The 103,916-nt window shown below is 62.7% G+C and carries 59 protein-coding genes, 1 tRNA gene and 3 pseudogenes (1 of these 63 cut by a window edge); 38 read left to right on the top strand and 25 right to left on the bottom strand.

The genetic code is table 11. The annotated features are described in order from the left end of the window. Both IPM84_12735 and IPM84_12730 read right to left on the bottom strand, forming a co-directional pair. A partial coding sequence (locus IPM84_12735; GenBank protein ID MBK9093610.1) for a hypothetical protein occupies window positions 1-1,870 on the bottom strand: 1,870 nt, incomplete at its 3' end. A gap of 814 nt (window positions 1,871-2,684) precedes the next feature. Next, window positions 2,685-5,354: a hypothetical protein gene (locus tag IPM84_12730; GenBank protein MBK9093609.1), complete on the bottom strand. Its 2,670-nt coding sequence runs from the start codon at window positions 5,352-5,354 to the stop codon at window positions 2,685-2,687. Between the two features lie 266 nt (window positions 5,355-5,620). On the opposite strand from IPM84_12730, the gene IPM84_12725 reads away from it, so the two are divergent. Next, window positions 5,621-6,124: an OsmC family protein gene (locus tag IPM84_12725; GenBank protein ID MBK9093608.1), complete on the top strand. Its 504-nt coding sequence runs from the start codon at window positions 5,621-5,623 to the stop codon at window positions 6,122-6,124. 259 nt (window positions 6,125-6,383) lie between these two features. On the opposite strand, the gene IPM84_12720 is transcribed toward IPM84_12725, so the two are convergent. The 7 genes from IPM84_12720 to IPM84_12690 all read right to left on the bottom strand — a co-directional run bounded on the left by IPM84_12720 (window position 6,384) and on the right by IPM84_12690 (window position 17,653). Next, a complete protein-coding gene (locus tag IPM84_12720; GenBank protein MBK9093607.1) occupies window positions 6,384-9,128 on the bottom strand; it encodes a CBS domain-containing protein in 2,745 nt (914 codons plus the stop codon). Window positions 9,129-9,148: 20 nt separating this feature from the next. Next, entirely contained in the window at window positions 9,149-10,447 is a 1,299-nt protein-coding gene (locus IPM84_12715) for an MFS transporter (GenBank protein ID MBK9093606.1), read from the bottom strand. A gap of 15 nt (window positions 10,448-10,462) precedes the next feature. Beyond that, window positions 10,463-13,996 (bottom strand): ABC transporter permease subunit, encoded by a 3,534-nt coding sequence (locus IPM84_12710; protein MBK9093605.1) that lies wholly within the window; start codon window positions 13,994-13,996, stop codon window positions 10,463-10,465. A gap of 75 nt (window positions 13,997-14,071) precedes the next feature. Then, window positions 14,072-15,133 carry a peptidoglycan bridge formation glycyltransferase FemA/FemB family protein gene (locus IPM84_12705; GenBank protein MBK9093604.1) on the bottom strand — a complete coding sequence of 354 codons (1,062 nt, stop codon included), beginning with the start codon at window positions 15,131-15,133 and terminating at the stop codon, window positions 14,072-14,074. 22 nt (window positions 15,134-15,155) lie between these two features. After that, on the bottom strand, window positions 15,156-15,950 hold the full coding sequence (locus tag IPM84_12700) for an ABC transporter permease (GenBank protein MBK9093603.1): 795 nt from the start codon (window positions 15,948-15,950) through the stop codon (window positions 15,156-15,158). Between the two features lie 11 nt (window positions 15,951-15,961). Further along, window positions 15,962-16,771: an ABC transporter permease subunit gene (locus IPM84_12695; protein ID MBK9093602.1), complete on the bottom strand. Its 810-nt coding sequence runs from the start codon at window positions 16,769-16,771 to the stop codon at window positions 15,962-15,964. Between the two features lie 9 nt (window positions 16,772-16,780). Next, complete coding sequence (locus tag IPM84_12690) at window positions 16,781-17,653, bottom strand: ABC transporter ATP-binding protein (protein ID MBK9093601.1); 873 nt, start codon at window positions 17,651-17,653, stop codon at window positions 16,781-16,783. A 369-nt stretch (window positions 17,654-18,022) separates the two neighbouring features. Between IPM84_12690 and IPM84_12685 the strand changes: the two genes are divergently transcribed. Then, window positions 18,023-18,295: a hypothetical protein gene (locus IPM84_12685; GenBank protein MBK9093600.1), complete on the top strand. Its 273-nt coding sequence runs from the start codon at window positions 18,023-18,025 to the stop codon at window positions 18,293-18,295. A 150-nt stretch (window positions 18,296-18,445) separates the two neighbouring features. Here IPM84_12685 and IPM84_12680 read toward each other — a convergent pair whose 3' ends face one another. From IPM84_12680 to IPM84_12665, 4 genes are all read right to left on the bottom strand, one after another. Next, window positions 18,446-19,339 carry a Fic family protein gene (locus IPM84_12680; protein ID MBK9093599.1) on the bottom strand — a complete coding sequence of 298 codons (894 nt, stop codon included), beginning with the start codon at window positions 19,337-19,339 and terminating at the stop codon, window positions 18,446-18,448. 373 nt (window positions 19,340-19,712) lie between these two features. Then, window positions 19,713-23,183: an Eco57I restriction-modification methylase domain-containing protein gene (locus IPM84_12675; GenBank protein ID MBK9093598.1), complete on the bottom strand. Its 3,471-nt coding sequence runs from the start codon at window positions 23,181-23,183 to the stop codon at window positions 19,713-19,715. Further along, window positions 23,122-23,745 carry a hypothetical protein gene (locus IPM84_12670; protein MBK9093597.1) on the bottom strand — a complete coding sequence of 208 codons (624 nt, stop codon included), beginning with the start codon at window positions 23,743-23,745 and terminating at the stop codon, window positions 23,122-23,124. The genes IPM84_12675 and IPM84_12670 overlap by 62 nt, the downstream gene beginning before the upstream one ends. A gap of 427 nt (window positions 23,746-24,172) precedes the next feature. Further along, window positions 24,173-24,535 (bottom strand): hypothetical protein, encoded by a 363-nt coding sequence (locus IPM84_12665; protein ID MBK9093596.1) that lies wholly within the window; start codon window positions 24,533-24,535, stop codon window positions 24,173-24,175. A gap of 584 nt (window positions 24,536-25,119) precedes the next feature. Here IPM84_12665 and IPM84_12660 point away from each other — a divergent pair. The 3 genes and pseudogenes from IPM84_12660 to ppk1 all read left to right on the top strand — a co-directional run bounded on the left by IPM84_12660 (window position 25,120) and on the right by ppk1 (window position 32,350). Then, window positions 25,120-29,100, top strand: coding sequence for a glycosyltransferase family 39 protein (locus IPM84_12660; GenBank protein ID MBK9093595.1), 3,981 nt, complete (start codon window positions 25,120-25,122; stop codon window positions 29,098-29,100). A gap of 201 nt (window positions 29,101-29,301) precedes the next feature. Continuing rightward, on the top strand, window positions 29,302-30,132 hold the full coding sequence (locus IPM84_12655; GenBank protein ID MBK9093594.1) for an alpha/beta hydrolase: 831 nt from the start codon (window positions 29,302-29,304) through the stop codon (window positions 30,130-30,132). A gap of 99 nt (window positions 30,133-30,231) precedes the next feature. Continuing rightward, window positions 30,232-32,350: pseudogene (ppk1, locus tag IPM84_12650) on the top strand (polyphosphate kinase 1). Window positions 32,351-32,417: 67 nt separating this feature from the next. Here ppk1 and IPM84_12645 read toward each other — a convergent pair. Continuing rightward, a complete protein-coding gene (locus IPM84_12645; protein MBK9093593.1) occupies window positions 32,418-34,211 on the bottom strand; it encodes a sulfatase-like hydrolase/transferase in 1,794 nt (597 codons plus the stop codon). A 470-nt stretch (window positions 34,212-34,681) separates the two neighbouring features. Continuing rightward, complete coding sequence (locus IPM84_12640) at window positions 34,682-34,798, bottom strand: hypothetical protein (protein ID MBK9093592.1); 117 nt, start codon at window positions 34,796-34,798, stop codon at window positions 34,682-34,684. A gap of 331 nt (window positions 34,799-35,129) precedes the next feature. Here IPM84_12640 and IPM84_12635 point away from each other — a divergent pair, with 331 nt between their 5' ends. Together IPM84_12635 and IPM84_12630 are read left to right on the top strand one after the other, a co-directional pair. Beyond that, window positions 35,130-37,955, top strand: a complete 2,826-nt coding sequence (locus tag IPM84_12635) for a PAS domain S-box protein (protein ID MBK9093591.1) — start codon at window positions 35,130-35,132, stop codon at window positions 37,953-37,955. Beyond that, the gene (locus tag IPM84_12630; protein MBK9093590.1) at window positions 37,952-38,605 is read left to right on the top strand and encodes a HAMP domain-containing histidine kinase; all 654 of its coding nucleotides are present in this window, start codon (window positions 37,952-37,954) and stop codon (window positions 38,603-38,605) included. The genes IPM84_12635 and IPM84_12630 overlap by 4 nt, the downstream gene beginning before the upstream one ends. 294 nt (window positions 38,606-38,899) lie before the next feature. On the opposite strand, the pseudogene IPM84_12625 reads toward IPM84_12630, so the two are convergent. The 6 genes and pseudogenes from IPM84_12625 to IPM84_12600 all read right to left on the bottom strand — a co-directional run bounded on the left by IPM84_12625 (window position 38,900) and on the right by IPM84_12600 (window position 47,078). Further along, window positions 38,900-41,252: pseudogene (locus IPM84_12625) on the bottom strand (penicillin acylase family protein). A gap of 212 nt (window positions 41,253-41,464) precedes the next feature. Further along, entirely contained in the window at window positions 41,465-42,706 is a 1,242-nt protein-coding gene (locus tag IPM84_12620; GenBank protein MBK9093589.1) for a glucose-1-phosphate adenylyltransferase, read from the bottom strand. Between the two features lie 22 nt (window positions 42,707-42,728). Further along, the gene (locus IPM84_12615) at window positions 42,729-43,967 is read right to left on the bottom strand and encodes a glucose-1-phosphate adenylyltransferase (GenBank protein MBK9093588.1); all 1,239 of its coding nucleotides are present in this window, start codon (window positions 43,965-43,967) and stop codon (window positions 42,729-42,731) included. Window positions 43,968-44,075: 108 nt separating this feature from the next. Then, window positions 44,076-45,497: a hypothetical protein gene (locus tag IPM84_12610; GenBank protein ID MBK9093587.1), complete on the bottom strand. Its 1,422-nt coding sequence runs from the start codon at window positions 45,495-45,497 to the stop codon at window positions 44,076-44,078. A 144-nt stretch (window positions 45,498-45,641) separates the two neighbouring features. Next, window positions 45,642-46,022 carry a phage holin family protein gene (locus IPM84_12605; GenBank protein MBK9093586.1) on the bottom strand — a complete coding sequence of 127 codons (381 nt, stop codon included), beginning with the start codon at window positions 46,020-46,022 and terminating at the stop codon, window positions 45,642-45,644. Between the two features lie 30 nt (window positions 46,023-46,052). After that, window positions 46,053-47,078 carry a GNAT family N-acetyltransferase gene (locus IPM84_12600; GenBank protein MBK9093585.1) on the bottom strand — a complete coding sequence of 342 codons (1,026 nt, stop codon included), beginning with the start codon at window positions 47,076-47,078 and terminating at the stop codon, window positions 46,053-46,055. 187 nt (window positions 47,079-47,265) lie between these two features. On the opposite strand from IPM84_12600, the gene IPM84_12595 reads away from it, so the two are divergent. Further along, a complete protein-coding gene (locus IPM84_12595; GenBank protein MBK9093584.1) occupies window positions 47,266-49,074 on the top strand; it encodes a hypothetical protein in 1,809 nt (602 codons plus the stop codon). A 43-nt stretch (window positions 49,075-49,117) separates the two neighbouring features. Here IPM84_12595 and IPM84_12590 read toward each other — a convergent pair whose 3' ends face one another. After that, window positions 49,118-50,473 carry a HEAT repeat domain-containing protein gene (locus IPM84_12590; GenBank protein ID MBK9093583.1) on the bottom strand — a complete coding sequence of 452 codons (1,356 nt, stop codon included), beginning with the start codon at window positions 50,471-50,473 and terminating at the stop codon, window positions 49,118-49,120. A 204-nt stretch (window positions 50,474-50,677) separates the two neighbouring features. Between IPM84_12590 and IPM84_12585 the strand changes: the two genes are divergently transcribed. From IPM84_12585 to IPM84_12535, 11 genes are all read left to right on the top strand, one after another. After that, window positions 50,678-52,435, top strand: coding sequence for a PD40 domain-containing protein (locus IPM84_12585; GenBank protein ID MBK9093582.1), 1,758 nt, complete (start codon window positions 50,678-50,680; stop codon window positions 52,433-52,435). Window positions 52,436-52,838: 403 nt separating this feature from the next. Then, window positions 52,839-54,050 (top strand): exo-alpha-sialidase, encoded by a 1,212-nt coding sequence (locus IPM84_12580; GenBank protein MBK9093581.1) that lies wholly within the window; start codon window positions 52,839-52,841, stop codon window positions 54,048-54,050. 163 nt (window positions 54,051-54,213) lie between these two features. Next, window positions 54,214-55,140, top strand: coding sequence for an ATP-binding cassette domain-containing protein (locus IPM84_12575; GenBank protein MBK9093580.1), 927 nt, complete (start codon window positions 54,214-54,216; stop codon window positions 55,138-55,140). 7 nt (window positions 55,141-55,147) lie between these two features. Further along, a complete protein-coding gene (locus IPM84_12570; protein ID MBK9093579.1) occupies window positions 55,148-58,021 on the top strand; it encodes a Gldg family protein in 2,874 nt (957 codons plus the stop codon). 22 nt (window positions 58,022-58,043) lie between these two features. Continuing rightward, complete coding sequence (locus IPM84_12565; protein ID MBK9093578.1) at window positions 58,044-59,027, top strand: DUF4340 domain-containing protein; 984 nt, start codon at window positions 58,044-58,046, stop codon at window positions 59,025-59,027. 148 nt (window positions 59,028-59,175) lie between these two features. Beyond that, window positions 59,176-60,009, top strand: coding sequence for a caspase family protein (locus IPM84_12560; protein ID MBK9093577.1), 834 nt, complete (start codon window positions 59,176-59,178; stop codon window positions 60,007-60,009). Between the two features lie 48 nt (window positions 60,010-60,057). After that, the gene (locus tag IPM84_12555) at window positions 60,058-62,037 is read left to right on the top strand and encodes an SAM-dependent DNA methyltransferase (protein ID MBK9093576.1); all 1,980 of its coding nucleotides are present in this window, start codon (window positions 60,058-60,060) and stop codon (window positions 62,035-62,037) included. Then, on the top strand, window positions 62,034-62,843 hold the full coding sequence (locus IPM84_12550) for a four helix bundle protein (GenBank protein ID MBK9093575.1): 810 nt from the start codon (window positions 62,034-62,036) through the stop codon (window positions 62,841-62,843). Before IPM84_12555 ends, IPM84_12550 begins: the two co-directional genes overlap by 4 nt. Beyond that, complete coding sequence (locus tag IPM84_12545; GenBank protein ID MBK9093574.1) at window positions 62,840-64,210, top strand: restriction endonuclease subunit S; 1,371 nt, start codon at window positions 62,840-62,842, stop codon at window positions 64,208-64,210. The genes IPM84_12550 and IPM84_12545 overlap by 4 nt, the downstream gene beginning before the upstream one ends. Then, window positions 64,207-64,998, top strand: coding sequence for a hypothetical protein (locus IPM84_12540; protein MBK9093573.1), 792 nt, complete (start codon window positions 64,207-64,209; stop codon window positions 64,996-64,998). The genes IPM84_12545 and IPM84_12540 overlap by 4 nt, the downstream gene beginning before the upstream one ends. Before the next feature lie 210 nt (window positions 64,999-65,208). Beyond that, window positions 65,209-68,103, top strand: a complete 2,895-nt coding sequence (locus IPM84_12535) for a type I restriction endonuclease subunit R (GenBank protein MBK9093572.1) — start codon at window positions 65,209-65,211, stop codon at window positions 68,101-68,103. An 81-nt stretch (window positions 68,104-68,184) separates the two neighbouring features. On the opposite strand, the pseudogene brxF reads toward IPM84_12535, so the two are convergent. Together brxF and IPM84_12525 are read right to left on the bottom strand one after the other, a co-directional pair. Next, window positions 68,185-68,390: pseudogene (gene brxF, locus IPM84_12530) on the bottom strand (BREX-3 system P-loop-containing protein BrxF). A 750-nt stretch (window positions 68,391-69,140) separates the two neighbouring features. Further along, window positions 69,141-72,287 (bottom strand): SUMF1/EgtB/PvdO family nonheme iron enzyme, encoded by a 3,147-nt coding sequence (locus tag IPM84_12525; protein ID MBK9093571.1) that lies wholly within the window; start codon window positions 72,285-72,287, stop codon window positions 69,141-69,143. Window positions 72,288-72,557: 270 nt separating this feature from the next. Here IPM84_12525 and IPM84_12520 point away from each other — a divergent pair. The 6 genes from IPM84_12520 (at window position 72,558) to IPM84_12495 (ending at window position 79,155) form a co-directional block, all read left to right on the top strand. Then, window positions 72,558-72,630: transfer RNA gene (locus IPM84_12520), tRNA-Thr, on the top strand. A 72-nt stretch (window positions 72,631-72,702) separates the two neighbouring features. Further along, entirely contained in the window at window positions 72,703-74,169 is a 1,467-nt protein-coding gene (locus IPM84_12515) for a lipopolysaccharide biosynthesis protein (GenBank protein ID MBK9093570.1), read from the top strand. A gap of 42 nt (window positions 74,170-74,211) precedes the next feature. Next, window positions 74,212-75,258, top strand: coding sequence for a glycosyltransferase (locus IPM84_12510; protein ID MBK9093569.1), 1,047 nt, complete (start codon window positions 74,212-74,214; stop codon window positions 75,256-75,258). Continuing rightward, window positions 75,252-76,475 (top strand): glycosyltransferase, encoded by a 1,224-nt coding sequence (locus IPM84_12505; GenBank protein MBK9093568.1) that lies wholly within the window; start codon window positions 75,252-75,254, stop codon window positions 76,473-76,475. The genes IPM84_12510 and IPM84_12505 overlap by 7 nt, the downstream gene beginning before the upstream one ends. Window positions 76,476-76,903: 428 nt before the next feature. Next, a complete protein-coding gene (locus IPM84_12500; protein MBK9093567.1) occupies window positions 76,904-77,659 on the top strand; it encodes a class I SAM-dependent methyltransferase in 756 nt (251 codons plus the stop codon). 26 nt (window positions 77,660-77,685) lie between these two features. Beyond that, window positions 77,686-79,155 (top strand): phosphoglucomutase/phosphomannomutase family protein, encoded by a 1,470-nt coding sequence (locus tag IPM84_12495; GenBank protein ID MBK9093566.1) that lies wholly within the window; start codon window positions 77,686-77,688, stop codon window positions 79,153-79,155. A 77-nt stretch (window positions 79,156-79,232) separates the two neighbouring features. Here the strand turns inward: IPM84_12495 and IPM84_12490 are convergent, their stop codons facing one another. Continuing rightward, on the bottom strand, window positions 79,233-79,460 hold the full coding sequence (locus tag IPM84_12490; protein ID MBK9093565.1) for a hypothetical protein: 228 nt from the start codon (window positions 79,458-79,460) through the stop codon (window positions 79,233-79,235). A 289-nt stretch (window positions 79,461-79,749) separates the two neighbouring features. Between IPM84_12490 and IPM84_12485 the strand changes: the two genes are divergently transcribed. The 13 genes from IPM84_12485 to IPM84_12425 form a co-directional block, all read left to right on the top strand. After that, complete coding sequence (locus tag IPM84_12485) at window positions 79,750-82,431, top strand: hypothetical protein (GenBank protein ID MBK9093564.1); 2,682 nt, start codon at window positions 79,750-79,752, stop codon at window positions 82,429-82,431. A gap of 18 nt (window positions 82,432-82,449) precedes the next feature. Then, window positions 82,450-83,271, top strand: a complete 822-nt coding sequence (locus IPM84_12480; protein ID MBK9093563.1) for a hypothetical protein — start codon at window positions 82,450-82,452, stop codon at window positions 83,269-83,271. 381 nt (window positions 83,272-83,652) lie between these two features. After that, window positions 83,653-84,801 (top strand): aminotransferase class I/II-fold pyridoxal phosphate-dependent enzyme, encoded by a 1,149-nt coding sequence (locus IPM84_12475; GenBank protein MBK9093562.1) that lies wholly within the window; start codon window positions 83,653-83,655, stop codon window positions 84,799-84,801. Between the two features lie 3 nt (window positions 84,802-84,804). Continuing rightward, a complete protein-coding gene (locus tag IPM84_12470) occupies window positions 84,805-85,794 on the top strand; it encodes an SDR family NAD(P)-dependent oxidoreductase (GenBank protein MBK9093561.1) in 990 nt (329 codons plus the stop codon). A 29-nt stretch (window positions 85,795-85,823) separates the two neighbouring features. Further along, complete coding sequence (locus IPM84_12465; protein ID MBK9093560.1) at window positions 85,824-87,452, top strand: ribonuclease J; 1,629 nt, start codon at window positions 85,824-85,826, stop codon at window positions 87,450-87,452. 55 nt (window positions 87,453-87,507) lie between these two features. Beyond that, window positions 87,508-90,480 (top strand): DNA translocase FtsK 4TM domain-containing protein, encoded by a 2,973-nt coding sequence (locus tag IPM84_12460; protein MBK9093559.1) that lies wholly within the window; start codon window positions 87,508-87,510, stop codon window positions 90,478-90,480. Between the two features lie 89 nt (window positions 90,481-90,569). Then, on the top strand, window positions 90,570-90,815 hold the full coding sequence (locus IPM84_12455; protein ID MBK9093558.1) for a hypothetical protein: 246 nt from the start codon (window positions 90,570-90,572) through the stop codon (window positions 90,813-90,815). 240 nt (window positions 90,816-91,055) lie between these two features. Further along, entirely contained in the window at window positions 91,056-91,508 is a 453-nt protein-coding gene (gene tnpA, locus IPM84_12450; protein MBK9093557.1) for an IS200/IS605 family transposase, read from the top strand. Window positions 91,509-91,940: 432 nt separating this feature from the next. Continuing rightward, a complete protein-coding gene (locus IPM84_12445; protein ID MBK9093556.1) occupies window positions 91,941-94,988 on the top strand; it encodes a DEAD/DEAH box helicase family protein in 3,048 nt (1,015 codons plus the stop codon). A gap of 231 nt (window positions 94,989-95,219) precedes the next feature. After that, a complete protein-coding gene (gene tnpA / locus IPM84_12440; GenBank protein ID MBK9093555.1) occupies window positions 95,220-95,672 on the top strand; it encodes an IS200/IS605 family transposase in 453 nt (150 codons plus the stop codon). Between the two features lie 596 nt (window positions 95,673-96,268). Beyond that, window positions 96,269-99,220, top strand: coding sequence for a site-specific DNA-methyltransferase (locus IPM84_12435; protein MBK9093554.1), 2,952 nt, complete (start codon window positions 96,269-96,271; stop codon window positions 99,218-99,220). A 70-nt stretch (window positions 99,221-99,290) separates the two neighbouring features. After that, window positions 99,291-101,042, top strand: coding sequence for an AAA family ATPase (locus tag IPM84_12430; GenBank protein MBK9093553.1), 1,752 nt, complete (start codon window positions 99,291-99,293; stop codon window positions 101,040-101,042). Window positions 101,043-101,331: 289 nt separating this feature from the next. Continuing rightward, window positions 101,332-103,916 carry the 5' portion of a hypothetical protein gene (locus IPM84_12425; protein ID MBK9093552.1) on the top strand. Its footprint extends 349 nt past the window's final position, so 2,585 of the gene's 2,934 nt are visible here — the first part of the coding sequence; its start codon is at window positions 101,332-101,334; its stop codon lies beyond the right edge, outside the window.

The following is a 103,916-nucleotide window of genomic DNA, read 5'->3' as shown; positions in this document are numbered from 1 at the left end:
CGAGCAGGCGATTGGGATTGTTGGGGTCCAGAATGAATGGGGAGATGAAATTGGCCGTGTTGTTGCACGCGTCATCGATGCGATAGGGGGCCGGTCGGCAGGTCCATTGACCGCCATCCCAGTACAAGCCATAGATGTATTCGGCGCTAACGCCAGCATCGCTGCTGCGATGAACCTGTGCGCTGATATATTCACCGTAGAAGTAATTCGGATTGGCCGGATCTGCAGCCGCGAAACCGCCGTCACCGCCAAACATCGTGCTCCAGGTTTCCGTATTGCCGCTGTAGCGCAAGGTTCCGTTATCCTGTGTACCGCCCACGATCACGCCGCTTGTGCTGTTGCCGGCTGCGCCATAGAACTGGGTGATGCCCAGGTTGTTGTTCAACTCCTGCCAGCCGGTGGTGCCCAGAACCGTGTACACATTGTCGGCCTTGTAGACGCCGCCATCGTTGCCGAAGAAAACGGTCTTGTTCGTGCCGCCGTTGAAACCCGGAGATTCAACGATCGCATGATGATCGGCATGGGCAGAGGATGGCGCGCTCCACCATTGGCTGATCTTCGTCAGCGAACTTCCGCCATTCGTGCTGCGCCACAGATCAATGCCGCCCACGATCAGTGTATTGGCGTTCGTGGGATCAACCCAAATGATGTTGTCGTACCATCCCTGCCCTCCCAGGTAACTGTTGCCGGTGTTGACGAGCGCATAGGTCTGCCCGCCGTTGGTGCTGCTCCAAATTTCACCGCTATTGCGATTCACCGACGCATAAACGAGGGCAGGGTTGTTAGGGGCATAGGCTACCTCCACCCGTCCCAGCCAATCTAGGACAGGTATGCCAGTAGCAGCCGTCCAGTTGACCCCGCCGTCGGTCGAGTACCAGGCGCTTCCCTCCGAGCCACTGGCGATCGCTTTGCTATTGTCCGCGGGGTTGAAATTTACATCCAAAGCTCGCGTCGTGGTTCGGCGGCTCCACGTCGCGCCGCCATCCGTGCTTCGCCACAAACCGCTGCTCGTGGCCGCCATTAGAACGCTACCATTTGGCGAGATTGCCAGGCGATTGACGAAGTACCAGTCCGCATTGGCTGTGGCGTTCAATTGCGACCACGCCGCGCCGCCATTTGTGCTCTTGAAAACGCCGGCGCCCAGTATTCCATCCCCGTTGTAGAAGCCTTCTCCCGTCCCGGCATACATGATGCTGCTGTTGCTCGGGTTCATCACCAGCGTGGACACCGCCAGGTTCGCCATGAAATCATCCACCGGCCCCCAGGAGACCCCGCCGTTGGTTGACCGCCAGATGCCGCCGGAGACGCTGCCCGCCCACATCAGGGCCGGGTTCGCTGGGCTGATGACGATGGAGCGCACGCGGCCACCAATGTTGCCTGGCCCCAGCCACGTCCACGCCCCACGCGAAATCCCGCCGGTATCCGGGTCCGCGCCATCGCCGATGGGCATTTGACGAACGTGCTCGCCAGCCCGCGCCAGGCCGTCGGGCGGCACAAATCCGTTCTCATCCTGAAGCTGCAGGCGGCGAAAAGTCACCGCTTCCCCCGGATGGTCGGACATGGGGTGTTCAGTCTTGTACACAGCCCGCGTCAGTTTGTCATCCGGCAACAGACATATCTCGGCATTGGTTAGCCCGCGAGCGGTGTGCAACTCAGGCACCCATGATGCTGGTAGGTTGCGCCGCACAGCCACCTGATGATCTGTCAGGGGTAGATGTTGGCATAGAATGGTATCGAGGGTCGAATTGGCCAGAGACGAGGTGTTTAGCCACACCCAAACGAAGACGATCGTTCCGGTGAGGAGAATAGTGATGGCGCCACCCAGTACCCTGAGCTGGCGCTGCCTGCGAGGTGAAAAGACGGTCATCATGAGATTCCTCCTTGCACAAACTACAACAATGGCTCGGCCTGCTTCTCCTGAATCGTCGTTTATGGCTGGACTTGAATGGCGACTCCGACGCGTGCTGGCATCGGCGCACAGGGTGTGCCGGGCGGGCACGGCGCCGGCACACTTGTCATCACGAGGTCTGTTTGCCCCACCGCGGCAGCCTGGAACAACCAGCCGTCTGGCCCAGGCTGGCTCATTTTGTCTGCCGGTGTGAGTGCAGTAAGAATGGATGAATCATAATCAACCTGCCATGTGAGCTCAGTTGACATGGGCAGCACGACGATTTGCTGATTCACCCGGACAACGATGGTTTGACCGGCTTGAGCGGGACTCACGATCACCCTGGCAAGTGGTGTACTTTCTGGTATTGCAGTTGCCTCAGTGATCGTTGCAGTGGGTGATGGCGGTGCAAGGGTTTGCGTTGGCGTTGTGCCCGTTGGCGTTGTGCCCGTTGGCGTTGTGCCCGTTGGCGTTGTGCCCGTTGGCGTTGTGCCCGTTGGCGTTGTGCCCGTTGGCGTTGTGCCAACCGGTTGCAGCGAACAGCCGGAAAGAACCAGAATCAGTATGCCTATCACCCAGCCATGTCGTCTACGGCTGGCTGCACTCCCCCGCAACCATTTGTGAAGCCCTGCATACTGAGATACAAATGTCGCCATGATCGTCCGCCTTTCGATGTCCAGTTTTGTCAATGAGACAGTAAACAGTGAGCCATGAACAGTATACCAGATTTTGTCTGTCATGAGTCTGTCAAGTTTTGGCAGAACTCTGTCAACTTTTTTCAGCGGGCTTCACTCGATCAGCAGCTCAAACCCCAGTGTGCGGACACGGTCACGATATCAATGATGTCAATCACGCCGAAGGGGGCGGCCACATCGTAGGTTGGATTGTATAAGGCTGCATTGCGCCAACGGCTGGCAACCGCTGTGATGTCGAGGGCATCTACCTGACCGTTGTGATCGAAGTCATAGCACGCCTGGCCCACTGTCTCCGCCCGATACAGGCCACGTCCATGCGTGGCCGCGACAAGCGCAGTGTTCATCCAGAATAACTCATCCACCGAGACATTGGCCGGTCCCTCGTGAGGCACGGTCCAATTAGCCCCGGCGTTTTCACTGACAAAAACGCCGACTTCCGCGCCAACGTAGATCCAATTCGAATTGTTGGGATGAATCACCAGGCTGCGCACCGGCGCGTCGGGCAGTCCACTGGAGCCTGAGCCGGTGCGGTCACTCCAGGAACTGCCGGCGTCGGTGGTGCGCCAGACATTGTCGGGGCTGAAACCACCAAACGTCACGTAGACCGTGTTGGCGCTGTTGCGGTCAATGGTGATGCGCATCACGTAGCGATTGGGTAAACCGGGCGCGTTGGTATCCACTTGCGTCCAGGTTGGTGAAGCTGCGGTGCCGTTGGCTGTCTTGTAGACATTACCATTGTTATGACCCACCCACACGATGTCCGAGTTGCCGGGCGCAACGGCAATGGCGCTGATATTGTAGTCGCCGCTAATCGGCGCTTTGATGCTGGCCCAGGAGGGACCCGTCGTACCCGTGTTGGCCGTCTTCGGATCGTTGCTGCGCCACAGGGATCTGCCGCCGACGAGCAGGCGATTGGGGGTATTGGGATCCAGAATGAATGGGGCGATGAAGTTGGCGGTGCGGTTGCACGCGTCATCGATGCGATAAGGAGCCGAGAGGCAGGTCCATTGACTGCCATCCCAATAGATACCGCTGATGTACTCGGACGTACTGCCCCCATTGCTGCTGCGATGAACCCACGCATAGACATATTCACCGTAGAAATAATTCGGGTCAGATGGATCAGCAGCCGAGAAACCACCATCACCGCCATACATCGTGCTCCAGGTTTCCGTGTTGCCGTTGAAACGCAAGGTTCCGTTATCCTGTGTGCCGCCCACGATCACGCCGCTTGTGCTGTTGCCGGCTGCGCCATAGAACTGGGTGATGCCCAGGTTGTTGTTCAACTCCTGCCAGCCGGTGGTGCCCAGAACCGTGTACACATTGTCGGCCCTGTAGACGCCGCCATCGTTGCCGAAGAAAACGGTCTTGTTCGTGCCGCCGTTGAAGCCCGGAGATTCAACGATCGCATGATGATCGGCATGGGCAGAGGACGGCGCGCTCCACCATTGACTGATCTTCGTCAGCGAACTTCCGCCATTCGTGCTGCGCCACAGATCAATGCCGCCCACGATCAGTGTATTGGCGTTCGTGGGGTCAACCCAAATGATGTTGTCGTACCACCCCTGCCCGCCCAGGTAACTGTTGCCGGTATTGACGAGCGCATAGGTCTGCCCGCCGTTGGTGCTGCTCCAAATTTCACCGCTGTTGCGGCTGACGGACGCATAAACCCAGGATGGGTTACTGGGCGCATAGGCCACCTCTACCCGCCCCAGGTAATCCAGCACGGGGATGCCCGTAGCAGCCGTCCAGTTGACCCCGCCGTCGTTCGAATACCAGGCGCTTCCCTCCGAGCCGCTGGCGATAGCTTTGCTGTTGTCCGCGGGATTGAAATTTACATCCAAAGCTCGCGTCGTGGTTCGGCGGCTCCACGTCGCGCCGCCATCCGTGCTTCGCCACAAACCGCTGCTCGTAGCCGCCACCAGGATGTTGCCATTGGGTGCGAACGCCAGGCGATTGACGTAATACCAGTCTGCACTGGTCGTCGAGCCTAATTGTGACCAGATCGTGCCGCCGTCCGTGCTCTTGAAGACACCGGCGCCCTGTATTCTATCCGCATTGTAGAAGCCTTCTCCCGTCCCGGCATACATGATGCTGCTGTTGCTCGGACTCATCACCAGTGTGGAAACTGCCAGGTTCGCCATGAAATCATCTACCGGTCCCCACAAGACCCCGCCGTTGGTTGACCGCCAGATGCCGCCGGAGACGCTGCCCGCCCACATCAGGGCCGAGTTCGCTGGGCTGATGACGATGGAGCGCACGCGGCCGCCGATGTTGCCTGGCCCCAGCCATGTCCACGACCCACGTGAGATTCCGCCGCTGTCAGGGTCCGCGCCGTCGCCAATGCGCATTTGACGAACGTGCTCGCCGGCTCGCGCCAGGCCATCGGCCGGCACAAATCCGTTCTCATCCTGAAGCTGCAGGCGGCGAAAAGTCACCGCTTCCCCGGGAGAGTCAGGCTTGGGATGATCTGTCTTGTACACGGCTTGCGTCAGTTTGTCATCCGGCAACAGACAGATCTCGGCATTGGATAGTCCAAGAGCTGCGCGCAGCTCAGGCACGAATGATGCTGGCAGATTGCGCCGCACAGCCACCTGACGATCTGTCAGGGGTAGGTGTTGGCATAGAATGGTATCGAGGGTCGAATTGGCTGGAAACGAGGTGTTTAGCCACACCCAAACGAAGACGATCGTTCCGGTGAGGAGAATAGCGATGGCGCCGCTCATTAGTCTTAGCTGACGCTGCCTGCGAGATGAGAAAACGGTCATCATGAGATCCCTCCTTAGTATAGCCTGGTCCGAACATGTGCATTTTGTCTGCCGGCGTGAGTGCGATTAAAATGGATGATATGCAGCTCACCTTGCAAGCCGATTTGGACAGGATGAGCAGGATGCACAGGATTTTTGTCCTGCGGTGTGCAAAACGATCAACGTAGTGTGCTATCTGGGGTTGCGGTTGCATCGGGGATCGTTGCGGTGGGTGATTGCGGTGCATGGATTTGCGTCGGCGTTGCACGCGTAGGTTTGGATAAAGACATATGACTCAGCACGAACACACGTACGCGGTTCAGGTGACCTGGACCGGCAACCTGGGGCAGGGGACCAGCAGCTACCGCGCCTATGCGCGCGCACACGAGATCACGGCGGCCGGCAAGCCGGTGATCGCCGGTTCGGCCGACCCCGCGTTTCGAGGCGACCGCACGCGCTATAACCCGGAAGACCTGCTGGTGGCGTCGTTGGCGGCCTGCCACATGCTGTGGTATTTACACCTGGCCGCAGACGCGGGTGTGGTGGTGGTGGCCTATGAAGACCAGGCCCGCGGCGTCATGGCGGAGACGCCGAATGGCGGCGGTCATTTTACTTCGGTCGTGCTGCTGCCCACAGTGACGATCCAGCCTGGCGCCGACCCGGCCCTGGCTGCGCACCTGCACGCCCGCGCCCATGAGCTGTGCTTCATCGCCAACTCCGTCAATTTCCCGGTGACGTGTGAACCGGTGATTGTCGTTGAGGCGGCACGCACCGCAGAGGACGCGGAGAAATAAAAAAGAAGGATGCGAGCATTCTTTGCCACGAATTTCACGAATTTTCACGAATTGGACATGGGTGAGAGTATCCGTGTTGATCCGTGTACTTTGAGAGAAGGATGCGGGCATTCTTTGCCACGAATTTCACGAATTTTCACGAATTGGCCCCTCTGCCTCCGTGCCATTCGTGGCAAGAGAATCCTTGCTCCCTGTGCAAGAAGTTAACTGGTAAATTACTAAAGGAAGAATCCCAAGGCTGCGATCCCAAACCGAAGGGCTATCGCTCTGCGCTTTGCACTTTGTACTCTGCACTCTGCGCTTCCGCATCCCCTCTCTCTGCCAACCGCCGCGCCAAAGCCATCTCCCCGGCCAGGTCATGCACCTCGCCGTCGAGACGCGCGGCGCGCACGGCCTGCAGAATCTGGCGATAGAGTGGGCCGGGCGGCAGACCGAGTTTGCGCAGCCGATGACCGTCCAGCTCTACCGTCACCTGCTTGAGGCTGCGTTCGTAGAGGTCCATGCGCTGCTGCACCAGCCACGATTCGCTGGCGACGCGCAGCACCAGCCGCGCCGCAGCGCTGATTGGGCGCAAGATCTCATCTATCTGACTGGCGCGCAGCAGCGGCCGGCCCAGGTCGGCCAGATGGCGCTGCAAGGCGCGCAGGTCGCTCAGCAGGCGCATGGTGTCATGGCGCAGGCGCAAGCGCTCATGCACCTGTTGATCGGCCTCGGCCGGCTGGCGGAAGAGCATCAGCGCCAGGTAGAGGCGCGGCAATTCTTCCCCTGCCACCGTCTGCGAGTCGCCCGCCAACTGGCGGTCCATGCGCAGATGGCGCAGATCAACGAAGCGGTCGGCCAACCAGCGGTCATAGACCAGGTGCGCATTCAGGTGTGCGAGTACCTGCATCTGCTGCAAACGCGCCAGCGCCAGTTCCGGCTCGGCCTCTTCCAGGATCAACTCCAGCTCATGCCGCACCCGCGCCGGGCTGACCTTGGGCAGCAGGTCGAGCGCGTCGGCAATCAGTTGCTCGGTGCGCGCCTCGATCTGAAAATGAAAGCGCTGCTCGAAACGCACCGCGCGCAGGATGCGTGTGGGGTCTTCGATGAAACTCAGGCTGTGCAGCACACGGATGATGCCGTTGTTCAGGTCCCCCACCCCGTCGTAGAAATCGAGCAGCTCGCCCCAATGCTGCGGGTCGAGGTGAATCGCCAGGGTGTTGATCGTGAAGTCGCGCCGGTGCAGGTCGAGTTTGATCGAAGACCGCTCCACGGTGGGCAGCGCGGTGGGGTGTTCGTAGAATTCGGTGCGCGCGGTGACGAAATCGAGGCTGGGCACCGGCGGCGCGGCGTCATCCACGCTGCTGATCTGCACCGGCCGGTACTCCTCATCTTCCTCTTCGCTGCTCTGCTCACTTGCGTCCGCCGGCTCGGCCTTGCCATCGGCGCTGAGAATCCATTTGGCCGTGCCGAAGCGTTTGTGTGAACGCACGCGGCCGCCATACAGGCTCGCCAGGCGCCGCGCCAGGCCGATCGCATCCCCTTCGACCACCAGGTCAATGTCAAAATTGGGGACGTTGAGCAAAAGATCACGCACGAAGCCGCCCACCGCGTACATGGGGTAGTTCAAATCGGCCGCGGCCTCGCCCGCACGGCGCACCAGGTTGATCAACGCCGCGGGCAGCAGAGTTTCCATCTTCGCGTTCATGTCCGCGGCCGGGCGCGTGGGCAGCGGCGTGCCCCACAGCTTGATCAGATCGGTGCGGGTGACGATGCCGATCAGCGCGCCGGTCTGCCGGTTGACCACCGGCACCTGGCCCCAGCCGCTTTCGATCATGCGGCGCTGCAAGACTTCGATGCCATCCTCCGGCGCCACGCTGATGCTGCCTTTGCTCATGACCTGGGCGACAGGCGCCTGCGCCAGGCCGTGGCGCAAGGCGCGGTCCACCTGGCCGCGGGTCAACATGCCCACGACCTGGCTCAAGTCGGCCACCGGAAAGCCCTCGAAACCGAAGCGCTGCATGCGCGCCGCGGCGTCGGCAATCGTCATGTCGGGCGACAGGGTCTGCAGCCCGCGTGACATAATCTCGCTGACCGTCACCGAAGGGCGCACGTGCTGCTGCAGCAAATCTACCAGGGTCGTCCGCACCTCGCGCAGGCTGCGCCCGCGCACCAGCGCCGCGGCAGCGCGCCGATGACCACCGCCCCCCAGCGCTGACGCAATTACGCCGACATCCACCGCGTCGCTGCTGCTGCGCGCCACGACCTGGATGCGATCGCCCAGGTCAACCAGCAGAAAGACCGCAGCCGGCTCGTAGAAATCGCGCACGCGGTGCGCCAGGGTCGAGATTTCATCGTTGAAGGTGGGCAAGCTGGCCCAGGCGATGATGACCGGCTGGCTGCCGAACTCGAACGGTTCGCTGTTGGCGATGAGCTGATCGAGCAGGGCCTTTTGCTCAGCGGTCAGCGAGTGGTGCAGGAATCGGTTGACCACTTCGAGATTAGCGCCCTGCGCCGGCTGCAGCAGCCAGGCCACGCACGCGGCGTCACGCGCGGTGGTGGCGCTGTAGGTCAACGTGCCCGTGTCTTCGTAGATGCCCAGCAGCAGGCAGGTGGCCTCGATCGTGGTCAGCGGGATACGTTCGTTTTGCAGGCGTTCCACCAGCAGCGTTGTCGTGGCGCCCACCTTGTCGCCGGTGTGGGTCCAGTCGGGCGGCAGGGTGATCTGCAATGCATGATGATCCACGATCTCAACGCTGGTTTGCGCCGACATGCGGCGCGGTGGCGCAAAACTTTGCGTGTCTACCACCAGGGCATGGACCACGCGGCGCGGCGGCGCATCGGCGGCCGCCACGAACGGCAGGGCGCTGCGGTAGAGGGTCAAGAATTCGCGCACGTTGCGGTTTAGCTGGCCCGGCAAAATGGGGACAGCCTGGGGGTTCAGTTTCCAGGTTGCCAGCATGGCCGCCAGGGCGTCGAAATCGGCATGTTCGTGGGTCAAAATGACCGTGAGACCGGTAGTCACGTGTGGCGCCCCCCCAAAAGTTACGTTATTATACCATGCGACGCTTCGTAGGCCCGCAATTTAGGATAGCGCCACGCCACCCAGCCGGTGAGGAGCACGGTGGCCAGCCCGCCGCTGACAATGGCAAAGGGGACGCCGAACGCGCTGGCGACCAGGCCGGCTTCCATTTCACCCAACTGCGGGCCACCCATGAAGAAGATCATATTGACGCCGGTCATGCGTCCGCGCAGATGGTCGGGCGTGAGCACCTGGCGGATGGTGCCGCGAATGACGGTGGAAACGGTGTCGGCCGCGCCGGTCAGGGCAAAGAGGAAGTAGGAGAGATAAAAGTTGGCCGTCAGGCCGAAGAAGAGGGTGGCGACGCCGTAGATGGCAACGCTGACCAGGAGCACATGGCCCTGGCGTTTGATCTCGCCCCGGTACGAGGTGATGGCGCCGGCAACGATGGCCCCGACCGACTGAGCGGTTGAAAGCAGCCCGTAGCCCTGCACGCCCACATGCACCACCTCGCTGGCGATGATGGGCAGCATCGTGCGCGCGGAGGAAAAGAAGGTCGCCAGGAAATCGAGCAGCATGGTGCCCCAGATGATGCGCTGACTGTAGGTGAAGTGCAGCCCCTCGGCCACGGCCGGCCAGCCCAGGCCGGTGTTGTTGGCGGCGGCGCGGCCCCGGTAGCGCATCAGGAGCAGCGCCAGGATTACCGCGCCAAAGGAGATGGCGTTGGCCGCGTAGACCCAGCCAATGTCAATGGCGGACACCATCAGGCCGGCCAGCGCAGGCCCAATCACGCTGCCGATCTGCCAAACCAACGTGTTCAGGCTGACGGCGTTGGTCAGATGCTCGCGCGGCACCAGGTTGGGCACCAGTGCTTGCCGCGCCGGGTTGTCGAAGGCCGCCGCGGCCGCGCCCGCGGCGGTCAGCAGGTAGATGGCGGTCACGCTGGCCTCTCCGCGCAGGCTCAGATAGGCCAATATCCCGGCGAAGAGGGTCGCGGCGGCCTGGGTGACCAACAGCAGGCGGCGGCGGTCCAGGGTGTCGGCCAGCACACCGCCGATGAGAGCGAAGAGGACGATGGGGATCACGCGTACCAGGCCCAGGGTGCCCAAGCCGAGCGCCTCGCCGCTCAGGGCAAATTCGCCCCCGAACAGATGCAGCGTGTAGGTGCTGCCCCTGAGCAGTTCGAAGACATGCCAATTGACGGCGGTCAGTTGCATCTGCGAGCCGACGGTGGAGACCAGCATCCCGGTCCACAGCAGGCTGAAATCGCGGTTGCGCAAGGCCGCAAAGCGCGGCGGCGACGAATCTTTGCTGATGGTCATGGAAGCAGCGGCGTGTTAATAGTTGACCTCGCGGCTGAGGGTGTGCAGGGCAAGCAGCGCGGTGCGTCCGGCTTGCTCCAACTTGGGCAGTTCGATCGCGTCGGGGGTGTCCTGCGGTGTCTCGGCCAGCGCATCAGAGCCGTCCCAACTCAGGTACATGGTGAGTGCGCTGCGGCCACCAAAGCCGGGCGGTGCGGGTTGCCCAAAGTGGGGGTCGCGGCCGCGCGTCGTGGTGGCAACGCCCAGGCGGCCGGCGGCATCCTGAAAGAGCTGCACCAGGCGGAAGCTGCTCCCCTGGCCCAGGGCCAACGCGTCGCCGCTGCCGCCGCCCACACCGCTCAATTCGATCACCGCCTCCAGATGCAGGGAACTGAAGCCGATCTTGGCCGCCATGACGTTGAAGACGCTGAGGCCCTCGTTGCGCTCGCCGCCGGCCCAGGCCACGAATACCACGGTCTTGTTGGGCTGGTACGGGCTGTTCTTGAGCGCCCGCGCCAGTTCCAGCATCGTCGCTACGCCGCTGGCGTTGTCGTTGGCGCCTGGATATGACGCGCCGTCCGGCCCCACGCCCACGCCATCGTAGGACGCGGTGACCATGATGACCTGGCTGTCCAGCCCCATCTCGGCCGCCTGCCCGGGGATGAAACCGACGACATGATAGTATTGTTCGCTGATGCCATCCGAAATTTCGGCTTCGATCACCATGCGCACCGGATCGCCGGCTGGCGTCAGCGTCACCTCGCCGGCCTTGAGGCTGGCTGCGGCCGCTTCCAGTTGGGCCATGCTGCTGCCGGTTGAGGCCAGCAGGCGGTCGGCTATGGCCGTGGTCACGATCATCATCGGCACGCGGCCTTCGTTGCCGCCATAGAGCACTTTGCGCTGCATGAGCAGGGGATCATCTGACACCACCAGGAAGCCGGCCGCGGCGGCCGTATTGATGCGCTCGGCATCTTGGGGACGCACGATCAAAATTTTGTCACGCAACGACATTTGGTTCATGCCGTAGTGGTCGCTGGCGGTCGTTTCCGGGTCGCGGCCGCTGACCAGGCCCATCACCACGCCCTCGGCACGGCCAAAGGTGGAGCGCCGGGCATAGGCCAGGCCGCGCCCCACGTATTCGACAAAGTCCTGGCGATAGGTCAGCGCCTGGGTGACGTCGCCCTGGTTGCCCAAAATCTCCAGGGTGGGCGTCTGGCGCAGATGGGCGCGGGGGGTGGTGTTGCTCACAATGAAGGTTTCCTGGCCGTTTACTTTGGCGCCGGCCGGGAAGAGACCAATCTCCTGCATCCGCTCGGCGATGTAGGCGGCCGTTTTTTGCGCACCGGGCGTGCCGGTTTCCCGTCCTTCGAACGCGGGCGAGGCCAGTTGCTGGATATCTTGCAAGGCGCGCGTCGTGTCGAAGGCGGTCGCCTGGCTGCGATAGATGCCGAGCGGCGAGGTGGCGCGCAAGAGCAGGATCAGCCCGACTACCGCGCCGACGCTCACGGTGACGGTGTAGCGGTTGAACAGGCGGCTGACGTTGGCGCGGGTGTCATCCAGGAAGCGCCGCATGCCCTGCCCCCACAGATTGAAGCTGAGGATCGCGATGAAGAAGGCGAGGCCCGGATACCACCCCAGCCAGGGGTAGGAGCGCCACCAGTTGCGCACGTTCGCCAGCAGTGCGCCCCATTCGGGCACGTCGGAGAAGAAATAGACAACCGACTGCATCTGGCCTGTTTCCGCAATGGCCGCGCGGAAACCGCCGCCCATGAAGATGTTGAGAAAGCCCAGCTCGGCCAGCAGCATGAGCACGCCGCCCATCTCCAGGATGGAGAGGACGAGCAGCGAGGGCAGCAGCACGCTGAGGATGTGGCGTGAGAGTAGGTGAATGGTGCGCGCGCCGGTTGCGCGGGCCGCTTCGATGTAGGGCTGTGGTTTGAGGCCGATGACCTGGCCGCGCACGAACTGCGCGATTTCGCCCCAGCCCACGACCGAAACGCCGATGATGAAGACGCCCATGCCCTGTTGAATACCCAGCGCCAGGATCAGGATCAGCGCAAAGAGCGTCACCGGGAACGCGGCCCACACGGCAATGGCGCCCTGGACGAGGCGATCGAGCCAACCGCCGCGCCACCAGCCGGCCAGCGTGCCCAACAGGGTGCCGATGACCATGCGCGCGAGCATGGCAAAAAAGGCCAGGGTGAGGGTGCGCCGCGCGCCGCCGAGCACCAGGGCCTGGATGTCGCGGCCAACCGGGTCGGCGCCCCAGGGAAAGACGCTGGAAGGCTTGAACGGCGGTGCGGCGATGACGCCTTCGATCATCAGCACGCCGTGCGTTTCGTAGGGATTGGCGGGCGTCAGGCGATCACCGGCCACGACCAGGCCGATCAGCCCGGCCACAAGCAGGGTGCCCGCCATCAGAGCCGGGTTGGTCACCGTGTTGTACAGCAGGCGGCGCGCACCGTGGGTGGGTGGCAATTCGGCCGCCGATCCGCTCTCCTGGCTGATGGCCGCGGTCAGCGTGGGCAGCTCATCATGGCGCCGGACGCCGGGCAGCAACTGGCGCAGGCCGGCCCAGGTTTCACGCAGGGAGACCGACAGCCCTTCGAGCCAGCGCCGCCCGGTCTGCCGTTCCTCGAACAGGTCTGTGCTGGGCGTCGTGCGCAATCGTGCGTCGAGCAGCGGGAAGAGCATCTCCAGGGCCAGGTTGATCAGCAGGAAGAGGATGCCCAGGGTGACCACCAGGTCGGTGACGAGGGCGCGGTTACTGCTCTCGATCGTTTGCAGGAGAATTTGCCCCACGCCCGGCCAGACGAAGAACGATTCGACCACCGGCAGGCTGGCGAGCGAGAAGCGCAGCGAGGTGCCCAGGGTGGTCAGCACCGGAATCCAGACATTGCGCAGGGCATGGCGCAGCAGCACGCCGCGGTCACTGAGGCCCTTGCTGTAGGCCACCCGAATGTAATCCTGTCCCAGCACATCGGCCAGGGTGAGATAGGTCACCTGCACGATCTGCGCCAGCGGGCGGGCTGCAAGCACCAGCGCCGGCATGAGCAGGTGCGCATCCCAGCCAAAGCCGGTCTGCGGCAACACTGTGATTTCGAAGGTGCGGTGGACGCTGATGTTGAGCATCCAGAAGAGCATGGCCAGGATGAAGCTGGGGGTGGAGACGCCAAGAATGGAGAGGAGCAAGACCAATGAGCGGTTGCGGGCGCGGCCGCTGCGTGCGACACCGATGCCGACCGGCACGCCGATCAGGGCAGCCAGCAGCAGGGAGACCAGGAGAAGCCCGGCGCTGCGCGAGAAAAAGGTCCAGACCAGGGCAAAGGCCGGTTGGTAGGCTTTTTGCCAGTAATAGGTGGTGGGGTGGCGGAACAGGTAGTCGAAGGTGGCGCCCAGCGCTTGGCCGGCGGCGCTCCAGAGGGCGGCCGGCACACCCTGGCGCCCGCGCTCCGCCATCAGCAGCCCCAATTGCGTCAGGTAGGCAATGGCGAGCAGAATGACCAGGGTGGTCAGCAGCCGGCGCCCCAGGGCGCGCACGGTGCGCCGGCTGATTTGGATCTGTTGCATAGACGTGCAGTTCCGATTGATGGTTGATTGGCGGCCACAGCGGGACGCTTATCATACGTCAGAGCAGGCGCATCGTCAAACCAAATGGCCACGCCGCATCAAGCTCAGCACCCTGGGCATGGCGACGGTGTAGAGGTAGTAGGTCAGGCCGGAGGGGGCAAAATCAAACGCGCCGATGTGCGGGGCGAAACGCGCCCCGAACCCCTCTTTGAAACGCCAGACCCCCCACAGCGGGTCGCTTTCAACCATCTCCGTCGGCGCCCCCCACAGGTCATAGGTCGTGCAGCCCTGCGCCAGCGCCCAGCGCATCGCCTCCCATTGCAGCAGATGGTTGGGCATGGCCTCGCGCTGTTGACTGCTGGACGCGCCGTAGAGATACCAGGCCGTGCGCGCAAAACGGGCGATGAACAGGCCGGCGACGGTCTCAGCGCCGCTGTCGGCCAGCAGAAGACAGCCGCCCACCTGCCCCTGACTCTGTAGAAGCGTCTGCCAGGCGTCGTGGTAATAGGCCTGCGGGCGAATCAAGAAACCATCGCGGCCGCCGGTCTCCGCGTAGAGCCGGTAGAAAGTCGCCAGGTCGGCCTCCGTGCCCGCGCGCACCGTCACCCCCTTGCGACCGGCCAGGCGCACATTGTAGCGCCACTTCTGCTTGAAACCGGCCTGCACGGCGTCGGCGCCGGCGGTCAGATCGAGCAGCGCCGTGTTCTTGAACTGCACCTGCTCCGCGGCAGCCTGCCAACCGCGATGGCGCAGCAGATCGAGAATGGCGCGGCCGCGCAGGGTATCATCCGGCACGTCAGGGTCCATCTTGAGAAAGATGGCGCGGCTGCGGCGGGCATAATCCTCTAACGCGGCCAGTACCTGCACCGTCAACACGGGGTCCGCATAATCGAGCGCCGGGCCTTTGGGCACGTATTGCACAGCCAGCGGCAGACGGCCCAGGCGTCGTGTCAACACCTGCGCCGCGGCCACGACCGCGCCCTGGCGTGCGAAGAACAAGCGATGCGCCCACCAGCCGGTCTGGCGCTTGATCTCGCCCCACTCCCAGCTTTGCAGCAGATGATGTGTGGGCAGCCCCGCCAGCAGATCATTCCAGCGGCGTGGATCGGTTTCAGCGTGATAGGTGAGCGGTTGCAAGGAGAATTCCAAGTGATGAAGGCTAAATGTATAAATCGCGCTTGTTGTACATCCAATAGGCCGCTGCCACGCACACGACGATGATCGCGGCCGAGAGAACCAGATACGCCCCGTCCATCTTGCCAGTGCGGAGGAGTTCCCCGGCGTCGAAATACTTGAACGGCGTGAAGTATTTGAGAAAATCCAGACCCTCCTGCATACTGGAGATGATGGACATGAAGTACGTCGTCAGGATGATGGCAATGGCGGTTGAGCCGGAGCGTTTGTACTGCTTCATGGCGCAGCCCAGCAGCAGCCCGATGGCAAGGAAGATCAGTTCGAGCGCCAACATGGCCTGCATTTCGAGCGCCAGGAAGTCGTAGAAGCCCTGGTCGGGCTGGTAAGACCGCACCGCCACAAGCGTCACCGCCCAGGTGATCAGCACGAAGGCGATGCAATTGACCAGGGCAGCCAGCGCCTTGGCTGTGACGACTCTGCTGCGCGATACCGGCAGCACGAGCGAAAACTCGACCGTCCGGTCGCGCTCTTCCTTGGAGATGATGTCGCTACCCCACATCGCGGCTGCGATTGCGCCCATTAAACCAAAATAGATAAACATGATGCCATAGAAACCGCTCAACGTGGTCAGGTTGAAGGCGCGCATGCTCAAGGCATCCAGCAGCGCCGGGGGCATGGAATCGAGCATCTTCAGCATCTCGGGGTCGCCGGCAAAGGCGGAAAATTTCGCCACTGCCATCATGATCATCAGCGCGACGATGACGCTCCAGATCAGCAGCGATTTGAAGTTGGCTTTCAGTTCACGCAGAAAGATGTTCATCGTGCGTCTCCTTACGATACAGCCGGAATGTCGCGGCGGACGTACAGCCGATAACTGACCGCCAGCGCAACCAGGGTGACCGCTGCGTTGAGCAGCACCAGCGGCGTATCGTACGCGCCATGCTGGACGATGTAGGCCGCATCCAGGTGCTTGAAGGGCGTGATCAGTTCCAGTTTCACATCGCCAAAGATGCCGCTGAACGCGCTCAACACGTATGAACCGAACCCCAGGCCGAGGGCATACGGCGTCACGCTGCGCACACGCTTGACCAGCAGCGAAATGACCAGTCCGACGCTCAGGAAAAAGAGTTGGAGAATCACGATGCTGATCAGCAGCAGGAGCAGCGTGCCTGTCTCGTACTCGTGCTCGCCGCGGAAGAGCGCGATGACGACGAAACTAATCACCCACACGACCAGGTTGGTGATGGTCAGGCTGGTCAGCGCGGCCAGCAGTTTACTGGTCAGTATCTGCGTGCGGCTGACCGGTTTGCTCAACAGGAAGTCCGCGGTCAATTCACTCTCTTCAATCGAGACCAGCCCAAAGCCGTAGTTGCCGGCCTGGATCGCCAGACAGAGTTGAACGAACAGGAAAATAAAACTGTAATAACCCAGCACGGTGGCCAGGTCCATGTTATCCATGCCGAAGGCGGCCCGCAATTCCTGTGGGTATCTTGCCAGGAATGCGTTCATCAGCGCAGCCTGATCGGCAAATGCCGAAAAAAAGGAGAAAAAGATAACGAGGAGCGCTGCCACAGACAGCGACCAGGTGACCACCGATTTCAGTCGGGTGCGGAATTCATGTCTGTAGATGTTTGCGTTCATGGTCTCCGCCTATTCGTAGTAGTGCATGAAGATTTCTTCCAGCGTCGGCTCCTCGATGGTCACATCGGCAACCTGGATTCCGCTGATTTTTTGCAGCACCGCGTTGATGTCGCCCTTGAAGAAGAAATTCACCGACCTGTTTTCCACTTGCACATTGGTCACTCCCGGCAGATCAAAGGAGGCCCGAGTCAGCCCTTCAGCCGTCACATGCACCTTTTTGTAGTTATTCTTCTGCAGGGTGCGGATGTCGGAGATTTCGACGATGCTGCCCTCGCGGATGATGCCCACCCGGGTGCATAAGCGCTGCACTTCGCCCAAAATATGCGAAGAGAAGAAAACGGTCACGCCGCGGGCATTTTCTTCACGGATCAGGTTGAAGAACTTGCGTTGCATGAGCGGATCGAGGCCGCTGGTCGGCTCATCCAGGAAGAGCAGTTTAGGGCTGTGCAGCAAGCCCTGCACGATGCCGACCTTCTTCTTGTTGCCATAGGACAGGTCGCTAATGCGGCGGTTCATCTCCAGTTCCATGGTTTCGGACAGCTCGTGCATGCGTTGGGTGCAGTCGCCGTTATAAAAGCTGGCGGAATACTTGAGCAAGTCAACGACTTTCATCCCTTCGTAGTAATAGACTTCCGAAGGCAGGTAGCCGATATCGCGGCGGATTTCCGGGCCGTGAGTGACCACATCTTTGCCAAAAACTTTGGCGCTGCCACTGGTTGGATGGATCAGCGACAGCAACAGGCGGATGGTGGTGGATTTCCCGGCGCCGTTTGGCCCAATGAAGCCGAAGATTTCGCCTTCTTCCTCACTGAAAGAGACATCCACGATGCCCCGCGCTTTTCCGTAATACTTGGTCAGCTTAGAAACTTCGATAACACTCATAGAGTCGCTCCTTTGCACAAAATAGTGCGGAAGATATCGCCACCCAACGCCCACCGTCAGGTGTGGCGCAAATCGTGACCCCGTCGCTGTTTTCAGTCTACACCCAACCCCCTGGATTGTCAACCGACCCGAACCGCCGGACCCTTGCGCTGCAGCAGTTCCAAATGTAGCCGGGTTTTTGACCACAGAGATCACAAAGAACGCAGAGAAGTTGCCGATTTGCGTCTGATCTGCCGTTTCTTTGTGTTCTCTGTGCTCCCGGGTGGTTGAATGTGTGCTATATTATGGAATAGCTGCACTTTCGAGCCTTTCCTTGACGCGCCGGCGCCGGTCAGGTACAATACTGGCGAGAAATGGGAGGGTCATCCGATGATACTCGAACAAGTCGCCACTCGCCTGAATACGACGCCGGCCCAACTCGAACGCGATAGCTTGCAACTCTACCTGGAGCGCAAGCTACGACTCGTAGAGAGTGAGCTGTTCACGCTGGCCCACCGATACGGCGTGCGAACCGTCGCCGAACTGGATCAGGCTGTCCAGGCGGGCCGTTTCCACGAACCCGAAGCTTTCGACGACACCTTCCGGTTCGACTACCTGGAAGACCAACGCCACATCTTGCTGGAGATGATGGGGCAGCTATGATAACTTCCCCAACACCGCCTGGCGCAACGTGTCCACCTATCCCCGCCACTTCCATAACGGCTCGCAGAACGATGTCGAGCCTGCGCCTTTCAGCGCCGACCTCCTGACCGGTTTCCGCGAGTTCATGGACTTCGTGCGAACACGCCGGTCTCAGTCCTGAACGGGAACGGCCTTATAGGCCGCCAACTGCTCCCGCAGCCTTTGGATCCGGCGCTCCAGGCCGCCGGCCGCCTCCAGGGGTTCGCCGCGCGCCGCGGCCAGGGTCAGATTCAGCGAGCGGATCAGCTCCCGGCCCACCAACTGGACGAAATCGGCCAGGTCGCCGGCATCGGCTCGCTCCAACGCCAGCAGATAATCGCCGCGTGCCTCCAGCGGGATGACCACCGGCACAAAGCCGTGCTGCATGAGAATGAGATTGGTCAGCAGCCGGGCCATGCGGCCATTGCCGTCGTCGAAGGGATGGATGGCGACAAAACGGTAGTGGAATGTGGCGGCCAACACCAGGGGATGCAGCGCACCGGCTTGCGCCTCCCGGCGATACCAGGCCAGCAACTCGCCCATCAGCGCGGGCGTTTCCAGGGGCGTGGCATAGAAGTGCGTCTCGCCCGTGGTGGTGCGGACGTGGTTGGGGGCCGTCTTGTAACAGCCGATGGCGATGCGACGTCGCGTGGGCCAACCATCGGCGGTGATGGCGTCCACGTCGTATGGTTCCACGAGCAAGATGCGGTGTAGCTCACGGATCGCGGCCTCGGTCAGCGCCTCGCCGCCGCGCACCAACTCTTCCAGGTAGCGGATGGCGTCATGATGCCCCCGGATGTCCAGGTAATCCCGAAATGGCTTGCCCTGCGCGGTGATGCCGTAGAGCAGAAACGCGCGCGTCTCGCCCAGCGTCAGCGTGTTGCCCTCGATGGCGTTGGAATGGTAGTTCCACTCCAGGTTCAGCTTCTGCACCAGGCGCGCCTCTTGCTCCGGGTCGAGCGGACGCAAGGCGTCCACCTCGCCGCGTAAGGCTTCGACACGGGCCAGGAGTTCGTTCAGCGTCACTGTGAGTCTCCACAAGGATGGGTCAGGCCGTATCGCCTGCCGGTTGAGCGACATTTCGTCTGTCCACCGAGGCATTGGGTTTTGGCTGCTCCATCGCCGCGAAGTACTCGAGCAGATAGCGATGGGCACAACAAACCGTTCTCGTAAGCGGCTTCGATGGTTCGTGGCGACATGATAGTCATAGATTGGCCTCCATCATCAGCAGAGTCTATCCTGGCAACGCGTGTCTGACACGGGTTGTAGCACTGGGAAGGCAGGGCGTCAACTGATCGAATTGGCTACCGCCCCTCCACGATGGCGATTTCGTCGTCGGTCAACCCGTAGAGCGTGTAGACCATCCGGTCAATCAGGTAGTCGGACCTCACGCAAAAGCTCAGACTTCGCCGTACCGGTACTTCGTACACTCTTCGATGATCTTGATCTCAGCCGGCGCCAGATCGAACAGCGTGTAGACGCGCGCGTTGAGCTGCGTCTCCAGCCGCACGATTTCAGTTGTGCGCTGCGCGTGCTCAGCGCGACGGGCGGCCAGCCAGCCTTCCCAGTCGTCCCGCTGCCGCAGCGGGATCTCGCGCTTGAACGCTTTGCGCACCTCGACCATGAAGCCGGGGAAGTCCAGCTCCCACCAGGCGGTGAGCTTCTGGTTCAGGGCCGCGCCCGGCTGACCCAGGTCGGTCAGGATGCGGTGGTGAGTCTGGCGATGCAGGGTGTAGCGGGCGCGTGCCTGTTCGGTGATCGCGAGGGCCAGCGCGGCGATGGCGTCACGGTCGGCGGTGGGGGCGTCGGGGATGGGTAGGCAAGACATGAATTGGGCGAACAGCCGGTAGCGATTGGCTCCGATCCGCTCTCCAAATGGCTGTGACAGGTTGGTGATACCAAACCATGTTGTTCGACTCGCCAGTATACCGAGTAAGTATGGAGTCGCATCGGAGACAAAGTACGCGGTATTACTCGCATATGTGTCAGCATCATCCCATACAAATCGCGGTGATTTGGCGATATCGGGCCAGAAAATCTTTGGCGTAGCGAAAGCCCGATAATAGTCGATTGTGTCCTGAATTTCGTACCATTCATAGGCACCGGGCTTCCGGCCTGACCACGGTTGCGTCCTATCCCAATCGGTAGGTCGCGGTTCCAACTGCTTGCGGAAAGGCGTCAAGAACTCCTTGACGACGGGATAAGCCTCGATATTGATCCCCCTGCGCGTGAAGATTAGCCACCGTTCTTCATCTTCCCAAAACCATGGTCGCAGATCTTCGCCGCGAAGAATCGGCTTCATAATCTCAGCGGAGTGAGGATCAGCCTGCACCAGCCGAGTACGCGTTGCCCGATCAATGATGAATACTTCATTCGAGCCCGTTTTAACTCCGTAGTAGATCCCCCCCTTCACTACCTCGCCCAACGGCCGGCCGGCGGCCATCAGCTTGGTGAACACACGTCGCCCCGCGTCGTCGCCCAGTTGCCAGCCGGCGTCCGGCTGATCGTGGATCGCGACCGGCATCAGCTTGGCCGCCACCTGCTCGGCAAACTGCTTCACCCCTTCGCCGCGCGTGAAGATGGCGACCTGCGCGTGATGATCGGGGGCGGGCGGGGTTTTCTGCACGACCGGAATCGCCGGGTAGACATCCGCCGCGTCTGTGAAGACGTGGTTGTCGCCGATGTCCACCAGCGTCTCGATCATCATGTGGGTGCGCAAGTAGGCCCGCAGCCCTTTGGCATAGGCGGCGCGGAACCAGCTATTGCTGCTGATGTAGGCCAATCGGCCGCCCGCCCGTAGTTGGCGCAAGCCCTGGGCGAAGAAATAGACGAACAGGTCGGCCGTGCCGTGGTAGACCTCGGCAAAATTGGCGGCAAAGTGGGGTTTGAGCGGCGCCAACTGCTCCTGCCGCACATACGGCGGGTTCCCGATCACCGCGTCGAACCCCGGATTCTCCGCCCAATCGCGCCGCGCCAGGTCTACGAAGACCTCCGGAAACTCCAGGTCCCAGTGGAAGAAGCGTTTCTCGGCCCACAGCGCCCGTGACCGCTCGACCGCGACCCGGACCTTCTCGGCCAGGGCACGCTCCCCGCGCAGCGCGGGCAGCACGTCCGCGCCATGCACGGTCATGAACTCGAAGGCCGCGCCGTGGTCTTTCGTCTTGCGTCCTTCGTCGAACCACTGGCTCACCCACAGGTCGAGCGCCTGCTTGTAGGGGGTCAGCGCGGCCTGCATGGCGGCGAACTCGTCCGCGCTCTGGCGCACGTCGGCCAGGGTGGTGTCGGCCCGGCCCGCGATCTCCAGCATGGTGGTGGTGAGGGCCAGCAGCCCGGCGAACGGCCCGCCCCACAGCGCCATCTGGCCGCTGTCGGTCGCGGCGATGGCCGCCTCGACGGTGCGCACGTCGCTGCCGATCAGCGAGTTGCCCCAACGCAGGTGATGATCCAGGAAGCTGAGGGGCGCGCCCACGGTGAAGGAGTGCAGCCACAGGCTCAGCTTGGCCAGCTCCACGGCCATCGGGTTCAGATCCACGCCGTAGATGCAGCGCTTCAGCACCAGGCGGGTCAGCAGGCTGGTGTCATCCAGCCGCGCCGCGTCCAGCCCGATCCCCTGCCGCGCCATCTCTCCCACGATCTCCCCGCGCACCCGTTCCACCGTCTGGCGGATCGGGTTCCACTCCCACGGCACGCCGGCATGGCTGTCGTGATACGCCTGCATGCGCAGGATGATGCCATCGGTCAGGAAGTCCACCGCGTTGACCAGGAAATGACCCGACCCCATGGCCGGATCGCAGACCTTGATCCCCAGGAACGCCTCGGCCGCGTCGCGCTCGGCCCCCGCGAGCTGACCGCGCAGATGGCGGTTGACGCCGGCGTCCAGTGTCTTGGCCAGCCGGCCGCGCAGCTCGGCGATGCGATCCATAGCCGCGGCGAACGCGGTCTGCCGGCCATCCAGCACCGGCCCCAACGTCTGCCGGACGATGTAGTCCACGATGTAGTCGGGGGTGTAGTAGGAGCCGGTCGCCTTGCGCTCGCCGCGATCGTTGACGAGGAGGACCTCGCCCCCCAACCCCCTCTCCTCTCCCGTAATCGGGAGAGGAGAGGGGGCCGGGGGTGAGGTGAGGGCCAGCTTGTTCTCCAGCAGCCCCTCGTAGATGCTGCCCAGGTTGCGCACGCTGATGTAGGCGTAGTCCACCGGCTGGCCGGCGTCGCGCACCAGGATGTCTACCGCGCGGGCCACGGCCCGGTCGCTGAGTTTGTGCCCGGCCAGGAAGCGGTTGTCGGGCGTGGCCGGGTTGAAGAGGCCGCCGTCGTAACGCGGCACGCCCAGGTCAGGATCTCCCTGGTCAATGCGGCGGAAGAGGGCCAGCAGGCTGTCATACTGGCGGGTCGCGTGGGTCGCGTCGCTGATCGCCAGGCCGCGATCTGCGCGCTCGGCCACCTGGCGCGCCATGCGCGTCAGGCTCTCCTCCCAATAGGCCGGGTTGGTGATGGGCAGCAGGTTGCGCGCCTCCGCGTAGAGCACGAAAAGCAGCTTGTAGAGCAGGCTCAGGCTGGCGCGATAGACCTGTCCCAGGCTCTCGGCCGTCTCCTCGCGCATGCCAAGCTGCTGGCGGCGGTAGGCCACGAAGCCGCCCGCGATCTCCGGCATCACCTCGTCGAAGACCAGCTCCTTCAGCTTGTCGCTGATCTCGCGGGCGTAGGTCGCAGAGCCTTCATGGATGCGGCGGACAAAGCTACGGCCCTGCGCATCAGGCGTAAACGCGGCGCGGCGGAAAAAGAGCCAAAAGCGGCGGAAGGTGTCAACCTCACCCCCCGGCCCCCTCTCCTGCGAGGAGAGGGGGAGGCAGGCAGATCGCCGCCAGGTCAACCTCGTAATACTCGCTGGCAGTGCTGCTGACCTCGCGGCTGTAGAGGCGCCAGATGCGGCCGTTGGTGAGGATGCCCCACGGGCAGCGGGTTCCCACCAGGTAGCCGACCATCTGGTGGCTGGGGTTGTTGTCGCTCTTCCAAGTGTCGCGACCGCTGGCGTCCTTCCGGCTGAGGGGCCGGCCCCAGTATTTCGCCTCGGCGATGGCCAGGCTGCGGCCGTAGAAGGGGTCATCGTCCCCCTGGTGGGGATACGCGGCGTTCTTGGTCGCTTCGTCGGCAAACAGGGCATAGTCGGGCCGGTTGACGCGGCCGCCCCGGCTGTTCTTGACCTGGGGGATGTAGCTCCAGCCCAACAGGGCCAGCGTCGGCTTGATGAATTCGTCCTCGGTCTGTGCCTCGTTCCAGGCCGCGCCGTAACGCTGCGCCTTCTCCCACAACGCGGCCAACGCCGCGAACGCCTGGGTCGGATCTTCCGCCCATTCGGGGTGCGCGGGCAGACGCGACTCCAGGTAGTGCAGCGAAAAGAGCGACTTGCCCGACGGCAGCAACGGTGGGTTCATGGAATCTGTCATGGGATTAGCTATGTCCTCAGCAGCCGAACACCAGCGCGTACATCAGCGTCCAGATGCAACCGGCGACGCAGCATGAAGCGGCAACGAAGGTCTTTTCCAGCCGCATTCGTGGGACGAACGTGTCGGCCCTGGCTTGCACCGGGCTGCCCAACCAGCCGCATAAGGTGTAGCGAAACAGGCCTTTGGCTGCCCAGGGGCACCCGCCCCCCTCCCCGCCCCCCGCCGCTCCTCTTCCCTGCTCCTTTGCCACAAACCAGCCGCCCCAAACACCTTTCTGTTTTGGCCCGACCCTTTCAATCCGGGGCCCCCTGGCCTGGTCCAAGGGGCCAAACATCACGCCACTCCCAATTTCAGTCCAGTTGCCACTTCGCTGTATGCATAGATTTCGCTGCGGCTATCTTCCTGCACTTTGTACTCAATAGAGGCCGCAATGCTGTGCCATCCTCCCTGCCAATCCCTTAGCCCTAGCAACAAGTATGCTCCCAGTTCTTTGCCAACCGTCCTGATGCTTCAAATCCCAAATCTCAAGTGTTAGCTTAGAGTTCAAGGTCAATGAATCCAAGTCATTCGGCTTATCCTGTTTAAAACATGCCTGGCTTGTTCTATCTTCTAAACGACTGAGCCAGTCTAAATTATACCCTTTTCGCAGACGTTCACACTCAGCTTGTGTTGCTGTTTTTGCGCGCTCTTCCTGCAATTTCTGCTCATGTTGCCTTCTGACCTGTTCTTCATTAACCGTCCTGAGTTGTCGAATGTATTTTACGAAATCTTCATCCATCGGTATTCCTCTGCACATCTGACGCTATTTGCGCGAGCCCAACGGCTAGTGTCAGTTGCGCCGTACGCATCTTCGCTCAAACCGCGCTAGCTGGTTCGGCGTCAACTGCAAACGGTGTTGGGCAGGTAAAGCCTTGCATTGCAGCAGACGAGCAAACCTTCAACGCTCAAGTCTTCATCTATTTCCGGCCAATGAACATGCGGCACGTATCTTCCAGTGTGTGGTGGAGGGGACCATATGGCGAAAATTGTCCGACCGTCTGTAAATCTAGAGTGAACCTGGTACGTACATTCTTAATTCGTTCGCCCGTTGCGTCCATCCCTTCGGTGATGCCGATTTTTCGATCCGGCGTAGTTCACTGGCATTGAACCCTAAATTTCGTGCCAAAACAACTGGTTTGCGGCGGGGAGGGCGGGCCCCTGCCGCCAGCCTGCTACTGATTTGTCAAAGAAAACCGCCCCCCGCCCCGGCGGACACCTGGTTTCGAATCACACCCAAGCCTGATTGGCAGCAGACTCACTCTGTGCTAAAATACGAATGCCTTTTACCAAATTTCACCCATTCATCCCCCAGCGATCGGTACCATGCGCAAAATTAGCTATATTCTACTTGCCCTTCTCATTGCCTTGCTCGGCGCTTCGCTGCTGCGCAGCTCGCAGACGGATCCGCGGCGTGATGCCCTGCTCCTGTTCCTGCTGGCGGGCCTCATCTTTGCCCTGGTTGCGCGCCCGCCCGCGCCCTGGCCTGACCTGGTGGCGCGCCGGCACTGGCCGCGCTGGTCGTTCGGTCTGACCATCCTCAGCGTGCTGCTGGCTGGGGTTGCCATTGTCCTCTTCTGGCAGGCGCCGCCCGGTGATCTGCAGTTCACTGGTTTGCCGTTGATCCTGTGGCTCGTCAGCATTCCTCTTTTCATCGCCGGCACCTGGGCCAACGGCAGTGAGGTGCAGGAACAACGGTCACGGCCTGAGTCCGCGCCCGCGCCAGACAGCGCCGACGTGCCGGATGCGGAGGCTACGCTGGATGCCGCGACCCTGGCGCTCCCCGCCCATGAGCTGTTGTCGCCCATCACCGCGCCGGACGTCGCGACCGCTATGATCCCGGACGCTGAGCCGGCGCCGCTGGCGCCCGCGCCTGCGGCCAGGCGATCGCTGCGCACCGCGCTGCGCACCTGGTTTTCCTCCCCGGAGATCATCGCTCTCATCATCCTGCTCCTCGTGGCCCTGTTCCTGCGCGTCTACCAGATCAACACCTTCCCCAATGGCTGTCAATCCGATGAATGCAACAACGGTATGGACGCGCTCAAGTGGCTGAACGGCCGGCTCTACACGCCCTACGCCGAAACCAACGAGGGCCAGGCCACGCTGTTCACCTACCTGATCGCCTTCATGTTCAAACTGGCCGGCGTCGGCATCACGCAGATGCGCCTGGTGTCCGCTATCGTCGCGACCCTCAGCCTGCTCGCCTTCTATTTCCTCGCGCGTGAGCTGTTCGACTGGCACATTGCCCTGCCAACCACGGCCCTCTTTGCCGTCAGCCGCTGGCATCTGACCTTCAGCCGCATCGTCTATGAACTGATCATGGTGCCGCTGGTGGAGAGCCTGCTCTTCCTCTTCTTGATCCGCGCCGTGCGCTATGGCCGGCGGCGTGACTGGGCCTGGACCGGGCTGATGCTGGCGCTGGGCATGAACACCTACACGGCTTTTCGTATCGTACCGTTCGTAGTGGGCATTTTCTTGCTCTACTGGCTGATCACGCACTGGCAGCGCTGGCGGGAGACCATCGAAGGCAGCCTGGTCATGGCGGCCGGCGGCATCGTGGGCGTGGCGCCGCTGGGCGTCTACATTATCCAACACTGGGCCGTCTTCATCGGCCGCACGCGCCACATCTCAGTTTTCAATGACATCGAGAACGCGGGCGGTTCGCTCAAGCCGTTGTGGGACAACCTGGACAAGGTCCTTTGGTCATTTCACTGGCGCGGCGACCTGGCCGCGCTCAACAACCTGCCCGGCGCGCCCCTGCTCGATGTCGTGGTCGGCGCGTTGGTCATCCTGGGCCTGGCCTACATGCTGCGCCATCTGTGGCGGCCGCTGCCCTTCCTCAGCTTCACCTGGATCATTATCGTGGGCAGCGTCGCGGTGCTCTCCGTGGCCCATGAAGCGCCCACCGCGCGCCGCCCCATCGGCCTGCTGCCCGTCATCTTCCTGTTGGTGGGCCTGGTCCTGGATCGTGCCTGGGATGTCTACCTGACCGCGTGGCGGCTGCCCAAGGCCGAACCGGCGCGCCGCGCGCGGCAACAGCGGGCGACCCAGCCTTTCCTGCTCGCCCTGCTGGCGTTGGTGCTGTACGTAGGCGCGGTCAACGCCGACACCTTCTTCAACAAGCAGGCCAAGGACCCGTCGGTCTGGCGCGCGTTCAGCGCGTCGGAGGCCGCCATCGGCGCCTATCTGCGTGACCTGCCGGCGAACGCCCAGGTCTACCTGTCGCCGGCGTTCGAGCGCCATTCGGCCGTGGAACTGATCAGCCGTCGCCGGCCCTACACCCTGCTCAACCTGGCCGAACATCTGCCGCTGCGCAGCGTCCAGGCCGAGGGCGATGTCGTTTATGTGATGGAAACCCTCGATCGGCGCCTGGTGCCGCTGTTGCAGCAGATCTACCCGGACGGCGCGGCCGATTATCATCAGGACCCCTTCGGCGCTTCGCTCTTCGTCAGTTACCGCGTCCCGACAGCCGCAGTGGCGCAGGGGCGCGGGCTGATTGCGCGCTTCTATCCCGCCGCCGCCGCCGGTGGCCCGCCCACCATCGAGCGCCGCGACACAGCGATTGATTTCGACTGGAAAACCACCGCGCCGCCGCTGCAAGCGCCCTTCTCCGTGCGCTGGCAAGGCGCGCTCTTCACCAGCGGCGGTTACGGCCAATACACCTTCGAGCTGACCAGCGACGGCGCGGCCGAGCTGTGGATCAACGACAAGCCCATACTGCAGATCACAGAGGCCGACAGCCAGCACACGCAGACCAAAACCATCACCCTGCCCGGCGGTTTTCAGGGCATCGCGCTGACCTACAACAGCGGCCAGCAGCCGGGCCGCATTCGGTTTTCCTGGAGCGGACCCGGCATCCCGGCCGGTGTGGTATCAGCCGACGCGCTCTATGCCCTGGAGATCGCCAACAGCGGCCTGATCGGTTACTATTACCCGACCGGCGACGCCAGCGGCCAGCCGGTGCGCATCCAGCACGACATCTTTGTCTTGCCCAACCCGGTGCTCTCAGAGCCGTACAGCATCGTCTGGCGGGGCAAAATTGCCGCACCGCAGAGCGGTCAGTACCTCTTTGGCGCACGGGCCGATGACGGCGCCCAGGTCTTCATCAACAAGACGCTGGTCGCGGACAACGGCGGCTCGCACGGCTCTGAGTATCGTGAGGGCAGCATCTTCCTGGATCAAGGCTTCCACGACATCGAGGTCAGGTATTGGCAGATCGGCGGCTCGCGCGACATGCAGTTGTGGTGGCAGCCGCCCGGCGGGGGCAAGGAGATCATCCCGCCCACCTACCTCTTCCCCATCGAGGACATGGTGCCGACGAACATCGTGCTGCCTGCCCCCCCAACCCCGGCGCCGCCAACGCCGCCAACGCCTGACGTGTCCGGCGGACAGCCGGCCGGCGCGGAGCCGCCGACCAGCGGCGGGCAGCCTCCGGTGGCCGCGGCCGGCCAGCTCGGCAGCCTGCCCGACCTGGCGCTGCCGGTGGTGTGGCAGAGTGGGGCTTGCGGCAGCGGCAATGGTCAGTTCAATCAGCCGCGCGGGGTCACGGTGGATGCCGAAGGCAATATCTACGTGGCCGACACGGGCAATCACCGCATCGTCAAGTTAGACAAGGCGGGCAAGTTCGTCAAGGCCTGGGGTCGTGAAGGCGAGGGCGACGGGCAGTTCATCGAGCCGTTCGACCTGGGGATAGCGCCCGACGGCACCCTGGTGGTGTTGGACTCGGTGCAGCAGCGCTTGCAGCGCTTCACCGCCGACGGTCAGTTCGTGGCCGCGTTTGGGGTGGAGAACACCTTCTACCGCCCGCGTGGCTTGTGGGTAGATGGACAGGGCGATCTGTGGGTGGCCGACACCGGCGGCATTCGCATCCTGCATCTCGATGCGGCCGGTCAGCGCCTGGCGCAGATCGGCGGCAAGGACGAACCCCCGGTGGGCCAGGGGCAGCCAACTGACGTGGCGGTCGGCCCTGGCGGCGACATCTGGGTGGTGGAGGCAACCAACGGCATCCTCTGGCACCTGGCCGCAGACGCCGCCATCGTCAAGTCGCTGGCGTTGACCCCGGCCGGCACGTTGGACGGGCCGCACCTGGCGACGGGCGGCGATGGCCGTCTGTACGCCACCGATCCTGAGGGCTTTCGGGTCGTCATCCTGGCGCCGGATGGCGCGCCGGTCGGTCAATTTGGCATGGAGGGCAACGAACCCGGCCAGTTCCGCAAACTGCTGGGCATTGCCGTCAGTTCCTCGAATCAGGTTCTTGTTGTAGACACCCCGGCTTGCAAAGTGACCGCGTTTGCGGTACAACCGTAGCGCAGGGCGATTGGCGCCTTGCCCGGTGAAGTGACGTTGAATAGTAACTGCTCAGCGATTGAAACCGCCTGATGGGCGTGCCGCGGCGTCCCCTGTGGACGCCGGTCGGCGCAGGCCGACCTCGCCCCGGGCCCCCCCCCCGCCCGTTCCCGCGGGGGGTGGTCGCGCCGGATGCATGGGCAGTTGCGCTGGAGGTGAGACATGGCACGGACTCGTGGTGCGCCGCCCATCAAGCGGCTGAAGAACATCGTGTACAGCAATCAATCGGGGATGGTCCTTGACCTCTACCCCGCCGCGCAACAGGCGCATGCGCCGGCGCCGACCGTGGTTTACGTGCATGGCGGCGCGTGGACAACAGGTAACAAGAATGGCGGCTACAGCCTGGAGCTGGCGCCGGCCATCACTGAGCGCGGCGGCATCTTTGTGGCTCTGAATTATCGGCTGGCGCCCGAATTCTTGTTCCCCGCGCACATCCAGGATGTGAAATGCGCCATCCGGTTCCTGCGCGCCCACGCGGTCAAGTATGGCATTGATCCGCAGCGCATCGCCATCATCGGCAACAGCGCGGGAGGGCATCTGGTTTCCCTGGCCGGCCTGACCGACGCCAGCGCGGGTTTCGACACCGATGAGTATGCACATCAATCGAGCCAGGTGCAGGCCGTGGTTGATCTGTATGGGCCGGCCGACCTGACCCCAATCTCAGCCAATTCGTACTTCCAGCGCCGCCTGCGCGCCGTGTTTGGTCGCGACCCGGACGCGCTGCGCCGCGCCAGCCCGGTTACCTACATCAAGGCCGGCGCGCCGCCCTTCTTCATCGTGCATGGCGAGCGCGACCAGACTGTGCCGATCGCCCAATCTGTCGCCTTGCAGGCCGCGCTGCAGGCGGTGGGCGGCCAGGCCACGCTGCTATCGGTCAGGAATGCCGGCCATGCCCTGGTTTCGGTCGGCGGGCCGATCAGTCCCAGCCAGGATCAGGTCAACGCGGCGATTGTGGAATGGCTGGGCGCGAAACTGCAATTTGCGGGCGGCTGAAAGCGCAGCAGTTGCCCATCCTGCACACCAGCCCGAACAGGATTGATAGGATGAATCATGCCAAAGAAGAAATTACCGCTTGATCTCAAGCTGGCGACCATGAGCGAAAGTGCGCCGGAGAAGGGATCATTGCTGCGTGACCCGCGGCTCTACATCAACCGCGAGCTGAGTTGGATCGAGTTCAACCGGCGGGTGCTGCAGGAGGCGCAAAATCAGGATGCGCCCCTGTTGGAGCGCATCAAGTTCCTCTCCATCTTTGGCTCCAACCTCGACGAGTTTTTCATGATTCGGATTTCGGGCCTGCGTGAGCAAGTTGCCGCGGGCGTGACTCAGCGCACCCCAGACGGTATGACTCCAACCGAGCAGTTGGAGGCGATTCGGAAAGCCCTGCTGCTGCTGTTGGACGAGCAGACGCGTGTGCTGGCCGAGGACCTGGTGCCCAAACTGGCCGGCCAGAGCATTCGCCTGCTGAACTACGATGATCTGACGCCGGCCCAGCGCGCGGCCTTGCGCACCTACTACGAGCGCGAGGTGTTCCCGGTGCTCACGCCCCTGGCCTTCGATGCTGCGCACCCCTTTCCGCGCATCTCCAACCTCAGCCTCAACCTGGCGGTGCTCATCAATGATCCGGAGTACGGCGAGCGTTTCGCCCGTGTCAAGGTGCCATCGAACCTGGCGCGGCTCATTCCCCTGCACGAACTGGCGCCGTTGACGCGGGCGCAGGACGGCTCCACGTCGCATCCACACCGCAGTATGGCTTTCGTCTGGCTCGAGCAGGTGATTGCCGCCAATCTCTCCGACCTCTTCGTGGGGATGGAGATCATGGCGTGTTACCCTTTCCGTATCATTCGCGATACCGACATCGAGATTCAGGAAGATGAAGCCGACGACCTGCTGTTGACCATCGAGCAGGGCATTCGCCAGCGCCGCTTTGGCAACTGCGTGCGTTTGGAAATCGGCGCCGGTATGCCGGAGCGGGTACGGAACACCCTGCTGGAAAAATTGCAGCTCGATCCTGGCGCGATCTACACCAGCAACGGCCCCCTTGGGGCTTTCCAGCTTGATGGAACTGCACGGCCTGGATCGCCCCGACCTCAAAGACCGCCCGTTTTCCGCGGCCGTGCCGGTCATCTTCAGCAGCGAGGAAGACATTTTTAGCGCGATCCGGCGGCAGGACATCCTGTTGCATCATCCCTATGACTCTTTTACCCCCGTGATTGATCTGATTCGCACCGCCTCCGAAGACCCCAACGTGCTGGCGATCAAGATGACCCTTTACCGGGTGGGCAGCCGCTCGCCCATCGTCAACGCGCTGATGGAGGCGGGCGAAAACGGCAAGCATGTGGCCGTCCTGGTCGAGCTAAAGGCGCGCTTCGACGAAGAGAACAACATCGTTTGGGCGCGCGCCCTGGAACGCTCCGGCGTACACGTGGTGTACGGTGTCCTGGGCTTGAAGACGCACTGCAAGCTGGCGTTGATCGTGCGCCGCGAGCGAGACGGTATCCACCGCTATGTCCACCTGGGCACCGGCAACTACAACGCGACCACGGCCCGCATCTACACCGACCTCGGCCTGCTGACGTGTCGTGAGGACATTGCCTCGGATGTCTCCGACATCTTCAATTTCCTGACCGGTTTTTCCAATCCGAAGTCCTACCGCAAACTGGGCGTGGCGCCGGTATCCTTGCGCGACACCATCCACGACATGATTCGTAACGAGATCAAGTATGGTAAGGATGGGCTTCTCATTTTCAAGGTCAATTCGCTGCTCGATCCGGCCATGATCGAAGACCTCTACCGGGCTTCACAGGCCGGCGTGCGCGTGAACTTGATCGTGCGCGGCATCTGCTGCATTCGGCCCGGCCTGCCCGGCGTCAGCGAGAATATCCGCGTCATCAGCATCGTCGGCCGCTTTCTGGAGCACAGCCGCATCTACTACGCGCGCAACAACGGCGACGAACTGATCTACCTGAGCAGCGCCGACTTGATGCAGCGCAACCTCGATCGCCGCGTAGAGACGCTCTTTCCCGTCGAAGATCCGACCATCAAGACGGTCATCCGCCAGCAAATCCTCGATCTCTGCCTGGCCGACACCGTCAAGGCGCGTCAACTCAACCCGGACGGCGCCTACACCTGGGTCAAGCCCGATAGCGAGCATCCGCTGTTGGACTCACAGCACTCGCTGCTCTACAATCGCAGCCCAATGGTCACGTATTGAGGAAAGTGCGAAGCAGATTCTCGATGAGGGCGAGCATGCAGCAAATCCTGGTAGGTCTTCTACTTGGCTACGGGCAGATTTCTCCCCAGCGCGCGGCGATGACGGCCATGTCGGCCGCATCTATCACCAGGTTGTCGTCCAGGTCGTAGCGCGGGTCCCAGGCTGGCGTCTGCGGCGTTTCACCCCAATGCGCCGCTACCTGTGCGACATCAATCACCGTCACACTGCCGCTGTGGTCGAAGTCCAGCTCCGCGCAGATGGGTGGCGGGGGTGGAGGCCGCATCTCCAGGCTGCGGCAGGTGTCCGCGGCGCACCCCTTCAATAGAGACAACCACGCGGCCAACTGGGCCAGGGTGGTCGGGTCGGCGCTGGCGGCTAGATTCTCCAACTCGAAGGGATCATTCGCCAGGTTGTACAGCTCGCGCTCGCCGGTATCATACTCGATGTATTTCAGGTCTGCCGTGCGCAGGCCGCTGTAGAACAGCGGGGCGCTCTGAAAGCGCGGCGAGTCGAAAGGATCGGGTGGCTCGCCCAGGGGATCACGCAACCCATGATGATCGCCCACATACTGCTCGAACAGCAAAGCCTGCCGCCAGGCCGCGGGCGGACTCCCACCCAGCAATGGCAGCAGGGAACGTCCGTCTGTGTACGCTGGGGTTTCAATCCCGGCAATGTCGGCCAGGGTCGGCGCCAGGTCTACGATACTCGCCAGGTAAGGTACGGTTTGGCTGATCGGCGCCTGCGGGCCGCGCACGAACAAGGGTACGTGGATATCTTCCTCATAGCCCAGGTATTTGCCGGGCAGCAAGCGGTGTTGACCCATGTGGTAGCCGTTGTCGCTGGTGAAGAAGATGTAGGTGTTGTTCAATTGCCCGGTCGCTTCCAGGGTTTCGACCAGGGCGGCGATGGTTTCATCAACCGCCTGCATGGACTGCAACCACAGGCGGTACTGGTCGTCAATCTGCTGCACCTCCTCAGGCGTCAGCAGGGGCAGGTTCTGAATCCACTGTGGCTTATCGCTGACGTCGAGTTCGTTGAACGACGGCGGGCGCGGCGCCAGCGTGTCGGTGAAGAGCGTGGTGTGCCGCGGCGCGGGCGTGGATGGCGTGTGCGGGGAGAATGACGAGAAATAGGCAAAGAAAGGCTCTCCGCTGGTGACGGTGCGGGTGATGAAACTCAGCGCTTGGGTGGTCAGCACATCCTGCAGATAATCTGCCGGATCGCTGCCATAGGCGACCAGCGTGCCATTTTCGTTCAGCGTATAGTTGAACTGATTGTAGCCGGGCGCGGTGGGGGACGGGCTGTACCATTCGCCCCACCCCGGCGGGATGTAGTTTGACGGGCTGCCATACGGATAGCGATTGAGATATTTGCCAAACAGGGCGGTGCGATAACCGACGTCTTGCAGGCGCGTGGCGATGGTGTCGTTTTCCAGACCCAAATCACGGAAGGTCTCGAAACCACCGGTCGGCGGCGGCCCGTTGGTGTAGACGCCGTGGTTGTGTACGTACTGACCACGCAGCAGGGACGCACGCGAGGGGCAGCAGATGGAGGCGTTGACGAAGAAGTGGGTAAAGGTGATGCCTTGCCCTGCCAACAGCGCCTGCAGGTGCGGCATGGTAGTCACAGTATCCAGATCGAGATCGAGATCATCGGCCAGGATGAACACGATGTTGGGCAGCCCAAGTGGTTGCGCTACCCGGGCCGTCACGGGGCTGGCATCCCGCAGCCCAGCGGGCGACACGGTCGGCACAGGCATAACACTGCCAACCAGCAGCGCGAGTATGAACAGAATCGTCCTGTATGCCAACAGGATACCTCCAAGTAGGATGTTCAGCAGATCATCAATGAGCGCGGGCATACAATAGATCCTGGTAGGCTTTCTGCCAGTCAAGGAGCATTCTGTACGCTGAGCGCCAGGCCAGCCAATCGTCCTCTTCAGTCGGTGTAGCTCGGTTCTGCAAGTGGGCTGTAAACTGCTCGAATTCCATCCCGTGTTTACGTTCGAGTCTACGTACGCGACGCCGATAATAGACTAACTTGGCGCACAGCCGACAATGCCAGTTCCCACAAGGCTTCCTCAATCGTGGTGTAGCGTTGTTGTGCAACCAGAGTCGTCGCGACTTTGTCCAGTACGACGGTCGAAGAAATTGCAAGTGCCATAAACAGAATCCTTTGCTTCGAAGAACTTCACGGTTCATTCTTCCGGCGTGCGTCCTACACAAGCAGCTGTCATTTTAGCGCATTCATGGCGCATTGACCAATCATGCTCCCGGCTAATCCCCGGCTAAGGGAGGCGGCCCAGATCAAAACCACAGACCGCCTCCTGCCCTAATGCGTCGGGTCGCTCACGTCGAAGATCAACAATCCGCCTACGCCGTCAGCGGCGTAAGCCAGGCTGCCGGCCACGGCAACACCCCAGGCATAACCCGGCGTAGGGTCTTGCATGGTACACCGGGCGGATCGGTTGCTCGCTCATCATTATGGCACTTCCCGGTGTCATTGTCAACGGTGTGCTCGCTCAGGAATGAGAATTTTTAACTGTCCAGTTCCGAGCAAATTCTGAGCATACAGACAGCACCAAAGCGGACACTTATTTAATTCTCATTCCTTAGAACACAAGCCCAACTGAATACTCTCGACCCGCCCGGGTTAGGCTGCGTGGGCTGACAAGTCATTCATTTATGGAATTGACAGGGCACACGAAGGAGTGTATAGTCAATTCACTGTCTGTCCAGCCATCTTCCGAACGAATCGGTGAGCAGGAAGTGAGGTGTGAATGAGCGTCATTCTGATCGTTGACGATAACGAGCAAAATCGTTACCTGCTCCGGGTGCTGCTGACTGCGTCCGGTTATGCGGTGTTGGAGGCCGGCAACGGCGTAGAAGCGTTGGCGTTGGCCCGCCGCGCCCGCCCCAACCTGATCATCTCCGACATCCTCATGCCCCAGATGGACGGCTTTGCACTGTGCCGCGAGTGCAAGCGCGACGAGCAGTTGCGCGCTATTCCCTTTGTGTTCTATACCGGCACCTACACCGATCCGCGTGACGCGGCGCTGGCGCGGCAGTTGGGCGCGGCGCGCTTCCTCTTCAAGCCCGTGGAGAACGACCAGCTCATTAGCATGGTGCATGAGGTGCTGCACGCACAGGAAAGTGCGCAATTGACTGCACCGCAGTCGCCGCTGACCGAGGATGCGACTTTCTACCGGCTGTACAACGAAGCCCTGGTGCGCAAACTCGAAGCCAAAATCCTCGAACTGGAAAAGACCAACCGTGCGCTGGCAGAGAGCGAGCGGTGCAACCGCACCCTGCTGGATGCCCTTCCCGATCTGATGTTTCGCACCCATCGCGACGGCGTCATCTGGGATTACAAGGCGGAACACGAGTCCGCCCTGTATGTCCCGCCCGCAGTCTTTCTCGGTAAGACATGGAGCGAAGTGCTCCCGCCGCAGGCGGCAAAATCATGCATGGATGCCATCGAAAGCGCGGCCAGCAGCGGCGGGGTGCAGACCATCGAGTATCAGTTGGAATTGCGAAGCGGCAGCGCGGACTTCGAGGCGCGCGTCGTGGCCGATGAGAAGGGCGACACGGTGTTCATCGTGCGCGATGTCACTGAGCGCAAACAGGCGCAAGACGCGCTCCGTCGCAGCGAAGAGCACTTCCGCGTACTGATCGAGAACGCTTCCGATATCATCACCGTTCTGGACCAAGACGGAACCATTCGCTATGGGAGTCCTGCCGTTGAGCGAGTGCTCGGCTACCAACAGCAAGAACTGATGGGCACAAACACCTTCGAGCTTGTTCACCCGGATGACCTGCCACGGGCTTTGGATGTTTTCAGGCGCGGGCTTTCCAATTTCGGCGTCGTCAGCGAGGCGGTCGAGCTGCGTTGTCGGCACAAAGACGGCTCGTGGCGCACGTTGGAGGCGCTTGGACGCAGCCTGGTGGACGAGTCGGGTCAGACAATCGCCGTGATCCACTCACGCGACATCACCGAACGCAAACAGCGCGAACGCGAACTGGAAGCGCAGGCCATGCTGGCGCAGGCCGTGGGTGAAACGCCCGAGCTGCAACCCCTGCTGGAACGGCTGCTCCTGGCTGCCCGCCATGCCATTCCCGCTGCGGAGAAGGGCAGCGTCTTGCTGGTGGAACCCGATGGCCGTTTGCGCATTCGCGCGCTGAGCGGCTATAGCGATCCACGCTTGTATCACTTTTCGTTTGCCAGCGATTCGGGCTACGCGGCGCTCACGGCTCGCGAACAAAAACCGCTGCTCATCACCGACGCCCGCACCGATCCCGCAACCCGTTACGACGGCGACATCGAAGAAGCGTTCGACATCCAGAGCGCCATCGCGGCGCCGCTCGTCATCCAGAAACGCGTCATAGGCGTTCTCACGCTCGATGCCACGCGCCCGGCCGCATTTTCTGATGAGGAGCTGAATCTGCTCACCCGGTTCGCCGCCTCTGCTGCCCTGATTATCGAGAACGCCCGCCTGTTCGAGGATGCGCGCCGCCGCGTGCAGGAGTTGACCGCCGTCCATCGCACCGGGCAAGATTTGTTGCATCTGCGGACGCCCGAGGAACTCGCGCAGCACCTGGTTCACATTCTGGAAAACATGCTGGGCTATGACTATGGCGGTGTGCTGCTGATTGACCCGTCCCGCGGCGTGCTGACGCCGTTTGCGGTTATCAACCAGGACAGGGAGATCGAAATCATGGCCGCGGACGAGGCACACCTGGCCGCAAGGGAAACCCAGATCGGACAGGGAATCACGGGGTGGGTGGCGCAACACGGGCAGAGCGTGCGGCTGGACGATGCGCCCGCGGATCCACGCTACTTTGCCCTGTGGGAAAACAATCGCTCGGAACTCTGCGTGCCGATACGGGTGGGCGATGCCGTCCTTGGGGTGATCAATGTCGAATCTCCACGGCCGGCGGCCTACAGCGAAAACGATCAGCGCGTACTCGAAACGGTGGCGGCCCAAATCGGCGTGGCGATTCAGAACGCCCGGCTCTATCAGCAGGCCCAGCAAGAGATTGCGGAACGCAAGCGAGCCGAAGCCGCGCTGATCGAGAGCGAGCACCGCTATCGCAGCCTGTTCGAAGGGGTGCCGATCGGCCTTTACCGCACGACGCCGGATGGCCGCATCCTCGCCGCCAACCAGGCCCTCTCGGAGATGTTGGGCTACCCCGCCCCAGGGGCGCTGCTGGAGGTCAATGCCGCCGACCTTTTCCTGGACCCTGACCGGCGCGTGCGGCAGAAGGCGCGGCTGGCGCAAGAAAACGTCATACGCCAGGACGAGATCCAGTTGCGCCGTCGCGACGGCCGGATCATCTGGGCGCGAGACACGGCGCACGCGGTCCGCGACGAGGTTGACGGTATCCACTTCGCCGAGGGCAGCCTGGAAGACATCACCGAGCGCAAACGGGCCGCGGATGAAATCCGCCAGCTCAACGCCGTGCTGGAGCAGCGCGTGGCCGAACGCACGGCCGAGCTTTCGGAGGCGGCCACCCGGCTGCAGGACGCCAACGAGCGGCTCAAAGAGCTGGATCAGCCAAGAGCCAGTTCATTGCCAACGTTTCACACGAGCTGCGCACGCCCTTGACCAACATCAAGACCCATCTGCACCTGCTGGAGCGCGGCAAGCCGGAGAGGCATGCGCACTACATGACCACGCTGCAGAGCGAAACGGATCACCTGGCACGCCTCATCGCGGATCTGCTGGACATCTCGTGGCTGGACCAGGGCAGGAATCGCATCAACCTGACGGACGTGGATGTCAACCGGGTCATGGTAACGCTGGTGGATGCGCGGGAGGTGTTGATCAGGCAGGCCGGTCTGACGCTGGAGGTCCTGCCTCAGCCGCAATTGCCCCCGGCGCTGGCCGACACCAACCGCCTGATGCAGGTATTGACCAATTTGATCGCCAACGCGGTGAACTACACACCGGCGGGGGGCAGCATCATCCTGAGCAGTGCGCTGCAACAAAAGGACGGTCGCCCCTGGGTCACCCTGACGGTGGGGGATACCGGGCCGGGTATCACCCCCGAAGACCAGACGCACATCTTCGAGCGCTTCTATCGCGGCGCCGCCGCACGGCAGCGCAACGTCCCCGGCACCGGCTTGGGACTGGCAATCTGCCGTGAGATCATGCAGCGCCAGGGGGGCCAGATCACGCTGGCGAGTCAGGTGGGGCAGGGCAGCGCTTTCACCGTCTGGCTGCCACCGGCTGGCGCCGCTCCCGGTCAAGGCTGACCTAAAAACAGCACCCCCGCCACCCGTAGGTCACGCCTCCGGCGTGACGACGCTGTCGGCGATAGAGCACAGTTTCCTGATGGGAAGACTCTTAACGCCAAGACGCCAAGACTCTTAACGCCAAGACGCTAAGACGCCAAGAGTGATGACCCGTGTGCCCTCTTCCCCCCTTCTCCTCTCCCGCCGTGCGGAGAGGAGAAGGGGCCGGGGGATGAGGTGAGGCCCTCTTCCCCCCTTCTCCTCTCCGCTGTGCGGAGAGGAGAAGGGGCCGGGGGATGAGGTGAGGCCTCTCCCCTACGGCTGCAGCCTCAACGTGCTCACCGCCTTGACCTGGTCGCGGTCGAAGCGCATGGGCAGGTACTCCACTTTTTGCCAACGGGCGATCAAATCGTCGTAGTGACTGCTCAACACGTTGCCAGACTGACCCGTGGTGTGCATGAAGCGGCTGCTGTTCCAGTCGCTCAGGTCGCTGATATGCCGGTAGGATGGCACATGGCGCTGCGCATAGGGTTTGCTGGCGCGGAAGGGCGCGACGTCCACGGTGGAGCCGTCGCCGCCATTCGGGATTTGGCGGCTGAAGATGTTCTTCAGCGCGCTGACCTGGTCGAACGGATTGTGCGGGAATTCGGTGAAGTGTATCTTGTCCCAGCGCCAGTTCTTCAGGTCGTCGCTGCCCATGCGCTCCGTCAGATCCTTGAGCGCGGCCTGCAGGGCCACATGCTGCGTCGTGCGGCAATCCTCGTTGCCCGGCGTCAGCACGTTGTCGCACCACGGGCTGTTGGCCTGGCCCAGAGTCTGCAGCAGGTAGGTGGGGTGGAAGCTGGAGAGGTAGTCCGCGCCCAGCGTCTTGCCCAGGTCATCCTGCACGAGCGCCGGCTGCAAGTGCAGCAGCCAGGCGGCGTAGATGGCCGCGGCCGCGCTATCCTGACGCATGACGCCGTCCCAGTTCTTGAGCAGGTCGAGCGCCTGCGCCTCTTGCGGCGTCTGCGTGGGCGTTTGCAGGAAGAACGACAGCAGCTCCAGCGCCTGCAGCGAGAGCTGATCAGCATGCATGGCCGCGATGTCGTCGGGCGACAGTTTGGCTTTGGCCTCGATCATCTGCACGATGCGGGTGGCGCGGTAGGGCGGCGCCCAATCGGTGGCCAGGAAGTAGGGGTAGGCGTCCGGCACGACCTTGTTGTTGGCGGTGACGATGAAGCCGCTGGCCGGGTTGAAATCGTGCGGCAGTTCATCGAACGGAATGAAACCGGTCCAGGCGTACTCATCATTCCAGCCCGGCGCCGGCATGAAGCCGTTCCCTTGCGCCCGGATGGGGATGCGGCCGGGGCCGTAGTAGCCGATATTGCCATCTACGTCCGCGTAGACGAAGTTTTGCGACGGTCCCACGTAGGCGCAGGGCCGTGCGGAATTCGTCCCAATTGCCGGCGTACATCACCTGCATGAAGGCTTCCAGCGTGGTGTCCCCGGCATCCAGGCTCGTCCAGCGCAGGGCCAGGGTGGTCGTGGCGTCGCTGGTCACGTCAGAGATCAGCGGGCCGTGACGGCTGGCGCGCGCGGCCCAGGTGATCGGCTCCTTGCGCCCTTTGACCTGGATCGTCTCGCTGATGATGGTCAGCGGCTGCCAGGCGCCGTTGACCTCCACCTCGTTGGGGTTGGCCGGGTTGACGCGCTCCATGTAAAGGTCTTGCACATCAGGCCCCAGGTTGGTGACGCCCCAGGCGATGCGGTCGTTGTGCCCGCTGGGGATGCCCGGCATACCCGGCAGGGTGGCGCCGATGGCGTGCAGGCGATTGCCCTGGATGCTGGCCAGATACCAGATGGAAGGAATCTGCGCGCCCAGGTGCGGGTCATTGGCCAGCAGCGGTTTGCCGGTGGTGGTGCGGCTGCCGCCCACAACCCAGTTGTTGCTGCCGATATTGAGCGCCTCCGCGCCCAGCATGGCGCGCACTTCGGTCGAGAGGTGAGCCAGGGCGCCGGCGCCCTGCCCCAGATTGGGCAGGATCAGCGTGCCATCGGTGGGATAGGCCGGGAAGAGCTGGCTGGCGCGCTCTGGCCCCAGCGCCTGGTAGATCTGCGCGCGCACCAGTTCCGATTCGTAATCGCCGCCCAGGTTCCAGGCCATCATCTTGGCCCAGACCAGGACATCGGCCGGCTGCCAGGGCGCGGGGGTGAAGCCCAGGATGGTGAATTCGATCGGCAGGGTGGGGTTGCCGGCCAGGTAGGCGTTGACGCCGCCCACGTAGGCGTTGACCACCTGTTGCGCCTCGGGGGACAGAGCTTCCCAGGCTTGCTGCGCCGCGCGGTAAGTACCCAACGTGCGCAGGAATTTGTCGGTGTCCACCGTTGATTCGCCCAGGACTTCGGACAGGCGACCGGCGCCCACGCGGCGCTGAAATTCCATCTGCCACAGGCGGTCCTGGGCATGGACATAGCCCTGGCCGAAGATGGCGTCCAGGTCGTTGCTGGCGTAGATGTAGGGGACGCCGTCGGCATCGCGCACGATCTCCACCGGGCCTTGCAGGCCAGGCACGGTGATGGTGGCGTTGACCTGGGGCAGCGAGCGACGCAGGAAGAGGTATCCGCCAGCGGGTACCAGGATGAGGAGGGCCAGGATGATGCCAAGAATGGTGAGTAGGACTCTGCGCATGAATGGTTGCCTTTCAGATTGGATGTTGGGACTTGAGAAGTCAAACGGGGCCTAAGTCTGGTAACTGCTCAGCCAGGCAGTGAGAATGGTCTCGATAGCGCCCGGAGTGCCCCCCTGCCCCCCAATCCTGGGGGAGCCGAATGCTTTTCCCCCCAGGATTGGGGGGGCAGGGGGGCCGCCTGAGCAGTTACGAAGTCTGGCGGGGTGCGCCATCAGATCGTTTCGCCGCTGGCAACGGTTTTGTCGCTGAAGTCTTTGGCGTTGCGATGGGGGCGGATCACGCAGTTGCGGCCAATGTGGACGCCGGCCGGGATGTGGCTGGCCGTGCCGATGACGGTCAACCCGGTGCTGAAACGTGCGGGGTCGTGGCGATTGGGGGTGTTGTCATCACCGGCGCCGATCTCGGCCTTGGCGCCGACGACCACATCGGTGTCAATGATGGCGCGATCCACGATGGCGCCTTCACCGATGATGGTGTCACGCATGATGATCGAGTCGCGCACGAGCGCGCCATGTGCCACGACGACCCCCGGCGAGATGATCGAACGCTCGACGCGGCCCTCGATGCGACAGCCGTCACACAGCAGATTGCCGTCCACGCGGGCCTCGGCGCCGACCCAGGCTGGCGGCCGTTCCTCGCTGCGGGTGTGAATGACCCAGCGCGGATCGTCCAGCTCCAGCGCGGGAGTTTCGGCCAGCAGCGCCATGTTGGCTTCCCAGTAGGCCTGCAGGGTGCCAATGTCAACCCAGTAGCCATCGAAGTGATGTGCGTAGACGCGACGGCTCTTGACCAGGGAGGGGATCACCTCACGGCCAAAGTCAACCTGATCCTTGCCTTCACGCAGCAGCCAGTCAATCAGCACGTCCCGTTTGAAGACGTAGATGCCCATCGAGGCCAGGGTGCTGCGGGTGCGGCGCGGCTTCTCTTCGAAGTTGCTGATGCGCCCATCCAGCTCTGTCTTGACCATGCCGAAGCGATAGGCGTCGAAGGGGCTGACCTCGCGCACTGCCAGGGTGACATCGGCGTTGGTCTGTTCGTGGAAGGTCAACAGTTTGCGGTAGTCCATCTTGTAGACATGGTCGCCGGCCAGAATGAGGACGGCATCCACGTTTTGCTCCTGCACGAAGCCCAGGTTGTAGCGAATGGCGTCGGCCGTGCCTCGCTGCCAGCCGCCGCCGTCACGCGTCGGGTAAGGCTGCAGCACGCGCACGCCGCCCGTGGCGCGGTCGAGGTCCCACGGTTTGCCCAGGGCAATGTGCTCGATCAGTTCCCTGGGCTGATACTGTGTCAACACGGCCACATTGAAAATGTCGGAGTTGACACAGTTGGACAGCACAAAATCAATGATGCGGAATTTGCCGGCAAATGGCACGACCGGTTCGGCCCGCTGCGTGGTCAGCACGCTCAGCGCCGGGCTTTCACCGCCGGCCATGATCATGGCGAGCGCTTTCATAGCACCTCTCTTCCTCTCTTAGTTAGCCCACGGTCTCGCCGCTGGCAATGGTCAGGCCAGGGTAGTTGCCTTCATCAAGATCGCTGTTGATGAGCACGTTACGGCCGATGCGGGTGTTGGGCGGGATACGGGCGCCCTTGCCAACCACCGTGACGCCGACATTGAGCTTGTCCGGATCTTTGATGTTGGGTTTCAGATCATCGCCCTCACCCACGACCGCGCCGGCCCCCACCCACACGTCCTTGTCAATGATAGCTTTGTCAATGATCGCGCCCGGACCGATGTAGGTGTCGTTCATGATGATCGAGTCCCGCACCACCGCGCCGGGCGAAACATAGACGCCGGGTGAGAGTACGGAATGAACCACCAGGCCGCGCACATTGCAGCCGTTGGAGATCTGACTCTTGACCACGCGTGCCTGCAGACCGATCTTGGCCGGCGGTCGTTCTTCGCTGCGGGTGTGAATGACCCAATCGGTGTCGTACAGGTCGAGCGCGGGTTTGTCCTCCAGGAGGGCCAGGTTGGTCTCCCAGTAGCTCTGAATCGTGCCCACGTCCACCCAGTAGCCCTCGAACGGATAGGCGAAGACGGAATCATCGGCGATCATGCCGGGAATGACATGCTTGCCGAAGTCGAGGCTCGGCTCTTTGGCCGCGCCCTGGCGCAGGCGTTTTTCGAGCGCGTCGCAGTCGAAGATATAGATGCCCATGGAAGCCAGGGTGCCTTTGTCGCGCTGCTTGGGCTTTTCGGTGAATTCCGTCACGCGCTGATTTTCGTCAACGGTCATGATGCCAAAACGATCGGTCTCTTCCAGGGGAACGTTCATCACCGCAACCGTCAGCGCCGCGCCGATCTCCTGATGATAGCGCACCATGGCGTCATAGTCCATCTTGTAGATGTGGTCGCCAGACAGGATGATGACCAGATCAGCTTCGGTGTCCTCCAGGTAGCCGAGGTTCTGGTAAACGGCATCGGCGGTGCCTTTGTACCAATCTTCAGCGCGGCGCCCTTTGTAGGGCTGCAACAGACGCACGCCGCCGTGCGTGCGATCGAGGTCCCAGGGCTTGCCGATGCCGATATGATCGTTGAGAGAGTGCGGGCGATACTGAGTCAGGACAGCCACGTGGTGGATACCCGAATTGACGCAGTTGGAGAGGGTGAAATCAATGATGCGGTATTTGCCGGCAAACGGCACCGACGGCTTAGCGCGCTTTTCGGAGAGTACGCTGAGCCGAGCACCCTCACCGCCGGCCAGAATCATGGCGACGACTTTTTTCAAGGTCTTCCTCCGGAAAAAATGGTGAGAAACAGATAACAAAAACCGGTTGGCCGATCTCTTCTGACCGGCCTTTGCAGCACTGCCTGCGGATCAGGGCGCCGGTTGCAGCCATTGATCGGCGCACCACCCCTGCCCCGCCTCGCCTTTGACTTCCCACCAGGTGTAGTTGTCGGCTGTGATGGGGCCGCGCAGCACGGTCAGGATCACGTCGGCCGGGAAGCGTGTGGCCAACTGAAAGCGCAGGCCAGCGTCGCGCCGTGCGTTCAGGAACTGGGTGTTGACAACCCGCACCTGGCTGCCGATCCCAATCGTGATGCTGACCGTGGCCGTCAGCGTTGCGGTAGGCGTGATGAACGCGGTGGCGGTTGGCTCCGGCGCCACCGTGGCCGGAACAGGGGTGGGCGTCGGCGCAGCGGTGGCGGTCGGCTCGCTGCTGGCTGCATTGGCAACCGCCGTGGCTTCTGACAGCGTCACTGTGGGCGAACGTCCGCGCAGCGCGGCGATGAAGGGCGCCGGCGCCTGCAGTCCCGCCTGGATGAGGGTGAGCGGTGAACGCAGGGCGCCGCCGACCCAGCGCGTCATCACCGCGCCGGCCCGCACAGACAGGCTTCCCGGCGTCTGGTCGGCCAGGGTCGCGACCACAAAGGCCAACAGGAGAAGGATGGCGGCATAGCCAAGCAGGCGATCGAGGCTCAATTTGCGGCTGCCGCGCACGATGTAGATGGCGCCGGCGTAAAGGCCAACCGGCAGTCCGAGCACGATCAGAAAGCTGGTGAAGAGCCAGGGCCAGGGCAGGTTGAGGGCCAGGCGTGCCAGGAAGTAGGCGCCCAAACCGATGCCGATGAAGAGCAGGCCGATGAAGAGGAATTGCAGGCCCTGCTGCCACTCCGGGGTGGTATTTTCGGGCTTGTTGGCGCCGGCCAGAAGGGCACGCAGACGATCCATCTCGTTGTTGGCGGCCGTCAGCGCGCGCGACAGGCGTTGCGAGTTTTGTTCCAATTCCACGGTGCGCTGACGCTGGCGCTGCAGCTCGCGCTGCGCCTGTTCGACGCCCGCTGGCAGCGGTTCCTGGATGGCCGCGGCAGGCGGCCATTCTACCTGCGGCGCTGGGCGCTCGCTCAGGTTGGGCCACAGGTCAGCCGCGGTCTGCGCGGCCTGATGGGCGTGCTGATACAGTTCGGCGGCTGTCACCGTTGCATCGCCGGTGATGAGGCGCTGGCGCAGCGCGTGCAGGGCAGACAGGGTGGTCGCCTGCTCAACCGTCAGCCGCGCGCTGAGCGGGCCACCGGCCTGTAGGAGTTCAGGGAACGCGGGCGCGGCCGCGACCGGCTGGAGTTCAGCCTGATCCGGCGCCGGCGCAATCAGTGTCTCCTGCCATTGCTGCAGAGCCTGTGTGAGAGAAGCGTGCAGGCCAAGCAGGGCCAGGGCGGCATCAGACGACGACAGGGCGCTGTTTTGGGCGCGGATGGCCGCTTCCAGGCGTATGCACGCAGGCTCCAGGCTTAGTGACATCCAAAGACCTCATATCACGGGTGGGGTGAGCGGTTGGTCGGATTGCATTGCACAGCTAACGGAGATCGGGTAGCCGTCGAAGTATACCGCAGGAAGGTAACGCATGTCAATTCGCTCCCCTTTTAATCTTGCGCTGGCCTGCCCCTAGGCTGCCCTGGTTCGCTCTGCGTCATCGCGGACAAAGACCGACAGGAAGAAGCTGACGATGCTGATGATCAGTCCGCCGAAGAACGCCGGGCCGAAGCCATCCACGCGAAAACCGATCCCCAGGGCCTCGGCGATATTGCCGGCCAGCAGGAGCATCAGGGCGTTGATGACCAACGTGAAGATGCCCAGGGTCAAGATGATGAGCGGGCAGGTCAAGAGGGTCAGAATGGGCCGGATGACGGCGTTGACCAGACCGAAGATGAACGCGACGATGAGGACCGCTTGCCACCCATCGTAGCTGATGCCAGGCCCCACCAGTTGCGCGGCGATTCCCAGGGCCAGCGCGTTGATGAGCAGGCGAATGATGAACCGAGTCATGTTTTTTTCCTCCTATCTGCGGCGCCGCGCTCACAGGCGTTTGCGCATTGTGAGCAGCGTGCGCGTCTCAGCGAAACCGAACTGCTGCAGCGCCGCGGCGGTCTCTTGATCGGCGGCTTGCAGCGAGATGTGGATCGGGAAGAGGGGGTACGCGGTCAAAATGTCCAACGCGTGGCGAATCAAGGCCTGTTCGATCTGACCCCGTTGATCTGGATGCACGAACAACCGGAGCGCATGGGTACCTTGCCAGCGCGCAATTCGGAGCATCAGGAAGGCGAGAAACTGGTTCGGCTTGGCGGGGTCGGGCAGCACCAGGCGCACGACCCGCGAGTGACCGGCCATATCGGCCACAGCTTCGCCCAGGCGTCGCTCGAAGTAGAGACGGAAGTTGTCGGCGCGCACCGGGCGCCACCAGTGCATCAGGTTGGGCGTGGCCGCCAGTGCCAGTTCATAGGTCGCATACCATTCGTCTGCGCGCAGTGAACGCAGGCCAGGCAGCGGCTGCATGGCTGCCGGCACGGTTTCGGGTACCCGCGCCAGCCGGTAATCGCTCACCCCGCCCAGAACCTCGAAGCCCAGGCGCTCGTAAAGGCCGCGTGCCACGTCGTTGTCACGGCGCACCTGCAAGATGGCCCAGTCGCCGCCGCGCGCACGGATGTGGTCCAGCGTCACAGCCATCAGCCGGCGGGCGATGCCTCGGCCGCGAAAGGGTAGGGCGACAGCCACGTTGGCAATGGCCCAGCGCTGGCCGTAGGTGTCCACGCGCTGCACGGTGATGTTACCGACCACCTCGCCGTCTTCTTCCCAGACAAAGCCAGCGAGCATGTCGTGGAAATCCGGGTTGAAATGGCTGAGCAACAGGGTGAACGGTCCCATGTGACCGAAGGCGCGCATTTCGCGCAGCGCGCTGAGGCCGCTGGTATCCAGCTCGTCGGCGAAGGCGTCATAAATCAGATCTGCCACCTCCCCCAGATCACGCCGCACGTTGAGCGGGCGCAGGTTGGTCGGCTCCAGTTGGGGTTTGGCTGCTGCGGTGGTCAGCGCGTGCGTGGTCATCGGTCGTGGTCAGCTCCCAGGTAGATTCGCATGATCTGAGTTTATCATCGTTTAGGGGAGATGTCAAAGTGTCATTTTGGCGGCAAACACACATTATTTGCGTTGGGATGTGCGCCCAGCGCATGGATAAACTGGCTTGCCCTGCGCGACCGGCAGACGTATAATCGCTGCGTGCAGGAGGTGTGGTATGAATGATCGTTCTGTTGGATTCCTGGGCGCCTGGCTGTTGTTGATGCTCCTGGCCAGCGGCGCGGTGCAGCCCGCGCAGGGAGATGCGCCGGCTGCCGTCGCCTATTTTGTGCGGCCGGACGGCGGTTCGACCACCCAGTGTAACGGTCGCGTGGACGCGCCCTACCCCGGCAGCGGCAGCAATCTGCCCTGCGCGTGGGATCATCCTTTCCGCGCCCTACCGCCTGGCGCCGCGCCGCGCCTGGCCGGGGGCGACACCCTGTTCATCGCCGCGGGCAGCTATCGCATGGGCTTCGGCGCGCCGGAGACCGGCGCCTGCGACGCGGGCGGTTCTTTCGACTGCGTGATGCCGCCCATTCCCAGCGGGCCGAGCGCAGCGCAGCGCACGCGTATCCTGGGCGCAGGCTGGGATCAGGGCTGCGCCAATCCGCCGGAGCTGTGGGGCGCCGAACGTCCCTGGTTCATCGTCAACCTGACCGACAGCAGTCATGTGGAGTTGGGCTGCCTGGAAATCACCGATCACGCGACCTGCGTGGAGTTTCACAGCGGCGCCATTCCCTGCCAGCGCGATTCATCCCCCTACGGCCCGTGGGCCAGCATCGGTTTGCAGGCCGAAGATTCCACCGATGTCTATCTGCACGATCTCGATGTGCATGGCCTGGCCAGCGGCGGCATTCACGCCGGCCGCCTGCACGATTGGACGGTCGAGCGGGTGCGCATCGCGGGCAATGGCTGGGTGGGCTGGGATGGCGACATCTACGGCGGCGATTCGAACAGCGGCGTGCTGACTTTTCGCCGTGTGCTGATCGAATGGAACGGCTGCGGCGAGACCTGGCCGGAGGGTCAACCGACCGGCTGCTGGGCGCAGTCGGCCGGCGGCTATGGCGATGGCTTTGCCACCGGCGCGACCGGCGGGCAGTGGGTCTTCGAGGATGCAACGGCGCGCTACAACACCTCTGACGGTTTCGATCTGCTGTACGTGTCCGAACCGGGGTCGTCGGTGCAGATGCGCCGCGTGCTGGCTGTGGGCAATGCCGGCAATCAGATCAAGAATTACCGCGGGCCATTTCTGCTGGAAAACTCGATCATCGTCGGCAACTGCGGCTTCTTCGATGGGCAGCCGTTCACCTATGACGTGGACAACTGCCGCGCGCTGGGCGCCGCGCTGGCCGTCGGCCTGACCCAGGGCGACCAGGCCACCATCACCAACAATACCGTGACGAGCGAAGGCGATTGCCTGCTGACGGCCGAACGCTATGGGCCGGGCAATGGTCAGGAGCGCGTCACGCTGCGCAACAACCTGTTCCAGGGCCAGGTGGACTTCTTGCAGCCGTTCGAGCTGACCTGCCTGGCCTACCAGGAAACCTTCGACCACAACCCGTTCGATTTCGACTACACCCTTGCCAACAACGTCAAGGATGACGCCTGTCCGGGCGGTCATGCCATCTGCGGCGTTGCGCCTGGCCTGGTCAGCGTGGAGATGGACAGTTTCGATGCGCATCTCCTGCCCGGCAGCCCCGCGCTGGACGCGGGCAGCCCGGCGCTGTGCCCGGCCGGCGATTGGCGCGGCTTCAGCCGGCCGGTGGACGGCAACGGCGATGGCAACGCGCTCTGCGACCTGGGCGCCATCGAGTGGCACCGGCCGGAGGATGTCAACGGCGACGGTTCCATCACCGTGCTCGATGTGCAGCAGGAGGCCAGCGCCTGGCCGTGCAGCGCGAACTGCGCGGCGCTCTACGATCAGGATGGCAACGGCGTCATTGATGTCGTGGACGTGCAGCGGGTCGCCGCGGCCGTGGCGGTATAGAATCGAGCCTTGAACTCCTGCGCCAAGACGGCGTCGGCTGACCTCAGGCTTCGTCGTTCAGCTCAAGGCCCTCCGCGGGCATGACCGGCTCATCGGCAGGCGATTTTTTCTTGCGCGGCGCATGCGGGGCGGCGCGCTTTGGTTCGGCCTTGCGCCGGGATGGGCGCTTGGGCGCCGCATCCGTTTGTGCTGGCTGTTCCGCCGCCGGGGCAGGCGGCGCCTCTTCTGCAGCCGGTGGCGGGGGCGGCGGGACCGGTGCAGCTTCCGCGGGCGGCGGGACCGGTGCGGCTTCCGCGGGCGGCGGGACCGGTGCGGCTTCCGCGGGCGGCGGGACCGGTGCGGCTTCCACGGGCGGGACCGGTGCGGCTTCCGCAGGCATCAGGCCCAGGCGCCGTTTGCGTTCGGCCAGACTCTCCTCGCCATGCTCGATCGGAACTTCGGGCGTCGGCGGTTGCAGCGCCGCGTTGCGGGCCTCGATCTCCTGAATGGCCTTGATGACGGCCATGGCCACGGTGCCGCGGCCAGTATCGTGCCAATCCTCCACCAGTGGCCGCAGCAGGTTGACGACCTTGGCGTGGCCGATCTGTCCCAGGCCCTGCGCGGCCAGCAGGCGTACTTCGCCGTCCTTATCGGTCAGCGCTTCGGACAGCGCCTCCACCGCCAGCGGGTCCGGCCCCAGTTGGCCCAGGGACCAGGTGGCGGAGCGGCGCACCAGGCGAAACTCATCGCGCCGGCGCAGTGCAGCAATCAACGGGGTCACCGCCAGCGGCGCGCCGACGCGCCCCAACGCCTGTGCGGCAAGCTGGCGCACGCCGGGGATGGCGTCCTTCAAGGTTGCAATGAGCGCCTGAATGACGTCTGCGTCCTGCGCTTGGGCCAGCCGGCCCAGCGCGGCGCAGGCGCTGGCGCGCACGCCCGGGTCATCGTGCCGGGTCAACTCGACCAGGCGCGGAACGGCGGTCACTTCGCCCAGCTCGGCCAATGCTTCGGCCGCGGAGGCCAGGCCGACCGGGCTTTCGCCAGCGAGGGTCTGCTGCAAGATACCAATGGCGACCTGGCCGCCCACATCTTTCAACGTCATTGCTGCCTCCCATCGGACAAACGGTTCTGCATCGTGCAACAAATCGCCCAGGGCCGCAAGATCGCGACCGCCGAGCGGGGCGCCCCGCAGCGCGGCCGCGGCCTGCCAGCGCTGTTGGGGAGACGCACTGGCCAGGCGGGTGGTCTGTTCATGCAGCCAGGCGCGCGCCTCAGGTTGCCACTGCCAGCGAACAAAGCGCGCCCAGCGCTCCATCTGCGCCTGCCAGGCCGATAAACGCCGCGCCAGCCGCCGCCACACGCCGCCGGCTCGATTCGCGCCGGCCCCCTGCTCACGGTTGACCTCAGAAACGATTATCATCACCATGCAAGTATACACGGAACTGACAATGCTGCAAAGAAACGCTCTATTTGCCAACAGAAGGGGGATGAGAATACAATACCGCCAGACCCAGGCTAAACGCTTGGAAGCGTTCAAGGAGCAGACACTCGGTGGCCTCGCAGCCGAGAACGGTTTATTGGCCAAGAGTGACGTCTCGCAATTCCACGAAAGACGAGGTGTACCATGTGGCGTTCGTTTGCTCACACTATGCTTGTCCTGACAGTCGTTGCACTGCTGCCGGCTGCAGCGCCGGCCTCCCCGCCGCCGCCAGGCGAGATCAAAGCACGCGCTTGGGCTGATTTCCACAACCCGCTGAGTCTTGCATCGCCCGCGCCTGCTGGTCTCGATACGATGCCTCTCATCGAAGAGGTGACGCCTGCCGGCATGGGCGAATGGACGCGTGTTGCGTTCCAATCGTACCGTGACGGTAATTGGGAAATCTACACGGCTGGCGGCGATGGAAGCCATCTGACGCGTCTCACGAATCATGCAGGGAGCGATGGATTGCCATCCTTCGATCGCGCCGCCGCGCAGGTTGCCTTTGCATCGAATCGTAACGAAAACCTGGACATCTTCATCGTGCGGGCAGATGGCTCGAACTTGCGCCAGGTGACGTCGTCAGGCGATGATGAAAGCCAACCTGCCCTGTCGCCGCAGGGCACGCGCATCGCCTACGTGCGCGATCGCGATGACAACCTCGATATTTACGTGGCCAATACGGACGGTTCGAATTCCACCCGGATCACCTATCATGAAATGCCGGATGTTGATCCGGCCTGGTCGCCTGATGGGTCGAAGCTGGTTTGGGTGAACATTGACGGCTATGTTGGCAGCATTGTGCTGGCCGATCCCAACGGCGCCAATGCGCGAACCATCTCGGCGCCGCTGCGGTACCTGGAGAATGTGACCTGGTCTCCCGATGGTCGCTTTCTTGCCTTCGATTACGACGCTGATGGAGACCAGTGGAACGAAATAGCAGTCATGGCGATTGACGGCACAGGACTCCACACCGTGTATGATCCGGGTGCGACGCTCGTGGATGCCTGGATGGGCAGTTGGACCGGAGAGGGCCATTGGCTGGCATTTACGCGAACAGAGTATGTCATTCGGGATGGCCGGCTCTACCTCAGTTCGCTGCGTTTGCAGCGGGTACCCCTAACGGGCGGGAACCCGGTTGCTATCACCGCGTCACTGCTTGATGCAAACCCCGACTGGCGCTCTTTCGATGTTACCCCGCCAGACAGCGCCGTCGAGCCATTGCCCGCACAGACTCGAGTGGATACTCCGTTGACTATTGTCGTCAGCGGCAGCGATGGGCAGGGCGCTGGCATCGCATCGTTTGACATTCAGCAGCGCGCCAACAACGATCTCTGGTACGATTTGCCCGTTCAACCGACGCCTGACGCCAATGGGCGCGCAACAGTCACGCCGTCTGTTTGGCCAGGCAATGCCTTTAGTTTTCGGGCGCGGGCGCGCGATCATGCGCTGAACGTGGAGCCGTGGCCGGACGCGCCGGATGCTCAGACAGTGGTCTATGCCATGAAGATTCAAGGCGAGACGCGCGACGGCCGCGGCGTGCTTCTGCCGGGCGCGCGTGTCTACTCTACTGATCACGATGTGCCAGGGCCGTTTGCCGCCAGTTATCGCAGCGGCAGCTTCGATCTGCTGTTTGCCGCGATACAAGGGCGTCATCTTCAGGCGCGGCAATCGGGTTACGAACTCACCCATTCGAGACTTCGAACGCGTCAGTGTCGCAAACTTCGAATTCTATCTGCCTGGCGCAACGAACCTGGTGACCAACGGCGGATTCGAACAGGGCGCGGCCGGATGGACTTTTTCAGGCGTGTTTACGCCCACCACATCGTATCGTGGACGCAGCGGCGCCCACGCCGTGCGATTGGGGCGTCCAAGCACCCTCCAAAATGTCAGGATATTCAATGAATACTATATGAATTGGGGTGAACCGCTCGCGGCGGCGTTGGATGTCAATGGCGAGCAACATATCCTCTACCTGCTTCCCGTACCTAGTACACGCGTTCATACCCTGTACCGTCACCGTCCGCCTGGAGGTGATTGGTCCGAACCGGTTATCCTGTTCGAGTATTGGAGTACCCTGAGTCTCACGGCAACCCCGGACGGCGCCATCCATGCGGTTTTGCACACCGGGACCAACGGCCAATATCAACTTTCATACCTCCGAAAGTTGCCGAATAGCGATTGGTCGGAGCCAATCCTCATCGCATCCCTGCCAGCGCCTGTCCAGTCCATGAAGCTGTCGGCCATAGCCACAGGCCAACTCAGACTTGTCATTTCTTGTGATAACTGTCCCGGCAAACTCCTGTTCATGAAGCAAAATGCTGACGGCAGTTGGACTCCTCCGCAACGCATGTTATCGTATGATCCTTATGGGATCACCGGCTTCAACGTCACTTCCACACCAACGGGTGAACTGCTCGCATTCTGGGCTGAACATCAAACAGCAACACCGGCGCCGGGATGGATCAGGATGATGCAGTCATCCCTGGGAGCGGACGGCTCCTGGTCGCCCCCGCGCGCCCTATGGAGTGCATCACAGACAGTAACGTACTTTGCCAACCTGAGTCTGGCTGCCGGTCCTACGGGCCAGTTGGTGTTGGGAGCGACTGTATGCATGACCGGTGGATGTCATGTTGGCACTCTGCACTCGCATGATTGGGGCGCGACCTGGGCGCCCTGGCGCTTTCCATCTATCAATCAACTGGCTACGCCGTTTCTGTTCGATGATGGCCGCGGTGTTGTTCATGCCTTTGGCGCCATTATCAATCCACAAGTGTACAACAGTACTGGCCTCGCCCATCGGGTAACGACTGACGGCGGTGACACGTGGTCTGCCCAATTGGATCACAATATCGCTTTCCCTGTTAGCGCTGGGTTGGTTGATACGATTGGCCAACGCCTGCTGCTTGCCACGCCAGGCGCTGTGGCCGATATGGCGCTCGACGCGCAGCCCGGCGAAGCGCTGTTGCGCCAAACGATCTCGATTCCCACCGAAATGCCTGCGCCCACCTTATCGTTTTTCTATCGGTATGGGCAAATCAGTACAGGCATTCCTGATCCCCTGGTGCTGACGGTCGCGGGCGCCACCGTTTGGACAACCAGTGAATCGGCCGATGATTGGCGGCATGTTTGGATTGACATGACGCCATTCCGCGGGCAAACGGTCAACTTTGCCTTTCGCATGGCCGGCGATGCCGATCACGCGGCCACATGGGCAGAACTTGACGAGGTCAGTCTATCCGGCTGGCGCACCCCCATCGCTCGACGTGTCATGCTCTCTGGAAGAACCCTACACCTCGAAGGCGATAACTTTGCCGATCGTATGACGGTGCAAATCGGCGATGCCGCGCCTGTCGCCGCGACAGTGATTGACCAGGAACACGCAGAGGTGACGCTGCCGGCAGACTTGCCTCCTGGATGTCACGACGTCACCACGACATCACCGGATGGACGCGCAGGCACGGCGCCTGGCCTCTTGCGCACCGGGCGCCAGACCTTCGTTCCATCCGTTGTCAAGTAGGTCGGTGGGTGAAAATTTGCCGTAGGCGTCACCCGTTTGTATAATTCGACTTACGTTCGCAGTGGAGACCAGGTTTGAGGGCAGGATTGGAGACGCTCCCCAGCGCTTGCCTGATTTCAGACCTGGTTTCTTGCGTGTTACTCGGATTCTGGAGGTCAATGGCGTGATCGAAGTCAAAGACGTAACGAAATCCTACGGTCCCATCGAAGCCCTGGCTGGCGTCAGCCTGGACATTCACCAGGGTGAGATCGTGGGTTTGCTTGGCCCCAACGGCGCGGGCAAAACGACCCTGATGAAGATTCTCACCGGCTATCTGCAGCCGGACGGCGGCACGGTGACGATTGATGGCCTGGATGTGCTGACCCACACGCGGGCCATCCAAGCCCGCATCGGCTACCTGCCCGAAAATGCACCGCTCTACCCGGAGCTGTCGGTGCAGGCCTACCTCAAGCTCATGGCCGACCTGCGCGAGATTCCGGAGGCCGAGCAACCCCGGCGCCTGTCCGAGGCCATCGTCGCCACCAGCCTGCAGGACCGGCTGACGCAGCCGATCGGCACCCTGAGCAAAGGCTTTCGTCAGCGCGTCGGCCTGGCGCAGGCCATCCTGCACAAACCCAAGTTCCTGGTCTTCGACGAACCGACCGTGGGCCTCGACCCGACGCAGATCGTGGAAATTCGGCGCCTCATCAAGCGCCTGTCCCAAGAAAGCACGATCCTCTTCTCTACCCACATCCTGTCCGAGGTCGAGGCGCTGTGCGATCGCGTGATCATCATCCTCAACGGCCAGATCAAGGCCGATCAGCGCCTGTCCACCCTGGCCGCGACCGCCGATGCGATCCTGGTCTTGCAGGACCGGCAGCGCGATGTGGAAGCGGCCCTGGCCGGCCTGGCCCATGTGCGCACCGTGGAGCCACTGCAGACGGCCGATGCCTTCCCGGCCTACCGCATCGTGGGCACGGATGCCAGCGACAATGACCTGTGCCCGGCCATCTATGACCTGGCCCGCCAGCGCAACTGGCCCCTGCGTGAACTGCGCCGCGACGTGCGCACGTTGGAAAGCGTGTTCAATCTGTTGGCAACAGGCGGATAAAACAACGATGAAACAAACACTTTCGATGACGCGTAAGGAACTGAACAGCTACTTCGGGTCGCCCATGGCACTGATCTTCCTGGGCGCATTCCTGGCGGCTGCTCTCTTCTCCTTCTTTTGGGTCAACACCTTCTTTGCACGAGGCATCGCCGATGTGCGGCCCCTCTTCCAATGGATGCCGATCCTGCTGATCTTCCTGGTGGCCGCGCTGACGATGCGCCAGTGGAGTGAGGAGCAGCAGTCGGGCACCCTGGAGATTCTGCTCACCCTGCCGGTGCGCGGCGCGCAGTTGGTCATCGGCAAATTCCTGGCGGTGATGGCGCTGATCGCGCTCGCCCTGGCGCTGACCCTCTTCCTCCCCATCACCGTCAGCCTGTTGGGCAACCTGGACTGGGGCCCGGTGTTCGGCGGCTACCTGGCGGCCCTGCTGATGGCGGCCGCGTACGTGGCGATTGGCCTTTTCATCTCGTCGCGCACCAACAATCAGATCGTGGCCCTCATCGTCACCGTGCTGCTGTGCGGCATCTTCTACGCGGTCGGCTCGCGCGGCGTCACCGATTTCGTGGGCGGCGCCGCGGCTGACATCCTGCGCGCCATCGGCATCGGCAGCCGCTTCGAGAGCATCGAGCGCGGCATCATTGATCTGCGCGACCTGGTCTACTACCTCTCGCTGACCGCCCTCTTCCTGCTGCTGAACATCGTCTCGCTCGACAGCCAGCGCTGGAGCCAGGGCGAAAACACCGCGGCCTATCGCCGCAACTGGCTGACGATGACTGGCCTGGTGGCGCTCAACCTGATCGTGCTCAACATCTGGCTCTACCCCATCAGCAGCCTGCGCCTGGACCTGACCGCGCAGCGCGAGTACAGCCTGTCCGCGGCCACGCGTGACCTGCTCAGCAACGTGCAGGAGCCGCTGCTCATCCGCGCCTACATGAGCGAAAAAACCCACCCGCTGCTGGCGCCGCTGGCGCCGCGCGTGCGCGACATGCTGACCGAGTATCAGATCGCCTCCCGCGGCCGGGTGACGGCCGAGGTGATTGATCCCTTGCAGGACGCGGACAAGGAGACCGAGGCCAATCAGACCTACGGCATCCAGCCCACGCCGCTGCAGGTGTCGGGGCGCTACGAAGCCTCGGTCATCAACGCCTACTTCGACATCCTGGTGCGCTACGGCGATCAGAATGTTACCCTCAACTTCCGCGACCTGATCGAGGTGAACTCGCAGCGCGACGGCACGGTGGATGTGCGCCTGCGCAACCTGGAGTACGACCTGACCCGCGCGGTCAAGAAGGTGGTCTACGGCTTCCAGAGCGTGGACAGCGTGCTGGCCGCGGTCAAGGAGCCGGTCAAGCTGACGCTGTTCGTGACGCCGAACACGCTGCCGGCCACACTGCAAGAAGGGCGGGCCGCCATCGAAAAGGTGGCGCGCGAGCTGCAGACGCGCTCCAACGGCAAGCTGACCTTCGAGGTGATTGACCCCGATGCCCCCGCGGCCACCATTACCCGCCAGACGCTGATCAATAACTTCAAGCTGCGACCGATTCCGGTTTCGCTCTTTGCCGCCGACACCTACTACCTCGACATGATCCTGCAAGTCGGCGACAAGGCGCAGGTGATCTCCCCGTCAGGCGATCTGAGCGAGGCCAGTGTGCGCACCGCCATCGAAGCCGCGCTTAAGCGCTCGTCCAGCGGCTTCTTGAAGGTGGTGGGCCTGTGGACGCCGCCGCCCGCGCCGGCCGACCCGCAGTTGGGGCAATACCAGTCGCCGCAGCCCACCTTCACCTCTCTGAACCAACAGCTCAGCCGTGACTACACCGTGCGGTCGGTGGATCTCAAGGATGGTCAGGCGCCGTCCGATGTGGATGTGCTGGTGGTGGTGGCGCCGCAGGCCCTGGACGACAAACAGCGCTTCGCCATTGACCAGTTCCTGATGCGCGGGGGCGCGGTGGTCGTGGCGGCCGGCAACTACATCATCTCGCCGGATCCCTATGCCGGCAGCCTGGGCATCGCGGCGATCAGCGGCGGCCTGCAGGAGATGCTGCAAAGCTACGGCATCACGGTGACACAGGCGTTGGTGATGGATCCGCAGAATGAGCCGTTCCCGGTGGCGGTCAACCGCGACGTGGGCGGTATGCAGGTGCGTGAAATTCAGGCCATCAGCTATCCCTTCTTCGTGGATGTGCGTAACAGCGGCATGGACAAGAACAGCCCGGTGGTGGCGAATCTGCCGGCTGTCACCATGCACTGGGCCTCGCCGCTGACCCTGGATGCGGCCAAGAACAGCGGCCGCACCGTCGTGTCGCTGCTCAAGTCCACGACTGAGGCATGGCTGCGCACCAACACCGACATCCAGCCCAACCTGCAGCTCTATCCAGAGCTGGGTTTCCCGGTCGAAGGCGCGCGCGAGTCGCACATCCTGGCAGTTTCCGTGCAAGGCTCGTTCGACAGCTTCTTTGTCGGCAAGCCTTCGCCCCTGACCGCCACGCCGGCCGATGCCACGCAGCCGGCGCCCGCGCCGGTCACCGCGGCGACGATCGAGTCTTCGCCCAACACCTCGCGCCTGGTTGTCATCGGCAGCGCCGAGTTCGTGGATGACCTGGTGTTCCAGGTTTCGGCCAACCTGACGCAAGATCGCTATCTGAACTCCTTGCAGTTCATGCAAAACGCGGTAGACTGGTCCGTGGAAGACCTCGACCTGCTGACCATCCGCTCCCGCGGCACGCAGTCGCGCGTGCTCAAGCCAATGGCCACGGGCGAGCAGTCCACCTGGGAAGTGGCTAACTACGCCCTGGCGCTGCTGGCCCTGGCCGCCATCGGCGCGGTGTGGACCATGCGCCGGCGCAATGAAAAACCGATGACGCTGGTCGGGACCGGCGAATAAAGGGGAATCATGGAGCATGATGATGAGTAAACGTAATCAGATTCTGGCCGGAATTCTCCTGGCGCAAGTGCTGCTGGCCGTCTTCGTTCTGTGGCCGCGCTCAGCGCCGGCCAGCGCGGGCGCGCCTCTCTTTGCCGACTTCGAGGCGAGCGACGTGACCAGCCTCAAGATCAGCGATCAGGACAAGAACATGGTCGAGCTCAAGAAACTGGGCAGTGATTGGGTGCTGGCCGACGCAGATAGTTTCCCCGTGGATGCCAGCAAGGTGACACCCATCCTGGACAAGATCGCGGCCATCAAGACCAACCGCCTGGTGACACGCACCAGTGATAGCCACAAACGTTTGCAGGTGGCGGCTGACGATTTCCTGCGCAAGGTGGAGTTCACCCTGTCCAGCGGCGCCACGCACACGCTGTTCATCGGCTCCGCGCCGGGCACCCGCGCCACGCACGTGCGCGCGGACCAGCAGAGCGAGGTCTTCCTCGCCAGCGACCTGTCGAGCTACGAGGTGGGCGCGCAGGAAACCTCCTGGATCAAGACCACCTACGTCAGCATCACGCAGACCGAGATGATCGGGCTGACCGTCACCAACATCACCGGCACGCTGCAATTCTCGAAGGACGTTTCCGGCGCCTGGATGCTCGATGTCCTGCCCGCGGGCGCGGCGCTCGACACGGGCGCGGTCACCTCGCTGGTCAGCCAGGCCGCCAATGTCACCCTGCTCAAGCCGCTGGGCAAGCAGGCTAAGCCAGAATATGGCCTGGACAAGCCGCAGGCCATCGTCACCGCGCGCGTCAAGTCGGGCGATCAGCCGATCACGACCCTGACGCTGACGATCGGCGCCAAAGACCCGACTGATAACAGCTATTACGTCAAGTCGTCGGCCTCGGAGTACATCGTCAAGGTGTCCGAATACAGCGTGCGTGATTTCGTCACCAAGACCGCGCAAGACTTCGTCCAGCCACCGACGCCCACCCCCGCGCCGAACACAACCCCCGGCGGCTAAGGCCGCTGCAACCGTGGCCGCCGAATGAATTCGGGGCGAAGGGGCGTTCCGCCGCCAGGTCGGCCTGCGCCGACCGGCCTCGCGTCCACGGAGGTTCCTGGTACACGGATGAACACAGATCAACACGAATGATGGGAAGGGATAGATCATGACGAAGAAGGCATTGCTGATCGGACTGAACGAATACAGCGGTGATATTAGCTGGCTGAAAGGCTGCGTCAATGACGTGGTCCAGGTCAAAGGGCTGCTCGAAACGCACTACGGTTTCAGCGGCGACAACATCCAGACGCTGACCGACAGCCAGGCGACCAAAGCAGGCATCCTGGCGGGCCTGGATTGGCTGACCACGGGGAGCCAGGCCGGCGACGTCCTGGTGTTCCACTACTCCGGCCACGGCAGCCAGGTGGCCGACAACGGCGATGATGAGATGGATGCCTCCGACGAGATTCTCATCCCCTACGACCATGACTGGAACAACCCCCTGCGCGACGATGATCTCAAGGCCGCCTTCGATCGCATCAGCCCTGGCGCCAGCCTGACGGTGATGATGGACTGTTGCCATTCGGGCACGGGCAATCGGCCCGCGCCCGCCGCCGATGCGGATCTGGCTACGCTGCCCATGTCGCGCTCCGTTGATCCGCCAGACGAGGTGAGAGGCGCCATCGAACTCCTTGAAGCCCTGAGAAACCTGCTCGGCTGGCGGCGCAAGAACCGCTTCAAGGTGGTCAAGACTCAGGAGAACAACGTGCTGCTGGCGGCCTGCCGCGACAATCAAACCTCGGCCGACGCCTACATCGCCAACGATTATCACGGCGCCTTCACCTGGTACCTGGCCGAGGCGCTGCAGGCGACAGGCGGCCATCTCACCTACCGTCAGTTGGCCGAACGTATCGGCAATGGCGGGCAAGGCTATGCGCAGCAGCCTCAGTTGGAATGCCAGCCCGCGTCGTTCGATCGGCAAGTCTTCGCACCGGCGGCGTGATCAGTAGTCTCAGACGTAACCGTATTTTGCACCGCAGAGGTCGCACCGATGGACCAAAACCAGCTCGCCTGGATAGCTAATTTCGTTTGGGGTATTGCCGACGATGTGCTGCGCGACCTCTACGTACGCGGCAAGTATCGCGATGTCATCCTGCCGATGATCGTCCTACGCCGACTCGATGCCGTACTTGAGCCAAGCAAGCAGGCGGTGCTCGACATGAAGGTCACGCTCGACAGCGCACGCATCGTTCACCAGGATCAAACCCTGCGGCAGGCCGCCGGCCAAGCCTTCTACAACACTTCCAAGTTCACGATGCGTGACCTCAAGGCGCGTACCAGCCAGCAGCAGCTCAAGGCCGACTTCGAGGCCTATCTCGATGGCTTTTCGCCGAACGTGCAGGATATTTTGGAGAATTTCGAGTTTCGCAATCAAATCCCGCGGCTCTCCAAAGCCGATGCCCTCGGCACGCTGATCGAAAAACTCCTCTCGCCGGACATTAACCTGAGTCCCAACCCCGTCCTCAACCGTGACGGGTCGCTGAAGCAGCCTGGCCTGGACAACCACGGGATGGGAACGGTCTTCGAAGAACTCATCCGCCGCTTCAATGAGGAGAACAACGAGGAGGCGGGTGAGCACTGGACCCCGCGCGACGCCGTCAAGCTCATGACGAAGCTGGTCTTCCTGCCCATCGCCGACGAGATCGAATCGGGCACCTATCTTCTCTATGACGGCACGTGCGGCACCCTCGGCATGTTGACCGTGGGCGAGGAGACGTTGCAAGACTTGGCCCAGGCCCGCGGCAAGCAGGTGTCCATCCACCTCTACGGCCAGGAGATCAACGCCGAGACCTACGCCATCGCCAAGGCGGACTTGCTGCTGAAGGGCGAGGGCGAGGCGGCGGACAACCTGGTGGGCGGGCCGGAGCACTCGACCCTGGCCAACGACGCCTTCCCAGCCCACGAGTTCGACTTCATGCTCTCGAACCCACCCTACGGCAAGAGCTGGAAGAGCGACCTGGAGCGCATGGGCGGCAAGGATGGCATCAAAGACCCGCGCTTCATCATCGAGCACGCGGGCGACGCTGAGTACTCCCTCATCACCCGGTCGAGCGACGGCCAGTTGATGTTCCTGGTCAACATGCTGAGCAAGATGAAGCACAGCACGAAGCTGGGCAGCCGCATCGCTGAGGTACACAACGGCTCGTCGCTGTTCACTGGGGACGCGGGCCAGGGCGAAAGCAACATCCGCCGTTGGATCATCGAGAACGACTGGCTGGAGGCGATCGTCGCGCTGCCGCTGAACATGTTCTACAACACCGGCATCGCCACCTACATCTGGGTGCTGACGAACCGCAAGCCCGCACATCGGAAGGGCAAGGTGCAGCTCATAGACGCCACCCAGTGGTACAAGCCACTGCGCAAGAACCTGGGCAAGAAGAACTGCGAGCTGGCGGACGAGGACATTGGCCGCGTCTGTGAGACCTTCCTGGCCTTCGAGGAGACCGAACACTCGAAGATCTTCCCCAACGCCGTGTTCGGCTACTGGAAGGTGACGATGGAACGGCCGTTGCGGCTGCAAGGGATTGACCCCCAGCGCGCCTACACGCCGAAGGAGATCAAGGCGCTCAAAGAGTCCGTTGAGCGCACGGCTGATGCGGCGCCAGTCATCAAGAAGATCCACAAGAAGGGTGTAGACCCAGACCCGCTGCGCGGGCTGTGCGCGGCCACCATCGCCGGTAAGACCGTCGTGGTCGAGTACGAACCGGACCCTGACCTACGCGACACCGAGCAGGTGCCCCTCCTGGAGCCGGGTGGCATCGAGGCATTTTTGCGCCGCGAAGTGCTGCCGCATGTGCCGGACGCGTGGTATGACCCTGCCAGCGTGAAGATCGGCTACGAGATCAGCTTCACGCGCTATTTCTATAAGCCGCAGCCGCTGCGCACGCTGGCAGAAATCCGTGCGGACATCCTGGCAGTGGAGCGAGAGACTGAAGGGTTGCTTGACGAGATTCTGGGAGAAGAATCATGAGCGCGCTCGATGCGTCAGACAAGTCAGACCGGCCCGGCGGGCCAGACACGTCAGACCAGCCTGACCGTCTGCTTCCCCCCCACGGCGGGTACCGCAAACTGCGGAGCTTCCAGACCGCGGAGTTGGTCTACGATGGCACGGTCATTTTTTGCGACAGTTTCATTGATAAGCGCTCCCGCACCCACGACCAGATGGTTCAGGCCGCGCGTAGCGGACGACAGAACATCGCGGAGGGCAGCATGGCCTCCGCGACATCGAAAAAGACGGAGCTTAAGCTGACCAACGTGGCGAAGGCCAGCCTGGAAGAACTATTGCTGGACTACGAGGATTTCCTGCGCCAGCGCCGCCTGCCTTTGTGGGACAAGAACTCGCGTGAGGCCTTGGCCGTGCGGGGGCGGTATCAATCCGCCCCGACCGACTCGTACGACCCCCACGGCATCGCCAAGGCCAGCGCCGAGGTGGCCGCAAACACGCTGATCTGCCTGATCAACCAGGCCACCTACCTGCTCAAGCGCCAGATCGAGAACCAGGGGCGGGACTTCATCGAGCATGGCGGCTTCACCGAGCGCCTCTACCAGGCACGCTCCGATTACAAACAAAGACAGGCAGACAACCCTGCGCAGATCCCTGTCTGCCCGAATTGCGGCAAACCCATGCGACTTCGCACCGCGCACAAAGGGCCCCGCGCCGGCCAACCGTTCTGGGGCTGCTCCGGCTACCCCGACTGCACCGGAACCCGCCCGGCAGATCCATCCACCCCGCCCGTGAAACCCGATAGTCCACCCGACCCCGGAGGTCGCCCATGACCTGCGACCTCAAGCCCTACCCTGCTTACAAAGACTCCGGCGTGCCGTGGCTGGGGGACGTTCCCGCGCATTGGGTGATCAAGCCGCTAAAGCGGTGGGTGCGAATCAATGTGGAAGTTCTTCCCGAGAACACAGACGCGAATTGCGAGTTTCGCTATCTGGATATCGGCACGGTTGGCACTGGAATCCTGACAGGAAAACCGCAAAGGCTGAAGTTCGGAGGAGCTCCGTCTCGTGCACGACGGGTGCTGCATCGAGGCGACACCATCATTTCAACAGTTCGAACATATCTCAAGGCAGTCTACTTTGTTTCGGAAGACGCTCACGATTTGATCGCATCCACCGGCTTTGCAGTCTTGACGCCAGTACAGGGCGTTGATCCGCGCTTCTTGAGCTTTCTCGTGCAGAGCGATCCCTTCACAGATCGAGTAAGCGCAGATTCAGTTGGTACGGCATATCCGGCGATCGCTGAAACACGGCTAGGAACGTTTCATGTTGCGATACCACCCCTCCCCGACGAACAACTCGCCATCATCCGCTACCTCGACTACATGGACCGCCGCATCCGGCGCTACATCCGCGCCAAGCAAAAGCTGATAGCGCTGCTCAACGAGCAGAAACAGGGCATCATCCAACAGGCGGTCACCCGCGGCCTCAACCCGGACGTACGCCTCAAGCCGTCGGGGGTGGAATGGTTGGGGGATGTGCCGGAGCATTGGGAAGTGCGGCAGCTCGGACGCTTCATCACTCTTCAGAGAGGGTTCGACATTACCAAGGAGCGGCAAACCGACGGCACCGTGCCAGTCGTGTCGTCAGGGGGCATTTCTTCGTACCACAATCAGTCAACATCTCCAGGACCGGGCGTGGTTGTTGGGCGCAAAGGGTCAGCTGGCACAGTCCATTTTATCGCTGGCGAGTTTTGGGCTCACGATACAACATTATGGGTGAGGACCTTCCACGGCAATCACCCGAGATTCGTCTACTACGTGCTCTGCCATTTGGACCTAAAGCGATTCGATACCGGATCAGCAAATCCGACGATCAATCGAAACATCGTCCACCCAGAGATTGTACAATTTCCACCTCCAGATGAACAGCGGATGATAGCGTCATTCCTTGATGATGTGTTCGACAAGACCGGCAGGATGATCGATGATGCCCAACGCGAAATCGCTCTTATCCGCGAATACCGCACCCGCCTGATCGCCGACGTGGTGACGGGCAAGCTCGACGTGCGAGCGGCGGCGCAGGGGTTGCCGGAAGAGGGCGAAGGACTGGAGGCGTTGGATGAGGGCGAGGTGCTGAGCGAGGGCGCAGAGGTCAAGGAAGGTGACCTGGACGCCGCAAGCGAGGAGGTTGATGCATGAACAGGCGGGAGGCGCTGCCAAAGAATCGCAGGCGAGGCAGTCATCCGCGCTGTCTGATGTTCATGGAAGGCGACCGTCAAGACGTCGCCGGCCGACTTACGGCGCTGGTGGGGTTGGCGAACGTGGATGTGGACGAGGACGATTCCTGGATGCCGCGGGGACTGCCAAAGCCCACAGGCGATGGGGGTTGGGATCGAGAGCCGACGAGGGAAGCAACGCTTGGGGAGGACGAAGGTTTCCTATCGCCTGAGCATCTTGAGAGCGTCACTCACTGGTGGCTTGAAGTGGCGCCGAGAGCGAACACGCCCAACTGGGACATTGCCAGCACCTGCCAGATCAACGGCAAAAGGGGCATGCTGCTGATTGAAGCCAAAGCCCATGACCGCGAGTTGTCATCGAGCGGCAAGCCGGAACCGACAACGCCCAATGGCATGAAGAATCATGAGAAGATCGGCGCGGCGATCAAGCAGGCGAGCGCCGACTTGAACCGGATTGAACCGGGGTGGGCGCTCTCACGAGACTCGCATTATCAGCTATCCAACCGCTTTGCCTGGTCGTGGAAGCTGACCCAATTGGGCGTGCCTGTGATCCTGGTCTACCTGGGTTTCCTGCACGCGGGCGAAATGGCCGACCAGGGTGAGTCTTTTGCGAACCATGAGGCGTGGGTACGTACTGTCAAGGCATATGCCCGTGGGCTCGTCCCAGGGTCGGCGTGGGACAACTGCCTGCTGGTCAATGACACCCTCATGTGGACGCTGATCCGCTCTGTCGAAGTGAAGCTCAACTAGCCGGGAGGACAAGGTGAGTCATACTGACACCGCCGAAAAGGGCCTCGAAAGTCTGATGGTCGCCGTCACGGCCGTAACTTGCGACATTCTTGCGACACACTGGTTGCGGAGGCGCATGTGACCAAGACCGACACTTCCGAACGCGGCCTCGAACGCCTCATCTGCACGGTACTGACCGGCCATCCCTGCGACCCGCCGCCGCCGGGCGGGATGCGCGAGCGGCCGGCCATCTACGGCGCGGGCTGGATCGGCGGCGACCCGTCCGACTACGACCGGGAGTACTGTGTGGACCTGGCGCAGCTCGCGGCTTTCCTGCGCGAAACGCAGCCCACGGCGGCCGAGGCGCTCGACCTCGGTCGGGATGGCCCGACGCGGCGCAAGTTCCTGGCGCGCTTGCAGGGCGAGATCAGCAAGCGCGGCGCCATTGATGTGCTGCGACATGGCATCGAGCACGGGTCGCACCACCTCGACCTCTTCTACGGCACGCCGTCGCCAGGTAACGTGAAGGCGCAGGCGCACCACGCCGCCAACCGCTTCAGCGTCACCCGCCAGCTCCGCTACAGCCGCGACGAGACGCAGCGCGCCCTCGACCTGGGACTCTTCATCAACGGCCTGCCGGTCGCCACCTTCGAGCTGAAGAACAACCTCACGAAGCAGACGGTCGAGGACGCCATCCAGCAGTACAAGCGCGACCGCAACCCGCGCGAAAAGCTCTTCGAGTTCGGCCGCTGCGTGGTACACTTCGCGGTAGACGAGCACGAGGTGCGCTTCTGCACGCATCTGCAGGGCAAAGCCTCGTGGTTTCTGCCCTTCAATCTGGGTTGGAACGACGGTGCCGGCAATCCGCCCAACCCCAACGGCCTCAAGACCGACTACTTGTGGAAGCGCATCCTCACGCGCGACGGTCTGACCGACATCCTCGAGAACTACGCCCAGGTGATCAAACCCAAGGATGAGAGGACCGGCAAAAAGAAGGCGGTACAGATCTGGCCGCGCTTTCACCAGCTCGACGTGGTGCGCAAGCTCCTGGCCGATGTGCGCGGCCACGGCGCGGGCCGGCGCTACCTGATCCAGCACTCGGCGGGCAGCGGCAAGTCCAACTCCATCGCCTGGCTCGCCCACCAGTTGATCGGACTCGCCCAGGACGAGGCGCCGGTCTTCGACTCCATCATCGTCGTCACCGACCGGCGCATCCTCGACCAACAGATCCGGGACACCATCAAACAGTTCGCCCAGGTGAGTGCGACCGTGGGGCACGCCGAGCATTCGGGCGACCTGCGCAGGTTTATCGCCGAAGGGAAAAAGATCATCATCTCCACGGTGCAGAAGTTCCCGATCATCCTGGATGATATCGGCAGCGCGCACCGAGGGCGGCGCTTCGCGATCATTATTGACGAGGCTCACTCCAGCCAGGGCGGCCGCACTTCAGCCAAAATGTCCATGGTACTCTCCGAAGCAGGCACCGAAGAGGACGATGAGACGATTGAGGATAAGATCATTCGGATCATGGAAACCAAGAAGATGCTGCCGAACGCGAGCTACTTCGCGTTCACGGCCACGCCTAAGAACAAGACGCTGGAGATCTTCGGCGAGGCGTACAGCGAGGGTGGGCAGATCAAGCATCGGCCTTTCCATAGCTACACCATGAAGCAGGCCATCCAGGAGGGGTTCATCCTGGATGTGCTCAAGAGCTACACGCCGATCAACAGTTATTACAGACTGGTCAAGACGGTGCAGGGTGACCCAGAGTACGACACCAAGCGCGCGCAAAAGAAGCTGCGCCGCTACGTCGAGTCGCACGACTACGCCATCCGGCTCAAGGCTGAGATTATGGTAGATCACTTCCACGAGCAGGTGATCGGTCTGAACAAGATTGGCGGACAGGCGCGGGCCATGGTGGTCACGAGCGGTATCAGGCATGCGATTCAATACTTCCATGCCATCCGTAGCTATTTGCAGGAACGCAAAAGCCCCTACCAGGCCATCGTCGCCTTCTCCGGCGAACATGAGGTCGGTGGTGTCACGGTCACGGAAGCATCCCTCAATGGCTTCCCCAGCAACCAGATCGCCGACCATATCCGGGAAGACCCATATCGCTTCCTGATCTGTGCCGACAAGTTCCAGACAGGCTACGATGAGCCGCTCCTGCACACAATGTACGTGGACAAGGCTCTGAGCGGCATCAAAGCGGTACAGACGCTGTCTCGGCTCAACCGCGCCCATCCGCAGAAGCACGATGTCTTCGTGCTCGACTTCATGAATGACACGGATACCATCGAGGCGGCCTTCGCCGACTACTACCGCACCACTATCCTCAGCGCGGAGACCGATCCGAACAAGCTGCATGACCTCAAGGCGGACCTTGACGGTTACCAGGTCTACGCGCCGGAAGTGGTTGATGAGTTGGTGGAACGCTACCTGGGTGGGGCTGATCGCGACAAGTTGGACCCAATCCTTGATTCCTGCGTGGCAACCTACCGGGAACAACTTGATGAGGATGGGCAGGTGGACTTTAAAGGCAAGGCTAAGGCGTTTACGCGCACCTATGCGTTCCTCGGCTCCATCTTGCCCTACACGGTCGCCGAGTGGGAAAAGCTGTCAATCTTCCTGAATTTCCTTGTGCCCAAGCTGCCCGCACCCGTTGACGAGGATCTAGCGAAGGGTATTCTCGAGGCCATTGACATGGACAGCTACCGGGTCGAGAAGCAAGCCGCCATGAAGATCGCCCTGCCCGACGCGGATGCTGAGATCGAGCCAGTGCCTACCAGCGGCGGCGGCCGCGGTCTCGAACCGGAACTCGACCGCTTGAGCAACATCATCCGGAGTTTTAACGATCAGTTTGGCAATATCCCCTGGACCAACACGGATCGTGTTCACCGCCTCATCACACAAGAAATACCAGCGCAGGTTTTGGCGGATAGAGCCTTCCAGAACGCAAAGAAGAACTCTGATCGTCAAAACGCGCGTATTGAGCACGACAAGGCCTTGACTCGCGTCATGATTGCCTTGATGAAGGACGACACGGAGCTTTTCAAGCAATTCAGCGATAATGAATCGTTCCATCGCTGGCTGACCGACAAAGTGTTCGGCCTAACCTACGAGTAGCGGCTATAATGGATGGGAAAAACCAGACAGAAAAATAGTCGAAGTTAAGGTACAATCTCCCTACTCCTACGATGCTTGTCTTCATGCAATGGCCTCCGGCGTCACGGCCAGGAAATCGCGTGTGGAGTATCGCCTGTACTCAGGGTGATCAGGCGTCGCGTACGCCAGGTATTCATGGTCAATAGAACCATTCCATGCGGCAACTACTGTCTTGTTACGCGCAGGATGCGGATGGTGGGGCCGGGGCGGCGCCAGGGGTCGGGCTTCAACTCGATGACCAGGGGCAGTTCGCGCCAAAAGCGCTCGTAGTGTGTATCAGACCGTGAATTCGTTCACGGGGTGCATCAGACCGTGAATTCATTCATGGGTGGGGTTGGCCGGACGGCGTTGGCGCACCGAATGCCCCACTGATACGTCAAACCCGCTCAAGCGGGTTGCGCTGGTGGAAACCGGTCTTGTCAGATTCTGGTGGTTGAGACCGTCAATTCGCTCTCCGCGAGTTTTGCGAATTCAGCCGTCATACCCAACACCAACCTGCTTCAGCAGGTTTCGGTGTATCAGACCGTGAATTCATTCACGGGGGTGTATCAGACCGTGAATTCATTCACGGGTGTGCATCAGACCGTGAATTCATTCACGGGGGTGTATCAGACCGTGAATTCATTCACGGGTGTGCATCAGACCGTGAATTCATTCACGGGGCTGGGATGTCCATTGGCCCCTGCGAGGGTTGCCTACCGAAAAATCGCCCAACCTTGCGCAGGCCCGCCGGGTAAGGAGCCTTCGCCGTCTAGAACGATCTCGGCTTGCCCGATGCTGGATGGAGCAGTCAGCCTGCGCAAGGGGCTGCACCAAAAAAAATTTCGGCCTTCGGCGGCATCGCATTTGTTCCCTCGTCGCCACGTTGGCTCAAATAGAGTGAGTAAAAAACGAGTTTCTCACAGAAACCTGCCTTCTGACTTCTGGGTCGCGGACGTTGCCGCCCCTTCCGACCCGGTTCAGAGTTCCAGAGGCCAGAGGGTCAGAGGCCAGAGTCATCATGGGGACACCACGACACGAAAACCGCAATCGGTGCTCCAGTAATTCGGGGGGTCCCAGTAGCGCAGGGCGCACCGAACGTGAGTTCTATTGACATAATACGTCCCTCCTCGGATGATCCGCAGATCAGAAGACCCCCCCGCCAGGTTCTCACGCTTGTCCCGCTCGGCGCCGCTCGTGGGGTACGGATACTTTCCATCCAGCGACCGCGTCCATTCCCACACGTTGCCGCTCAGCTCCTCTACCCCGTACACACTCGCGCCGCCCGGGAAACAGCCCACCGCGCTCGTCGCCCCGATCCTGCTCTCGTCGTAGTTCGCCCGGTTGGCGTCTGGGTCGTTGCTCCACGGATAGCGTCGCCGTTCCAGGGGATTGAGCTGCATTCGCGGCGTCCCCTCATCGGTCAGCCCCACGGCGGCCGACCGCATCAACTTCTGCGCCGGTATCTCCACCCCGCCCCGCGCCGCCTTCTCCCACTCCGGTTCGTTCGGCAGTTGCACTCTCCACCCCGCCGGTATCTGCCCTGCCAGCCGGTTCCCCAGCCAGCGCGTGTAAGCCAGCGCCTCGTACCAACTCACTTCCACCACCGGATGATTGGGGAGATTCTGCGGTTCGCCATAATCACGCGGCCTCTGACGCGGCTCGTTGTCATCCCACCCCTTGAATCCGTCCGGACTCCAGTATTGCGCCTTCTGCGCCTCGCCCCAGTAACGCGCCTCGCGGTAGCCACCCGCAGCCGTGAACTCCCCGAACTGCGCATTCGTCACCGGGTAGCGGCCGATCCAGTAGCCGTAGGGCATCTCCAGCTTCTCCTGCGGCTGCTCGTTGTCCTCCGCATCCGGATCGTCCTGGCTCCCCATCCAGAAGGGGCCTGCCGGAACATAGCAGAATTCCATCGCCGCGCTGGTCAGCACTTCCAGCCGCGGGTCGCCCAGCCGCGCCAGGGTGCGGCCGGCCAACGCACGCTCGAGGGCCGGTAGATCGCTCTCCCGCATCACATGGCGCAGGCCGCGGATGACCCGCTGGACGCTGGCGCGGCGGGCCGCGCTGATCTGTCCCAGGTTGGCGATCTCCGCCAGGGCCTGTCCGGCCAACTGCGCGCCCCACTCGTCTGCGGTGGTGTAACCAGGCGCGGTCGGTTCCTGGTAGCACAGTTCGTCCACCAGCAGCCAGATGGCGGTGGACGTGCCCCTGGCGGCCTTGGCCCCGGCCAGCAAGGCCACTTCGCGCCAGCGGTCGGGCGCCTGCCGCGCCAGCTCGGCCAGGGTCGTAGGAAAATCGTGGTCGGTTAGGTAGCAGGCCGCCAGGTATTCCTGGAAGGTGCGATGCGGGAAAGTGTACACCTTGACGCCGCGCGGCAGCAGGATGCCTGCGCGCTGGCTCAGGTATTCCACCAGGCGTTTGGGCTTGATGTCACCCGTCGGGCTGGCGTCCAGCAGTTGCGAAACCAGCGTTTCCTCCGCAATGTCGGCCGTGCCAAGCAGGGTCGGTTGATTCGCATGGGCCTGGTAGGCCAGCGTGTGCAGAACCGCACGCACTTTCTCATGATCGAGTTTGAGCCACTCCACCAGGCTGGGTTGGATGACCTCGGGCTGGCCTTGCGCATCGCGCACGACGCGCTGGTTCTCCCACCAATCGAGCAGCAGCTCAACGGCATCCGCGTACAACTCTTCCCGCTTCTCCGGCAGGCTGCCGCCGCGCCAGGCGTGCAGGCTCGCCATCAAAGTCAGGAGCAGCGGGCGCTCGGCCAGGCTGCGCAGGCGATCGCTTCCGAAAACAGCGTTGGCCAGCAGCCGCGCACGCCCCTGCGCGTTGGCTGCATCCCAGCCGCGCAGCTCGCCGATGTGAGCATACCAGCGATCAATGAAACGTCGAATCTGGCCGGCGCTGAAAGGGGCCAGGACGGTCTCGACAAAGCCTGGCAGGCGCCAATCCTGCTGCTGATAGGCGTAGGTGCGGCTCGTCACCAGGATGCGGCAGCGCGGAAAAGAGGCCGCGAAATCCTCGATGGCCTGCCTGATCTGCACCCGCCGTTGATCCGCTTCCGGTACTTCATCCAACCCATCCAGGAGCAGCAAGCCCCCGCGTTCGCGCAGTTCATTGCGCAGGAAAGGCTCGTATTCGCCGCAGGAAGCTGCACGCAGAGAGGCCACAATATGCTGCCACAAATGCTCGGCTGTGGCCGGTCGGCCGGCTGCGGGAAGGCCGCGCGCAGCCAGATCGCGCAGGACGATCTGCACCGGCAGCAGTGCACCGTGGGTCCAGGGCTGCGGTTTTTTCTCCTCCTGCTCGTCGCGCGCCACTGCGCGCGATGCCTCATCCTTCTCCGGCGGCAGCGGAGCCCTTAACAGCGCCAGGTTGGCAGCGCTGTCGCCCAGGGCCTCGCCAGCCAGGCAGAGCGCGACGAAATTGACGAGGGTGCTCTTGCCACTGCCTGGATCGCCCAGAACGACCAGGCGTGCATAGCGATTCAATTGCGCCACGGCCGACAGGCGCTGGCCTTCGCGTGGCGCTTCCAGTCTGTGCCCAGCGCGTTCCTCGAACTCCTGGGTTTGGGTGAGCAGCGCGGTGTAGACAGCCGCCAGATTGAGTCGTGCCTTGGCATCGCTCGCCACTCGCGGATCAACGCCGCCGAGCGACAACGCGCCGGCCTGCTCCAGCACGCGGTTCAGGTACGCCCGGCGCAGGCTGGCCGGATCTGGCCGGGCAGGGTCAGGGGGAGGCGGCGGGTTGATGGTCACAGGGCCATGAATGTCACGTGCCACGATGCTGCCGCCAGACGCGGCTTGGGCGTTGGCGCCTTGCGCAGTGGCGTTGCCGCTGCCTTCCTGCGCGGCCGAATAGGTATTGGTGGGTGAGACCGGCGATGACGGCGGCGTAGGCACGTCTCTTGATTCGTCATCAGCTTCCTGATCAGAAATAGGCTCGACCGGCGGCACACCGCGCCAGCCGCGGCCGCGCAGCAAAACCAGCGCGCCGGCTGCGATCCAGAGCAGTAGCTGCACCAGGTCGGCCAGTCCCTGGATCAGGTCAGTGTTGAGCTGTACGAAGCGGGCCAGGAAAGGCACCCAGCGGCCCGCGGTCAGCGCCAGGCCGGCCAGGATCAGGATCACGAGAAGGGTAATCGCCCAAGATTGCTTACGCATGGTGATGGTTCTCCAGGGTAAGATGCGGCTAACGCCGGCGCAGGTTCACTTTCAGCACGGCCTTGCGCAGGCAATCATACCGCATCTGTAAGCCGCGGTCAATCCCGCGCCCCGGATTATGCCACGAATTGCACGAATGGACACGAATGGAGCCTTCACCCCACGCGTCATTTGGCAAGCGTGCTGGACTTTGGTATAATCGGCCTGTCTGTTGAAACGCTCAGCCCGCAGCATGAAGCTTGGGCGTGGACGGTTCAACAACATGTCGCTGCCATCCTAGCTCAATCGGTAGAGCAAGCGCTTCGTAAGCGCTAGGTTGTCGGTTCGATTCCGACGGATGGCTCTCGAAACAGAGCAGGGCCCACACGGCCCTGCTCTTTTTTGTGAAAAGATTTGCGCCGTAGGATTTTTCCGCATGTCATTCGATCGCAAAATCGTATCGGGTATTTTCTGGGTCTTCCTCTCGACGCTGGCCTCCCGCGTCCTTTCGTTTCTGTCCAAGATCATCCTGCTCAAGCTGCTCATCCCGGAAGACTTCGGCATTGCCCAGACCGCGTTCCTGGCCCTGGAATCGCTGCAGCTCCTGCGCGAGTTCGGCTTCAGTTCGGCGCTCATCTACCGCAAGCAGGACATCGCCGAAGCCGCTGATGTCACCTTTTGGATCACCAACCTGACCTCGCTGGTCTACGCGGCCATTGCCTATTTCGGCGCGCCCCTCATCGCCGTCTTCTTCAATGACCCGCGTATCACGCCGGTGGTGCAGGTGCTGGCCTTCACCTTGCTCATTCGTTCACCTGGCACCGTCCATTTTGTGCTCCTGGCTAAAGAACTCGACTTCAAGCGCAAAGTCCTGCCCGATGTCATTCCCACCGTCGGTTACGGCATCCTGGCGATCGTCCTCGGCGTGCTCGGTTTCGGCGTGTGGGCGTTGGTCTGGGGCAAAATCCTGGAGGCAATCCTGGGCGTCATCCTGGTCTGGCTGGTGGTGCCCTATCGCCCGGCCTTTCGTTTCAATACACGCATCGCCCGCGAGATGTTCAATTACGGCATGCACCTCGTGGTCAGCCAGATCCTCATCTTCGCCATCACCAATGTGGACGATGCCTTTGTCGGGCGCATGGCCGGCATGGCGGCGCTTGGCGTCTATGGCATCGCCTATCTGCTCTCCAACATTCCCGCCACCCAAATCACCGCGCTGGTCAACCAGGTCATGTTCCCGGCCTTCGCCCGCCTGCAGGATGATCTGCCCTATTTCCGTCTGACCTTCTTCCGCACCGTGCGCTTCGTTTCGCTGCTGTCGGTGCCCGTGGCTATCCTGACCATCTTCTTCGCGGCCGATTTCATTCATGTCCTCGACCCCGTGAAGTGGGGCGACGCGGTCCTGCCGATCCAGCTCCTGGCCGTCTACGGCCTGTGCCGTTCGGTGGCCGCCAACATGGGCAACGTCTTCAAGGGCGGCGGCAAGCCTCAATGGCTGACCTACATCGCGCTCTGGCGTCTGGCCACCATGCTCATTTTCCTGTATCCGGCCGTCTATTACTGGGGGGTGGTGGGGGTCAGCGCGCTGTCGGCTATCGTCGCAGTGGTTGACTGGTTCATCTCCGCCTGGCTGTGCAACAAGGTGATTGGCGCGTCTCTGCGCATGTACGGCCGCCTGCTGCTGCCCGCGCTGGCCTTTGCCATCCTCAGCGCGGCCATCACCTTTGGCCTGCGCACCCTGCTCTTTGGCGAAGCCAGCCTGCTCTCCCTGCTCTTCAGCGGCGCCGTCGCCATGACCCTGTACGCCGGCCTGACCCTGGCCGCCGACGCCGAACTGCGCAGCCTGGCGCAGCGGGGTCTCGTCCAGGCCCAGGGCCTGTGGAACCAACGACGCCCCGCCTGACGTGGCTCGTAGTCGCGGCTTCAGCCGCCAATGAGGTAATGCGTGCGCGTCCTGCTCGTCTCGAACGTCCAACTCAACCCCTACGTGCGCCTGCTGGCCGACGGTCTGCGGGCGCAGGGGGCCGACGCGGCCCTGGTCAGCGGCCTCTCCCCGCTCAGCCTGCTGGCCCAGCGTCGCCGCGGGCTGGATGTCATTCACCTGCATTGGCTCGAACTGCTCTACGCCGCGCCGCGGTCCTGGCTCAGCGCCTGGCGCCTGTTCATCCTGCTGCTCACCCTGGCCCTGGCCCGGCTGTGGGGCGTGACCGTCGTCTACACGGTACACAACCTGGCGCACCACGAGCGCCGCGCCCCACGGCTCAACGCCTGGGGCAATCGCACCCTCTTTCGCCTGGTCAGCGCCCTGCACGCGCACGACGCGGTCAGCGCGCAGGCCCTGGCGCCCTGGGCCGCCAAGGTCTACAGCGCCCCGCACGGCAGCTACCTCGGCGCCTATCCTGACACCGTCACCCGGCCGCAGGCGCGTGAACGCCTGGGCCTGAGCGACGCCGGCCCGGTCTATCTCTTCCTCGGCGGCGTGCGCCCGTACAAAGGCCTGGAACTGCTGCTGGACGCCTTCCGCACGCTGGATGATCCGCAGGCGCGCCTGCTCGTGGCCGGTCATGCCCATCAGCCCGCCTATGCCGCAGCCATCGCCGACCTGGCCGGCCGCGACCCGCGCGTGCGCTTGCTCTTGCGCCATGTGCCTGATGACGAACTGCAGGTCCTCTTTCACGCCAGCGATGCCTGCATCCTGCCTTACCGGGCCGTCACCACCTCTGGCGCCGCCCTGCTCGCCCTCTCCTTTGGCTGTCCCATCGTCGCGCCGCGCCTGGGGCCATTCCCCGAACTAGCCGCGGACGGCCGCGGCATCCTGTTCCAGCCGGAGAACGCGGCCGATCTGGCGCAGGCCCTGCGCACCGTGCGCCAACTCGACCAGGCGACGGCGCAGGCCGCCTGTCTCACCTACGCGCAGACGCTGGCCTGGCCCGTGGTGGCGCAAATGCACCTGGCTGCCTATCAGAAAGCCCGGCGAGGTGCGCCATGCTGAGCGACCAGACCTTCGTTTGTCTGACGCCGGAGCGCTGGAACGGGCTGTGGCGCAATCGTCATCAGTTGCTCACGCGCTTTGCCCGCCACAACCGCGTGCTGTGGGTGGAGCCGCGGCCCTATCTGAGCGAAGCCCTGCATAGCATGCGTGCGCGGCGCTTGGAGGCGGATCACACCCTGGCCTGGCCGCGGCCGCAGCACGTGCAGGACGGCCTGTTCGTCTACCGCGACCCCCTCTGGCTGCCGTTGAGCGGCCGGCCGCCCCTGCGCCAGATCACCGCCTGGGGCCGCGGCCTTGCCCTGCGCGCCGCGGTGCGTCAAATCGGCGGCGGGCAGGCGCCCATCCTCTGGCTCTTTCGGCCCGACCAGGGCGATGTCATCGGGCAGTGCGGCGAGCAGATGGTCATCTACCACGCGGTGGATGAGTATGCAGCCTACGAAATGGAGTTCCAGGCCGATCAGGCCGCCAATCGCCCCGGCCGCGTGCAGGCGCTGGAGCAGATCATCATGCGCCGCGCGGACCTGGTGCTGGTCACGTCCGCGCCCTTGCTGGCGGCCAAGCAGGCCTGGCAGCCCAACACGCACCTGGTGCCCAACGGCGTGGACTTCGCCGAATTTGCCGCCGCGCTGGCGCATCCGCAGGAACCGGCCGCGCTGGCGGCCGTGCCCCATCCTCGCCTGGGCTTCGTGGGCGCCATCAACGAGAAGATTGACCTGCGCCTGCTCAGCGCGCTGGCCGCCGCCAACCGCGCCTGGCAGATCGTGTTGGTCGGCCCGGTGACGTTGCGCTACAATCTGGATGATCTGGCTGAGCTGCGTGCTCAGCCCAACGTGCATTTCGTTGGCGCGCTGCCGGTGACGCAGGTGCCTCACGCCATCGCCGCGTGCGATGTCTGCCTGATGCCGTACCGGATCAACGCGTGGACGCACCACATCAGCCCCCTCAAGCTGTACGAATATCTCGCCATCGGCCGGCCCATCGTCAGCACTGCCATCCCCGCGGTGGCGGACATGGCCCCGCTGGTCGGCATGGCGCCTGACGCGGCGGCTTTCCCGGGCCAGGTCGAGCTGGCCCTGCGCCAGGCCCCTGATGAAGCCGCGGCCGCGGCCCGGCGTCAGTTTGCAGCCGGGCAAACCTGGGATGCCCGCGTCGAGCGCATCTCCGATCTGATCGTGGCAACCCTGGCCGGGCGGTCGGTCAATGAAAAGGGCGATTGAAACCGCGCCTGATGGGCGCACCCTGCAGGCCGATTTGGACAGGATGAACAGGATGTACAGGATTCTTGCTCTGTGGTGTGCAAAACTATCGGCACGAGAGTTCGAATATCCTGTCAATCCTGTGAATCCTGGTAACTGCTCACCCTGCAGGCCGATTTGGACAGGATGAACAGGATGTACAGGATTCTTGCTCTGTGGTGTGCAAAACTATCGGCACGAGAGTTCGAATATCCTGTCAATCCTGTGAATCCTAATAACTGCTCACCCTGCAGGCCGATTTGGACAGGATGAACAGGATGAACAGGATTCTTGCTCTGTGGTGTGCAAAACTATCGGCACGAGAGTTCGAATATCCTGTCAATCCTGTGAATCCTGTCTGAATTCCAGGCAGACCCAGTAGTTAAGCGGCTGGAAAGGTTTGAATTGGCATGTTGACCTGGGAAGAACAAAATCTCATCGAGCAGGCGGTTTACCCTGCATACACCGAGGCCGCGTATGGCGAGATGCGGCGGCGATTGGCCGCGGCCCTGACCCCCGGCGCGCTGGTGCTGGACGCGGGCAGCGGGCCGGGCACCTGGCTCCTGCGCCGCCACCGCGCCGACATCGAAGTGGTCGGCCTGGACCTCTTTCGCCCCGACCCCCTGCCGTCGCATCGGTACGCCATCGGCTCGCTGGACGCCATTCCCTACCGGGACGCGCTGTTCGACCTGGTGCTCTGCTACGATGTCATCGAACACCTGGCGCGGCCGGCACAGACCTTTGCCGAATTCTGGCGCGTGCTCAAGCCCGGCGGCCTGCTGGTGGTCAAAACGCCCAACCTGGCCGGCCCTTCGACGCTGGCCGCGGCCGTGCTGCCGCACGCGGCGCATGTGGCGGTTCATCGAGGCCTGGGCACGCGTGAGGGTAGCGTCTTCCCCACCCTGTTCCGCTGCAACACGCGGGCCGCTTTGGCCGCCAGGATGATGGCCGCCGGCTTTGTGAGCGAGGCGCTTTACACCGTGGATGAGACCGCCGGTTATTTCGCCTTCGTCCGCTGGAGTTACGCCTTGGCCCTGCGCTACAGCCGCCTGCTGGCGCGGCCGGCGTTGGCCGGTCTGCGCAGTGGCCTGATCGGATTTTTCCGCAAACCGCCTTTGGCGCCCTCGCCTAACGATGGTACAATGAAAAGGCCCTTTGGATCATAAGACTAGCCCCGGAGGAAGTACCGTCAATGGATATCCGATTTGGAACCGATGGCTGGCGCGCCGTCATCAGCGACACCTTCACCTTTGCCAATGTGCGCCTGGTCGCGCAGGCCATTGCTGATGTCGTCTGCCAGCAGTACCCCGATGTTGCCCCTGTGCGCATGGTGGTTGGTTTCGACACGCGTTTTTTGTCCGACCGCTACGCGCGCGAGGTGGCCTGTGTCCTGGCTGCGAACGGCATCCAGGTTGACCTGACTCATGCAGACACGCCCACGCCGGTGATTTCGCACGCCATTGTGCTGCACCGGGCGCAAGGCGGCGTCATGATCACGGCCAGCCACAACCCGCCGCGTTACAACGGCATCAAATTCAAGGCGGCGTATGGCGGCTCAGCCTCGCCGGCCGACTGCAAGCGGGTGGAGGCGCGTCTGCTGCAAAACGAGCAGGAAGGCCGCAAACCGCTGATTCTGGATTTCGACGAGGCCCATGCACAGGGCCTGATCCGGCGCTTCGACCCGCGCCCGGCCTATCGCGATCACCTGGCGACCCTGGTGGATTTCGAGACGATTGGGCGCGGCGGGCTGCGTGTGGTGGTAGACGCCATGTACGGCGCCGGCCGCGGCTATCTGGCCGAGTTCCTGCGCGATGCGGGCGCTGAGGTGGTTGAACTGCGCGGGGAGATGAACCCCGGCTTCAACGGCATTCATCCCGAACCGATCGAGCGCTACTTGCAGCCGTTGGCCGAAGCCCTGAGCGGCGGCGACTGGCATCTGGGCCTGGCGACCGACGGCGACGCTGACCGCATCGGCGCGATGGCGCCGGATGGCCGCTTCATTGACCCGCATGTCATCATGTCGCTCAGCCTGCGCTACCTGATCGAGCAGCGCCAACAGCGCGGCATGGTGGTCAAGACCGTTTCCACCACCCAGATGCTCAATCGCCTGGCGGCCCGCTATGGCCTGGAGCTGCGCGAGACGCCGGTGGGCTTCAACCACATCAGCGACCTGATGATGAATCATGATGTCTTGATCGGCGGCGAAGAGTCGGGCGGGATCAGCATCAAGGGCCACATCCCGGAGGGCGACGGCGTGCTGATGGGGATGCTGTTAGCCGAAATCCTGGCCGCGCACGGCGGCGATTGCCAGGCGCTGTTGAACGACCTGGTGCAGGAGGTAGGCGCGTTCTACTACGCGCGCAACGACTTTCAACTGCGCACCATCAACGGCCAGCCGCCCTTCACCAAGAGTGAAATGGTGCAGCGGCTGATGCAGTCTCCACCTGCCACATTGGCCGGAATGCCGGTCGCCCGCGTGCTGGCCAACGACGGCGTCAAGTACATGCTGCAGGACGACAGTTGGCTGCTCATTCGCCCATCCGGCACCGAACCGGTGCTGCGCATGTACGCCGAAGCACGCAGCGCCATCATGGTGACATCGCTGCTGCAGGCTGGCGAGACCCTGGTGCCGCCGCCGGGAAAGCTAAACGGGAGCCATTAGCCCGACCGCGGCGCATGCCGCGGCCGCCAACAGCCTGAACAACGAAGGCCGCATCACACAGATGCGGCCTTCGTTGTTCAGACGTTCTTGGTCGTCTCCTGGCGCAAGCGTGCCAGTAAGCGTTCACGAAACCCGCGCGGGGGTGTAACGGAATCATGACCGGCCATGGCTTGATGCGTCCAGGTCAGGCTGGAACGGCAACGCAGGCAGACCGCCAGGTGGTCATGGATCAGTCGAATTTCGTCGCGGGTGGCAAGGTTATCGAGGAAAGTCGCGTAGAGAGATTCCAATTGCTCGCAGGTCACCAGTCGCCTCATTTTGATTATTTCACGCTTCGCTGCATTAGCCGTCTCATGGTTGCGTTGATTCGTTCTAGTGCTGTAGACGGGAAAATAACAAAATTGTCACACGATCGCGTCGGCCCGGCATGATTGCTGCGACGTTGCGGATGGTTGACGCTAGTCTGAATCGGCTTTATAATGTACCTGGCCGAGGCGTTCATGAAACGATCATCTGGAGCAACCAATGTCACCGCACAAATCGCAACCGCCGCGCAGGCGTACCATCGAGCATGGGAAGGAGAGGGGGAAAAGCATGGCAAGCGCACTCAATTTGCTGATTGCTGGCATCATTGGATTCATTGTGGGGCTGGTACTTGAACTGGTGCTGGAAATCTGGTATTTTCGGCGCTGGCGCAAGCAGGTGCGCGATGAACGGGTAGAGCAGTTGCAGGCGACCGTGCGCGCGAAAGACAGCCGCATCGGCGACCTGGATGGCCGTTTGGAACGGGCACAGACGCGCATGAACGCCCTGCAAGGGGAAGTGGCGCAGCGTACACAAGAGATGGAGCGGATGCAGGCCGAACGCCTGGCTCGCCTGGCAGCCGTGGTCAGCGACGCGGAGCCGCTGGAGACCGCTGAGCTTGAGACGCCCGCCGTCGCCCTACCGACCTTCGAAGCGCCCGCGGTCGAACTTGGCGCATTCGAGACGCCCGCGCTGGAACTGCCCGCAGTCGAACTGCCGGCCTTCGAGACGCCCGCGGTCGAACTGGGCGCATTCGAGACGCCCGCGGTTGAACTGCCGGCCTTCGAGACGCCCGCGGTCGAACTTGGCGCATTCGAGACGCCCGCCATCGAACTGCCGACCTTCGAGACGCCCGCGGTCGAACTAGGCGCATTCGAGACGCCCGCGCTGGAACTGCCCGCCGTTGAACTGCCAACCTTCGAGACGCCCGCGGTCGAACTGGGCGCATTCGAGACGCCCACGCTGGAAGCACCCGCCGTTGAACTGCCGACCTTCGAGACGCCCGCGGTCGAACTTGGCGCATTCGAGACGCCTACGCTGGAAGCGCCTGCGGTCGAATTTGGCGCATTCGAGATGCCCACGCTGGAAGCGCCTGCGGTCGAACTGCCGACCTTCGAAGCGCCCGCGGTCGAACTTGGCGCATTCGAGATGCCCACGCTGGAACTGCCCGCCGTCGCCCTGCCGACCTTCGAGACGCCCGCGGTCGAACTGGGCGCATTCGAGACGCCCGCCGTTGAACTGCCGACCTTCGAAGCGCCCGCGGTCGAACTTGGCGCATTCGAGACGCCCACGCTGGAACTGCCAGCGGTCGAACTGGGCACATTCGAGACGCCCACGCTGGAAGCGCCCGCCGTTGAACTGCCAACCTTCAATGCGCCCGCCGTTGAACTGCCAACCTTCGAAGCGCCTGCGGTCGAACTTGGCGTATTCGAGACGCCCACGCTGGAACTGCCAGCGGTCGAACTGGGCACATTCGAGACGCCCACGCTGGAAGCGCCCGCCGTTGAACTGCCAACCTTCAATGCGCCCGCCGTTGAACTGCCAACCTTCGAAGCGCCCGCGGTCGAACTTGGCGTATTCGAGACGCCCACGCTGGAACTGCCCGCGGTCGAACTTGGCGCATTCGAGACGCCCACGCTGGAACTGCCCGCCATCGAACTGCCGACCTTCGAGACGCCCGCGGTCGAACTTGGCGCATTCGAGATGCCTACGCTGGAAGCGCCTGCGGTCGAATTTGGCGCATTCGAGATGCCCACGCTGGAAGCGCCTGCGGTCGAACTGCCGACCTTTGAAGCGCCCGCGGTCGAACTTGGCGCATTCGAGACGCCCGCCGTTGAACTGCCAACCTTCGAGACGCCCGCGGTCGAACTTGGCGCATTCGAGACGCCCGCCGTCGAACTGCCAACCTTCGAGACGCCTGCGGTCGAACTTGGCGCATTCGAGACGCCCACGCTGGAACTGCCTGCCGTCGAACTGCCGACCTTTGAAGCGCCCGCGGTCGAACTTGGCGCATTCGAGACGCCCGCCGTTGAACTGCCAACCTTCGAGACGCCCGCGGTCGAACTGGGCGCATTCGAGACGCCCACGCTGGAAGCACCCGCCGTTGAACTGCCGACCTTCGAGACGCCTGCGGTCGAACTTGGCGCATTCGAGATGCCTACGCTGGAAGCGCCTGCGGTCGAATTTGGCGCATTCGAGATGCCCACGCTGGAAGCGCCTGCGGTCGAACTGCCGACCTTCGAAGCGCCCGCGGTCGAACTGGGCGCATTCGAGATGCCTACGCTGGAAGCGCCCGCGGTCGAACTGGGCGCATTCGCCCTGCCCGCCGTCGAACTGCCGACCTTCGAAGCGCCCGCGGTCGAACTTGGCGCATTCGAGACGCCCACGCTGGAACTGCCAACCTTCGAAGCGCCCGCGGTCGAGATGCCCGCGTTCGCCATGGGGGCTGTCGGCATGGCGGTCAGTGGCCTGCCAACACGCGGCCCCGCAGCGATCACCCTGGGCGATGACCCCTTGATTGATATTGACGGCATCGGCCCAGCCTATGACCAGCGGCTGCGCGCGGCCGGCATCACCACCTTTGCCGGCCTGGCTGCACTGTCCGTCGAACAAGTGGCCGCCATCATCAAGGCGCCGGCCTGGCGCAAGACCAATTATGCAGACTGGCTCAGGCAGGCAAGGCTGGCAGCCGAGCAGGGCGCGGCGGCGCTGCAGGCACAACCGTCGCTGCGCGCGCTGCAGCCTGATAACCTGGCGCTGCTGGCGCAGGTGGGCGAAAAGACAGCCGATGCGCTGGCCGCGGCCGGTTTCTACAGCTTTGCCGGTCTCGCCGCGGCCACGCCGGCCGAACTGGCTGCCGCTGTGGAAGACGCCGGTTTGCCCGTCGGTAACTACGCAGCCTGGATTCAGGAAGCGGCCGAGCGCAGCACCGGCGCGGACGGCCGCCGGCGCAGTGTCAAACCGTTGGAGTAGACGCTCAGGGAGAAGCCGATGCAACCACAACGCCCACCATTCTGGGAATGGCCGCTGGATCGCCTGAATGTGCTCCTGCTCACCGGCGCACTCATCGTGCTCCTGCTGTTGAGCGTGTTCAACTTCACGATTCAGCGTCGCGCGTCCGAACTGGCCCTGGCAACGCCCACGCCTCTCGGCCCCCCTGTCCCCCCTGTCGTTCAAACAGTGATCACGATCGCGCCGCCGGCAGCACCCGAGACAACGCCGGCGGTCACCCGTACAATCACACCTACCACTCCGGCCGACGTCACACCGCTCGCGATTGTGACCCCGCGCCACGGGTCACGATTCCCCACGCCCCTGGCGCACGTCGCGGGCACCGCGCCTGCCGGCGCCACCGTCCAGGTTTTTGACAACAATCGCCGCCTCGGGCAGACGGTGGCCGGCGCTGACGGCACGTGGGCGCTTGATCTGAGCATCCCGCTGGCCGAAGGCGATCACCTGTTGCGCGCGCAGGCCAACGACGCGCAACAGCGGCCCCTGGGACGCTCGGCGCCGGTGTTGGTGACTATTCTGGCGCCCGAGCCGCCCAAGGTACTGGCGCCCACTGCCAGCACGCGGCTGAACGCGCGCAGCGCGCCAACGATTAGCGGCTCTGCCATGCCCGATAGCCGGATTCGCGTGTTGGTGGATCAGCAGGCGCTGGGCGAGGCAAACTCGAACGCCAGCGGCGCGTGGCAACTCAAACTGACCAAGCCGTTGGCACGCGGTCAACACCGTCTGCGTGCGGATCTGATTAGTCCCAATGGCAATGTCCTCGTCAGCAGCGCAGAGGTGATGATCACGGTGGCCCCGTGACTTTTTCATCCATCGGGCGTGCTGGCCGCATACTCTTTCAACACCTCTGAAAATTGACAGACCCTGACCGCCACTCCCAGCCGGCGAACGTAACACGTTGGGGACATGGATCGGCTGGGAGTGCGGGCGAGACGCCTGCACTCCCAGCCGGCTATTGTTGAAGCAGGGCGTGTCATGGTATAATTTGCCCGTCAGGGTCTTATACCCCTTCTTGTCATTCTCGGTGTTTTGCACCCGCAAGACAAATACCGACTGGAGGAAAGCATGTCGAGTGCAGCGGTTATGTCTGAATCCATGAGCAGCAGCGGCGCGGTTGCTGTAGATAACCCCGTGGTTGAGCCGCAGGGCAAGGATATTTTTGCCAAGTGTCATGGCGCCTTCATGGAAGCCCGTCAGGCCATGGCCCAGGGCTATTATCCGTACTTTTTGCCCTTGTCGGAAAATGACGGGACCGAAGTCGAGTACCACGGTCACCGCTTGATCATGGCCGGCTCCAACAACTACCTGGGATTGACGACCGATGCGCGGGTCAAAGAGGCGGCGCTTGAAGCCATCAGGCGCTTTGGCACGAGTTGCACGGGGTCACGCTTCCTGAATGGCAGCCTGGATATGCACGAACAACTGGAGCGTGAGCTGGCCGAGTTTGTGGGCAAAGAAGCAGCTCTGGTCTTCAGCACCGGTTTTCAGGTCAACCTGGGCACTATCTCTGCTCTCGTGGGGCGGGATGATTATGTGGTGATTGATCGCGACGACCATGCCAGCATCGTGGATGGCTGCCGGCTGGCCCTGGGTGAGATGAAACGCTTCAAGCACAACGATGCGCGCGATCTGGCGCGCGTGCTGGCCGGTCTGCCCGCCGGTCGTGGTAAACTGGTGGTGGTGGACGGCGTCTTCAGCATGGGTGGCGACATCGCACCGCTGCCGGAGTACATCCCCATTTGCCAACGCTATGGCGCGCGCCTGATGGTAGACGATGCCCACTCCGTCGGTATCCTGGCCGGAGGCCGGGGCACCGCAGCCCATTTTGGCGTGACCCAGGACGTTGACCTGATTATGTGTACCTTCAGCAAAGCCTTCGCCTCGCTCGGCGGCTTCATCGCCGGCGCTGAAGAAATCATTTTTTACATCAAACACGCGGCGCGCTCCTTCATCTTCAGCGCTTCGATGCCGCCGTCCAACACGGCCGCCGCGCTGGCCGCGCTCAAAATCATGCGCGAGGAGCCGGACCGTTGTGATCGTGTCATCCGCAACGCGGCCCGCGTGCGCGACGGACTCACCAGCCTCGGCTTCAACACCGGCCACAGCGAAACGCCCATCGTGCCGGTCATCATCGGCGACGATATGCTGACCCTCCATGTCTGGAAAGCCCTATTCGAAGCCGGCGTGTTCGTCAACCCTGTCCTGCCCCCGGCCGCGCCGCTCAACCTTTCGCTCCTGCGCACCAGCTACATGGCAACCCACAACAATGCACAACTGGACCGGGTGATCGAGACGTTTGCGAAGGTGGGGAAGGAGATGGGGTTGATTTAGGGAATGATGAAATTGGCGTTGGTGACGGGAGCGACTGGTTTTGTGGGCGCGAACCTGGTGGCCGCGTTGACGCAGACGGGCTGGCGGGTGCGTGTTCTGCACCGCTCCTCATCCCGGCTGCACGCGCTGGATGGGCTGACCTTCGAACCAGCGCTGGGCGATGTGCTCGACCGTGACTCTGTCCAACGAGCGATGGAAGGCTGCCAGGTGGTGTACCACGCTGCGGGTGTGGCCGACTATTGGCGCAGCAGCCGTGAGCGCATGTTCCAGGTCAACGTGGAGGGGACGCGTCACGTGATGGCGGCTGCGTTGGCGGGCGGCGTGCCGCGAGTCGTACACACCTCGTCGGCGGCCGCGCTCGGCATCCCACCGCTGGGTCGCCCGGCCACCGAGGCGCAAACCTGGAATGTCTCCCCCAACCGTTTCCCCTATGGCCACAGCAAACATTTGGCCGAGCTGGTCGTGCAGGAATACGTGGCGCAGGGCCTGCCCGCGGTCATCGTCAATCCTACGGTCATCCTGGGGCCGCGCGATGTCAACCTCGGCTCGGACAGCCTCATCGTGGGTGTCTATAAACGCCAGTTGCCCTTTGTGCTGCCGGGCGGCGTCAATGTGATTGGCGTGGCCGATGTGGCCGCAGGGCATTTACTGGCCGCAGCGCACGGTCGCGTGGGCGAGCGCTATCTGCTGGGCGGCCAGAATGTGAGCGTGCCCGCGTTTGCCCGCCTGATCGGCGAGGTGATCGGTGTGCCTGCGCCAACCCTGGTGCTGCCCCGTGTCAGTGTGGCGCCGTTGGCCGCGCTGACCGGCCTGGCAAGCCGGGTGTCGCCCTGGCCGCTGCCGGTGACCGCCGACCTGATCCGCCTGGGCGCCGAGCCTTTTTACTTCGACCCGTCGAAGGCCATCCGTGAGTTGGGCCTGCCTCAAACGCCGCTGCGCCAGGTTGTTCAAGAAGCGTTCGACTGGCTGGTCATCCAGGGATATTTACACTAATTATTGGAGACAGAATCTTGGAACCTGAGATGCTGCGGGTAATCCCGCTGGGCGGTGTGGGCGAGATTGGCAAGAACATGCTGGTCATCGAATACGACAAAAACATCCTGGTCATTGATGCCGGGCTGATGTTCCCCGAAAGCGAAATGCTCGGCGTAGATGTGGTGATTCCCGACATCGAATACCTGGTCGAGCGCAAGGAGTGGGTGCGCGCCATCATCCTGACCCACGGGCATGAGGATCATATCGGCGCGCTGCCCTATATCCTGCCGGAACTGCCGGTGCCCGTCTATGCCACGCCCCTGACGCGGGGCCTGGTGGAGGTCAAGCTCAGGGAGGCGCGCATCACCGGGACGCAGATGCATACCGTGAGCACCAAGGACGTGCTGGAGTTAGGCCCGTTCAAGGTGGAGTTCTTCCATGTCTGCCACAGCATCCCGGACGCTGTAGGCCTGGCGATTACGACGCCGGTGGGCCTGGTGGTGCATGTGACCGACTATAAGTTCGACGCGCACCCGGTGGACGGCAAGCTGACCGATTTTGCCAAGCTGAGCGAGCTGGGCGATCGGGGCGTGCTGTTGTTGCTGAGCGATTCGACCAACGCGGAACGCCCTGGCTTCACCCCCTCAGAACGGGAAGTGGGCCTGGCGTTCGACCGCCTCTTCGGCCTGGCGGCCGGTCGCGTGATCGTGGCAACCTTTGCGTCCAACATCTCACGCGTGCAGCAGGTGATCACCACCGCGCGGCGCTATAACCGCCGCGTGGGCACGGTGGGGCGCAGCATGGTGAACAATGTGAAGATGGCGACGCAACTGGGCTACCTGGACGCAACCGCCGATGAGCTGTTGAGCACGGACCAGATCAACAATCTGCCGGCGAACCAGGTGGCGGTTGTCTGCACCGGCAGCCAGGGCGAGCCAACGTCGGCCCTGGTGCGCATGGCAATGGGGGAACACCGCAATCTCAAGATTCGCCCCGGCGACATGGTCATCATCTCCGCGACGCCCATTCCCGGCAATGAGGTCCTGGTCAATCGGACGATCAACAACCTGTTCCGCCTGGGTGCGGATGTACACTATTCGGGCCTGGGGGATGTGCATGTGTCGGGTCATGGCAGCCAGGAGGATTATAAGCTCCTCTTCAGCCTGACGCGGCCGCGCTTCTTTGTACCCATTCACGGCGAGTACCGTCACCTGGTGCTGCACGCCCGCCTGGCCCTGGAAATGGGCATGGCCGCGGAGAACGTACAGATCATCGAAAGCGGTCAGGTACTGCAGGTGCAGACGACCGGCCTGACGATCGGTGAGCGCGTGACCGAAGGGCATGTGCTCGTAGACGGCGTGACGGTAGGCGAGATCAGCGAAGTCGTGCTGCGTGACCGCCATCATCTGTCGCAGGATGGTTTCGTGGTCGCCATCGTCACCATGGACTCCACAGGTGAGGTAGTGGCCGCGCCCGAAATTTTGACGCGTGGCTTTGTCAACGTCAACGAGAGCGACGACCTGCTCAACCAGGCGCGTGACCGTGTGTGGGCGGCCGTGGCGCACAGCGCGCCGCACGGTAGCCTTTCCAACCGCATCAAACAGGTGCTGGCCGATTTCCTCTATCAGCAGACGCGGCGCCGCCCGATGATTTTGCCGCTGGTGGTTGAAGTATAATTTGCACTTTGCACTTTGCACTTTGCACTTTGCACTTCATTCAGGATGACACGGCATGGCTAAGGCAGTGAGCAAGAAGGGCGGGGGCAGCCAGAAGGACACCCGCAAACCGAGGGCGGCGAGCGCCGGCAAGCCACGGGCGCCGCGTGGCGGCGCGGGAACGCGCGGGCGCGCCGCCACGGAGGAACCGCCTGGCATCAACCTGGGCGAGCAGGTGGATCGCTTCCTCGAATTCATGGTGCGCGACGATACGCTGGGCGTCATTCTTCTGGCCGTGGCCGTCATCACCTTCTTCAGCCTGATTTCGCCGCGCGGCACCTTGACCGAAGGCTGGATCCAGGTCCTGCGCCGGGGCTTCGGCGTCGGCGTCTGGCTGACGCCGGTCTTGTTTGGCAGCGTGGGCATCTGGTTGCTGTTGCGCAAAGTGGCCAGCCACCGCGCACCGGCCCTGCCGCGCCTGGTGGGCCTGGGAGTGCTCTTTGTCGTGTTCGAGGCGCTGGCGCACTGGCTGGCGAATTCGGCCGATCCCGAACTGCTGGCCGAGCAAGGCGGCGGCGGCGGGCGCCTCGGTTTCAGTCTGACCGACCTGCTGGTCAGGGGCATTGGCCCGGCTGGCATGGCCATCGTGCTCCTGCTGTTGGCTGGGGTGGGGCTGTTGACGCTGATCGGGCTGACACGCACACGCCGCGCCATCGCTTATCTGCGCGGCGAGCCGCTGCCGGCGGCCGAAGTCGGGCCGGATGGGCTGCCGCTGCTCATCAACCCGCCTTTTATTACCGACATCGCCGCTGCGCTGCCGCCCACGATCTGGCAACGCGCGCGCACCTGGCTGGGTCACTGGCGCGAGCCGACCGGCGCTGACCGCGTCGAGGTGGTGGAGCCGCGCGTCATCGGCAGCCTGCCGGCCGGCGCTGCGTCTGCCTATCGCCTGGGCGGCTCCACACTCACAGCGCCCGGCGCCGCGCCATTACGGGCGGGCGGGACGCGCCTGCCGCCCATCAGCGCCGGCGCGATGGGAGAAAATCGCCCTCCCACCGGCGTGTTCGCAGAGAATCGCCCGTCCTGGCAACTGCCCTTCATCGAGGACATGCTGGATGAGGCCATAGATCAGGAGCTTAGCGTGGAGGACCTGGCGCGCCGCGCACGCCTGATCGAAGATACGCTGCGCGCCTTTGGTGTGCCGGTGACGGTGGTCGAGGTCAATCGCGGCCCCGCCGTCACCCAGTTTGGCCTGCGCCCTGACTTCGTCAAGAAGCGTTACCGCAAGAGCGAGACCGAAATGCAGCAGGAGGCCCTGCAGCGTCTGCGCAGCCTGCCGCGGGGCGAGCGTTTGCAGTGGGAGGCGGAGGCGCGGGCGCGCTTGGCGCGCTTGGGCCAGGAGCAGCCTGCGCCCGATCAACTGGAAACACAGATGGTCGAGCTGCTCATGGCGACATTGGACAAGACCATCGAGAAGGATGTCAAGATCAAAGTGGCGCGCATTCAGGCCCTGTCCAACGACCTGGCGCTGGCATTGGAAGCGTCGCCCATCCGCATCGAAGCGCCGGTGCCGGGGCGCTCCATCGTGGGTCTGGAGGTGCCGAACCGCCAGACGGCTCTCGTCACCCTGCGCAGCGTCATGGAGTCGGAAGTCTATCTGAACATCAAGTCGCGCCTCAAACTGCCCCTGGGGCAGGATGTTTCCGGTCAACCGGCCGTCGGCGACCTGGCCCGGATGCCGCACCTGCTCATCGCCGGCGCCACCGGCTCCGGTAAGTCGGTCTGCGTCAACACGATCATTGCCAGCCTGCTGTTCAATCACACGCCAGACACCCTGCGCCTGCTGATGGTGGACCCCAAGAGGGTAGAGTTGACCACCTACAACGGCATTCCGCACCTGATTGCGCCGGTGGTCACCGAGGTGGATCGGGTGGTGCCGATCCTGGCCTGGGCCACGCGTGAGATGGATCGCCGCTACAAGATGTTCAGCCAGCTCGGCGCGCGCAACATCGAGAGCTTCAACGAAAAGATAGCGGCCAAAGGCCAGACCGCGTTACCCTTCATCGTCATCATTATTGACGAATTGGCCGATCTCATGATGGCCGCGCCAGATGAAGTCGAGCGTTACATCTGTCGCCTGGCGCAGATGGCCCGCGCCACCGGCATCCACCTGATCCTGGCGACGCAGCGGCCCAGCGTGGATGTGGTCACCGGCCTCATCAAGGCCAACTTCCCGGCCCGCATCGCCTTTGCCGTCACCAGCCAGATTGATTCACGCGTCATCCTGGATCAGCCGGGCGCGGAACGCCTGCTGGGCCGCGGTGACATGCTCTTCATGGACCCCACCTCGCCCAACCTGGTGCGTCTGCAGGGCTGTTTCGTCGCGGACCGCGAGCTACATCGCCTGGTGGAGCATTGGCAAAACCAGCAGCCTGCCGGCGCCGCGGCTGTCTCGATGCCCGTGGAAGCGCAGATGCCCGCCGGCGCACCCGCAGAAAATCGCCCCCCCGCCGGCGCCTCCGCGTCCGGTGTGACGTGGCACAGCCCGGCCGGTTTCGACGCCCCGGCGCCGACCAGCCGTCCGCTGACCCCGTCCGCGCCCGCGGGGCTGCGCATGCCGCCCGCACCCGGCTTTTCTTCCTCGGCGCAGCCCGCGGTGAATTGGCCGCAGCCAGCCACACCAGGCCAGGCGCCGGTCACCGCGCCGCCGTCCGCAGCGGCCACCGAAGAACTGCTGAAGACCACCCTGCCCCCGCCCGGCGCCGTCATTCAAGCGCCGCTGTTCGACGAGATGTTCGCCGGTCAGGCTGGCGCGCAACCGACCCGCGACGCCCTCTTCGACGAAGCGGTCAACGTCGTGCGCGAAGCCGGCCGCGCCTCGGTTTCCCTCCTCCAGCGCCGCCTGCGCATCGGCTACACCCGCGCCGCCCGCCTCATCGAACTGATGGAGCAAGAAGGCATCGTCGGCCCTGACCCCGGCGGCTCACACGGCCGCGAAGTCGCGCCGGCGGATAGCCCGCAGGACGGGGCGGGTGACGTAGAAGCGTAAATCCCAAGCAAGACCAAGTCTGAGCAGGGCAATTTGGCAGGTGGTGTATAATCTGTCATTGGAAATCGTATAGGGTAAGGAGGGTTCTAATGACAGCCCTAAGTGTAGGTGCAACGGCACGGATAGCCGAAGTTCTCGATGTTGCTGAGCGTTTGACCTTGACAGAACGATTGCTCCTGGCGCGCTTTCTGCTCGATAGCGTTTTGACGAAAGAAATCGACGAAGAAGCCGATTGGCGCCACTTGAGCCTGTCAGCGTTCGAAAAGGAATGGGACAACGAGGAAGACGCTGTCTATGATGACTGGAGGGCGATCTATGGCGTTCCAACGCGGTGATAATGTAATGGTAGACTTGGACGGGATTCGCAACCTGGTGTGTGGAACTACAAATGCAACCTAATTGAGCCTGACGCCCCCATGAATCATTCCCTTCCTCGTCCCGTAGGGACGCCTGAATTTAGACGCCCCCATGAATCATTCCCCCCCTCGTCCCGTAGGGACGCCCGAATTTAGACGCCCCCATGAATCATTCCCCCCCCTCGTCCCGTAGGGACGCCTGAATCGAGAGACCCAAAAATGGCCAACACCTACACATGCCTCTTCTACCACATCGTCTTCAGCACCAAGAATCGCGTGCCCTACATCAGGGCAGAGATCGAGCAACGGGTATGGGAATACATGGGCGGCGTCGCGCGCCATCACGACGTGACCGCCGTGCAGATCGGCGGCATTGACGATCATATTCATGCCTTGACCATGTCGCCTCCCACCATCGCGCCAAGCCAGATCGCACAACACATCAAGGGCGACACCTCCAAATGGATTCACGAGACCTTCCCGGAATTGCGCGCCTTCGCGTGGCAGGAAGGCTACGGCGCCTTCACCGTAAGTAAATCAGGCGTAGCGGCAGTGGTGCGTTACATCCAAAATCAACGCGTCCACCACCAAAAACGAAGCTATCAAGCGGAGTACCTTGAATTACTACGGAGACATGAGATTGAATACGACGAACGCTATTTGTGGGGATAAATTCAACCGTCCCTACGGGACGATGACGCGTTGTGTGTGCGTACGTTGCTAAAGTCAGGTGTCCCTACGGGACACAACGCCCTTTTCCGCCGCGTCCCGTAGTCCCGTAGTCCCGTAGGGACGCCCGAACTTAGCAAATCAAAACCCATCGCGTCGCGTCCCGTAGGGACGCCTGAACTTAGCCATCGCGTCGCGTCCCGTAGGGAACGCATGAATTGCGCATCATGACGAATCTCGCCCCGCGTCTACGGGACGCCCAAATTGAGGATGCTGGTGACGAGCGTTCACCCGGCATCGGAATTCCTGGACGATTTGAGGCCGTGACTGAGTAACTATAGGTGAAACCCATGCAACCTGGTGACCCGCAGGGCAGTGTGCCCCTAACTTTGAACCCATGCTCAAAGGTGGAGAGGGTATTGAGAGGGCAGTGACATGGAAACCCGCTTCTTCGAGCAACCGATTCTGAACTCACCGTATGCCTATCCCGCGCGCCACTGGGAGCTTGACAGCCAAGGTCAGCCGACGCAGCGGATCATCGAGAATCGTCGCCGGGCCGAGTTCATCACCCCGGTGCCCAAGCCGAGAAAACGCAAGGGATCGGGCCAGCAGCAGCAGTTCATCTTCGACGAGGGCGCCGGTCTCTCGACTCAACAGCAGCAGTACGATCCCACACCGATCATCAATGCCCTGCGGCAGCGCGTGGACCAGTGGCGCGCGATTCCGAATGCGGCCCATTGGGGCGTGACCCCGGAAACAGCGCGGCTGCTCGAACACTGGCGCCACCATCCTTTCAACAACGCCCGGCCGTTTTTCTGCCAAATCGAGGCGGTCGAGACCGCCATCTGGCTGACCGAAGTGGCGCCTAACGACAGAACCGGCAAGGTTTTTCTGGAGCACCTCGCCAACGCCAACCACGACGCCAACCCGGAGTTGCTACGCCTGGCGCTCAAACTGGCTACGGGCGCGGGCAAGACGACCGTCATGGCGATGATCATCGCCTGGCAGACGGTCAACGCCGTGCGCCGACCCAATAGCAAGAAGTTCACACGTGGTTTCTTGATCGTGACCCCCGGCCTGACGATCCGCGACCGGCTGCGCGTCCTGCTGCCCAACGATCCGGACAGCTACTACCAGGACCGCGAACTCGTGCCCAACGACATGCTCGGCGACATTGATCGCGCCAAGATCGTCATCACCAACTACCATGCCTTCCTGCGGCGTGAACGTCTGGAGCTTTCGAGGGGCGGCCGCGCCCTGCTGCAGGGCCGCGGCGCCGCGCTCGATACGCTGGAAACCGAGGGCCAGATGATCCAGCGCGTGATGCCCGATCTGATGGGGATGAAGAACATCCTGGCGCTGAATGACGAGGGGCATCACTGCTACCGCGAGAAGCCAACTCACGAGGACGAGGGGGACCTGGCGGGCGACGACCGCGACGAAGCGCAGAAAAACAACGAGGCCGCCCGCGTCTGGATCTCAGGCCTCGAAGCTGTGAATCGTCAACTTGGCCTCGCCCGGGTCATGGATCTGTCGGCGACTCCCTTCTTCTTGCGCGGCTCAGGTTACGCCGAGGGCACGCTCTTCCCCTGGACCATGAGCGACTTTTCGCTGATGGACGCCATCGAATGTGGGATCGTCAAGCTGCCGCGCGTGCCTGTGGCCGACAACATCCCCGGTGAGGAGATGCCCCGCTTCCGCAACCTCTGGGAGCACATTCGCACCCGCATGCCCAAGAAGGGCCGCGGCAAGGCCAAGACGCTCGATCCGCTCAGCCTGCCGGTGGAGCTGCAGACCGCGCTCGAAGCGCTCTACGGCCATTATCAGAAGACCTTCGACCTCTGGCAGGAGAACGGCATCCGCGTGCCGCCCTGTTTCATCGTCGTCTGCAACAACACTTCCACCTCCAAGCTGGTTTACGACTACATCTCAGGCTTCCAGCGCGTGAACGAGGACGGTTCCACCACGTTGGAGAACGGCCGCCTGGCGCTGTTTCGCAACTTCGATGAGCATGGCAACCCACTCGCCCGCCCCAACACACTGTTGATTGACAGCGAACAACTCGAATCCGGCGAGGCGCTGGATGACAACTTCCGTGCAATGGCCGCCGACGAGATCGAGCGTTTCCGGCGGGAGATCATCGAGCGCACCGGCGACATCCGCCAGGCAGAAAATCTCACGGATCAGGCCCTGCTGCGCGAGGTGATGAACACCGTGGGCAAGCCGGGGCGGCTCGGCGAGGCGATCCGCTGTGTGGTCTCAGTGTCCATGCTGACTGAAGGGTGGGATGCCAACACGGTGACGCACGTGCTGGGCGTGCGCGCGTTCGGCACCCAGCTCTTGTGCGAGCAGGTGATCGGCCGGGCGCTGCGTCGCCAATCCTATGACCTCAACGAAGACGGACTGTTCGACGCCGAATACGCCGACGTGTTGGGCATCCCGTTCGACTTCACGGCCAAGCCGGTCGTGGCGCCGCCGCAGCCGCCGCGCGAAACGATTCACGTGCAGGCCGTGCGCCCGGATCGCGACGCCCTGGAAATCTGCTTCCCGCGCGTCGTCGGTTACCGCGTCGAGCTGCCCGAAGAGCGGCTGACCGCCCAATTCAACGCCGACTCGGTCCTGGAGCTGACGCCGGATCTCGTCGGCCCCTCGATCACCCGCAACGCCGGCATCATCGGGCAGGAGGTTGACCTGAGCCTGGAGCACCTGAAGGACATGCGGCCCTCGACCCTGCTCTTTCATGTCACCAAGCGCCTGCTCTACACCAAATGGCGCGATACGGGCGAGGAGCCAAAACTGCATCTGTTCGGCCAACTCAAGCGCATCACCAGGGAGTGGCTCGACACCTGCCTGGTCTGCAAAGGCGGCACGTATCCGGCCCAACTGATGTACCAGGAGCTGGCCGACATGGCCTGCGAGCGCATCACGGCCGCCATCACACGCGCGTTCCAGGGCGAGCGGCCCATCAAGGCGGTGCTCGATTCGTACAATCCCACCGGCTCCACCCTCCACGTCAACTTCAACACGTCGAAGATGAACCGCTGGCAGACCGACCCCCGGCGCTGCCACGTCAACTGGGTGATTCTCGACAGCGATTGGGAGGCCGAGTTCTGCCGCGTGGCCGAATCGCACCCACGCGTGCGGGCCTACGTCAAGAACCACAACCTGGGCCTGGAAGTGCCCTACCGCTACGGCTCGGAGACGCGGCGCTACATCCCGGACTTCATCGTATTGGTGGATGACGGCCGCGGCGACGACGACCTGCTGCACCTGATCGTGGAAATCAAAGGCTACCGCCGCGAGGACGCCAAAGAGAAGAAGTCCACCATGGAGACCTACTGGGCGCCCGGCGTGAATCACCTGGGCGTCTATGGCCGTTGGGCCTTCGCCGAGTTTACCGAGGTCTATCAGATCCAGGCCGACTTCGCGGCCAAGATCGAAAACGAGTTCAACAAGATGCTCGTACCCTTCGCAGTCCCGTAGGGACGCCTGAATGTAGATGGATAGCATTCATGTACCACCCCCGTCCCGTAGGGACGCCTGAATGTAGATGGATAGCATCATGTACCACCCCCGTCCCGTAGGGACGCCTGAATGTAGATGGATAGCATTCATGTACCACCCCCGTCCCGTAGGGACGCCTGAATGTAGATGGATAGCATTCATGTACCACCCCCGTCCCGTAGGGACGCCTGAATTTATGGAGAACCAACAATGGCCAACACCTACACATCGCTCTATTATCACATCGTGTTCAGCACCAAGAATCGCGTGCCCTACATCAGGGCAGAGATCGAGCAACGGGTATGGGAATACATGGGCGGCGTGGCGCGCCATCACAACCTGACCGCTCTGCAGATCGGCGGGATTGACGACCACATCCACGCCCTGACCATGGCGCCGCCGACGCTTGCGCCGAGCCAGATCGCGCAATACCTGAAGGGTGACTCGTCCAAGTGGATTCACGAGACCTTCCCAGAGTTACGCGCCTTTGCCTGGCAAGAAGGCTACGGCGCCTTCACGGTCAGCAAGTCCGGGTTGCCGGCGGTGGTGCGTTACATCCAAAATCAACGCGCCCACCACCAAAAGCAAGGTTTTCAAGCGGAGTATCTGGATTTCTTGCAAAGGCACGAGGTTGAATACGATGAACGCTATTTGTGGGGATAATAAATTCAACCGTCCCTACGGGACGATCGCGTATCGCACGACACGAATACCCGGCCATGAATGACCGGCCATGAATGACCGGGCTAAGGTCAGGTGTCCCTACGGGACAAGACGCGCGACCATATCCCGTCCCGTAGGGACGTATGAATTTAGATGACACACCCGCCCGACACCCGTCCCGTAGGGACGTATGAATTTGGACGATGACACACCGGCCCGACATCCGCCCCGTAAGGACGCATGAATTTGGACGACGACGCCCGCCCGGCACGTCCCGTAAGGACACATGAATTTGGACGACGACGCCCGCCCGGCACGTCCCGTAGGGACACATGAATTTGGACGACGACACACCCGCCCGACACCCGTCCCGTAGGGACGTATGAATTTGGACGACGACACACCGGCCCGACATCCGCCCCGTAAGGACGCATGAATTTGGACGACGACGCCCGCCCGGCACGTCCCGTAAGGACACATGAATTTGGACGACGACGCCCGCCCGGCACGTCCCGTAGGGACACATGAATTTGGACGACGACACACCCGCCCGACACCCGTCCCGTAGGGACGCATGAATTTACGGAGATCACAGGATGGCCCAAATCACCACCGCCAAATCCGTCGAAACCCTCAAGCACGACGAGGCCACGCGCCGCAACATCCCCACGGCCGAATACCAATCGGTGCTGAAGCAGGAGGAGCAGTCTCCCCTGCACGTCGCGTACGAGCGCCGCAACCGCGACCTGGACCCGCAGCTCGTCTGGCGCGGCAAGGACATGCGGGATTGGAGCGATCTGGTCGTGCTCGCGCCGCCTCTCTACATCCAGGAGAAGGTACACCCCAAGGTGCTGGTGGATGACCTGCTGCGGCAGACCGCGCGCAGCCGGACGCAGCCGCCCGCAGCGCAGCTCGACCTCTTCGCCGATTTCAACGGCCTGCCCAGCGAAGAGGCCAAGACCGAGTTCTACCGGCACGACCAGAACTGGTCGAACCGCATGATCCTGGGCGATTCCCTGCAGGTGATGGCCAGCCTGGCCGAGCGCGAGGGGCTGCGCGGCAAGGTGCAATGCATCTACCTCGACCCGCCCTACGGCATCAAGTTCAACAGCAACTTCCAATGGAGCACGACCAGCCGCGACGTCAAGGACGGCAACCCGGAGCACATCACCCGCGAGCCGGAGCAGGTCAAAGCCTTCCGCGACACCTGGCGCGACGGCATCCACAGCTACCTCACCTACCTGCGCGACCGGTTCACCGTGGCGCGGGATCTACTCACCGATTCCGGCTCCATCTTCGTGCAGATCGGCGACGAAAATGTCCACCGCATCCGGGCGCTGATGGATGAAGTATTCGGAGAGGATAATCTGATTGCGGTAATCGCTTTCAAGAAGTCGGGTGCGTTTGACACCAATTACTTGCAGTCGAATTATGACCATATCGTGTGGTTTGCGAAGTCCCAAGCGAGTCTCAAATTCCGCTCAGTTCCGGATGTTAAGGAGTTTGGAGAGAAGGATTTGCTTTTCTTCGATACACTTGAGGTAGCACCTTTTGACAGACACCCGATTGCCGGTCTTGGCGTATCTGACCCCACGCAGATTCCGAACCTCGGCGAACCAATCTCAAGAAACCCATTAAACTCGGACGGGTGGGTTGACTCTCTCGGCTACGACTTCGAATACCAGGGGCAAAGCTACTCAGTGCCGAAGAACCGACACTGGACTACAACCTTTACTAACATGACGCGTCTTGGTAAAGCGAACCGATTAATCACCAAGGGAAACACGCTTCGATTCGCTCGTTACTGGAAAGACTATGCGACGCAGAAGAGGAACAATGTTTGGCTTGACACGGCTGGCGGAGGTTTTGTAGGTGATGTTCGCATCTATGTCGTTCAGACAGATGCCAAGGTCATCCAGCGCTGCATCCTCATGGCCACCGACCCCGGCGACCTCGTGCTCGACCCGACGTGCGGCTCCGGCACCACCGCCTACGTCGCCGAGCACTGGGGCCGGCGCTGGATCACGATTGATACCTCGCGCGTCGCGCTGGCGCTGGCGCGCGCCCGCATCATGGGTGCGCGCTATGCCTACTACCTGTTGGCCGATTCGCGCGACGGCCAGCTCAAGGAAGCCGAAGTCACCCGCACTGCACCCTCCACGCAGCCGGTGCATGGCAACCTCCGTCACGGGTTCGTCTACGAGCGCGTGCCGCACATCACCCTCAAGTCCATCGCCAACAACGCCGAGATTGACGTGATCTGGGAGAAGTGGCAGGAGACCCTGGAGTCGCTGCGCGAGAAACTCAACGCCAGTCTGGGCAAGGCCTGGCAGGAGTGGGAGGTTCCCCGCGCGGCCGAAGACCCCTGGCCCGCGGCGACCGCGCAGCTTTTCGACAGACTCAAGGCCGAGCAGGCCCGCGGCGACGAAGGCAACGCCCGCAAGATGGCGGAGTGGCTGCAAGCGATCAACCACAGCCTGGGCCGCAGCTACACCCTGGCCGACCTGCCGGAGCGCGCCGCCGACCCGTGGCCCGCGCCGGACCAACAGATTCACGCCGATTGGTGGCAGGCGCGCAGCGCGCGCCAGCGGGAGATTGACGCCTCCATCGCGGCCAAAGCCGAGTTCGAATTCCTCTACGACAAGCCCTACGAGGACAAGAAGCGGGTGCGCGTGGCCGGGCCGTTCACGGTCGAGAGCCTCTCGCCGCACCGCGTGCTGGGCGTGGACGAGGACGACGAGCTGATTGATACGCTCAAGGAGGGCGGCGCGGCCGAAGGCCAGGACTTCGCCTCGATGATCCTGGAGAATCTCAAGATCGCCGGTGTGCAGCAGGCGCACAAGGACGACCGGATCGTCTTTACCAGCCTCACCGCGTGGCCGGGATATTACCTGTGCGCCGAGGGCCGCTACCTGGAGGGTGAGACGGAGAAGCGCGCGGGCATTTTCATCGGCCCGGAATTCGGCACCGTGAACAAGCCCGACCTGGTGGCCGCGGCCAAGGAGTGCGGTGAGGCGGGATTCGACGTGCTCATCGCCTGCGCGTTCAACTACGAGGCGCACACCACGGAGTTCAGCAAGCTCGGCCGCATCCCCGTGCTCAAGGCGCGCATGAACGCCGACCTGCACATGGCCGGTGAGCTCAAGAACACCGGCAAGGGCAATCTCTTCGTCATCTTCGGCGAGCCGGATATCACGTTGCTGCCCGCTGAAAGCGGCCAGGTGCGTGTCAAGATCAACGGCGTGGACGTCTTCCATCCCAACACCGGCGAGGTGCGCAGCGACGGCCCCGAAGGCATCGCCTGCTGGTTCATTGACACCGACTACAACGAAGAAAGCTTCTTCGTGCGCCACGTCTACTTCCTGGGCGCCAACGATCCCTACAGCGCGCTCAAGACCACCCTGAAGGCCGAGATCAACGAAGAGGCCTGGGCCACCCTCAACAGCGACACCTCCCGGCCCTTCGCCAAACCAACCTCGGGCCGCATCGCAGTGAAGGTCATCAATCACCTGGGCGATGAGGTGATGAAGGTGTTCAAGGTGAGCTGATGTACAATGCCAACTCTTTGGCGGTATCGAAAATCATGGCGCCGCAGATCGGAAATGAAAGGACGCACAGATGATCACCAGGTTGACGCTTCACAATTTCAAGAGCATCGGTACACAGACTTACGAGTTCACTCAGTTCGATCTTCTGGTTGGGCGCAATAATAGCGGAAAGAGCACCGTGCTCCAAGCACTGGCCATCTGGCAGTTCTGCGTGGACGAATTTCATCGCTCAAAGCGCACCGGCTCCAAGGGGATTCAGGTCGTGTTGCCTAACTTCACCGCGCTACCGGTGCCGGAGTTCAACCTGTTGTGGAAGGATAGAACGGATCGTCACTGGCCCTTAGTCAACGGCGCCAAGAAACAGGAATACATCTTGATCGGGATTCGTGTCGAATGGCGACGAGCGACAGGCGAGACCGATTCGTTTGGTGTGCAATTACGCTATCACTCGCCACAGGCGATCTACGCGATTCCTGGCGATGGTTGGGCGAAATTCCGTACGCTTGAGCAGCAGGGCGATCTGCCAACAATCGTCTATGTGCCGCCATTTTCTGGCCTGGAGACTGCGGAGAAGCGGGTGGACATTGCTCCTTTTCGCCAACAGGTAGGCAAAGGCCAACCCGGCAGTGTGCTGCGCAATTTGCTCCTGCGGGTGTGCCCCTCGCCTCCCCGTGAGGAGGACGGGCGGGCTGCCAAAGGCTATACACCGCCTGCGGACTGGCAAGAGGTGGCTGACGTTATCAAGCGTTGGTTCTCTGTCACGATTCATGAGCCACAATACGACTTAGTCAAGGATGTCAACATCACCGTCCAGTACCAACAAAACGGCAAGGACTACGACATCATCGCCCAGGGCAGCGGCTTCCATCAGACCTTGACATTGTTGGCGTTTCTGTACGGCTACCATCCGACAACTATCCTGCTCGACGAACCGGATGCTCACCTGCACGTCAATCTACAACGCGAGATTCTGGATTACTTCAAGCGGAAATCTCTTGAGCGCAACATTCAGTTCTTGATCGCCACACACGCAGAGGAGTTCGTACGTGGTGTAGACCCCAGCCAGATCGTTTCCCTGCTAAATCAAGTGCCCACCCGTCCTCAATCCGCGCCGAATGTGCTGCGGGCAATGGCGGAAGTGTCCAATGAAGAGATCATGCGCCTGATGACATCGCCTTACATTCTCTATGTTGAAGGAGAAAGCGATGAGCGCATTCTGCGCGCGTGGGCATCGCAATGTGGCGCGCAGGATGCTGTGGGAAAAGTCTGTTTCAAAGCGATGAGTGGTGGCAGCAAGAAGGACATGAAAGTCAAGGCGGACGAGCATTTCGCCGCACTGCAGCAGATCATTCCAGGGGTTGCAAGGCTGATGCTCTTCGACTATGACAGCAGCGAGAATGCTTTCCACCCTGATCCGAACAACCCCGCGTTGGCTGAGTGGAAGCGCAAGAACATCGAGAACTACCTGTTGGTTTCGGATGCCTGGAAGCGTGCCGCACTGAAGCAACTGAATATCGGTGAGGGCGAGCTCTTTGCGCTGCCGGTGCTGGGCATCATTGATGAATTCTTTACCGGGCAGAACCTGACCTTGCCACCAGGTAGGAACTGGCGCAGTATCACTGCAAACGTGTTTAGCGTGGTAGATGGTAAGCGCATTTTGTTCGAGAACGACGATTCGCTGTTTCACCAGTTAAGAAATGCTAAGCAGGCCGCGCAGCTGCTTCGCGAACAAGTGGCCGCAATTATGACCATCGCCGAAATCCACGAGGATGTGCATAGGTTCTTCAGCAAACTAGTTGCACTGACCAAACCTGTGGGGTGAGCGCCTGAAACTGGGTGGGATGGCACTACCCCCTATGTGGCCTGCACACGGGCGCGCGATCACCTGTTGGTGACGAGCGTCTACCCGGCATCGGAATTTCTGGACGATTTGAGAGTATAGCCGGATGGTAGTGGCTGCCGGCTACGGGCCTGGCTAATGTCCGCTGTTAGGAAATGGGCTGAAACCCAGATCCTCTCCAAGCCGGTCGTCAAGAAGGTGCTGCCGCCGTCGTCATAGGACGATAGCCTGCCCGCTCTCATTTTCATCAAACACGACGAGGGAGGTTCTCATGTCAACGTGGCGGATTGAAATTCATCGGTCGGTGGTGTGCTCCCTTGCGCTACTCCTCCTTGTGCTCCTGATTCCGCCCTTGTCCATCCAGGCCGCCGCGCAGACGCCCGTTGATGGCTGGACCGTGCTGGAAGTGATGCCGCCCGGCCCGCCGACTCAACCCAATCTCCTGCTGAATTCTGGCCTGGAGAGCGGCAGCGCCACCAGCGCGGATCATTGGGCGCCGTATGGGCAGGGCTACGCCGTGGATGCCGTCGTTGCGCACAGCGGCAGTCGCTCCATCCGCCTGACCAACGCCAGCGCCGGCGATGAACGCGGCGCGTCGCAGGTCGTGCAGCTCAACCAGGCCGTCGCGCAGCCGCTCTACTTTGGCGGCTGGAGTCGCGCCGCCAACCTCACCGGCCAGTCCGGCTACGCCTACTCCATCTACCTCGACATCCTCTACACCGACAACACCTGGCTCTGGGGCCAGGTCGTCACCTTTGCCACCGGCACGCACGACTGGGAATACCAGGAAAGCTACGTCCTGCCGGCCAAGCCGATCAAAACCGTCTATTTCTACCTCCTGCTGCGCTGGGAATACACCGGCTCGGTTTGGTTCGACGACCTGACCCTGCAAACGCTGCCCGGCGAACTGGCCGTCTTCGATGACGTGCTCGTCGCCGCGCCGCCCACACCGCCCGACCTCAGCGGCCAGCCGCTCCTGAACCTGAGCACCGGCGATGGCCTCGACCTGTCGCTCACCCAGGCCGGCGGCGCGGTCGCGGCCCTCACCCTCGATGGCGCGCCGCTGGTCCCGACCGGCCGCGCCTACACCGGCGGCTTCTTCGTGCGCGATGTTGCCAACGGTTCTGACTTTGTCCACTTCGGCGGCGCGGTCAGCCAGGCGGGCGGCGCCTTACAGCAGACGGCCAGCCTGCCTGCCCTGGGCCTGACCCTGACCGCCACGCTGACTGTGCAAAACGGCCACCTGGACATCAGCGGCGACCTGGGCGATACCAGCGGCCTGGATCGCGCCGTCACCCTCTACTTTGCCCTGCCCTTCGACGCCAGCGGCTGGACGTGGGGCGATTCCCTGCGCAGCGGCCGGCCCATTGCCGGCGCGGCCGAATTCCGCAACACCACGTCCGACGGCTGGAGCGACGGCCCCGTCAGCCGCACCCCCTGGTCGGCCGTCACCGCGCCCGGTTCATCCGCGGCCGGCCTGAGCCTGGCCTTTCCTCTCGACGCGCCGCGCCAGGTGCGCCTGGTGCAAAACCCGGTCACACGCCAGTTCTACCTCGCCTTCGATCTGGGATTATCGTCAGCCGCCAGCCTCAATCCGAGCCGCGCCTCTTTCCGCTTCTTGATCTACCGCCACAGCGTGAGCGCCGGCGTCAACGGCATGCGCGCGGCCGCGCAGCGTTACTACAACGCCCTGCCTGCCCTGTTCACGCGGCGCACGCCGCCGGGCGGCGAGGGCATCTGGGTCGCCTTTTCCGATCTCGACGCCATCCCCAACCTGCAAGATTTCCACATCGTCTATCACGAGGGCGACCTCACGCAGGTGCCGTTCGATGACGGCGCGGGCGTCAGCACCCTGCGCTACGTCTCGGAGCCGTGGTCATACTGGATGGCGATCAGCGATCCGAACGTCAACAACACCGATTACAACCAGGTGTTGGCCTATCTGCAGAATCAGTATGTCAATGGCAGTGGTTGGGAACAGCAAATGGCCGAGGCGACCCTCAGCGCGGGCAGTTTCGACGAGGCCGGCCGCTATCGCTACGAGGCCACGGCCGCGCCCTGGTGCAACAACGGCGGCAACTGCGCGGTCTTCACCGTCAACCCCGACCCGGAGGTCAGCGTGGCGCCGTACACGCGCAACAAAGCGCAGATGGACTGGAATTCTTCGGTGTGGGGCGCGTACAGCACCGTGCCCGGGCTGGACGGCGAGTACATTGACAGCTTCCTATCGCAGGCGCCCGTCTACAACTTCCGCCGGGAACATTTCGCCGCGGCCGCCGAGCCGCTGACGTTCGACCCGGCCAGTCATGCCCTGGCGATTCCGGAGGTGTTTTCGGTCTACGAGTTTGCGCGCTGGCTCAGCCAGGATGTGCATGCCCGCGGCAAGCTGATGATGGCGAACGCGATGTTCCTGGGGCTGCCGTGGGGCGGCGATCTCTTCGACTTCAACGGTTCAGAGGTCAACTGGTACGAGAGCGGGCAGTTCACCCCGCCCAGCGATGACCGGCTGCTCTACCTGCGCACCCTGTCCTACCAGAAGCCGTATGGCACGCTGATGAACATGAACTTCAATCAACTGACCTACAACCGCGTGGAGACCTACTTCCAGATCAGCCTCTTCTACGGCATCTTCCCCAGCATGTTCAGCGCCGACGCGTCCGGCAACCGCTACTGGGATCAGCCCGCGCTCTACAACCGCGACCGGTCGCTGTTCATCAAGTACATTCCGCTCATCCAGGCCATCAGCCAGGCCGGCTGGCAGCCGCTGACCAGTGCGCAGAGCAGCAGCGCCAGCGTCTACCTGGAGCGCTACGACAGCGGTGTTGGCCTCTACCTGGCCGGCCGCAACATGACTGC

The sequence above is a fragment of the Candidatus Amarolinea dominans genome, from assembly GCA_016719785.1.
In the GTDB taxonomy this organism is placed as follows: Bacteria; Chloroflexota; Anaerolineae; order SSC4; family Amarolineaceae; genus Amarolinea; species Amarolinea dominans.
This window is presented reverse-complemented; position numbering and strand designations above follow the sequence as displayed.

Excerpts from the sequence above, each read along its gene's own strand:
- IPM84_12730 (MBK9093609.1), bottom strand. The coding sequence starts at position 5,354 with ATGATGACCGTTTTCTCATCTCGCAGGCAGCGTCAGCTAAGACTAATG.
- IPM84_12725 (MBK9093608.1), top strand. The coding sequence starts at position 5,621 with ATGACTCAGCACGAACACACGTACGCGGTTCAGGTGACCTGGACCGGC.
- IPM84_12715 (MBK9093606.1), bottom strand. The coding sequence starts at position 10,447 with ATGACCATCAGCAAAGATTCGTCGCCGCCGCGCTTTGCGGCCTTGCGC.
- IPM84_12710 (MBK9093605.1), bottom strand. The coding sequence starts at position 13,996 with ATGCAACAGATCCAAATCAGCCGGCGCACCGTGCGCGCCCTGGGGCGC.
- IPM84_12700 (MBK9093603.1), bottom strand. The coding sequence starts at position 15,950 with ATGAACATCTTTCTGCGTGAACTGAAAGCCAACTTCAAATCGCTGCTG.
- IPM84_12695 (MBK9093602.1), bottom strand. The coding sequence starts at position 16,771 with ATGAACGCAAACATCTACAGACATGAATTCCGCACCCGACTGAAATCG.
- IPM84_12690 (MBK9093601.1), bottom strand. The coding sequence starts at position 17,653 with ATGAGTGTTATCGAAGTTTCTAAGCTGACCAAGTATTACGGAAAAGCG.
- IPM84_12685 (MBK9093600.1), top strand. The coding sequence starts at position 18,023 with ATGATACTCGAACAAGTCGCCACTCGCCTGAATACGACGCCGGCCCAA.
- IPM84_12670 (MBK9093597.1), bottom strand. The coding sequence starts at position 23,745 with ATGAACCCACCGTTGCTGCCGTCGGGCAAGTCGCTCTTTTCGCTGCAC.
- IPM84_12665 (MBK9093596.1), bottom strand. The coding sequence starts at position 24,535 with ATGGATGAAGATTTCGTAAAATACATTCGACAACTCAGGACGGTTAAT.
- IPM84_12660 (MBK9093595.1), top strand. The coding sequence starts at position 25,120 with ATGCGCAAAATTAGCTATATTCTACTTGCCCTTCTCATTGCCTTGCTC.
- IPM84_12655 (MBK9093594.1), top strand. The coding sequence starts at position 29,302 with ATGGCACGGACTCGTGGTGCGCCGCCCATCAAGCGGCTGAAGAACATC.
- IPM84_12645 (MBK9093593.1), bottom strand. The coding sequence starts at position 34,211 with ATGCCCGCGCTCATTGATGATCTGCTGAACATCCTACTTGGAGGTATC.
- IPM84_12640 (MBK9093592.1), bottom strand. The coding sequence starts at position 34,798 with ATGCAAGACCCTACGCCGGGTTATGCCTGGGGTGTTGCCGTGGCCGGC.
- IPM84_12635 (MBK9093591.1), top strand. The coding sequence starts at position 35,130 with ATGAGCGTCATTCTGATCGTTGACGATAACGAGCAAAATCGTTACCTG.
- IPM84_12620 (MBK9093589.1), bottom strand. The coding sequence starts at position 42,706 with ATGAAAGCGCTCGCCATGATCATGGCCGGCGGTGAAAGCCCGGCGCTG.
- IPM84_12615 (MBK9093588.1), bottom strand. The coding sequence starts at position 43,967 with ATGATTCTGGCCGGCGGTGAGGGTGCTCGGCTCAGCGTACTCTCCGAA.
- IPM84_12610 (MBK9093587.1), bottom strand. The coding sequence starts at position 45,497 with ATGTCACTAAGCCTGGAGCCTGCGTGCATACGCCTGGAAGCGGCCATC.
- IPM84_12605 (MBK9093586.1), bottom strand. The coding sequence starts at position 46,022 with ATGACTCGGTTCATCATTCGCCTGCTCATCAACGCGCTGGCCCTGGGA.
- IPM84_12600 (MBK9093585.1), bottom strand. The coding sequence starts at position 47,078 with ATGACCACGCACGCGCTGACCACCGCAGCAGCCAAACCCCAACTGGAG.
- IPM84_12595 (MBK9093584.1), top strand. The coding sequence starts at position 47,266 with ATGAATGATCGTTCTGTTGGATTCCTGGGCGCCTGGCTGTTGTTGATG.
- IPM84_12590 (MBK9093583.1), bottom strand. The coding sequence starts at position 50,473 with ATGATAATCGTTTCTGAGGTCAACCGTGAGCAGGGGGCCGGCGCGAAT.
- IPM84_12585 (MBK9093582.1), top strand. The coding sequence starts at position 50,678 with ATGTGGCGTTCGTTTGCTCACACTATGCTTGTCCTGACAGTCGTTGCA.
- IPM84_12580 (MBK9093581.1), top strand. The coding sequence starts at position 52,839 with ATGAAGCAAAATGCTGACGGCAGTTGGACTCCTCCGCAACGCATGTTA.
- IPM84_12570 (MBK9093579.1), top strand. The coding sequence starts at position 55,148 with ATGAAACAAACACTTTCGATGACGCGTAAGGAACTGAACAGCTACTTC.
- IPM84_12565 (MBK9093578.1), top strand. The coding sequence starts at position 58,044 with ATGAGTAAACGTAATCAGATTCTGGCCGGAATTCTCCTGGCGCAAGTG.
- IPM84_12560 (MBK9093577.1), top strand. The coding sequence starts at position 59,176 with ATGACGAAGAAGGCATTGCTGATCGGACTGAACGAATACAGCGGTGAT.
- IPM84_12555 (MBK9093576.1), top strand. The coding sequence starts at position 60,058 with ATGGACCAAAACCAGCTCGCCTGGATAGCTAATTTCGTTTGGGGTATT.
- IPM84_12550 (MBK9093575.1), top strand. The coding sequence starts at position 62,034 with ATGAGCGCGCTCGATGCGTCAGACAAGTCAGACCGGCCCGGCGGGCCA.
- IPM84_12545 (MBK9093574.1), top strand. The coding sequence starts at position 62,840 with ATGACCTGCGACCTCAAGCCCTACCCTGCTTACAAAGACTCCGGCGTG.
- IPM84_12540 (MBK9093573.1), top strand. The coding sequence starts at position 64,207 with ATGAACAGGCGGGAGGCGCTGCCAAAGAATCGCAGGCGAGGCAGTCAT.
- IPM84_12535 (MBK9093572.1), top strand. The coding sequence starts at position 65,209 with ATGCGCGAGCGGCCGGCCATCTACGGCGCGGGCTGGATCGGCGGCGAC.
- IPM84_12525 (MBK9093571.1), bottom strand. The coding sequence starts at position 72,287 with ATGCGTAAGCAATCTTGGGCGATTACCCTTCTCGTGATCCTGATCCTG.
- IPM84_12515 (MBK9093570.1), top strand. The coding sequence starts at position 72,703 with ATGTCATTCGATCGCAAAATCGTATCGGGTATTTTCTGGGTCTTCCTC.
- IPM84_12505 (MBK9093568.1), top strand. The coding sequence starts at position 75,252 with ATGCTGAGCGACCAGACCTTCGTTTGTCTGACGCCGGAGCGCTGGAAC.
- IPM84_12500 (MBK9093567.1), top strand. The coding sequence starts at position 76,904 with ATGTTGACCTGGGAAGAACAAAATCTCATCGAGCAGGCGGTTTACCCT.
- IPM84_12495 (MBK9093566.1), top strand. The coding sequence starts at position 77,686 with ATGGATATCCGATTTGGAACCGATGGCTGGCGCGCCGTCATCAGCGAC.
- IPM84_12485 (MBK9093564.1), top strand. The coding sequence starts at position 79,750 with ATGGCAAGCGCACTCAATTTGCTGATTGCTGGCATCATTGGATTCATT.
- IPM84_12480 (MBK9093563.1), top strand. The coding sequence starts at position 82,450 with ATGCAACCACAACGCCCACCATTCTGGGAATGGCCGCTGGATCGCCTG.
- IPM84_12475 (MBK9093562.1), top strand. The coding sequence starts at position 83,653 with ATGGAAGCCCGTCAGGCCATGGCCCAGGGCTATTATCCGTACTTTTTG.
- IPM84_12470 (MBK9093561.1), top strand. The coding sequence starts at position 84,805 with ATGATGAAATTGGCGTTGGTGACGGGAGCGACTGGTTTTGTGGGCGCG.
- IPM84_12465 (MBK9093560.1), top strand. The coding sequence starts at position 85,824 with ATGCTGCGGGTAATCCCGCTGGGCGGTGTGGGCGAGATTGGCAAGAAC.
- IPM84_12460 (MBK9093559.1), top strand. The coding sequence starts at position 87,508 with ATGGCTAAGGCAGTGAGCAAGAAGGGCGGGGGCAGCCAGAAGGACACC.
- IPM84_12455 (MBK9093558.1), top strand. The coding sequence starts at position 90,570 with ATGACAGCCCTAAGTGTAGGTGCAACGGCACGGATAGCCGAAGTTCTC.
- tnpA (MBK9093557.1), top strand. The coding sequence starts at position 91,056 with ATGGCCAACACCTACACATGCCTCTTCTACCACATCGTCTTCAGCACC.
- IPM84_12445 (MBK9093556.1), top strand. The coding sequence starts at position 91,941 with ATGGAAACCCGCTTCTTCGAGCAACCGATTCTGAACTCACCGTATGCC.
- tnpA (MBK9093555.1), top strand. The coding sequence starts at position 95,220 with ATGGCCAACACCTACACATCGCTCTATTATCACATCGTGTTCAGCACC.
- IPM84_12435 (MBK9093554.1), top strand. The coding sequence starts at position 96,269 with ATGGCCCAAATCACCACCGCCAAATCCGTCGAAACCCTCAAGCACGAC.
- IPM84_12430 (MBK9093553.1), top strand. The coding sequence starts at position 99,291 with ATGATCACCAGGTTGACGCTTCACAATTTCAAGAGCATCGGTACACAG.